Raw genomic sequence first — 109702 nt, 5'->3', positions numbered from 1 at the left:
CGCCCCGGCGCAGTCTGCCTGGAACCGTCCGGGCGGCCTATTTGATGATCCCCTTGTACTCGTAGATCAGGTAGCTGCAGCCGGCCCCTGCCAAGGCTGCGACCACCAGCCAGTCCATCGAGATCAGCCGCGGATCGACGGCGATGGCGATGAACAGCATGTAGAGTATGGCGAAGGCCACACCGGTCAGGCCGACCAGCGCCAGCTTGCCTCCGAGGGTGTCAAAATCCATCGTTCCTCCTGATCAGTCTGCGGGGCTTCCCCTGTGGGAAAGGTACGCTCGCAGGCCCCTGAACACAATGGGCCACGGCGTCGCAACGGGCGGTGTCCGGCTTGACCCGCCACCGTGGCAGCGGGAGGATACGCCGCAAATCAGCGAAAAGGAGAAGCACGCATGAGCGATTCCGGTGTTAAGACCGACGAAAAGAAACAGCACTTCGACGACATCTACGTGGCCGATTCCCCGGTTCCTTTCAAGGAACAGATCCTCGACGCCCTCGATTACGTCTCCGACAACTTCAACCGCCAGACCTTCGACCGCCTGATCCTACCCTGGGTCGAGAAGCAGACCGCCGGCGGCCAGCCGGTCAACTTTGTGGACCTGTGTGCCTGCTTCGGCAACACCACGATGGCCACCCTGTACGGCATGGACTTCGAGGCGATCCGCCACAACTGGCGCGATCCCGATGCCGCGCTGAACATCGAGGCCGAGCGCCGCTTTCCCGCTCGGGTGACCGGCATCGACATCTCCGGCAGCGCGCTGGCCTACGGCAAGCAGGCCGGGATCTACGACGAGACCATCGAGGCCGATCTCAACGTCCCACCGGCCGAGACGCAGCAGGCCGTCGAGCGCACCATGGCCGAGGCCGACGTGGTCATCTCCACCGCCGCGCTGGTCTACCTGGAGCCGGAGGCCATCGAGAAGATCCTCGACGCCTTCGCCAGCAAGCAGGGCGAGGGGTATATGCTGGTCAACTTCCTCAACCCCTTCGCGCTGGAGAAGGCCGACGCGACCAAGCGCATGCTCCTCGAGCGCTTCGAGTTCGTCGGCAGCATGGCCTCGCGCCACCGGCGCATGTCTCAGCTCGAGCAGGAGAACTACCCTGGCGAGGAGTGGTCGCTGCTGGAGATCTGGGTCCTGCGCCGCAGGGGCTGAACGAGCCGGTCCCTTGCGGGGCCACCCTGCACCACCGGAGGGCCGATGGAGCTGCGCGCGCTAGGTACCAGTGGCGGTATCGGCCAGGGGCTGCGCACCACTGCCCTGCTGGTGGACGGCTGGTTGCTCGTCGACGCCGGCAGCGGCGTCGGCGACCTGACCGCCGCCGAGCTCGGCGGCATCCGCGATGTCCTGCTCACCCACGCCCACCTGGATCACATCGCCTATCTGGGGCTGATGGCCGACGCCCGCATCGGCGATGACAGCCCGCCCATCCGGGTCCACGCGCCGGCGCCGACGCTCGACGCCCTGCGCGCGCACCTGTTCAACGGGGTCCTGTGGCCGGACTTCACCGCCATCCCGACCCGGGAGGAGCCGGTGCTCACCCTCCACCCCCTGGCGCCCGATCAGGCCGTGCCGATCGGGGCCCTGCACGTGACGCCCCTGCCGGCGCAGCACGCCGTCCCGGCGGTGGGGTACCGCATCGAGGATGGCCACGCCTGTTTCGTCTTCACCGGGGATACGGGGCCGTGTCCCACCTTCTGGCAACGGCTGCTGGAAGCCGAGCCGCCGGACGCCCTGATCATCGAGTGTGCCTTCCCGGATGCCCTGCGGTCCCTGGCCCTGCAGGTGGGGCATTTCACCCCGGGGCTGCTCATCGACCAACTGCGCCAGCTCCCCTCCGGTGTGCAGGTATGGGTCTCCCATCTCAAGCCCAGTGCCGCTGCGCGGATCGAGCAGGAGCTGCGCGAGCAGGCCGCTGCGGCCCGGGTAGCCATCGAGCTGCTGGGCAGCGGCGATCAACTGCGTCTTTGAGAAACCGCATTTGACACCTGTTAATAGCCACTGCTAGCGTTCGACAGGCAGCGTTGACTAAGTCCAGTCAGCTGGACATCGGGAAAAAAACAACAAAAAGGGAAAAGCATGGATACGCGCCGTTGGGTCTTGTCGGCCCTGATCGGGACGCTAGCTGTTCCTGGAGCCGTCCACGCTGGAGATGCCCTGGAGCAATTCCGGGAGCAGCAGCGGGAATCCTTTGACGACTTCGCCACCGATTTCCGCGAGCGCTACGCCGACTTCCGCGACACCTTCCACGAAGAGCTTGAGGCCTATCAGGAGGAGCTCTCCCAGCGCTGGGAAGAGCCGCGGGTCAGTGATCGCCGCGAGTGGGTTCAGTACGGCGATGACCAGGCCTCCCGGACCGTCGTCGACTACGCCCGGAACGAGATTGTAGTGGATGTCCCAGGGGAGGGGCGGGAGGCTGTGCAGGCGGCCGCCCAGCGACTGGATGAGCTGTTGCAGACCACCTTGGCCGAAGCCTACGAGGGCGACGAGGTCACCCAGCGGACGTGGGATCGACTGGACATCCCCGAAAGCGAGACCACCGCAGCCGGCAATTCCGATGAGCAGCGGGTGCTCAGCGAGATCTCGGCCGAGGACGTCGAAGAGATGATGGCCCAAGCCAAGGCGGAGCAGCGCCAGGAACCGGAGGGCGATGGTCGACGCGACATCCTTTCGTTCTCGGTCCCCATGCCCGAAAGTCGCGCCTCGGACAAGGCCGAGGAGTTCCGCGAGGATGTGGAGGCGGAGGCGGAGCGCTACGACGTGGATCCGGCGCTCATGCTCGCCGTGATGCACAGCGAGAGCAGTTTCAATCCCATGGCCCGTTCCCATATCCCTGCCTACGGGCTGATGCAGATCGTACCTGAGTCGGCGGGCAGGGACGTGGCGCAGCGGGTCTACGGCGAGCAGCGCCTGTTCTCTCCGGACTATCTCTATAATCCGGATAACAACATCCGCGCCGGCGCCGTCTACCTCGACATCCTCGACAGTAGTTACCTGAGCGCCATCGAGGATCCCGAAAGCCGGCTTTACGCCGTCATCTCCGCCTACAACACCGGTGCCGGCAATGTGGCCCGGGCGTTTGTCGACGGCACCAACGTCTCGGCTGCCGCCGAGGTGATCAACGACATGAGCCCGGACGAGGTCTACGAGACGCTGGCGGAGAACCTCCCCTACGAAGAGACGCGCAACTACCTCGTCAACGTCGCCAGTCGCCACCAGGCTTACCGGGACTTCTAACTAGCCATGTTCGGGTACAACCGGTTCGCACCGGGGCGGGGCGGCGCCCTGGTGGCGGCGGTTAGCGTCCTCGCCCTGGCCGCTCCGGTGCAGGCGGGTGACGACCGCCCGTGCTGGTTCGATGACCCCTACGGTGAGCACGCCGAGGGGGCCATCGGCATCGCCAGCCGCTATGGGGCCGGGGATCTGGCCGCTACCAGCCGACACCGCGCGGTCCAGGCGCTGGCCGCCGTCCTCGATGCCGATCCGCCGGAGAGTGCGCCGAAGGAGGGTGAGCGGCTGAGTCTGGGCGGGACCCAGGTGGCGGTGGCTGATACTTGGACGTCGGGTGGCTACCACTACAGCTACGCCTACCGACACTCCGACGCGGCCGAGGCGCGGGTGGAGGAGCGCTGTTCGCCTCTGACCTGCCGTCCGCAGGTTTGTCAGCCCGAGTGGCTGTGTGCCGACGCCGATGCCCTCGACGCCGCCTCGGTGGTGACCGTCAGCCAACGGGCCGCCAATCAGCGTGAGCAGTATCGCCTTTTGCTCGACAACGCCCTGGCGCAGATGCAAGCGCTGTTCGGCGTCGAGGTCGAGGCGTACAGCGAGACGCTGATCCAGGGAGGGCGTGACGCCGCTGCGGCCATCCCGCGATTGATCGATCGAGAGCAGACACAGCTGGAGTATGCCGGCAGCGATGAGCCCCCGGTGCTGTTGCTCACGGATCAGTGTGCGGTCGGGGATCTGATCTACGCCCGGGTCGCCCTGCAAGGTGCGGAGGCGCCGGCCCGGCCTTCGGGTGTGCCCGCCAACTGGCATGAAGAAGTCACTATCGGCGAACGGGGGATCGCCGTGGGCCGCTTCTCGGGGTACCTCTCCGTCGACCTGCTGTCGAGCAAGATCGATCGTGCCGTGGAGCACGGTCTGGTCCAACTCGCACAGGAGGAAGGGGTGGAGATCGAGCAGGAAGCTGTGCAGATCCAGGATCGCCGCGGGGGCACCTTCTACGCCGAGGCCACCTACGCCGGCACACAGGAGCAGTTGCGCGCCCAGCTGCACGGCGTGCGCTTCACCGGCACCCGGGGTGAGCCCGAGGTGCACGTACTCATCGAGCAACTCGACGGGGGGCCGTGAGCGCCCCGGGATGGTCCGCCCCTTGGGTGCGTCGGGGTCGGGCCGCGGAAACCAAGAGAGGAGGTAACACCATGAAGAAGACGTTCTACACCGCGCTGCTGGCCAGTTCCGCTGTCGCGCTCGCTGCCTGTGGTGCGATGCAGCCCGAGCCCCAGGAGCAGGCCGAGGAACAGGGGCTGGACGTGCCGGACTGGGTGATGTCGCCCCAGGTCGAGGACGGGCTGGCCACCAGCGCCTGTGTTCCCTCCACGGGTCGTTTCAACACGGACCAGAGCCGTGCCGATATGGACGCACGTCAGCAGCTGGCCGCCGGGCTCAGCGCCCAGATGCAGTCGCTGTCCGAGGACTACCAGAGCACCATCGACGGCGACGACGGCGCCGTTCAGCAGGGCGGCATGTTCGAGGAGGTCAGCCGCCAGGTGGTCGAGGAGCAGGTGCGGGGGTCGTTCCGGGTGACTGCCGATTATGTGGATCTGCCCGACGGGGACGGCGAGGACGTGACCCACTTCTGCTCGATGATGGCGCTTGGCCAGGACAGCGTGAATCAGATCGTCGATCAGGTTGCCGAGCGGGTCGAGCCCGAGGAGGAGGACGTGTTCACCGACGCCGAGCTGCGCGAGCGCTTCCTCAGTCAGGAGGCCCTCAACCGCATGGACGAAGCCCTGGAGTGATGGGGTTCCGGAGCCGAGCCGGGGCGCTGTGAGTGCCCCGGCCTTCTAACCGACCGGAGGGGAGGGCCGGTGACCATGGGCAGTCGCAAATTACGCCGGTCTGCGGCGTGGTCTCTGGGAGTGTTCCTGGCAGGGGCAGTCGGTTCGCAGGCCCACGCCGGCGAGGTGGTCCTCAGTGCTGCCGGCTACGGGGCGGACGAGGAGAGTGCCCGTGCCGCGGCCCTCAACGCGCTGAGCGAGCGCGTGGCGGTCACCGTCGAGAGCGACCAGGAGGTGCGCACCACCCTCGCCGATGACGAAGTGAGCGAGGAGATGGACGCCAGGATCGCCTCGCGGGCCCGGGGCTTCTTCGAGGGCGTGGAGTATAGCGACCCCGAGGCGGCGCGTGACGACTACCGGGTGGAGGCGCGGCTGCGGGAGTCGGGGGTCCTGCGCACGCTGGAGAGTCTCCTGCGTCAGGTGGATCGCGACTATGGGCGACTCGACGCCGAGGAGATCGAGGCCGTCACCGACCGGGCCGACTTCGGCCTGGCCCTGGTGCCCTTCGCTGCCGAGCCCGATGCTGCGGCCGCCGAGGAGGCGGCGGAGCAATTGGCTGCGCATCGGGATGAGGCCATTCAGTATCTCGACTACGCCCGCCTGACACCGGATCTGATACCCGATGAGGCCGAACTGCACGTCGGCGATCGGGTCCTCGACAACCGCCAGGAGCAACTCGTCCCGCCCGGCCGGTACCGCTACCGCGCCAAGGCCGACGGGTACCGCACCGAGCGGCGGCGCATCGATCTGGTCGCCCACACCCACAAGACGCTGGAGATCGAGTTGGTCCCAGTGGCTGAGCACGGTGTGGCCCTGGATCTGCCCGAGGACACCCGGTCGGCCGTTGCCGGGGTGCTGGGTCGACACGATATCGAGGTGGACGCTCACGCCGAGCGTACGGTGCAACTGCGCATCGAACAGCGCCACCTGTCCCGGGTTGCTGATCAGGACTACTACGCCCTGGAGGCGCGCATCGAGGCCCACCGAGGCGGTCAGCCGGTGGCGGAGCACACCGGGGGGATCGATCGGGTCGCCGAAGGCGATCTCGAGGAGCGCCGCCGGGCACTGGCCGAGGCCCTGACCGAGGCCGTCATCAGCGGTGAGAGCGGTGAGGCGCTGCTGCAGTAATTGCGGCCAGTGCACCCAGACGAACAAGAACAACCAAGAGGGGTTTATGACCGCACGGATCTTACGGCGATCCCTGGCAGGCCTGGTCCTGCTGGGGATCCCCTGGGGGAGTGGTGTTGCCGTGGAGTGGGCCGACGAGACCGTCGCCCACAGTGAGCGCCAGGCTGTGCTGGTCCTCTCCGGGGTGGGTGTGGCCACGGAGACGTTCAGGGTTACGCAGGAGTACTGCGATCACGAGGGCGAATGTGAGGTTCGTGGCATTGAGGAGGTCACCCTCGGTCAGCATGTGCCGGAAGACGTGCTCGACGGTCATCTGGATCGCATCCTGTCGCCGCGGGTGGATCGCATCCTGCTCGGCCCCGAGACCACGCAGATCCAAACCCCCACGCAGGTCATCGAAACGGAGAGCGCGTTCGGCGAGGGTCTCCAGGCGCCGGTGGGCGTGGATCCGAAGACCTACACCGAGACCATGCGCGAGCAGCTCGATGAGAAGCTCGCCGCCCCCCTGGCCGAGGTGATCAGCGCGGCCCGGGATGAGCGTTATGAGCACATGTCGCAGACCGAGCAGGCGACGTTCATCACCGAGCGCGCCCGGCAGACCGGTATCCCTGCCGAGGTACTCGAGCGCATGAGTGAGTCGGTGCGTGTCATCGGTTTCTACACCTCTGCCGCCGGGGCTGACTGGCGCATTACGAAGCGTGAGCAGGAGGATGACGACGGCGAGGAATATTTCGACTACAGGAGTGAAATCCGGGCTGAGGTCCCTACCGGGGTGGCGGTCTTCCAGTTCAACGGGGAGCGCTTCGAGGTTCGCGATGTGATCACCCCTGTGGACTACCCCGACGCGCTGAACAACAGAGGCCGGTCCGGTAAGACGACCAAGCAGGAGTCCGCAGCTTGGCGGATGGATATCGAGCCGCATCTGATCAGCGCCTACCGCAGCGCGTTCGTGGACAACATCTCCACGCTCGAACAGCTTCTGGTCGAGGAGCACGCGGACTTCCGTTACGCCGCCCCGGTCACGGAGGCCGGACTGCGCAACGTGCAAGTGCCGTTCGGGGATCAGCAGAACGTTCGTCCCGACGCGCTGGTGGCCTTCTACCGCACCATCGACGGTGAAGAGGAGCGGATTGGCTGGGGCATGGTCCGCGATGTGGGCGAGACCTGTCTCGTGCTGCCCGAGGGCGAGCGAACCGATAGTTCGGTGCGCGTCCTGGCGCGGGAAACCCGCATCGAACGCTCGGACCGCGCCGAGGAGATCCCGTACAGCGGCGTCTTCCTCGGTTACGGCGGCAGCTACCAGGGCAACGAGATCGAGCTCGACGGCGAGCCCGCCGGCGGGGCCGGTGGTCAGGCCTACGCGAACCTCATCGGCAGCTACAACCTTGCCTTCACCCAGAACGCGCCGCAGCGTTCCCAGTGGTGGGTCCACCTCGAGGGCGGTATTGGTGTGGCCAGGGGGGGCGACGTGGAGATCGATGGCGGCGAGCAGGAGATCAACCGGGGCTTTGCCGGTCGTTTAGGGCTCTTCGCCGAGCGCCGCATCTACCCGATGGGTCGGAGCTACGTCGGGCTCGGGGTGGGCGTCACCGGCGAGATCCTGCGCCTCAAGCACGAGGGGGAGGGCTTCGAGGAGGATGATCTCGATATCAACACCCTCCACGTCCAGCCCCGGCTGACCCTGGGGGCCTTCCTGACCCCGCATACGCAGATCCAGGCCCAGGCCGGTTACGCCTACAACGTCGTGGACGGGATCAGCTACGACGACGAGCACAACGATGCCGATGCCCGGCCCGAGGTCGAGTTCACCAACGGTTTCTACGCCGGTCTGCAGGTGGTCCACCACGCATCCTTCGCCGATGGCCTGTTCGGTGGTGGGGATGAGCCGGCCGAGCGTTGCAACGAGCTGCGCGACGACCGCGGGAGCCAGGCAGCAGCCTGTACCCCGGCGGACGCCATTGCCCGCGCCTTTGCGCACTGACAGTAGGGGGTGTCCATGAACCGGAATCGAGTATGGGGCGCGGCGACCGCCGCTACGGCAGCTGCCCTGGCAGTGGGCCTGGTCGGCTGTGCCAGCAGCCCCCTGCCCGAGTCGAACCAGGCCCGTCTGGTGGAATCCACCTCCGCCTCGGAGGTCATGATCCGCGCCCAGGGGATTGGCAGCGATGTCGATGCCGCCGAGGAGGACGCTCGCCTGGCTGCGGTCTGGTATGCGCTGTACGGCGGGGATCATCCGCTGCTGGCGGATGCCGCCAGCCGCCACGCCTTCGCCGAGCATGAGGAAGAGATCTTCGCCGATGCCCGCTCCTACATCGGCTGGGAGAGCGATATCCTCGGCAGTCGGCAGGAGGGTGGCGACCGGGTGGTGGAGAAGAATGTGCGCGTGAACATTGCGCGGCTCTCCGACGATCTGGTGGCGCGGGACGTGATCGAAGACAGCGTCGATGTCATGGACCGGATCGGGCGGCCCCGCATCGCCGTTCTGCCGCGGGATGCCGAGCACGCCGACGATACGCGACCGGCGATAGTGCGCGTCTCCGAGTACCTGCAGGAGCGGGGTTTCGATGTGGAGGTGCCCGAGGCCGATGAGCGGGTCGACGAGGTGATCGGTCAGGTGGCGGCGCTGGAAGGCCACGACGATCCCATGCACCAGCTGGCCCTGGAGGTCGGCAGTGATGTCTACATCACGCTGGATGTCGATCACAGCGCCCGCGAGGTGGGGGCCGATACCGTGCGCAGCGCCGTTGTCACGGCGGTGGCGTTCTATACGGCCACGGCGGATCAGATCGGTGCCAGCAGTGGCCACTCCCCGGAGCGGGACGCCGGGGACTATGGGGTTCTGGCCGAGGAGGCGGCGAGCGAGACCGCCAACCGGGTCCTCAATCAAATCGACAACAGCTGGCTGGACGTCGTGGAGCGCGGCCGACCGTTCAAGGTCGTGACCACCACCGACGAGGGGCAGGCCGCGGAGGTGGGGCGCGAACTGCACCGGCTGTTCAACGATCTCTGCGCCGAAGCCAACCGCAACGCCGCCGGCAGCGCCAGCTTTGACTACACCCTGCGCTGCCACGACCAGGGGGACGCCGTGGATCTGCTCTACGCACTGCAGGATGGCTACGAGGGCCCCGGGGAGCTCACCCGTGTGCTCGACAGCGGCGGACTGCTGATCCTGGAGGCCGGCGACGGCTCGGTTGGCGGCAGCGGCGAGATCCGCATCGACTAACCGGTGGGACTCGGGGGGCGATGCCCGCGGCGAGCGTTGAATCGCCGCGGGCAAGGCGGTACGTTCCGCACTCACCCCACCGTTGAGGCCAATGGCTGGATGGACGCACGCCACCCCCCGCGACTGCTGCGGCGTCGGGCCCGACCGGGCCTCGGGCCGCTATGGCTGCTCCTGGCCCTAGGGCTGGCGCCGGCCCAGGCCGTGGCTGAGATATCGCGGCCGCATAGCTACCTGCAGCTGGCCTTTGCCCAGGTCGTCTTCGACAGCTCCCTGAGCGTCCACCCGGACGGAGACGAGGACGAGGAGGCCATCGACTACCGCCGGGCCATTGGCGGCCATCTACGGGCCTCGTGGCAGTCCGCGGTGGGCGGCTTCCTCTACTTCGATTATCTGGGCACCGACGCCTGCGTCGGCGACTGCCTGGGGGGCGGGGACGCCGAAGATACCCGCGCCGGGCTGGAGCACTACGCCTTCGGTCTCGGCTGGCACTGGGAGGAGGTGTTGGCCGGGACGGGCCTCTACGCCACCGCGGCCCGCGAGCGCCGCAATGTCGAGAAGTGCGAAGCGGATGAAGACGACGCCTGCCGCGACGATCGGCGCGCCGGCGCCACCGTCGGGATCGGCGTGCAGCGGCCGCTCTCCGATCGCTGGGCGGTGGATGCCCACTACGCCTACTACCTGGGCATGGACGATCCCGACGACGCGCAGGAGCGGCTGCTGCGCATCGGCAACGGGCGGCTGACCCTCAGCGCCAGTGTCGAGCTGGTGGAGGATCTCTTCGACGGCGTCATCCAGTACGAGGAGTCGCGCAACCGCAGCGGGCGGATCGGCGTGCGGCTGCGCTTCTAGGCGCCGGCGGTGGGGCCGGGGCGGCGCAGGCTGAGCTGTCTGGTGGCGCTCTCACGGCGCTGGAGTAGGCTGCGGGCGCCGAGCAGCCCGGCCACCAGCCCCACCGCCGCGCTGGCGACGGTCCCCGGGGTGCCCGCACCCAGGCCGGCGTCGGCGAGCAGCGCCCCGCCGAGCAGCCCGGCCAGCGGCAGCAGGTAGACGGCCAGGGCGCCGCCGAGCAGGGCGCCGGTGGGGACCGAGACCACCACGGCCTCGCCCTCGCGGGCGCCGATGGCGTTGCGCACCCAGACGCCGCGGGCCCCGCGGTGGCGGTCCAGCAATTGCGCCCCGCAGGCACCCCGGGCCTTGCAGGCGCCGCAGGCGGTCGGCCGGTCGGCGTGGACCCGGGCCTGGTCGCCGCGGGTCTCGATGACCACCGCCTCGCGCTCCAGGCAGCCGCTCACGATCCGGCCTCCTCGGTGTCCCGGTCGCTGGCCAGCGCCTCGGGGTCCGCGGTGATCGGCCGGTAGACCTCCACCCGGTCGCCGTCCTCGAGAACCCGGTCCGCCTTCACCGGCTTGGCGAAGACGCCGAGCTTGAGTGTGCTCAGGTCCAGGTGGGGGAAGCGCTGCTGCAGGCCGCTGCGGGCCACGGCCTGGGCGGCGTTGGTGCCCGCCGGCACCTGGAAGCACCGCCAGAAGTGTTCGCCGGCTTCGACGTAGGCCACCGAGACCTCCAGCGGGCCGTCCTGCTTGCTCTCCGGTTCGTGCTCGCTCATGCCGTCTGTGCCTCCCGGCGTCGATCCAGCAGCCGCTTGCCGGCCATCAGGAATCCTAACGCGATAAAGCCCCCTGGCGGCAGTACCATGAGCAGGAAGCCGGGGTAATCGGGGAACACGGTGATCTCCAGGAAGGCGAAGGCGTCGCCGAGCATCAACCCGGCCTGGTCGAACAGGGTGCCGGCGCCGAGCAATTCGCGCACGCCGCCGAGGACGAGCAGGATGGCGGTGAAACCCAGCCCCATCATCAGGCCGTCGAAGGCCGCCTCGGCCGGCGGGTGACGCGAGGCGAACACCTCGGCCCGGGCGAGGATGGCGCAGTTGGTGACGATCAGCGGGATGAACAGCCCCAGCGCCTGGTAGAGGGGGTTGAGGTGGGCCTCCATGAACAGGTCCACCACCGTCACCAGGGTGGCGATGAGCAGGATGAAGACCGGGATGCGCACCGGGTCGGTGATTAGCCCGCGCAGGGTGGAGACCAGCACCGCCGAGAGCACCATCACGAACAGCGTCGCCAGCCCCAGCCCGAGGCCGTTGGTGGCGGTGGAGGTCACCGCCAGCAGCGGGCAGAGCGCCAGCAGCTGTGCAAAGACCACGTTGTTGTCCCACAGACCCTCGCGGGCGATGCGCCGCCAGCGGCCGGCCTCGGCGGCGGGGGCGGGTCCAGCGAGTCCGGCATCGGTATCAGCCATCGTCGGCCTCCTCGGTTGCGTCCTCGGCGGTGCGTTGACCGGCACGCGGATCGAGCAATCGCCCCTGGTGGGCGTTGAAGGCGAGCAGGGCGGTGTGGACCGCCGCGACCACCGCCCGCGGGGTGATGGTGGCGCCGGTGAACTGGTCGAACTCGCCGCCATCCTTCTCCACCGCCCAGTCGTCCTCGGCGGTGTTGCCCAGCGAGCGGCCCTCGAAGGCGTCGATCCAGTCGGAGCGTTCGGCCTCGATGTCGTCGCCGAGCCCCGGGGTCTCCTGGTGCTCGGTGACGCGGGCGGCCAGCACCTCGCCGTCGCGGTCGATGCCGACGATCACCCGGATGGTACCGCCGTAGCCCTGCGCCTGACTCTCCAGGGCCACCGCCGCCACCTCGCCGTCTTCCAGGTACTGCCAGGCGGTGTGTTCACGGCCGTCGTGGCGGACCGAGACCGTGCGCTCCAGCGGCGCGTCGGCGGCGGTCCGCACCGGCGTCACCTGGGCGATGCGTTCGCCGAGCTGGCGTTCGCGCTGCGCCTCGATCTGCTCGCGGGTCTGCAGGTCGGCAATGACCAGGGCGGTGCTGCTGATCAGGGCCACCATGCCCAGCAGGGTGACGTGGTAGGCAGTGCGCTGTTGGTAGGTGGGGCGCTCCGGTGTGCTCATGGGCCCTCCCGGTCCGTGCTCAGCGGGGCGCCCAGCCGGGTCCGGCCGTAGACCCGGGGGCGGATCCAGTGGTCGATCAGCGGCGTGAAGGCGTTCATCAGCAGCACCGCGAAGGCGGTGGCCTCGGGGTAGCCGCCGTAGGTGCGCACCACCCAGACGATCACTGCACAGCCGGCGGCGAAGACCGCGCGGCCGACGGTGGTGGTCGGTGAGGTGGTCGGGTCGGTGGCGATGAAGAAGGCGGCGAGCAGGGTGGAACCGGCCAGGATGTGGACGCCGGCATCGGCGTAGCGCGTGGGATCCAGGGTGTGGAAGACGGTGGCCAGCACCGCCAGAGTTGCGAGCATCACCGCCGGGATCTCCCAGGCGATGACCCGCCGGTAGATCAAGTAGACCCCGCCGAGAGCGAGCAGCAGCGCCGAGCCTTCGGCCAGGCTCCCCGGGGCGTAGCCGAGCAGGGCCAGGGCGGGCTGGTAGGCCTCAGGCAGGGCGGTCTCGATGCTCTGCCCTTCGGTGACGGCGGTGCGGGTGGCGTCCAGGGTGGTGGCGCCGGTGACCGCATCCCAGTCGGCGGTGCCGGTGAAGGTGATCCCCAGGGATTCGAGAAACCCGGGCGCCACGGCGGAGCCCAGGGGGGCGGGCTCGACCCAGCGGGTCATCTCCACCGGGAAGGCGATCAGCAGCGCCACGCGGGCGACCATGGCCGGGTTGAACAGGTTCTGCCCGGTGCCGCCGAACACCCCTTTGCCCAGGACGACGGCCAGCAGGCCACCGATGACCCCGATCCACCAGGGCGCCCACGGGGGCAGGCTCATGGCCAGGATCCAGCCGGCCACCAGCGCCGAGCTGTCGCCCAGGCCGCTGCGCACGGGCCGCCCGGCGGCGCGTAGGCACGCCGCCTCGGCGACCAGCACGGTGACCAGGGTGATGAGCAGCAGGTTCAGGGCCGGCCAGCCGTAGAGCCACACGCCGAAGGCGGTGGCCGGAGCCGCGGCCAGGAGGACCTGGCGCATCAGCGTGGGCAGGCTCAGCGGGGCGCGGGTGTGGGGGCCGGCGACCAGTTCGCTCACGTCTGCGTCTCCTTCTCCTCATCGACCGGCTGCTCCTGCGCCGGCGGGTCGGTCTCGCTGCTGGCGGCCTTCTGCTGGGCCCGCTGTTTGCGCCGGGCCGCAGCGGCCGCTTTCTTGCGCTCCTGCTCGCGGCGCTGGCGTTCTGCCCGCTGCTCGGCCATGCGCCGCTGCAGCTCGCTGCGCTGCTTGGCGGTGGCCTGTTCGGCGAGCTGGCCGCGGGCGTAGTGGAAGAGTTGCACCAGGGGCCGCGCCGAGGGGCAGACGTAGGCGCAGGAGCCGCAGGTCAGGCAGTCCATCAGGCCGGTGGCTGCGGCGCCGTCGACATCGCCGGCGGCCGCGCGGTTGGCGATGTCAAAGGGCATCAATCCCATCGGGCAGGCATCGACGCAGCGGCCGCAACGGATGCAGGGGCGCCCCTCGGCCTCGCGGATCTCGGTGGCGGTCAGGGCGATGACACCGTTGGTGCCCTTGGCCACGGCGGCCTCCAGCGGTGCCACCTGGCCCATCATCGGGCCGCCGGCAAGCACCCGGGCCGGGGGCTCGCGGAGCCCGCCGGCTTGCTCAATCAGGGCCTGCAGGGGCAGGCCCAGGGGCGCCTCGAAGTTCCCCGGTTCGGCCACGGCGCCGCCGCCGACGGTCACCGGGCGGCTGATCAGCGGGCGGCCGTGGCGGGCGGCGCGATGCACGGCGTAGGCCGTGCCGACGTTGTGGACGACCACGCCGATGTCCCCCGCCCGTGCGCCGGCCGGGACTTCGCGGCCGGTCAGCGTGTAGATCAGGTGCTTCTCCGAGCCCTGGGGCCACAGGCTCGGGACCGGCACCACGTCGGGGCCACCGAGGGCGTCACTGGCGCGGCGCAGGGCGTGGATGGCCTCCGGCTTGTTGTCCTCGACCCCGATGGCGGTGCGTTCGGCGCCCAGGGCGCGGGCCATCAGCTGGGCGCCGTCGATGATCCCGGCGGCGCGCTCGCGCATCAGTCGGTCGTCGCAGGTCAGGTACGGTTCGCACTCGCCGCCGTTGAGGATCAGCGTGGCCACCGGCTGCCCGGCGCCGAGCTTCACCGCCGCCGGGAAGGCAGCACCGCCCATCCCGACGATGCCGGCCTCGCCCACCCGGGCAGCGATCGTCGCCGGGTCGATCTGCCTGGCCGGTGCGGTCAGCGGCTCCGGCAGGGTCTCGCTCCACTGCTCCTCGCCGTCGGGGTCGAGGACCACGGTGGGTACCGTCAGCCCGGAGGGGTGGGGCGCCGGGTGGCGGTCGACGGCCACCACCCGGCCCGAGGTCGGGGCGTGGACGGCCGCCGACAGGCCGGCCTCCGGCGTGCCGATCCGCTGGCCCTTGGTGACGTGTTCACCCGGGGCCACGGCTGGCAGGGCGGGTGCGCCGATGTGCTGGGCCAGCGAGACATAGAGTCGCTGTCGTGCCCGCAGGGGCTCCAGCGGGGACTCCGCGGTGGGCTGTTTGCGTGGCTCGGTGCGCACGCCGCCGCGAATGATCTTCGGCTTGCTAAGCAGCATGGTCGTACGCCTCCGTCGGCCGCGGCCAGCGCCAGTTGGCCAGCGTCACCGGCTCCGGGACCATCTCCAGCGCCCCGGTGGCGCAGACGTCGATGCACGCCGCGCACCCCGAGCACGCCTCGGGCAGCACCCCGTGGATCTGCTTGGGGGCGCCGATCACCGCGTCGGTCGGGCAGGCCTTGATGCACTTGAGGCACCCGGTGCACAGGTCCTCCCGGGTGACCCGCGCCACCCGGCGGATGCCGTCGTCGCCGTCATCGAGGACCAGGGGCTGACCGGTGATCCGGGCGATCTCCTCGGCCACGGCTCGGCCGCCGGGCGGGCAGAAGTTCACCGGTAGCTCCCCGGCGGCCACGGCCTGGGCCCCGATGCTGCAGCCGGGCAGGCCGCACTGCCCGCAGTTGGTGCCGGGCAGGACCCGCTCGACCGCCTCGGCGGTCTCGTCCGGCGGCGGCTTCAGGTACTGCGCCGCTACGGCCAGCAGGAACCCGATGAGTAGCGCCATTCCGGTCAGTACCAGCATCGCTGCATACATCGCTTCACCCTCCCTCGGGCAGTCCGGTCAGTCCCATGAACGCCAGGGACAGCAGCCCGGCGACCACGAACCCGATGGGCGCACCGGCGAAGGCCGCCGGTACCGCCGCCGTGGCCAGCCGCTCCCGCAATCCGGCGAAGAGGACCAGGACCAGCGTGAAACCGAGCGCCGCGCCGACACCGAAGACCAGGCTCTGGGCGAAGGTGTGCGCCTCCTGGATATTAAGCAGCGCGACGCCGAGCACGGCGCAATTGGTAGTGATCAGCGGCAAAAACACCCCCAGGACCTGGTGCAGGGTGGGGCTGACCCGGGCCACGGCCATCTCGGTGAACTGCACGGTCCCGGCGATGACCAGGATGAAGCTGAGGATGCGCAGGAACTCCAGCCCCAGGGGGATGAGCAGGGCGTGCTCGATCACCCATCCGGCTGCCGCCGCCAGCGTGAGCACGAAGGTGGTGGCCAGCCCCATGCCCAGGGCGGTATCCAGCCGATTCGACACGCCCATGAACGGGCACAGGCCCAGGAACTGGGTGAGCACCACGTTGTTCACCAGGGCCACGCCGATCAGCAGCAACAGGTATTCCGTCATTCTCTCTCCCTTCCCCCGGCCAGTCGGCGACGCTTGCCCTTGGATAAGCATCAGCCGTGCCAGCTCACCCCGGCGGTCCACTCCGTGACCCAACCCCGCGTCCTTACGCCTGAGAGGGGCCGTGTTGCACTGCGGTAGTGCCTGTGCACCGATGTGGCACAGGCGACAAAGACATCGGTTTTCATGAATCACTGTGAGAAACGCGACAAATGGGGCGTGGGGCCCTTATCGGGTCGCTGGAACGGGTCTTGCTTCTCGTTGGTCGGCCCAGGAACGGCACTCGGGGCACCGGTGGGCACCCGAAGGGCGCGTTCTTCCGGCGCCCCTCGACGCCCCCGGCTACGCCCAACAGAGAGGCGAGTGAAGGAGGATTCATGGAAAACCCCATGCCCGTCGGCCCCCGCGAGCGCGCCCGGGCCGAACTGGTCGAGGCCCAGCTCGAAGCGCTCTACCAGGTCAGCCGCGTCCTCTCCCGCAGCCTCGACCTGCGCGATACGCTCCAGGCCGTGCTCGAAGTGCTCCACGAGCACGCCGACATGCACTCCGGGATGGTCGCCCTGCGCGACCCGGTGCGCCGCGAGACCATCGTCCGCGCGCTGCACGGTCAGACCCCCTCCAATGAGGTCATCTACCGTCCCGGCGAGGGGATCGTCGGCGAGATCCTCAACCAGGCCGAGCCGCTGATCGTCCGGCGCATCTCCGCAGAGCCTCGGTTCCTCGATCGGCTCGGCCTCTACGATCCGGATCTGCCGTTCATCGGCGTTCCCATCAACGGTCCCGGCGAACACGACCCGCCGGTGGGCGTGCTCGCCGCGCAGCCCGCCGCCGACGAGGGCGCGTTGCTGGCGGAGCGTTCGCGGTTCATGCAGATGGTCGCCAATCTGGTCGCCCAGACCGTGCGCCTGGCCACCGAGGTCGAGCGCGAGCAGGCGGCCATTGTCGATGAGCGCGATCGCCTGCGCCGGGAGGTGCAAGAGAGCTACGGCTTCGAGAACGTCATCGGCCGCACCCCGGCCATCCGCCGCGTCTTCGAACAGGTGCGCCGGGTCGCACAGTGGAGCACCACGGTGCTGCTGCGCGGCGAGTCCGGCACCGGCAAGGAGCTGCTGGCCAACGCCATCCACTACAACTCGCCGCGGGCCGACGCGCCCTTCGTCAAGCTCAACTGCGCGGCGCTGCCCGACAGCCTGCTCGAGAGCGAGCTCTTCGGCCACGAGAAGGGGGCGTTCACCGGCGCCGTGCAGAGCCGGGTGGGGCGTTTCGAGCAGGCCGACGGCGGCACCATCTTCCTCGACGAGATGGGCGAGATCTCGCCGGCCTTCCAGGCCAAGCTGCTGCGCATCCTCCAGGAGGGGGAGTTCGAGCGGGTGGGCAGCACCCGCACACGGCATGTGGATGTGCGCGTGCTCGCCGCCACCAACCGCGATCTGGAGGCGGCGGTCGCTGCCGGCGAGTTCCGCGAGGACCTCTACTACCGGCTCAACGTGATGGCCATCACCATGCCCGCGCTGCGCGAGCGGCTCGAGGATGTCCCGGAGCTGGCTCGCTTCCTGGTCGGACGCATCGCCGACGTTCAGCAGCGGGCGCTGGATATCTCCGACGACGCCATCCGTACGCTGATGCGCTACCACTGGCCGGGCAATGTCCGCGAGTTGCAGAACGCCCTGGAGCGGGCGGCGATCATGAGCGAGGACGGCCACATTGATCACGAGGCGCTGCTCCTCGCCGGCATCCCCGAAGACGGTTCGGGGCCCGCCGGCAATGGAGTCTTGCCTGCCGGGCCGGCGGCGCCGGATCCCAACGACCCGGCGCTGGATGAGCGCGAGCGGGTGATCGCCGCCCTTGAACGCACCGGCTGGGTGCAGGCCAAGGCGGCGCGCCTGCTGGGCATGACGCCGCGGCAGATCGCGTACCGGATCAAGACCCTGGATATCCCGGTGAAGAGCCTGTGAGCGGCGGGCCGAAGCGTGGCGGAAACGACATGCGGCTGTGGGGTTTGCGACACATCCGGCACGCAGCGGCACCGGGGCACCGGCGAAACGGGCGGTTAGCCGATTCGCAGATCCGGCATGAGGGTTGCATTGACACGGGCAGGCCCGACCGGAGCCCGGCTCCGGTCCCGACGGAGGGAGAGACAATGGACGCAAGCGGCTCCACCATCTGCGACCCGGAAGCCGGGTGTCCCGGTGTCGGTGGCGCGGGGGCACCCGGCGACGGGCTCGAGCACCTGCCCGAGGCGCTGCGCGCCAAGGTCCGGGACCACCCCTGCTACTCCGAGCGCGCCCACCACCACTTTGCGCGGCTGCACGTGGCCGTCGCCCCGGGTTGCAACCTCTCGTGCAACTACTGTAACCGCAAGTACGACTGCGCCAACGAGTCCCGCCCCGGGGTGGTCTCCGAGGTCCTCACCCCCGAGGAGGCGGTGGCCAAGACCCTGGCGGTGGCCGCGGAGATCCCGCAGCTGTCGGTGGTGGGCATCGCCGGCCCCGGCGACGCCCTGGCCAACCCGCGGCGTACCTTCGAGACCTTCGAGCGCATCCGCGAGGTCGCCCCGCAGCTGCGCCTGTGCCTGTCCACCAACGGCCTGGCGCTGCCCGACTACGTCGACGATCTGGTGGCCCTGGATGTGGAGCATGTCACCGTCACGGTCAACGCCATCGACCCGGAGATCGGTGCGCAGATCCACCCGTCGATCCTCTTCGAGCACCGCCGGCGGCGCGGCCTGGAGGCGGCCCGGATCCTGCTCCAGCGCCAGCTCGCCGGGATCGAGGCCCTGGCCGAGCGGGGGGTGCTGGTGAAGGTCAACTCGGTGGCTATCCCGGGGATCAATCACCAGCACCTGCCCGCCGTGTCGCGGGTGGTCCGGCAGCGCGGGGCGTTCCTGCACAACGTCATGCCGTTGATCTCCGATCCGAGTCACGGCACCCACTTCGGCCAGATCGGCCAGCGCGGCCCCACCGACGCGGAACTGCTCGGGCTGCGCGCCGCCTGCGCCAACGATATTGCGGTGATGAGCCACTGCCAGCAGTGCCGCGCTGATGCCGCCGGGATGCTCGGCGAGGACCGCGGCGCGGAGTTCAGCCGCGCCCGCGTGGCCGGGCTGTCCCTGGATCCGGAGGCGGTGCGCGTCCGCCAGGAGGCGGCCTGGCAGGCCCTGGATGAGCAGCTGCGGGAAGAGGAGGGCACCCCATGAACGGCACTGAGACAACGCCGACGGCCCCCGTGGGCCGGGTCTTCTGGCCGCACACCTGCGGCGGCATGCTCGCCGAGGCCACCGGTCTACCCAACGATCAGCCGCTGGCGCAGCTGGTAGCGGCCTGGCTCAGCGGCGAGAGCGTCCTGCCGGCCTGGATGGGGCTCGAGCCCGGTGACTACGTGGCCATGATGGCCCGCCACTTCCCCGGTGTTGGCGCGGTGACGCCGTTCCCCGATCCGCCAACACTCGCCCGGCCGCTGGCCGACGAGCAGGCCGATGTGGCCGATCTGCTGCTGCGCTACCGGCGCGGTGCCGATCGCTCCGAGCGCTGGCTGGCGCAGATCGTCGCCGCTGGCTGCCTGGGGCGCGACCACCTGTGGCAGGACCTGGGGTTGCGCTCGCGCAAGGAGCTGACCCGGCTCATGCAGGCGGGTTTCCCCGCGCTGTGTGCCTTGAACGACCGCGACATGAAGTGGAAGAAGTTTCTCTATAAGCGGCTCTGCGAGGAGACCGGGATCTACACCTGCCGGGCGCCCTCCTGTGACGCCTGCAGCGATTTCTCCGAATGTTTCGGGCCGGAGGCGTGATGGCCGGGGTAGTGATCGACGATACGACCCTGCGCGACGGCGAGCAGTCCGCCGGGGTGGCCTTTACCCGCGCCGAGAAGCTCGCCATCGCCGCGGCGCTGGATCGGATCGGGGTGCCGGAGCTGGAGGTGGGCATCCCGGCCATGGGCCCCGAGGAGCGCGCCGACATCCGCGCCCTGGCGGAGTCCGGGGTGTCGGCGCGGCTGCTGGTCTGGGCGCGGATGCGCGAGACCGACCTGCAGGCGTGCGGCGGCCTGGGCGTCTGGGGAGTGGATGGCTCCATCCCGGTCTCCGATCAGCAGATCGCCCACAAGCTGGGGCGGGATCGTCGCTGGGTGCTGGGCCGGATTGATGCCTGGGTCCGCCGGGCCCGGGTGCAGGGGCTGGAGGTCAGCGTCGGCGGCGAGGATGCCACCCGGGCCGATCCGGAGTTCCTCGTCGAGGTGGCGCGGTGTGCGGAGGCGGCCGGAGCGCGGCGGCTGCGCATTGCCGATACGGTGGGGATCGCCGAGCCCTTCGCGGTCTGCGAAGTGTTCCAGCGTCTGCGCGCCGCCACGGATTTGGAGCTGGAGATGCACGCCCACGACGACTTCGGTCTGGCCACGGCCAACTCCCTGGCCGCGGTGCGCGGTGGGGCCACCCACGTCAATACCACCGTCTGCGGCCTCGGCGAGCGTGCCGGGAACGCCGCCCTGGAGGAGGTGGTCCTCGGTCTGCACCGGCTCTGCCATCGGCCCACGGGGGTCGATACCGCCGGCCTGACCGCTGTGGCGGCGCTGGTGGAGGCGGCCTCGGGGCGGCCGGTGCCCTGGGGCAAGAGCGTGGTCGGCGCCGGGGTGTTCCGCCACGAGGCCGGGATCCACGTCGATGGGCTGCTCAAGGATGCCCGCAACTACCAGGGCCTGGATCCGGATGAGGTCGGGCGGTGCCATGAGCTGGTCCTCGGCAAGCACTCCGGGACCCGCGGCGTCCAGGCCGCATGCCGTGAGGCGGGGGTGGATCTCGACCGTGAGCAGGCCCGCGCGCTCCTGCCCCTGATCCGGCGCTGGAGTGTCACCCATAAGCGTGCCCCGAGTGCGGATGAGCTGCGCGCGCTGGTGGTCGAGGGGGCGGTTACAGCCGCCAACGGTGCCGTCGAGGCCTAGAGGAGGTTGCCATGAAGTGGTTGGAGGCATTGGAACCGGAGAGCGAGGAAGGGCTTGAGGGCATCGAGGCTTGGCTGGAGGGTTTGGGGGTGGCCCACGACCCGCAGCTGGTGCGGGTCTATCGGCTGCACATCCTCCAGCGCTTCCACGATTACGCCACCGCCGAACCGCCGTCCCACCCGGCGGAGGCCGAGGCCCACGCCCGGGCGCTGCTCCAGCGCGCCCACGACGATTTCGTCGGCTCCGATGCCCGTAGCCAGGCGGCGTTGCGGATCCATCGCCAGGCGGCCCGCGGGGCCACCGCGGAGGTCCCGGTGGCGCACATCGGCCGCGGGAGGGTCGGCTGATGCTCCCGCAGTTCAGGATCGGCGCGGCGGTGCGGGTGACCCGCAACATCCGCAACGACGGCACTTACCCCGGCGTGGCCCGGGGTGAGTTGCTGGTCCCCCGGGGGAGTGTGGGTTACGTCCGGGATGTCGGGACGTTCCTGCAGGATCAGATCATCTACACCGTCTTCTTCCTGGATCAGGATCGCATGGTCGGTTGTCGCGAGGAGGAGCTCATGGATGCAGCCAGCCACTGGGTGGAGACCCGCTTCGAGTGTCGTGACCGTGTGACGCCCACCCGCCGTCTCGCGGTCCAGGGCGAGGTGGTGGCCGAGCCTGGGGCCGTCGGCGAGATTCTCCGCGTGGTGCGCGATGCCCCGACCGGGCCGGCCTACCAGGTGCGCTTTCCGGGGCACACCCTGCAGGTCCCGGAGCACGCCCTGGCGGCGCTGGCCGCCGAGGTGCCGGCGGTCACCGACGAGGACGTGGAGCGCTTCTACCACGAGAACCCCGAGCGGTTTCGGCGCGACGAGACGCGCACCGTGCGCCACCTGCTGATCACCATCAACGACGATTTCCCGGAGAACACACGGCAGCGGGCCTGGGCGCGGGCCGAGAAGCTGACTGGAAAGCTGGCCGCCGATCCGCGGGGGTTTGCCGCCGCCGCCGAGCGCCACTCCGAGTGCCCCAGTGCCCTGCACGGCGGGCTGGTAGGTCGGGTGCCCCGGGGGCAACTGCACGAGGAGCTGGATGCGGCCCTGTTCGAGATGGCTGCCGGTGAGGTGCGCGGGCCGGTGGAAACGGCGATGGGCCTGCATGTGCTCCTTTGCGAAACCATTCACCCGCCGGACGTTGCGCCGCTGGACGACGAGCTTCGGGAACGGATTCGCGGGGCGCTGCAGGAGCAGCGGGCCCGGCAGGTCCAGCGGGATCGGGCGCGGATCGGCCAGGGAGGGGAAAGCCATGAGCCATCCGGGGTTGGATGAGGAGCGGTTGAAGCGGTGGACCCAGGGGTTTGCCGACGGCAGTGTCGTCCCGGTGCTCGGGCCGGGGGCCCTGGAGGGGGCCCGACATCCGGAGACCGGCGACGCCATGCCCGCCGACAACGAGCGGCTGATCCTTGCCCTGAATCAGGGGCGGCCCATGTCGCCGGTGCTGATGCACGAGTTCTCCCGGGCGGCGATGAAGATCGAACAGGATTACGGTCGCCCCTATCTGGAGCGCTTCCTCTGCGCCTGCTTTGGTGAGGTGCCGTGGACCCGCGCCCCGGTGATCGACTGGCTGGCGCAGCAACGGCCGGCGTGGGTGGTCGACCTGAATCGGGATACCCAGCTTCAGGACGCCTGGGCCGGCACCCCGCACTTGCTGGTCCAGGGCATCGCCCGGGTCACCGGCGGTCGGCGCTACCGGGTCTTTCGCCACGACGGCATCGGCTATCACGAGCTCCACGACGAGGCGGCCGAGTCGCCGCCGACGCCCTCGGGCCCGGTGCTGTTCAAGCCGCTGGGCACGCCGCGGCCCGATCCGAGCTTCGTTGCCTCGGACGCTGATTTTGTGGACTACCTCACCGAGCTGATGGGCGGTTTCGCCCTGCCGCGCTTTCTCAAGGAGCGGCGGCGCGGCGTGCGCTACCTGAGCCTGGGGGTGCGCTTTACCCGGGATACCGAGCGCATGCTCTTTACCGAGATCACCCAGGAGGCCGGGGAGCCTAAGGGGTGGGCCCTGCTTCCGGCCACCGCCGGGAAGGAGCGGCGCTACCTGGCTCGCCACGGCGTGACCGTGATCGAAGCCTGCGCCCGGGACCTGGCCGAGCGGGCCGCCCGCGAGACGCCCCAGCGCGCTTGAACCCCCTCGGTCGGCAAGAAGGGGGTGGTATCCGGGTTGCGTTATGTCAATAATGGGTCCGGTGCCATGGTCAGCCGAGGAGGAGCGGGGCCGATGCGACGCAACTGGATCTATGCCGGCGTTCTGGGCGCGGTCGGGGTGGTCGGTGGGGCCAGCTACGCCGTGCTCGGCGGCGGCACCGACGAGGGCGTGGTTACCGTCTACAAGACCCCGACGTGTGAATGCTGCGCGGACTGGGTCACCCACCTGCGTGAGGAGGGCTTCGAGGTCGAGCCGGTGGTGACCGAGCAGCGCGAGATCAACCAGGTCCGGCGCAGCCACGGGATCACCCCGGAACTGGTCTCCTGCCACATGGCCGTGGTCGACGGCTACGCGGTGGAGGGCCATGTCCCGGCCGCCGATATCCGGCGCATGCTGGAGGAACAACCGTCGATCAGCGGTCTCTCCGTTCCCGGTATGCCCATCGGGTCGCCGGGGATGGAGATCCCCGGCCAGCCCGCCGAGTCCTTCCAGGTCCTCGCCTTCAACGAGGCCGGGCAGACCGCCGTCTACAGTGAGCACTGACGCCTCCCTCCGCTCCGTCGGGGAGTGGACACCCCCCTTGTCCGGTCCCCGACAACCCCCACCCGGTTGTGTCGGACTTGCCACGGGTGCCGGGCCGGCGAAAGCCGCCCGCGGCGGTGCCTTGGGCCCGTTTTTCTGAGCCTTCCTGATCGTCCGAATTTTTTCGATAAGTCCGTAAAATCAGCCCCTTGGGTGTGGCCTGCGGCGGGTCGCGGCCGCCGCAGGCGTCTCTCCCGAGCCTCCTGGCATGGCGGTTGCAGAACCGGGGTGCGAGCCGCTGAGGCGGCCGAAATAACCATCGGTCAGGAGGGATCTTCAATGAGACAGGCAGCGATCTACGGCAAGGGCGGCATCGGCAAGTCCACCACCACGCAGAACCTGGTGGCGGCGCTGGCCGAGAAGGGCAAGAAGGTGATGATCGTCGGTTGCGATCCGAAGGCCGACTCCACCCGCCTGATGCTCCACGCCAAGGCCCAGAACACGGTCATGCACCTGGCCGCCGAGGCGGGCAGTGTCGAGGACCTGGAGCTCGAGGACGTGCTGCAGGTGGGCTACGGCGACACCAAGTGCGTCGAGTCCGGCGGCCCGGAGCCGGGTGTGGGCTGCGCCGGGCGCGGTGTCATCACCGCCATCAACTTCCTCGAGGAGGAGGGCGCCTACACGGACGATCTCGACTTCGTCTTCTACGACGTTCTCGGCGACGTGGTCTGCGGCGGCTTCGCCATGCCCATCCGCGAGAACAAGGCCCAGGAGATCTACATCGTCGTCTCCGGCGAGATGATGGCCATGTTCGCCGCCAATAACATCGCCAAGGGGGTCGTCAAGTACTCCAGCTCTGGCGGTGTCCGCATGGCCGGGCTGATCTGTAATTCCCGCAACACCGACCGCGAGGACGAGCTCATCGAGAACCTGGCCAGCCGCCTGGGGACCCAGATGATCGGCTTCATCCCGCGGGACAACATGGTCCAGCACGCCGAGATCCGGCGCATGACGGTCATCGAGTACAACCCGGAGTGCAACCAGGCCGACGTCTACCGCGAACTGGCCGACAACGTCATCAACAACAAGAACCTGGTCGTGCCCACGCCACTGTCCATGGACGACCTCGAGGACCTGCTCATGGAGTTCGGCATCCTTGAGGAGGAAGACGAGTCCATCGTCGGGCAGAAGGCTGACGAGAGCGCTTCGGCGTAAGGGGGGATCACCAACATGAGCAACTTGACGCAGGAAGAGGCCCAGGCGGTGATCGAGGAGGTCCTCGAGGTCTACCCCGAGGCCACCCGCGCGGAACGGGACAAGCACCTGGCCGCCGTCGGCCCGGATCAGCAGCCTAGCAAGTGCGTGACCTCCAACCGCAAGTCGGTCCCCGGGGTGATGACCCAGCGCGGCTGCGCCTACGCCGGCTCCAAGGGTGTGGTCTGGGGGCCGATCAAGGACATGGTGCACGTCTCCCACGGCCCGGTGGGTTGTGGTCAGCTCTCCCGGGCCGGCCGGCGCAACTACTACACCGGCCATACCGGGGTGGACACCTTCGGCACCATCAACTTCACCTCAGACTTCCAGGAGCGGGACATCGTCTTTGGTGGCGACCCGAAGCTGGAGAAGATCGTCGACGAGATCGAGATGCTCTTCCCGCTGAACAAGGGCATCACCGTGCAGTCGGAGTGCCCCATCGGGCTGATCGGCGACGACATCGACTCCGTGGGTCGGCAGGCCACCGAGCGCCTCGGTAAGCCGGTGATCCCGGTGCGCTGCGAGGGGTTCCGCGGCGTGTCGCAGTCCCTCGGCCACCACATCGCCAACGACACCATCCGCGACCACGTCCTGGAGAACCGCGAGGGCGACGGCCGCCAGGCCGGGCCCTACGACGTGGCCATCGTCGGCGACTACAACATCGGTGGCGACTGCTGGGCCTCGCGCATCCTGCTCGAGGAGATGGGCCTGAACGTGGTGGCGCAGTGGTCCGGCGACGGCACCCTGGCCGAGATGGAGAACACGCCCAAGGTCCAGCTCAATCTCCTGCACTGCTACCGCTCCATGAACTACATCTGCGAGCACATGGAGAAGACCCACGGCATCCCGTGGATGGAGTTCAACTTCTTCGGGCCGACGCGGATCGCCCAGAGCCTACGCGAGATCGCGGCGCAGTTCGACGAGACCATCCAGGCCAACGCCGAGCAGGTCATCGCCAAGTACCAGCCGACCATGGAGGCGGTGATCGCCAAGTATCGGCCGCGGCTCGAGGGCAAGAAGGTGATGCTCTACGTCGGCGGGCTGCGCTCGCGCCACGTCATCGGGGCCTACGAGGACCTGGGCATGGAGGTCATCGGCACCGGCTACGAGTTCGCCCACGACGACGACTACGACCGCACCTACCCGGAGCTCAAGGAGGGGACGCTGGTCTACGACGACGCCAACGCCTTCGAGCTGGAGCGTTTCATCGAGCGGGCCCGACCGGACCTGGTGGCCGCCGGGATCAAGGAGAAGTACGTCTTCCAGAAGATGGGTCTGCCGTTCCGGCAGATGCACTCCTGGGACTACTCCGGGCCGTACCACGGCTACGACGGCTTCGCGATCTTCGCCCGGGATATGGACATGACCCTGAACAACCCGGTCTGGGATCGCATGACTCCGCCGTGGAAAGCCACCGGTGAGCCGGCCTCCAAGGCGGCCTGACCACTCGCAGCCAGGGGCGGGCCGGAGGCCGGCCCGCCCGATCGAGGCAAGGCGCCGTCGATCCGTCGCGGCGCAGCTGGAGGAAGCGCAATGAACGAAGACACCGAAGCCATCAAGCCGTGCTACCCGCTGTTCCGGGATGACGACTACCAGCAGGTTCTCAACCGCAAGCGGCAGGAGCACGAGGAGGGCGTCGATCAGCAGACCATCGACGAGACCTTCCAGTGGACGACCACGCCGGAGTACCAGGAGCTGAACTTCTCCCGCGAGGCGCTGACCGTTGACCCGGGTAAGGTTTGCCAGCCCCTGGGCGCGGTGCTCTGCTCGCTGGGGTTCGAGAAGACCCTACCCTACGTCCACGGCTCCCAGGGCTGTGTGGCGTACTTCCGGACCTACTTCAACCGCCACTTCAAGGAGCCGGTGGCCTGCGTCTCCGACTCCATGACCGAGGACGCGGCGGTCTTCGGCGGTCACAAGAACATGAACCAGGGGCTGCAGAACGCCTACCAGATCTACCAGCCCGAGGTGATCGCCGTCTCCACCACCTGCATGGCCGAGGTCATCGGCGACGACCTCAACGCCTTCATCGGCAACGCCAAGGACGAGGGGTATCTGCCCCAGGAGGTCCCGACCCCGTTTGCTCACACGCCGAGCTTTGTCGGCAGCCACATCACCGGCTGGGACGGCATGTTCGAGGGCCTCATCCGCTACTTCACCATCAATGAGATGGAAGACAAGCAGCCGGGCAGCAACGGCAAGCTCAACCTGGTGCCCGGCTTCGAGACCTACCTGGGTAGCTACCGCTGGGTCAAGCGCGCCCTGGATGAGATGGGCGTGGAGGCCTCGGTGCTCAGTGATCCCACCGAGGTGCTCGACACCCCGGCCGACGGCGAGTACCGGATGTACGCCGGCGGGACGCCCATCGACGAGGTCCGCGATGCGCCCAACGCCCTGGACACGCTCCTGCTCCAGCCCTGGGCGCTGACCAAGACCAAGAAGTACGTCAAGCAGACCTGGAAGCACGACTGCCCCGAGGTGCAGGTGCCCATCGGCCTCGAGGCGACGGACAACTTCCTGATGCAGGTCTCGCAGATCACCGGCAAGCCGATCCCCCCGTCCCTGGAGAAGGAGCGCGGGCGGCTGGTGGACATGATGACCGACTCCCACCAGTGGCTGCACGGCAAGCGCTTCGCCCTGTGGGGGGATCCGGACTTCGTCATGGGCATGACCCGCTTCCTCACCGAGCTCGGCGCCGAACCGCGCCACGTGCTCTGCCACAACGCCAACAAGCGCTGGGGCAAGGCGATGCGCGCCATGCTCGAGCAGACGCCCTACGGGGAGAGCGCCCAGGTCTACGTCGGCAAGGATCTGTGGCACATGCGTTCGCTGTGCTTCACCGACAAGCCCGACTTCATGATCGGCAACTCCTACGGCAAGTTCATCCAGCGCGACACCCTCTACAAGGGCAAGGAGTTCGAGGTCCCGCTGATCCGCCTCGGCTTCCCGATCTTCGACCGGCACCACCTGCACCGCAACAGCATCTGGGGCTATGAGGGGGCGATGTACATCCTCACCACCATCGTCAACGAGGTGCTGGACCGGCTCGACGAGGAGACCCGGCACATGGGTGTCACCGACTTCAACTACGACCTGGTCCGCTGATCGCGGCGATCGAGGGAGGGAAGAGCATGGCCATGAAGATCGATCCCGAGCTTTGCACCAGCTGCGGCGACTGCGAGCCGGAGTGCCCCGAGGCGGCCATCAAGCGCAACAAGATGGGCCTCTACGAGATCATCGCGGACCGCTGTACCGAGTGCGAGGGCCACTTCGAGATGCCTCGCTGCGAGGAGGTCTGCGAGGTGGACGAGTGCGTGGTCCCGGCGGACTGAAGGAGGGGGACGGCATGCAGCAGGACGCCTCACTGCAACCGGAGCTGGCCCTGCGCATCGGGCTGGCGGCCCGGGAGCTCCCGGAACTCGACGTGTCGCAGTTGGTGCGGGTGCTCACCGCACTACTCGGCGCCCCGCTCACTGCCGAGAAGCTCGCCGGGGTGACCCCGCGAGGGTTGCGCGACGCCGGCGGTGCCCACCACCTGGAGGCCGTGCAGCAGGCCCCGGCAGCGCGCCTGGAGGCCGCGTGCCGGGCCCTGCACGGCGAGGAGGCGGCGACGGACCCGGTCCCCGAGCCGGAGTCGGGCCCGTCGCCGGAGGGCGCCATCCGCGTGGCCTGCGCCTCGAATACCGGCGAGGAGTTGGACGGCCACTTCGGGGCCTGCACCCGCTTCCTGATCTATGACGTCGCCGCCACCGGCTGCCGGCTCGCCGACGTCCGGCCCGTGGCCGAGGCGGTGAGCGGCAGCGGTACGCGGCGGGATGATCGGATCGGCGCCCGGGTGGCGCTGATCGCCGACTGCCAGGTGCTTTACTGCTGCTCCATCGGCGGGCCGGCGGCGGCCAAGGTGGTCAACGCCGGGGTCTTCCCCATGAAGCGCGACGTGGGCGGTGCCGCCGGGGGGCACATGAAGGAACTCAGCGCGGCGCTGGCCAAGCGCCCACCGCCGTGGCTGGCGAAGCTCATGGCCGGGCGGTCGGCGGCAGCACCGGCCTCGTAGCCGCACGCCGGGTCGGGCCGCAACCAGAATCTAACTAGAAACGATAAGGAGTCAAAGGGATGGCTAGAGCCCAGGTAACGTTCAAGGACATCGATCTGACCGTCAGCGCACCCGCCGGGACCCGGGTGATCGAGCTTTCGGAGAAGGTCGGTTCGGGGATCGTCTACGGTTGCCGCGAGGGGGACTGCGGCACCTGTCTGTGCCAGGTGGTGGAGGGGCAGGAGAACCTGAGCCCGCCTTCCGAGCTGGAGCAGAAGCTGTTGCGCGAGCACTTCGCCGGCAAGCAGCAGCGCATCGCCTGCCAGGCGCAGATCCTCGGTGACGTGACGCTGAAACCGGCCTGATCCGCGCAGGGCGGGCCGGATACCCCGCGGGGCGGCGGCTGGGGGGACGCCGTCCCGCGGGGTCTTTGCGATTCAGCGCTTATGCTGCTTGAGGTGGAAGGCCTGCCCACCAAGGGCGATCAGGTAAAAGGGCATCAGCACGGTGCCCACAGCCACCACCATGGCGATCAAGCCGAGGAAGCTCAGCCCTTGGCCCACCCCGGCCATCATCCACAGACCGAGGATCAGCAGCAGCGCTCCGGGCAGCGCCTGGGCGGCCGGCGGCAGCTTGGCGGCGATGCCGGGGATGACGAGGATGAACAGCGCCAGGGCCATGATCGCCATGAGGATCCCGCCGAACCAGTGAGCGCCGGCCGTGGCCGCGACGGCACCGAGCACGCCGGTGGCGACTGCCACCAGGAAGGCGACGAGCTCGAAGCGCATGTGTTCCTTTTGCAGCATGGGTAGCTCTCCTGTTGAGTATCGGATTCTCCGGGGCCGCGGCGTGTTGCCACGCTGAGGCTCCCGCGCTCGCGGGCAATGGTGCCACAATCTAAGGAGGAGACCGGCACCCGGGCAAGCGCCGGGGCCGGATGCACCGTACTCTTCCGGTTGATGGGATCAAGGGGGCCGCCATGAGCATGCAGAAAGTCGTCTTCGCCAGCGATCTGTCCGAGCGCGCCGGACGGGCCGGGCGCCGCGCCGTGCAGCTGGCCGAGGCCCACGATGCGCAGTTGGAGGCGGTCCACGTGATCGAGACCGACTCGCCCGGGTTGCGTGCGCTCAGTGGCTCGCCGGACCGGGAAGGCGTCTTCCAGGCCGCCGCCGAGCAGCAGCTGCAGTCCGGCACGCCCGGCCACCGGGCCAAGCCCCGGGTATTGATCGGCGATGTGGTCGGCGAGGTGGTCTGCGCCACCGATGAGGGCGACGCCGATCTGCTGGTGGTCGGTGCCCACGGTCGGCAGTACGTCCGCGACTGGATGCTCGGGACCACCGCCGAGCAGCTGGTCTGCCACGCCCGGACGCCGACGCTGGTGGTCCGCCGCGATTCCGATGCGCCGTATCGGCGCGTGGTCGTGGGGGTGGACTTCTCCGAGTGCTCGCGGGCTGCGCTGCAGATCGCCCGGCGCTGGTTCCCGGCCGCCGAACTCTACCTGCTCTATGTGGTGGACACCGCCGAACTCGATCGCATGCGCGCTGCCGGCATCGGTGACAGCTACATTCAGGAGCAGCAGACGCGCTGGATGGAGGAGGCGCGCACGGAACTGGAGGAGTTTGCCCGGGACGAGGAGCTGAGCCCGGACGAGGTCCACTTGGAGGTGCACGCTGGCTATCCGGCCACCGTCCTGCTCGAGGCCCTCGGCGGGCTGGGCGCGGACCTGGTGGTGATGGGCAACCACGGCCGCGGTCGCTGGGCCAATATGCTGCTCGGCAGTGTCGCCTCGCGGCTGCTGCGCGAGCTGTCCACGGACCTGCTGCTGGTTCGCGACGACGCCCCGGGGGTCGAGGGTTGAACGGTGCATGGCCCGCCGGCGCACGGCGGCGGGTTCAGGCCCGCGCCACCTCCGGGAAGCGCTCGACGAGCGCTACGGCTCCGTCCACCAGGCGCTCGCCGCGGCGGACCAGTTTGTCGGTGCTGGCGAAGCCGAAGCGGTGGACATCGCGTAGCGGTTTATCGACCACCACCAGTTTACCGGCGAGGACGAAGGCGCGACCGAAGCCCTCGTGGCTGAGATTGATCACTGGTACCGCCATCACCCCGGTGCGGGCCTCGATGCGGGTGGCGACGGCGTTGTAGAAGGTGCGTACGCGGTTCACGGTCTCGCCGTCGGGGTCGGCTACCACCGGGATGGCGCGCTTGCGCTCGGGGGTGAGGATGAACGGGTCGATGACCGCCGCATCACTGTAATGCTCCCAGGCGCCGAAGGTGTCCATGGCCCGGACCTGGCGCAGCAGTTCGCGGATGAACGGGGTCTCCAGGGCCGGGTCGTCGTCCGCCAGGACCTGCGCGGTGGCGGTGGTCTCGGGGCGGTCGTCCTGCGGGTTCCAGGTCCACATGGTGCGCGTTCCTCCTTCGTTCGGTCCGGTTCAGTCGGCGCGCCAGCCGGTGGCTTCCATGGCGTCGAAGCGCTCTTCGCCGGGCGGGTCGCCGCGCAGGGCGCGGCCGAGCCACGCCGGCGGGCGCTCGCGCAACTGCGCGATCAGGCGGCCGATCACGGCGTCGATGGCGGTGCCGGGGGGGACCTTGCGCGGCTGGCACTGCTGCGCCAGCAGGCGTCGCACGGCCGGGGCGCCGATGGCGTTGCAGTAGAGGGCGGCGCAGCCGTCGACCACCTCCAGGCGGGGGGTGAGGCGGTCGCAGTCGGGCGCCGCGTCGGCGGGCTCCTCGATGGCGGCCACCTCCAGCAGCCGGGTGCCTGAGCAGCCCACCTGATAGATGGCGAAGCCGCTGGCCAGCCCGAAGTGCTGATCCACGGTGTGCCGGTCGCCAGTGGCGAAGGCGATGCGGACCGATCCGGGGTGGGTGGCCTCCTGGACCTCGTTGTCGGCGACCTTCAGGTGGCGGACTGTCATGGCGACCTCCTCAGGCGGCGTCCGCGCTGCGGTAGATCGAGCGGTAGGGGCGCACGTCGCCGTGCACCTCGCGATGCTCAAGAAGGGTGTTGGCCAGCTCGAAGAGGGTGTCGCGGCTGCCGCGGTAGCCCACCCGGGGGCGGGCGTGCAGCCCGACGCGCTCCCAGATCGGGTAGCCGCACTGCAGGATCGGTACCCCCAGCCGGCCGGCGGTGGCGGCGGCGTGGCCGCTGCCGAGGATCAGCTCGACGCCGTCCTCGCGGCCGTGGTGCTCCAGGGCCTCCAGGTCCCCCACCGCCACCCGCCCGGCGGGCAGCCCGTCGAGGACCGGCGAGCGCTCCGGGGCCACCGCGGTGGTCACCTCGGCGCCGGCGTCGTGGAGCAGGGTGGTCAGCCCGGCGAGCAGGTCGGCCTCGGCGGCCACCCCCACCGGCGTCGTGCCCAGCACCGAGTGGGTATCGAGCAGGGCGTCCTGGAGCTGCCGGCGCTGGCGCTGGACCCGCGGTGGTGGCACTTCGCGGCCGGCGATGGCACACAGGACCATGACCAGCCGGTCCGTGGCGTGCAGCCCCATCAGGTGGTCGAAGCGGTAGTCCGGCACCCCGGTGCGGGCCCGCAGCCGGTCGGCTGCGGCGTGCAGCGAGGCGCCGACGACCACGGTGGCGGCGGCGTTGCCGCATTCGCGCAGGGCGTCCAGCGGCGTGCCGTCGGTGGTCACCGGGCTGAAGTCCCCGTCCTCCAGGTGGCCGTCCATGGAGGCGCCCAGATCGGGGATGGCCACCGGTTCCAGTCCGAACGCCTCGAGCAGTTCGCAGAGGGCCTCGGCGTCGCCGGGGGAGACGGCGTCGGAGAGGAGCAGGTTGACCTGGCGCGCCGCCCGTCCGGGCCGGGTGCCGGCGCTGGCCGCCTCGGGGACCAGGTGCTCGATGATCGCCTCCACCGTGGCGGCGTAGCCGCTCTCCAGGCTGCCGACGAAATCCGGGGTGTTCACCGGGACCACCGCGGTGCCGGCGTGCTCCGGGTGTGCCTCGCGGAAGGTGCGCACCAGGCGCTCGATGTCCGTCCCCTCGGCCTCGGAGAGCCCGGTGGTCAGCAGGGTGATCAGCGCCGGTGCCGACTTACCGCACAGGGTGTCCAGGGCGCCGAGGACGTTGTCGTCGGCGCCGAGCACCGCGCTGATCGGGTCGATGGCGGTGGTCTGCAGCGGGATCGGCTCGTTGAAGTGGCGGACGAAGTAGACCTTGCCGAAGGCGGTGCAGCCCTGGGCGCCGTGGAGCAGGGGCACGGCCCCCCGGAAGCCGAGGGTCGCCAGGGTGCCGCCCACCGGTTGGCTGGCCTTCAGCGGGTTGACGCTCAGCGGGCTGGTGGATCGTTCGATGCGGGTCATGGCCCCGTCCTCCGTTACTGCCGTTCCCAGGGAGCCGGCTCACGCACCTGCGGCCAGATCGGGCTCTCGATGCTGCGGCACAGTTGGCGGGCCAGCTCCACCATGCCGGTGTAGCCGGCGTAGGCGTGGGGGCGCTCCTGGTTGATGTCCAGGAACGGGATCCGCGCCTTGAGGGCGGTGTACATGTTGCGCCCGCCGGCGATGAGCACGTCGGCCTGGTGGGCGCGGACGGTGTCGATCAGCGTCCGCGGCGCACCGCTTTCCAGCATCTGCGCCTGCTCGCCCATCAGCTCGCGGATGCGCGCCTTGTCCGCCTCGGTGGACTTGCGGGTGCCGGTGGCGACCACCTCCATGCCCAGGTCCTGCAGCGCCGAGACCACCGACCAGCTCTTCACGCCGCCGGTGTAGAGCAGGGCCCGGCGGCCGCGCAGGCGCTCGCGGTAGGGCTCCAGGGCGGCATCGGCACGGGCCTCCTCGCGGGCGATGACCTGCTCGGTGCGTGCGCTCAGGTCTGGGTCGTCGATCAGCCCGGCGAAGCCGCGCAGGGCCGCGGAGGTATCGGCGACGCCGTAGAAGCTGCCCTCGAAATACGGGATGCCGTAGCGCTCTTCCAGGGTGCGGGCCACGTTGAGCAGGGCCTTGGAGCAGACCAGCATGTTGGCCTCGGCGCGGTGCAGGGTCTGCAGCTCGCGGTAGCGGGCGTCGCCGGAGAGGCTGCCGAGCAGGCGCAGGCCGAGCTCGTCGAGCAGCGGCAGCACGTTCCAGAACTCGCCGGCGATGTTGAACTCGCCGATCAGGCCGACGTCGTGGACCTGGTGATCCCGCGGCCGGCGCTCCGCCGGCACCGGCTCCGGTTCGCGGGTGCCGACGATGTGCTGGACCACCGCCTCGCCGGCGATGCGGTTGCCGAGGTTCTTGCTGCCGTAGAAGCCGGCGCAGTCCACCGGAACCACCGGGGTCCCCCAGCGGCGCTCGGCGCTGCGGCACACCGCCTCGATGTCGTCGCCGGTCAACGCCGGGACGCAGGTGTTGTAGACGAAGACCGCCGCCGGGGCGTGATCGTCCACCGCCTGCTTGATGGCGTGGAACAGCCGCGCCTCGCCCCGGCCCATGATCACGTCCTGCTCGCTGAGGTCGGTGGTCATGCCGATGCGCCACAGGGTGGGGCCGGTGGAGCGGGTGCCGCGGTTGTCCCAGGAGCTGCCGGCGCAGCCGATGGGGCCGTGGACGATGTGCGCGGCGTCGGCCACCGGCAGCAGGGTGATCTGGGCGCCGTCGAAGGCGCATCCACCAGCGGCGGCGCCCGGCGTGGGGCGCGCGCAGCCCGATTTGCTGCCCTGGTTGTGGGCGCAGCCCGGTTCGTCGAGGAGGGCGGCGATCTCCTGGTTTCGCATGGGCGGGCGGCTCCGGTCCTGGGTGGCTTCTCCCGCAGTGCAGCAAGGGGCGTGCCAGGTCCGGGCGGCGGTGGGAGGCGCGTCACGGCGGGGGGGTGGGCTTTGCGGGTGTGTCGCAAATCCGACAGCCGGGCGTTATGGTGTGCCGTTTGTGACACCCTGCGTTGACCCTGGATGGGCCGCGTCGCAGACTGTTTCGAATCCTTGCAATGTATCCGGACCCTGAGCCATGCGGCAGATCCTGCTCGACACCGAGACCACCGGCATGGACCCCACCGAGGGGCACCGCATCATCGAGATCGGGTGTGTCGAGCTGGTGCGCCGGCGGCTGACCGGCAACAACTTCCACGAGTACCTCAATCCGGACCGGGCAGTGGACGAGGGGGCGGAGAACGTCCACGGTCTGTCGAATCGTTTCCTGGCCGACAAGCCGCGCTTTGCCGACATCGCCCGGCGCTTCGTCGACTACGTCCAGGATGCCGAGCTGATCATCCACAACGCGCCCTTCGACGTCGGCTTCATCGACGCCGAGCTGGCCCGTCTGGGGCCGGCGTGGGGGCAGCTCGAGGACTACTGCACCATCACCGACTCGCTGCAGATGGCCCGGCGCATGCATCCGGGCCAGCGCTGCAGCCTCGATGCCCTGTGCAAGCGCTACAGCGTGGACGGCTCGCGCCGCGAACTCCACGGCGCGCTGCTCGACTCGGAACTGCTCGCCGAGGTCTACCTGGCCATGACCGGTGGTCAGGGCAAGCTCTCCCTGGAGGGCGAGGGCCTGGAGCCGGGCGGCGCCGAGCCGGTGCAGCGGCTGTCGGCGGAGCGGCCGCGGCTGCGCGTCCCGGAGCCCGGTGAACTCGAGCGCGAGGCCCACGAGCAGCTGCTCCAGCGCATCGAGGCCACCTGCGGCGGGCCGGCGTTGTGGCGCGGCTCGGCCCGTGGCGAGGAGGCGTCCGGATCATGATCCGTCCCCCCCTGCGGGCCCTGACCTTCGACCTCGACGACACCCTCTGGTCCGTCGACGATGTCCTCGCGGCGGCCGAGCAGACCCTCCACGACTATCTGCGCGACGCCTACCCGGTGGTGGCCGAGCGCTTCGATCCCGACACCATGCGGCAGCTGCGCCGCGAACTGGCCGCCGCGCGCCCGGAACTCACACGCAACGCCACCACCCTGCGCCGTGCCACCATGGCTGAGATCGCCCGCAGCTGCGGGATCGACGGAGCCGCGGCGGAGCGGTTCGTGGAGCAGACCTTCGCCGTGTTCCTCGAGGCGCGGCAGAGCCGGGTGGCCCCGTTCCCCGAAGTGCTGCCGGCCCTGCGCGATCTGGCCGGGCGGTTCCGTATCGGCGTGATCACCAACGGCAACGCCGATGTCTACCGCACCGAACTCGGCCCCTACGTCCACTTCGTGGTGCGCGGCGTGGACATCGACATTCCCAAGCCCGAGCCGGAGATCTTCGCCCTGGCCTGCGAGCACGCCGGGGCGCCCCCCGGCGAGGTTCTGCACGTGGGGGATGACCCGGACAGCGACGCCGCCGGGGCGCTGGCCGCCGGCATGCAGGCGGCGTTGATCTGCCGTTACGGCCCGCCGGAGCCGTCCCACGGCGTGCCCGACTGCCTGATGGTCCCGGACATGGCGGCGCTGCGCCGGGCGATCCTGCGCAGCGTGGATGCAAGCGTGGATGCGGATGGCTAGAATGCTGTACACAAGTTGTACAACCCTAGGGAGAGCATGAGCCGGCCAAGCGATCAGACCGCGTCGCAGCCGCAGATTCCGGTGGGCGTGAGCAGCTGCCTGCTCGGCGAGGAGGTGCGCTACGACGGCAGTCACAAGCGCAACCCCTTCGTTACCGAGGCACTCTCGCGCTACTTCCGCTACGTGCCCGTCTGCCCCGAGGTGGCCATCGGGCTGCCCACCCCGCGGCCGCCGATCCGCCTGGAGCTGGATGCGGACAACCGGGTGCGCGTGCGCGGGGTGCGGGATCGGCAGACCGACGTCACCGAGGCCATGGAGGCCTTCGGCCGCGAGAAGGGGCGGGAGCTCCACTGGCTCAGCGGCTACATCCTCAAGGCCAAGTCGCCGAGCTGCGGTATGGAGCGCGTCAAGGTCTACAAACCCGACGGCCATCCGGCCGGTATCCCCGGGCGGGGCGCCTATGCACGGACGCTGATGGAGGCCAACCCACTGCTCCCGGTGGAGGAGGAGGGACGGCTCAACGATCCGTCCCTGCGTGAGGGCTTTGTCTGCCGGGTCTTCTGCTACTACCGTTGGCAGCGCCTGGTCGAGGCGGGCCTGACGCCCAAGGCGCTGGTGGATTTCCACGCCGAGCACAAGCTGTTGCTCATGGCCCACGACGATCAGCGCATGCGCGAGCTGGGGCGGCTGGTCTCGACGCTGGGCGAGCGGTCGCTGGAGGCGGTGGCCGACGAGTACATCCACGGGTTCATGGCGGCCCTGGCCCGGCCGGCGACGCGCGGCCGGCACGCCAACGTGCTCTACCACCTGCTCGGCTATCTCAAACGCGAGCTGGACCCGGCGGACAAGCAAGAGGTGGTGAGTGTCATCGAGCAGTACCGCACCGGTATGGTGCCGTTGATCGTCCCGGTGATGCTGTTGCGTCACCACTTCCGCCACTGGCCGGATCCCTATGTGGAGCGGCAGTTCTATCTCTACTGGAGTCCGCCGGAACTGGCGCTGCTCAATCAGGTCTGATCCGGCGGCCCCCTGGGGCACCCCAGGGCCACTCGAGGCGAAATGAAGGAAGGGCTGCGTGCCGTTACGTTCGTTGCTGCGAAAGGGTTGGGGGGCCGCTGCGCCCGTGGTGGTGCTGATGGCGGCCGTGCTGGTCCTGGCGGCGCTGGTCTGGACCCGCCCCGATCCGCCCGCCGAGGAGCCCACCGAACCCTCCTGGGTGGTGGCCACTGAGCGTGCCGAGCCCGGTGTCCACCAGCCGCTGCTGCGTCTGTTCGGCTACATCGAGTCGCCTTCGGACGTTACCGTCAAGTCGGCGGTGGAGGCTGACGTGGTCGACGTCCCGGCCCGCGACGGCCGGGTGGTGGAGGCCGGCGAGCTGCTGGTGCGCCTGGACGACGGCGAGCTGCGCGACATCCTCCGACAGCGCCAGGCGGATCTCGACGAACTGGAAGCGGCGCTGCGCCAGGAGCGCCGCGCCGTCGAGGCGGACCGCGAGGACCTGGAGGCCGAGGAGGCCCTGCTGGCCATCGACCAGCGGCGGGTGGCGCGGCTCGAGGAGCTGGTCGCCGACAACGCCGCCTCACCCTCGGAACTCGACGACGCCGAGGAGTCCAAGGAGCGCCAGCGCCAGGCGGTGATCCGGGCCCGGCAGTCGGTGGACGACGCCGAGGAGCGTCTGGCCGTGGCCGAGGCGCGCCGGGACGGCGCCGAGGCCGCCCGGGATCAGGCCCGGCGTGACGTGGGCCGCACCGAGGTGCGCGCCCCCTTCGACGGCCGGGTCAGCGCGGTGCCGGTGGGCCGGGGTGACCGGGTGAGCCCCGGTAACGAGCTCGTCGGTCTCTACGACACCGGCGAGCTGGAGGTCCGGGTGCAGATCCCCACCACGCGCATCGGTGCCCTCTACCGGGCCCGTGCTGCCGATACCGCGGTGCGCGGCGAAGCGCGGGTGGATGGCCGCGAACTCGACCTGGAGCTGGACCGGCTGGCCGGGCAGACCGCCCGCGAGCGCGGCGGGGTCGAGGCGATCTTCACCGTGGCCGACCGACACGAGGACGTGGCGCTGGATCGCTTCGCCGAGGTGATGCTGGAGCTGCCCCCGGAGCCCGGCACCCTGGTGGTCCCCTACGAGGCGCTCTACGGCACCGACCGGCTCTACATCGTCGAGTCGGGCGGGGAAGACGACGACCACAAGCGCCTGCGCGGTATCGAGGCCCAGCGCCTGGGCGAGGCGCGGCGCCCGGACGGCCGCCGCGGCGCCCTGATCCGCGCCCCGGAGATCGAAGCCGGGGCCCAGATCGTCACCACGCAGATCCCGCAGGCCACGGACGGGCTGCGCGTGCGCGTCGATCCGGAGAGCCGCTAGCCGATGGTTGAGCAGCGGCGAGACGCGCTGCGCTGGTTGGCGGACCACCCGGTGGCCGCCAACTTGGTGCTGGCGCTGATGTTCATCTCCGGCTTTTACGCCGTCAGTCAGCTCAACACGCAGTTCTTTCCCAGCTTCGAGCTCGACGTGGTCACCGTGCAGGTGGAGTGGCCCGGCTCCACCGCCGAGGACGTGGCCGACTCGGTGACCACTCCGCTGGAGGATGCGGTCCGTGATCTCGAGGGGCTGCGCGAGATGCAGTCGCGCTCGGCGGACGGGGTGAGCAACATCAGCCTCGAGTTCTTCGAGGGCACCGACATGGCCGACACGGTGGAGGACGTGAAGGATCGCGTCGCCGCCGTGCGCAACCTCCCCGAGGAGGCGGAGGAACCGACCATCCGCCGCATCTCGCGCTTTGATCCGGTGGCCCGCGTGGTGCTCAGCGGCGACGCCCCGCCGTCGAGCATGCGCGCCTGGGCGCGGGAGCTGGAGGACGACCTGCTGCGCCGCGGGGTGGCCAATGTCGAGGTCACCGGCATGCCGGACCTGGAGACCGCCGTCGAGGTGGAGCAGCGGGTGCTGCTCGACTCCGGGCTGACCTTCGCCGATCTCGGCGCGGCCATTGACGCCGAGAGCACCGATCTGCCCGGCGGCGAGGCCGGCGAGGCGGACATCGCCCGGCAGCTGCGCAGCCTGGAGCAGCGCCGCGGCGTGCAGGAGTTCCGCGATCTGCAGATCACCGATGGCGACGGCCAGCCGCTGCTGCTCAGCAATCTGGCGCAGATCGAGCGCCGCGCCCGGGACGGTCAGGTGGACTTCCGCCTGGGCGAGGACACCGCCATCGAACTCTACGTCCAGCGCTCCGAGGGGGAGGACGCCCTGGGCGCGGCGGCGATCCTGGAGGCGTGGTACGACGACGTGTCACCGACCCTGCCCGACGGCCTGGAACTGACCATCTACGACGAGTTCTGGGAGCTGATCAGCGAGCGCATCGGGCTGCTGGTGACCAACGGCCTGGCTGGCCTGCTGCTGGTGGTGGCCATCCTCTTCACCTTCCTCACCGCGCGGGTGGCCTTCTGGGTGACGGTGGGCATCCCCGCCGCCTTCCTCACCGCGCTGGTGGTGCTCTGGGGCGTGGGCGGCAGCATCAACATGATGAGCCTGTTCGCCCTGATCATGACCCTGGGGATCATCGTCGACGACGCCATCGTGGTCGGCGAACGCGGCGTGGCCCGCTTCCAGCGCGGCGAGTCGCCGGGCGAGGCGGCCGCCGGCGGGGCACGCGACATGCTGGCCCCGGTGTTGGCGTCGTCGCTGACCACGGTGGCGGCGTTCATCCCGCTGATGGCGATCAGCGGGGTGATGGGCAACATGCTCTTCGATATCCCGCTGGTGGTGATCTGCGTGATCATCGCCTCGCTGATTGAGGCCTTCATCGTCCTGCCGGGGCACCTGCGCCGCTCCTTCGAGGGCGATCAGCGCGGGCGCGAGCCGAGCCGCTTCCGGCGCTGGGTGGACAACGGTTTCCACCGTTTCCGCGAAGGCGCGTACCGACGCGGCATCACCCGGGCCGTCGAGTGGCGCTGGACGACGGTCTCGGGCGCCGTGGCGCTGCTGGTGGCGGCAGCCGGGTTGGTGGTCGGCGGACGCATCGACTTCACCTTCTTCCCCGAGCCGGAGGGAACGGTCCTCCAGGCCAATGTCGGCTTCGCCCCGGGCACGCCGCCGGAGCGGGTGGAGGCCTTCCTTGGCGACATGGAGCGCCAGCTCCACGCCGCCGACGCCGCGCTCTCCGATCAGCAGCTGGTGCGCACCCACACCGTGCGCTACGGCGAGATGCAGGCCCGCGACGCCCAGGACGCCAACCGCGGGGATCACTACGGCAACATCGCCGTGGAGCTGATCTCCCCGGAGGAGCGGGACGTCCGCAACACCGACCTGATCAACGCCTGGGAGGAGCGGATCACCGAACGCCCCGGCCTGGAGCGGCTGGTGATCCGCGAACGCGGCGCCGGTCCGCCGGGTGAGGACATCGATGTGCGTCTGACCCAGGGGGATCCGGGCACTCTGCGCGCCGCCGCCGACGAGCTGCGCCAGGTGCTGCACCGCTATCCGGGGCTGGGCAGCATCGACGACGACCTGCCCTACGGTCAGGAGCAGTGGGTCTACCGCCTCACCGCCGAGGGGCGGGCCCTGGGGCTGACCACCGAGGCGGTCAGCCGCCAGGTGCGGGACGCCTTCGCCGGCGAGCTGGCGCAGGTCTACCACCAGGGGCGCGACGAGGTCGAGGTGCGCGTGCGCCAACCGATGGCCGAGCGCCGCGATCTCTCGGCGGTCACCGATCTCCAGATCCGCCTGCCGGAGGGGGATCTGGTGCCATTGGACAGCGTTGTGACGATCGACTCGCGCCGCGGCTTCGAGGTGGTCCGCCACCACAACGGCGAACTGGCGGTGAGCGTCACCGGCGACGTGGACGATCGGGTGGCCAATACCGGGCAGATCCGCGCCGACCTGCGCGAGAACGTCCTGCCCGATCTGGTCGAGCGCTACGGGGTGGCGGCCGAGTTCGGCGGCCAGGCCGATTTCCAGGACGAGACCCTGGCGGATATGCAGCGCGGGCTGTTCTTCGCCCTGGGGCTGATCTACCTGATCCTGGCGTGGGTCTTCGCCTCCTACGGCTGGCCGCTGCTGGTGATGACGGTCATCCCCTTCGGCCTGGTCGGGGCGCTGGTCGGCCACTGGGTGATGGGGCTCGACCTGACCTTGTTGTCGCTGTTCGGCATCTTCGGGCTGACCGGGATCACGGTGAACAACGCCATCATCCTGACCCTGTTCTACAAGCAGATCCGCGATGCCGGCACGCCGGTGGTCGAGGCCCTGGTCGAGGCGTCGTGCCAGCGCCTGCGGGCGATGATCCTCACCTCGCTGACCACCATCGGGGGCCTGCTGCCGCTGCTCGCCGAGCAGTCGGTGCAGGCGCAGTTCCTCATCCCCATGGCGGCGGCCATCGCCTTCGGCCTGGCCGGGGCGACGGGCATCGTGCTGTTCCTGATGCCGGCGCTGCTGCGCATCTATGAGGATGCGGTTGCCGGGGTGACGCGGTGGCGGTACGGTACAACGCCATGACCGAGCATGTGCACCACACTCCGCGCTTCGGCGCCCTGATCATCGGTGACGAGCTGCTTACCGGCCGGCGCCAGGATCGGCACATGGAGGCGGTGATCGAGCGCCTCGACGCCCGCGGGCTGGAGCTCTCCTGGGCGCGGCTGATCGGCGACGATCCGCAGCTGCTGACCCGCACGCTGCGCGAGACCTTCGCCGGTGGCGATATCGTCTTCAGTTTCGGCGGCATCGGTGCCACCCCCGACGACCGCACCCGGCAGTGCTGTGCCGAGGCGGTGGGGCAGCCCCTGGAGCGCCACCCGGAGGCCGAGGCGGCCATGCGCGAGCAGTTCGGCGTCGATGCCACCGCTCAGCGTCTGCGCATGGTCGAGTTCCCCGCCGGGTCGTGGATGATCCCCAATCCGATCAACCGGGTGGCGGGCTTCTCCTGGGGCGATCACCACTTCGTCCCGGGGTTCCCGCGCATGGCCTGGCCGATGATCGAGTGGGTGCTGGATACCCACTACGCCCACCTGCAGGCGCCGGGGCGGATGCTCCAGCGCGCCGTGCGTGTACCCGGGGCGCGGGAGGGGGCGATGATCCCGCTGCTCGAGCGCTTCACCGAGGCGTACCCGGATCTGCGCATCTCCTGCCTGCCCGGGGGGGACCGCCAGCGCGGTTTCGAGGTGGAGCTCGGCGTGCGCGGAACGGCGCCGCGGGCCACCGAGGCGCTGGAGGCCCTGACCCGCGAGCTGGAGGCCGCCGGCTACCGCTGGGAGCCCGTGGCCGGGGCAACTCCTGGCGACGGGAACGGTCCAACCCCATAATCCCCTGCGTTACCCCTACGAGGTCCTGTGCCCATGTCGGATCCCTCCGTCATCGAGCCGTCCACCCGCTATTTCCGTCCCGAGGCGTTCACCGCCGACGAGACGCTCAGTGCCGAGGAGCGTGAGGCCCTGCGCGAGCGCATCCGCGAGCTGCTGCGCAGCCGCGATGCCGTCCTTGTTGCCCACTACTACACCGACGCCGAACTCCAGCGGCTGGCCGACGAGACCGGCGGCTGCGTGGCCGACTCCCTGGAGATGGCCCGCTTCGGCGCCGAGCACCCGGCCTCCACGCTGGCCGTGGCCGGCGTGCGCTTCATGGGCGAGACGGCCAAGATCCTCACCCCGGACAAGCGGGTGATCATGCCGGACCTGGAGGCCACCTGCTCGCTGGACGTCGGCTGCCCGGCCGACGCCTTCGCGGCGTTCTGCGATCAGCACCCGGATCGCACGGTGGTGGTCTACGCCAATACCTCGGCCGCGGTGAAGGCCCGGGCCGACTGGGTGGTGACCTCAAGCATCGCCGTGGACGTGGTGGCGTATCTGCACCAGCGGGGCGAGAAGATCCTCTGGGCCCCGGATAAGTACCTGGGCGACTACGTGCGCCGCCAGACCGGGGCGGACATGCTGCTCTGGGACGGCAGCTGCATCGTCCACGAGGAGTTCCGTGGCCTGGAGCTGGCCGACCTGCGCCGGGAACACCCCGGGGCCAAGGTGCTGGTCCACCCGGAGTCGCCGGCGGCGGTGGTCGAGCAGGCCGACGTGGTCGGCTCCACCTCGCAGCTGATCCGGGCGGTGACCGAGATGGAGGCCGAGACCTTCATCGTCGCCACCGATGCCGGCATCTTCCACAAGATGCACGAGGCCGCCCCCGGCAAGACGCTGATCGAGGCCCCGACGGCGGGGCGCAGCGCCACCTGCCGCTCCTGTGCCCACTGCCCGTGGATGGCCATGAACGGGTTGCGCAGCCTGGCGTCGGCGCTGGAGGCCGGTGAGCCGCAGGTAACCGTGGATCCCGACGTGGCGGCCGGGGCGCGGCGCTCCCTGAACCGCATGCTCGACTTCGCCGCCGAGCGGGCCCGCCAGGTGCTCGGCAACGGCGACGCCTAGGCCGCGCCGCGCTCCTCGGCGGCCGCGTGGCGCTCGGCGATCCGCCGCTGCAGCGCCTCGTGGCGGATCTCGTCCACCGGGAAGTCCCACATCAGCCCCATGGCCGTGAGCTTGAGCGCGGCCGGGGCGATCCCCGCAATGAGCAGCAGGGTGCTGACCTCGCCCACGCCCGGCGTCGGGTTGGGCGGGAAGAGTGCGGTGGTCAGCAGCGCCGCGGCACCGGCCAGGGTGAACCCGATGCGGCCGGCCAGCGACCATACGGCGAAGTGCAGGCCGGTGCGCGGGGCGCCGGTGTGGGCGGCTTCGACGTCCGGGATGTCGGCCTGGATGGCGGCGGAGAGCGCCCAGTCCAGGCCGCCGGTGAGCCCGAGCAGGGCGGCAAGGATGAGCAGCGGCAGGGTGTGCCCCGGGCCGAGCAGCGGGATCCAGATCAATACCGCCGCGGCCAGCACCAGGGCGGCGCACCAGATGGAGTGCTTGCTGTAACGCTGGGCCAGGGCGGCGCCCAGCGGCAGACCGACGAGCGCCGCCAGGAGGTAGGTGGCCACGGCTACCGCTGCGGCGCTGGCGTCACCGATGATGCCGGCGGCGATGGGCAGCAGCAGGGCGGCGGGCAGGGTGTTGGCGGCGACATTGGCGGCGTGGGCGCCGAGCAGGCGGCGCCAGGCGCGTAGGCCGCTCAGCCGCCGGGCGATCGCCGCGTAGGCGCGGTCCGGGGCCGGGGGCTGCGGATCGGGCAGGGCGAGGATGGCCAGGCTGGTCCCGGCGGTGACCCCGAGCAGCAGCAGGAACAGCCCGGTGAGGGCCTCGACGCGGGCCGCCCCCAGCTCCACGGCGAACAGCGGTGCGGCCAGCCCCAGGGCGATGCCGAGCAGGGTGGCCAGCTGCGCCCCGGCGTAGAGGCGTGTGCGGGCGTGGTAGCCGGCGGCCAGCTCGGCCCCCCAGGCCAGATGGCTGATGCGCATCAGCACCCAGCCCAGGGTGGCGGCGGTGCCGCCGAGGATCAGGGGCGCCAGCCCGGTGCCGGGCTCGAGCAGCAGCAGCGGCGCCAGGCCCACCAGGGTGAGCGCGGCGCCGGCCCACCAGCCGCGCCGGCGCCGCGCCTTGATGGCCAGGGTATCGCTCCAGGCGCCGAGGACCAGGACCGCCGCGGCGTCGAGCAGGCGCAGGACCACCAGTACGGCGAGCACTGCCACCGCCGCGACCTCCGGGGCCTCCAGGCGCTGCGGGGCGATCTGCAGGAAGAACGGCGGCACGCTCATCGCCAGGGGCAGGGCGGCGAGGGCGTAGGCCAGCGTGGCCAGGGCGGAGGGGGATGCGGTCGTCGGGGGTGTGGGCTCGCTCATGGCGATACGCTACGATGCCCGCCGCCGGCACGCCACCGCCTGCGCCGGAACGACGCGAGCCCGCAATCGAGGACCGCTCCCGTGGAGACCGCAGACCAGGACGATCGCAGCCTCGCCATACTCTACCGGGATGAGCGGCTGATCGCCGTCTACAAGCCCGCCGGGCTGCTGGTCCACCGCAGCAACATCGACCGCGACCGGGACGTGGTCCTGCAGCGCCTCCGCGATCAGCTCGGCGGGCACTGGGTCTATCCGGTCCACCGGCTCGACCGTGCCACCGCCGGCGTGCTGGTCTTCGGCCTCGATCCCGATGCCGCCTCGGTCCTGGCTGCCGCCTTCCGCGAGCAACGCATCGGCAAGCGCTACCAGGCCGTGGTCCGCGGCTGGGTGGAGGCGCCCGGACGCATCGATCGGCCCCTGGGGGCGGGGCGACGGGGTGAGGGGGGCGCGCCGCAGCCGGCGGTGACCGATTACGTGCCGCTGGCCTGGACGGAGCTGCCCATTCCGGTCTCGCGCTACGACACCGCCCGCTTCACCCGGCTGGCGCTGCATCCGCAGACCGGCCGGCAGCACCAGCTGCGCCGCCACATGAAGGCGATCAGCCACCCGATCCTCGGCGATACCACCCACGGCGATGGCGCCAACAACCGGTTCTTCCGGGAACACTTCGGTGCCCGGCGGCTGCTGCTTGTGGCCACGGAACTGGTCGTCCCCCACCCCGCGGACGGGGGCGCCGTGCGCCTGGCCACGGAGCCCGATGCCGAGCTCCAGGCCATCTTCCGCCGGGCGGGCCTGGGAGAGGCGCCGTCCCCCGCCGACGAGGCCGGCTAGCCGGCCAGGAGCTTTTCGCGCAGGTACCGGCGGCAGCCGTCCAGGGTGGCCAGGCGGTAGCCGTGCGCCCCCGGGATCGACACCCCGGCGGTGCGCTCCAGGGCCGCCTGGAAACGCAGGAAGTCCACCGAGTCGAGCCCCAGCTGGGCGTGCAGTGTGCGCTCGGCGTCCAGCCGGCCCACGTCCGCCTCCGGTACGATCTCCGTCAGCGCCTCCCGCAGGGCCCGCTCGATGCGCGCCTCGGTCTCTTCCGTCACTGCCGATTCCTCCGCCTTGGGATGCCGGTGCGGCCGGCGTTGCAGTCGCCGCCGGCTGGCCTCCGTGTTGCCCGGACCGCTAGACTGGCGCGTGGTGCAGTGCAGCGCCGGCCAAGGTCCCGAGCCCGATGACCGTACGCAATCTCGAAAGCCTCTTCCAGCCCCGCTCCATCGCCCTGATCGGCGAGGCCAGCGATACGGACCGACGCATCCTGCGCAACCTGCTCAGCGAGCCCTTCCAGGGGCCGGTGATGCCGGTCATGGCGGGGATCGACTCGATGGGCGGGGTGCCCGTCTTCCCCGGCATCGACGATCTGCCTGCGGTACCGGATCTGGCGGTCATTACCCGGCCGCTCGAGGAGGTGCCGGCGCTGATCACCGCCCTCGGTGAGCGTGGCACCCGGGGCGTGATCATCACCCGCGCCGTACCTCGGGATTACACCCGGGAGCAGCGCGAGGCGCTGGAGCAGACCATCCTCGAGGCGTCGCGCCCCCATCTGGTGCGCGTGGCCGGGCCGGGGAGCAGCTGCATCAGCGTCCCCCACCGGGGGCTGCACGCCTCGTCGTTGCCGATCACCCTGGCCGCCGGCAAGGCCGCCCTGGTCACCAAGTCCTCGGCCATGGCCGGCGCCGCCCTGCGCTGGTGCCGCGAGAACGACTCGGGGCTGTCGCACATCATCCACATCGGCGCCGCCACCGACGTGGATCTGGGTGACAGCTTCGACTACCTGGCCACCGACCATCGGGCCCGGGCGGTGATCGTCTACATCGAGCGAGTGCGACGGGCGCGCAAGTTCATGTCGGCGCTGCGCCGGCTGGCGCGCATGAAGCCGGTGATCATCCTCAAGCCGCCCCAGGTCGGCGAGGAGGAGATCGACGACTTCGTCTACGATGCCGCCTTCCGCCGTGCCGGCGTGGTCCGGGTGGACGACCTGGAGGAGCTGTTCAGCGCCGTGGAGATCCTCGACAGCAGCCGGGTCCCGGGCCGCGACGGGCCGCTGGCCATCTTCGGTAACAGCCGCAGTCTGGGGCTGCTGGCCAGCAACGCCCTGCGCCGCCACGACAGCAGCCCGCAGCAGCTGGCGCCGGAGAGCAACGAGGCGCTGCAGGAGCTCGCCCGGCGCAACGCCAGCAGCCACAACCCGCTGGATATGGGGGTGGACGCCGGCGCCGACGCCTACGACCGGGCGCTGGAGATCCTCGGCAAGGACCGGCGCATCAGCGGCATCCTGGCCCTCAAGGCGCCCGGTGCCAGTGACGACGGCGATGCGGTGGCCGAGGTGGTGGCCCGCCACGCCAAGCGGCTGCGCAAGCCGGTGCTCGCCGCCTGGGACCCCTCCGCCGGGGAGGCGGGGCTGCGCCGGCTCGCGGCGGCGGTGCCGGCCTTCTCCTACCCCGAGGAGGCGGTGCGCGCTTACAGCCGCCTCCTGCAGTACCGGCGCAGCCAGACCCTGCTGATGCAGACGCCGCCCTCGCTCCCCGAGGACTTCACGCCGGACTACGAACAGGCGCGGCTGATCCTCTCGGCGGCGCTGACCGCCGGGCGCGACCATCTCAACGAGTACCAGACGGGGCGGCTGCTCAGCGCCTACGGCATCCCCTGCGTGGATAGCCGCCGGGCCAATGACCCGGAGGAGGCCGCGGCGGTGGCCGCCGAGCTGAACCAGCCGGTGGCCCTGAAGCTGATGTCCCCGGAGGTGCAGCTCAAGTCCCAGGCCGGCAGTGTGGCCCTGGATCTGACCGGCCCCGAGGCGGTCCGCGCCGAGGCCGAGGCGATGCTGGCCCGCCTGCACGAGCTCCGCGGTGAGGACGTGGCCGTGGACGGCTTCGCCGTGCAGCCGATGACCCGCCGCGACGGGGCCTTCGAGCTGACCCTCGGGGTGCGCCCCGGCGGGCCCTTCGGGCCGGTGCTCTACTTCGGCCACGGCGGCACTGAAACCGAGGCCATCGCCGACTGGGCCTGCGGCCTGCCGCCGCTGAACATGCACCTGGCCCGGGAGATCATGCAGCGCACCCGGATCTACGGCCTGCTGGTCGACAGCGGGCTGCGCAAGCCGGACCTGGACGCCGTGGCCCTGAGCCTGGTCAAGCTCTCGCAGCTGGTGATCGACTTCGGCGCCATCGAGTCGCTGGATATCAATCCCCTGTGGGCCACCGGCCACGGCGTGCTGGCCCTGGACGCCGGGGTGGGGATCCAGCCCCAGCGCGGCGATCCCGCCGAATCATTGTGTATCCGGCCGTATCCCACCGAACTCAACGAGCGGATCGAGCTCCCCGACGGCCAGTGCCTGAACCTGCGCCCGGTGCTGCCCGAGGACGGGCCGCAGCTCAACGCCATGGTCGAGCGCACGCCGCCGGAGCAGGTGCGCATGCGCTTCTTCCAGGCGCTCAAGAGCCTGCCCCAGGAGCTGGCGGCGCGGCTGACGCAGATCGACTACGACCGCGAGATGGCCCTGGTCATCACCCGCGACGGCATCCCCGGCCGGGCGCCGCTGCTGGGGATGGTGCACATCAGCGCCGACCCCGATCTGGAGCAGGCCGAGTACGACATCATGCTCGACCCCTCGGTGGCCGGCATGGGGCTGGGGCCGATGCTCATGCACCGGATCGTCGACTACGCCCGTCAGCGCGGCATCCGCGAGATCTACGGCGAGGTGCTGCGCGAGAACGAGCCGATGCTCAAGATCAACGAGGCCATGGGCTTTCGCATCGAGCCGAGCAGCGACGACCCGGGGCTGATGCACGTGGCCCTGCGTCTGGATGGCAGCGGCGCGTGACAAAGACATGCCCGATCCGTAATGTGTGTCGGCCATCGCGGGATGGCCCGAGCTGAACGATCCACAAAGGAGCCACGCATGAGTCAGGACGAGAACGCACGGGTCAGTCTGGCCCACCTGCCGCTGCCCCTGTTCGCCGCTACCATGGGTCTGGCCGGCCTGGCCATGGTCTGGAACGAGAGCCACGCCTCTTGGGGCTGGCCGGCGGTGGTCGGCGAGGGCGTGGCGGTGCTGGCGGTGCTCAGCTTCCTCGCCATGGCTGGCGGCTACGCCCTCAAGGCGGCGCTGCACCCGGCGGCGGCGTGGGGCGAGATCGCCCACCCGGTGCGCCTCAACTTCCTGCCGGCGATCTCCATCTCGCTGATCCTGCTGGGGATTGTTACCGATTCGGAGCCGCTTTCCACGGCCCTGTGGGGTAGCGGGGCGCTGCTGCACCTGGTCCTGATGCTGGCCATCGTCACCAGCTGGATGCACCGGCAGCTGGAGCTCGGCACCCTCAACCCGGTCTGGTTCATCCCCGCGGTAGGCAACATCCTGGTGCCCATCCCGGCGGCGCAGGCGGGCTACATGGAGGTGGCCTGGTTCTTCTTCAGCGTCGGGCTGTTCTTCTGGCTGATCCTGATGACGCTGGTCTACTACCGGCTGATCTTCGCGCCCAACCTGCCGGCGTTCCTGCTGCCGACGCTGTTCGTGCTGCTGGCCCCGCCGGCGGCGGGCTACCTGGCCTGGGTGGCCCTGCTCGACGGCGGCGACCCGGGAATCGTCGGCCGGCTGCTCTACTACAAGGCGCTGTTCACCTTCCTGCTGCTGCTCATCCAGGTGCCGCGGCTGGTGCGCCTGCCGTACTTCCCCTCCTGGTGGGCCTACACCTTCCCGCTGGCCGCCTTCTGCCTGGCCAGTCAGCACTTCGTCCAGGCCTATGAGACCGGCGGGGGCCGGGGCGTGATGCTGTTGGTGGTGCTGACCACGCTGGTGATCGCCGTGGTCTTCGTCGCCACCCTGGTCAAGCTGCTCAGCGGCCGGCTGCTGCGCCCGGAGTAGGGTAGCGGGCGGTATACCCCGGCAGCGAGTGGCTTCATTGCCCGGCCGGGGCGGCGTAACCTGAGTGGCGGAGCAGCCCACGCAGGGGGCGACCGCCTTGGTCCAGCCGCTTTCCCACCACCAGATCCTCGCCCGGGTGGCGCCGTTCAGCGCCGCCGGCTGGACCGTGGATCTGGCGGCCTGCGATCGGGCGCGGCGGCTGATCGCCTTCGAGCCGGTCAGCCACGCAGGGCTGGACGCCGCCCCGGGGCCGGTCACCGAGCACCTGGCCCTGTCTGAGCCAGAGCCCGGCCGCTACCGGCTGAGCGCCACCTACACCGCCGCCGACGGCACCCGGGCCGGGCTGCGCATCGACGGCGACCGCCCCGCTGATCTGCTCGCCCGCTATCAGGCGGCGGAGGTGCGCCCGCGGCTGTTCGTGGGGGCCGCCGGGGTCTGCATCGGCCGCAGCTACCGCTCGGCGGCCGGCGCCGCCGGTGGCGGGGAGCCGCTGTGGCGGGCGGTGGCCGCCGAGGCCCAGGTCGCCGGGCGGCGGGTGACGCTGGACGCCACTCCGGGGGCGGGGCTGCCGGGGCAGATCGCGATCACCCCCCACGCTGACGGTGAGCCCCCGCTGCCCGAGGACCTGCTCGCGGTGCTCGGCTGGGGCTGGCGGCCGCTGGTCTGGCGGCAGGGGGCGTGGCGCAGCACCCTGGCGCTGCGCCGCCACGAGCCCCGGCGCCGGGACGACGTGGAGGCCCGGACGCAGCAGCTCGTCGCCCATCTGGCGGCGGTCTTCGCCGCGCCGCCGAGCGGTTACCACCGGCGCTACCGGCGGCAGCGCTGGGCCGCGGTGGGTCGGCGGCTGCTGCCGATGACCGTCTTCTTCCTGGTCCTCGCCGCGGTGCCGCTGTTCGGCGTGGTGCTGCAGGAGGGCGAGATGCCGCCGTGGCTCCACGGGGTGCCGCCACTGCTGGCCATCGGTGCGCTGCTCTTCTCCGGCACCGAGGTCCCGCTGGTGGACTGGCCGCCGCTGCCCCGGCCACTGCACGCAACCACCTGGCAGGGAGGGGCCGATGGCGGCTGATCCGATGAACATCCCGGCGGTCTCGGTGGCCGCCGCCAAGCAGGCGCTGATCGAGCAGTACGCCGATCCGGTGTTGCGCCGGCGGGCCACCATGCTCTGGGGGACCCGCGGGGTGGGCAAGTCGTCGGTGGTCGCCCAGGTGGCGGCCCACTTCGGTGTGCCGCTGGTGGATCTGCGCCTGACCACCATCGAGCCGGTGGATATCCGCGGCGCGATCTACGCCGACGAGCAGCAGCAGCGGACGGTCTGGTTCCCGCCGGAGTTCCTGCCCGGGGCGGATCGGCCTGAGGGCATCCTCTTCCTCGACGAGCTGACCGCCGCCGATCAGCGCCTGCAGATCTCCGCCTACTCGCTGATCCTCGACCGCAAGGTGGGGCAGTACCACCTGCCCGACGGCTGGCAGGTGGTGGCGGCGGGCAACGCCCGCTTCCAGGGGGCGGTGAGCCACGACATGGGCACGGCGCTGGCCGATCGCATGTTCCACTTCAACGTCCAGACGGCCCTGGAGGCCTTCCTGAGCTACGCCGCCGAGCGCGAGCTGGCCCCCGAGGTGATGGCCTTTCTGCGGGTGCGCGCCGACCGGCTGGACGATACCGCCACGCAGCTGGCCAACGACCACCTGGTGGGCGCCAGCCCGCGGGGCTGGGAGGATGTCTCGGCGGTGCTGCGGGCCGATCTGGGCGACGCCGCGCGGCGGCTGTTCGTGCAGGGGCGCATCGGCGCGGCCAACGCCGCCGAGTTCTTCGGGGTGCTCGACGAGCTGCAGGCGGCGACCGACGTGACCCGGCTGCTGGCCGCCCGCCCGGGGCCGGAGACGGCGGCGCTGCTGCCCGAGAGCCTGGATGGGCTCTACGGCATGATCTACGGCCTGGTGGCCGCCGTGGACGACGCCGCGACCCTGACACGGGCCCTAGAGATCGTGGAGCAGTTCCCCGAGATGCGCGGGCGCACCCCGCTGCCGGCGCGCGAGGCCCAGACCCTGACCATGGAACTGCTGTTCCAGCGCGGCCTGGCCCGCGGGCTGGAGTCGGCGATCCTCGGCAGTCCCGTCTACCAGCGCTACCTGGCCGAGCGGGCCGGCGATGGCGACTGAGCCCGACCCGGCCGAGCCCTACACCCACCGGGGGACGCCGGCGATCCGCGTCATGGTCGAGCAGGCGCCGGGGACCGGCGGACTGGCCCTGTGGGCGCACCACCGGGATGTGGCCGACGGTGTCCTCGAGGGCCCCGTGGCCAACGACGGCCGCACCCTCTACTACGCGCCGGCCTTCGCCGAGTTGCCGCGGCCCGAGCAGGTGGGCTGGGTGGCCCACCAGGTCCTCCACGTGGCCCTGCGCCACGCCCAGCGCCGGGAGGCCCTGGCCGGCGTGCTCGGCGATGTGGACCCGGAATTGTTCAACCACTGCGCCGACGCCCTGGTGAACACCACCCTCGGCCACCTGGACTGGCTGGCCCTCCCGGCCGGGGCGGTGACCCTGGAGCGGGTGCTCCGCGAGGTGCTGCCGGACGCCGCGGCCGCCCCGGAGCGGGCCCTGCTGGAGTGGGATGTGGAGCGCCTCTACCGGGCCGTGGACGACCGGCGCGGCGGCAGCAGTGACAGCCGCGGCCGGGCCGGGCAGGGCGGTGGTGGCGAGGCCTCGGGGCGGCGCCACGCCGCCACCGGTCGGACCGATGGGCCGCGGGCGGCGCGGCTGCGCCAGCTGGCCGCCGGCACCGAGGCGGACCTGATGCCGGCCGCCGGCGAGCCCCCGGAAGTGGCGGTGGAGGAGGCCCGCGCTTGGTCGGAGCGCCTGGTGCGCGCCCACGCCGACGACGGCGCCTTCTCCATGCTGCGCGGGCTGCTGGCCGATCGGCCCACGCCGCGCACGCCCTGGGAGCATATCCTGCGCACCCGCCTGGCCCGCGGGCTGGCGCGCCTGCCGGAGCGTTCCTGGTCGCGCCCGGCGCGGTCGTGGCTGGCCAATCGGGGGCGCACCGCCGGCGGCCGGCGCATGCCGTGGGAGCCGGGCATCGTCACCGCCCGCCGGGTGCCCCGCCTGGCGCTGGTGGTGGACGCCTCGGGCTCCATTGATGACGGGCTGCTGGCGCGCTTCGCCGGTGAGCTGGCCGCCATCACGCGGCGCAGCGAGGCGCAGCTGGTGGTTATCGTCGGCGATGATCGGGTGCGCCGGGTGGTGCACCTGGCGCCGGGGGCCTCGCCGCTGGCGGAACTCCAGTTCCAAGGGGGCGGCGGGACGGACTTCACCCCGCTGCTCGAGGCGGCCGACCGCCACACCCCGGATCAGGCGGTGGTGCTCACCGATCTCCAGGGGCCGTGCCGCTTCCGGCCGCCATGGCCGCTGCTGTGGGTGGTGCCGCCGGCCTGGGCCGACGCCGAGCCGCCTTGGGGCGAGCGCCTGGTGCTGGCCGATACGCCGATCTAGCGCGGCAGCAGCCGCTCCATCAGCTCGGCGTCGCGGAACCACATCAGGGTGGGGGCGTCGTCCTCCGGCGGCTCTTCCTGGGTCAGGATCAGGTGCTCGTCCCGCTCCCAGACCAGCCAGGTGAAGGCGTCCTCGATCCGCCGCGTGGGGTCGCCGAGGGCCTCGCGCAGGCGTTCGTGGTTGGCCTCGTGTTCGCCCGGGTCGAGGACGATGTTCACCGCGGCCAGGGCGTTGTCGCTGTCGAAGAACAGCGCCAGGTAGTTGGCGTGGTACTCGTCGGCGCGGCTGATCGGGGCGAAGCAGACCCGTTCGCCGGTCTCCAGGCCGGTCTCGTCATCGGTGCAGTCGAACTCCACCTTCGCTAGCCGGTCCTCCAGCTCATCCCGCGGGGTCTCGGCGGTGAGTTCGGTCAGGCGCAGATCCGCCTCCTCGGCCGGGCGCAGGTGATCGCGGGCGAAGGCCAGCACGATCATGATGATGAGAAACATCATCAGGGCGGAGATCAGCATGCGCATGGGTCGATGATCCTCCTGGCAGATGAAGCGGCGGCCACGGGGCAGCCCGGGCCGTGCGCTGGGGAACGCCACAGGGTACCGCCGCTGTCATTGGCGGCGCCAGCGTTTGCAGTTACGTTACGCAGGTACTCAACTTCGATCGCGGGGGTGCCGATGCTCGTCAGTGCCATCGCCGGCCTGGGCGCTGTGCTGCTGCTGATGACCGCCGTCTGGGCGTACAGCCTGCGCACCGGCGATGCCAGCCTGGTGGATCGCTACTGGGGCGCCGGCTTCGTCCTGCTGGCGCTGCTCTACCAGGCGCTGGCCGGGCTCCCCGCGCACGGCTGGTGGATTGTGGCCCTGGTGGCGCTGTGGGGTGGCCGGCTCAGCGGCTACCTGACCTGGCGCAGCTGGGGCGCCGGCGAAGATGCCCGCTACGCCGCCCTGCGCCGAGCCGGTGGCCCCGGTTGGGCGCGGCGCAGCCTGGTGACCGTGTTCTGGCTCCAGGCGGTGGTCCTGTGGCTGGCGGCGGCGCCGGTGCTCCACGCCATCGCCCGGGGCGACGCCCAGACCTGGACCGGGCCGGTGGCCCTGGCGGCGGCCGCGCTCTTCCTGTTCGGATGGCTCTACGAGGCGGTGGCCGACTGGCAGCTGGCGCGCTTCCGGGCCACTGCGCGCAACGCCGGCGAGGTCTGCGATCGCGGGCTGTGGCGCTACAGCCGCCACCCCAACTACTTTGGCGAGATCCTGGTGGCCTGGGGGCTGTGGGGCCTGGCCGCGGCGGCCGGCGGCTGGTGGACGGTCTTCGCCCCGCTGCTGATGACCGCTCTGCTGCTGCGGGTCTCCGGCGTGCCGCTGCTCGAGGCGCACCTGCGGAAACACCGCCCGGGCTACGCCGCCTACGCCGCCGGGCGCAACGCCGTCATCCCCGGCCCCCCGCGGCCGCCTGGCAAGGAGTCTGCCCGTGACTGAGCGGCAACGCATCGGCTGGCGCGAGTGGGTGGCGCTGCCGGAACTCGATATCCGCCGCCTCAAGGCCAAGGTGGACACCGGGGCGCGGACCTCGGCCCTGCACACCTTCGCCATCGAGCCGTTCGAGCGCGGCGGGCAGACCTGGGTGCGCTTCGGCCTCCACCCTCGTCAGGGCACCACCGAGCCGGAGCTCTGGTGCGAGGCGCCGGCGACGGACCGCCGCGTAGTGGCGGACTCCGGTGGCCACCGGGAGTCGCGCTGGGTGATTGCGACCCTGCTCGAACTCGGTGGAATCCGCTGGCGGGCTGAGCTCACCCTGACCGACCGGGACACCATGCGCTTTCGTATGCTGCTCGGCCGCACCGCCATGGCTGGTCGGTTCGTGGTCGACCCCGAAGGCTCATACCTGACCGGGCGAGCCGCGCTCCGTTCCCGCAGTGACACCGCAACCCCGTGAGGAGACCCGAAGACTGTATGAAGATCGCCGTGCTCTCGCGCAACTCGCGGCTCTACTCGACCCGCCGTCTGATGGAGGCGGCGCAGAGCCGCGGGCACCAGATCCGCGTGGTCGATCCGCTGCGCTGTTACATGAACATTGCCACCAGCAACCCCGAGATCCACTACAAGGGCCAGAAGCTCGAGGCCTTCGATGCCGTGATCCCGCGCATCGGCGCCTCGATCACCTTCTACGGCACGGCGGTCCTGCGGCAGTTTGAGATGCTCGGCACCTATCCGCTGAACGAGTCCCAGGGCATCAGCCGCTCGCGGGACAAGCTGCGCTCCATGCAGCTGCTCTCCCGCGAGGGGGTGGGGATGCCGGCCACCGGGTTTGCCCACTCCCCGGACGACACCGACGACCTGATGCAGCTCGTCGGCGGCTCGCCGGTGGTGATCAAGCTCCTCGAGGGCACCCAGGGCATCGGCGTGGTGCTGGCCGAGACGCGCAAGGCGGCCTCCAGCGTGATCCAGGCGCTGCGCGGGCTGAAGGCCCACTTCCTGGTCCAGGAGTTCATCGAAGAGGCCGGCGGCGCCGACATCCGCTGCCTGGTGGTCGGCGGCAAGGTGGTGGCGGCCATGAAGCGCCAGGGCAAGGAGGGGGAGTTCCGCTCCAACCTCCACCGCGGCGGCAGCGCCAGCCTGGTGCGGATCACCCCCAAGGAGCGGGCGACGGCGGTGAAGGCGGCCAAGGTCCTGGGCCTGAACGTCTGCGGTGTGGATATACTGCGGGCCAACAGCGGCCCGGTGATCATGGAGGTCAACTCCTCGCCGGGGCTGGAGGGCATCGAAACCGCAACGGGCAAGGATGTCGCCGGCATGATCATCGAGTTCATCGAACGCAACCGCAAGCCGGGCAAGACCGGGACCAAGGGCCGGAGGGGCTGATGGCCCGGCGGCGGCGCAGTGCCTTCGTGATCAGCGATCAGGCCGTGCCCCCGGGGGAGCGGCGCACCGTGCAGCTCGACGTGGCGCAGCTCTACACCCACACCCCGGTGGGCATGCCGGTGCACGTGGTCCACGGCCGCCGCGACGGCCCCACCCTGTGCCTGAGCGCCGCCATCCACGGCGACGAGATCAACGGCATCGAGATCATCCGCCGGGTGCTGGCGCTGCCGCAGCTGCGCCGGATGCGCGGCACCCTGCTGGCGGTGCCCATCGTCAACGTCTTCGGGGTGCTGGCGCAGACCCGCTACCTGCCGGACCGCCGCGACCTCAACCGCTCCTTCCCGGGCAGCGCCGGCGGCTCGCTGGCGGCGCGGCTGGCTCACCTGTTCATGAGCCAGGTGCTGGAGCGGGCCTCCCACGCCATCGACCTGCACACCGGCACCGCCCACCGCACCAACCTGCCGCAGATCCGCGCCAACCTCGACGACCCCGGCACCCTGGAGCTGGCGCGGGCCTTCTCGGCGCCGGTGATCATCAACTCCGACCTGCGCGACGGCTCGCTGCGCCACGCCGCCGACGAGCGCGGCATCCCGGTGCTACTCTACGAGGCCGGCGAGGCGCTGCGCTTCGACGAGGACTGCATCCGCCTCGGGGTGCGCGGGATCACCGGCGTGATGCGTGAGCTGGGCATGCTCCCGCGGGTCAAGCGCAAGTACCCGCCGCGCCGGCCGGTCCAGGTGGAGAATACACGCTGGGTGCGTACCGAGAGCAGCGGTATCCTGCGCACGACGGTGCAGCTCGGCCAGCGGGTGCGCCGCGGCGAGCAGCTGGGGCTGATCTCCGATCCCTTTGGCGACGGCGAGACCCAGGCCCTGGCGGCCTTCGACGGCATCGTCATCGGCCGCACCAATCTGCCCCTGGTCCACGAGGGCGACGCGCTGTTCCACGTCGCCCGGGTGCGCCACCCGGAGCGCGCCTCGGAGGTGGTCGAGGAGCTGGCGGAGCTGGACGGCGAGGAGGATGAGCCGTCGTGAGCGAGCGGCGCACCGGGGACAGGGTACCGGGCATGGCATGAACAGGGAGATGCAGGTATGACGCGGCAAGCGACGCAGGGTGTAGCGGGGCACGACGGGCCGGGGCTGGCCGTGGCCGAGGCGCGGCGGCGGATCCTCGATGAGGTGGCGCCGCTGATCGGCCAGGAGCGGGTGGCCCTGGCCGCCGCTCTGGGCCGGGTGCTGGCCGAGAACGTCCACGCCCCGCTGGATGTGCCCGGCGCCGATAACGCCGCCATGGACGGCTACGCGGTGCGCAGTGTGGATCTGCCGGAAAACGGCCCGGGCACCCTGCGGGTGGTTGACCGTGTACTCGCCGGCGCGGCGCGCCGGGATCCCCTGGCCGCCGGCGAGTGCGTGCGCATCATGACCGGGGCGCCGATCCCGCCGGGGGCCGACGCCGTGGTGATGCAGGAGCGGGTCGAGGACGGCGACGACGGGCAGGTGCGGATCCCCGGCCCGGTGGCGGCCGGCGAGAACATCCGCCGCGCCGGCGAGGACCTGGCCGCCGGCAGCGTGGCCCTGGCTGCGGGACGGCGGCTGCGCCCGCAGGAGGTGGGCGTGCTCGGCTCCCTGGGGCGGCCGGAGGTCACCGTCCACCGGCGCCCGGTGGTCGCCTTCCTCTCCACCGGCGACGAGCTCTGCAGCCCCGGGCAGACGCCGGGGCCGGGGCAGATCTACGACAGCAACCGCCACCTGATCGGCGCCGCACTGCGCCGCCTGGGCGTGGACGCCGTCGACGGCGGGGTGATCGGCGACGACCTGGGCGCCCTGAAGGCGGCCATCAGCGAGGCGGGCAGCTACGCCGATGCGGTGATCACCACCGGTGGCGTCTCCGTCGGCGAGGCCGACACGGTCAAGGAGGCCCTGGCGTGCGCCGGCGACATCGCCTTCTGGCGGGTGGCCATGCGCCCGGGCCGGCCCCTGGCCTTCGGCCGCGTCGGCCCGGCGCTCTTCTTCGGGCTGCCGGGCAATCCGGTCTCGGCGGCGGCCACCTTCTACCAGCTGGTCCAGCCGGCCCTGCGCCGGCTGATGGGCGAGGCCGGGACCCTGCAGCCGGCCCAGCTGCCGGTGATCGCCGCCGAGCGGCTGCGCAAGCGGCCGGGGCGCATGGAGTTCCAGCGCGGCATCCTCGAGCCGGGGGCCGACGGCACCGTGCAGGTGCGCTCCACCGGGGCGCAGGGGTCGGGGATGCTGACCTCGCTGGTCCACGCCGACTGCCTCATCGTCCTCGACGCCGAGCGCGGCGACGTGGCTCCGGGGGAGACGGTGCAGGTGCAGCCCCTCGAAGGCCTGCAGCGCTAGGCCCGGCGTGGCCGGGTGCCCGATTGCTGCCGACCCGCGGCTTACCGGCGTCATCCTTGCCGGCGGCAGCGGCCGGCGCATGGGCGCTCGCGACAAGGGGCTGGTCCCCCTGGCCGGCCGCCCCCTGGTCGCCCATGTCCTCGACCGGCTGGCTCCCCAGGTCGGCGCCGTGCGCATCAACGCCAACCGCCACGCCGCGCGCTACCGGGCGCTGGGGGTTCCGGTGGACGGCGACTGCCACCCCGGCGGTCTGGGGCCGCTGGCCGGGATCGCCAGTGCCCTGGCCCACGCCCGGAGTGAGCGGGTGCTGGTGGTCCCCTGCGACGCCCCGCTGCTCCCCGGCGATATGGCCCCGCGGCTGACCGCGGCCCTGGAGGCGGCCGGTGCCGATGGGGCGGTGGCCCGGCTGGGGGGGCGGTTGCAGCCGGTCTACGCGCTGCTGCACCGGGGCCTGGCCGCCGACCTCGACGCCGCCCTGGCCGCCGGCGAGCGGCGCGTCCATGCCTGGCTGGGGCGCCACCGCGTGGCCGCGGCGGACTTCGACGACCGCTCGGCGGCCATGGTCAACGTCAACACCCCCGAGGACCTGGCCCAGGTGGCGCAGCGGCTGTCCGCGGGGCCGGGGTAGGGCGGGCGGCGCGGGCTGCGGGGGATGGCCGCAGCGTGTACCATCGACGGCCTCTAGCGATGCGGGATGGACCCGATGGTGAACGAATCCGACCGCGCCGATGGCCCGGCGGTCCGGGCCGTCGGCCTGCTCAAGCGCTACGGCGGGACTACGGTGGTCGACGGCATCGATCTGCACGTCCCCCGGGGCGAATGCTTCGGGCTGCTCGGGCCCAACGGCGCCGGCAAGACCACCACGCTGCGCATGATCCTCGGGGTTACGCCGCCGGACGGCGGCACCCTGGAGGTCCTCGGCGAGCCGGTACCGGCCCGCGCCCGAGCGATGCGCGCGCGCATGGGGGTGGTGCCGCAGATCGACAACCTGGATCCGGACTTCACCGTCCGCGAGAACCTCTTCACCTACGCCAGCTACCACGGCCTCAGCCGCGAGGCGGGGCGGCCGCGGGTGGAGGAGCTGCTGGCGTTCGCCGCGCTGGAGGGCAAGGCCGAGGCGCCCATCGCCTCGCTCAGCGGCGGCATGAAGCGCCGCCTGACCCTGGCCCGGGCGCTGGTCAACGATCCGGATCTGGTGGTCCTCGACGAACCCTCCACCGGGCTCGACCCCCAGGCGCGGCAGAACATCTGGCAGAAGCTGCGGGCGCTGCAGAAGCAGGGGCGCACCCTGGTGATCACCACCCACTACATGGAGGAGGCCGAGCGCCTCTGCGACCGGCTGGCGATCATGGACCACGGCCGGATCATCGACTGCGACAGCCCGGCGGCGCTGGCGCGCAGCCATCTGGAGCGCTACGTGGTGGAGCTGCGCGGCGACGAGGCGCGGACCTGGCTCGGCCAGTCCGGGCTCTCCGGGGCGGCGCGGGTGCGCGAGGTGGGCGAGACGGTACTGCTCTACGCCGACGACCCGGCGCCGGTGGCCAGCGCCCTGCAGGCCCAGGGGCTGACCTACCTGCAGCGTCCGACCAACCTCGAGGACGTCTTCCTCCACCTCACCGGCCACGAACTGCGGGAGTGAGCATGCCCGAGCACGCCGAGACCCTCTCCGAGCCACGCGCGCCGCGGGCCGAGAACGAACGCTGGCTGCCGCGGCCGAGCCTGCGCTTCATCCCCGTCTGGCAGCGCAACCTGCGCGTCTGGCGCCGGCTGATCTGGCCCTCGCTGCTCGGCCACTTCGGTGAGCCGGTGCTCTACCTGCTGGCCTTCGGCTACGGCCTCGGGGCGCTGATCGGCGAGCTCGATTCGGGGATGCCGTACAGCGTCTTCATCGCCTCGGGGATCGTCTGCTCCAGCGCCATGTTCACCTCCAGCTTCGAGGCGCTCTACTCGGCGTACACGCGCATGGAGACCCAGCAGACCTGGGCGGCGATGCTCGGCGCGCCGCTGTCGGTGGACGACATTGTCCTCGGTGAGGCGGTGTGGGCGGCCAGCAAGTCGCTGCTCAGCGCCGGCGCCATCGGCATCGTCGCCGTGGCCCTGGGCATCCTCAGCCTGCCCGGTATGCTCCTGGCGCTGCCGGTGGTCTTCCTGGCCGGGCTGGCCTTCGCCAGCATGGCGCTGATCATCACCGCGCTGTCGCCGAGCTACGACTTCTTCCTCTACTACTTCACCCTGGTGCTGACCCCGATGCTGCTGCTCTCCGGGGTCTTCTTCCCCATCGAGCAGCTGCCGGCGGTGATCGCCGGGCTGGCCTACCTGCTGCCGCTGGCGCACATGGTCGAGGTGGTCCGGCCGCTGGCGGTGGGCGAGGGCATCGGGCCGGGGGCGCTGCTGCACCTGCTGGTGCCGCTGGTCTACATTGTTGGCGCCTTCTCGGTGGCGGCCTACCTCTTCCGGCGGCGTCTGATCCGCTGACCCCCGGGACGGCGGCGCGCGCCGCCGGGCCTAGCCCTGCGGCGGCTCGCCGGCCTCGGCGGGTTCCACCAGCCGCCGGGCCTCGCCGAGGGCCGCGCGGACCCGGTGCAGGTCGCCGGCGGCGATGGCCGCCTCGGCGTCGGCCAGGCTCCGGGCCAGGGCGGGGAGGTCGTGCGGCGCCGAAGGGCGATGCGGCGGGCGCACCCCGGCGCGGACCGGGCGCCGCGGGCGGATCTGCGGCACCCGACGGGCCAGGCGCTGCAGGTGGATGCGGGCGCGGGCCTCATCGGGGTGGTCGCCGGTCAGCTCGGCAACACTGCGGCTGAGGGCCTCCAGGCGCTGCCCCACGGCGCTGGCCGGATCGTCCTCCCCCCGGGTCTCGGCGAGCAGGTTCTCCAGCTGCAGGCGGGTGCGGGTGGCCTCGCCGCCGTGGTTGCGCGGCTGCTGCATCAGGGCCGCCAGGGTGGCCTGGCGGAAGCGCTCGCTCAGCGCCGGGGGGCGTGGTTCCTCCAGCTCCCGCCAGCGCGCCATCAGCGCCCGCCGGCGGGCGTGGTAGCCGGGCCACCAGCCGCCCTCGGCGAGGCCGGTCATGGCGTTGGCCAGCGAGGCAGCGGCGCCGGTGGATGGGGCGGCCGCCTCGTCCTCGCAGGGGGGCGCGGGATCGGCCGCCGGCTCCGGTTCAGCGGTGGTGTCGGTCTCGGGGTCGGCCTCGGGAGTGGTCGGCGCCGGGGCGTGCAGGCGATGCTCGGCGGCGTCGGCCACGTCCGGGGCCAGGCTGCGGGCACGCTCGGCCAGGCGCCGCAGGGTCTGTGGGTCGGAGAGCTGCTGCACGGCGTACAGCCGGGTGGCCGGGTCGTCGTCGTGGAGGGCCACCTCCTGCAGGACCGGGGCCTGGTCCAGATGCTCCAGGGCGGCGCGGCGCACCGCCGGGGTGCGGCCCTGCTGGGCGATATGGGCGGCCACGGTGGGGTCGTCGCAGTGGCGCAGTTCAGTGGCTACCGCCTCCGGCGGTACGTCGCCCACCAGCCGCTGGCGGTAGCGGACCGTGGCGGCGGTGCGCACGCTGGCGTCCGGGTCGTGGCGGCGCAGCCGGCGCAGGGTGGCCAGGTCTCGGCAGCGCTTGGCGGCGGCCTCGCGCACCGGCGGGGCCGGGTCGTCGATCAGGGCGGCCAGCGCCTCGGCGGTCTCCGGGTCGTCGGGGTCGAGATCCATGGCGGCCCGCCGGCGGGTGGCCGGGTCCGGGTGACGCCAGCGCGGGCCGAAGAGTCCGGAGAGCGTTCGCCAGTGGGACATGGGCGGTTGTCGGGCGTGGGTGAGCACTCGATTCTAGCACCCGCGGAGGGCGTGGGCGGGGGGGACGAAAAAGCCCCCGGCACCCACAGGGTACCGGGGGCGGTTGCGGGCGCCCGGAGGCGCCGGGGGTCAGGCCTGTTGGGTCAGCTTGATCAGCCGCCGCTCGTGGCGCAGCCCGATCAGCAGACTCAGGCAGACCAGGAGCAGGACCACGGTGAACGGCAGCCCGGCCGAGACCGCCCCCGCCTGCAGGGCGCTGAGGGCGGCGTCCCCGCCGATGAACAGCAGCACACCGGCGATCAGGCCCTCCATGACCACCCAATAGACGCGCTGGGCGTCCGGGGCGTCGGTCTTGCCGCCGGCGGTGATGCTGTCGATCACCAGCGAGCCGGAGTCCGACGAGGTCACGAAGAAGACCAGCACCAGGAAGACCGCCACCGAGGCGGTGAGCAGGGTCCAGGGCAGCTGCTCCAGCATGTGGAACAGGGCCATGGACTCGTCGGCGCCGATGCCGTCGGCCAGGGCACCGATGCCCTCGATGGCCTGCTGCAGGCCCACGCCGCCGAAGGCGCTCATCCAGAAGATGGTCACCACCGTGGGCACGATCAGCACCGCGGTCATGAACTCGCGCACCGTGCGGCCGCGGGAGACCCGGGCGATGAACATGCCGACGAAGGGCGACCAGCTGATCCACCACGCCCAGTAGAAGGCCGTCCAGCCCTGGAGGAAGGTCTCGTCCTCGCGGCCCACCGGGTTGGAGAGGGCGAAGAAGTCCCCGGCGTAGGCGCTGGTGGTGTGCCAGAGCTGGGTGACGAAGGCGATGGCGCCGCCGGCGATGATGACGAAGAGCATCAGCAGCCCGGCGAGGCTGATGTTGAGGTTGCTGAGCAGCTTGATGCCGCCGTCGATGCCGCGCAGCACCGAGACGAGCGCCGCCACCGTGACGCCGATGATGATCGCCACCTGGGTGCCCAGAGTATCGGGCACGGCCTCGAAGACGTAGCTCAGGCCGCTGGCCGCCTGTTGGGCGCCGAAGCCCAGGGAGGTGGCCAGGCCGAAGATGGTGGCCAGCACCGCCACGGTGTCGATGATGTGGCCCAGCGGCCCCCACACCCGCTCACCCAGGAGGGGGTAGAAGACCGAGCGCACGGTCAGCGGCAGCCCCTTGTTGTAGGTGAAGAAGGCCAGGGCCAGCGCCATGACGCCGTAGATGGCCCACGGGTGCAGGCCCCAGTGGTACATGGTCGCACCCATGGCCGCCTTGGCCGCCTCGTCGGTGCCGCCCTCGATGTTGAACGGCGAGCCGAACCACTCGGTGTAGTAGCCCACCGGCTCGGCCACCGCCCAGAACATCAGGCCGATGCCCATGCCGGCGGCGAAGAGCATGGTGAACCAGGACAGTCGCGAGAAGTCCGGCTTCGCGTCCTGTCCGCCGATGCGGATGCTGCCCAGGGGCAGGACGATCAGCAGCAGGCAGAAGAGGACGAAGATGTTGCCGGCGGTGAGGAAGAACCAGTCGAAGCTGCTGGTGGCCCAGCCGCGGACGCCTTCCAGCGCCTCCTGGGCGGGGGCCGTGAAGATGAGGGTGCCGATGAGGAAGACGAGGATCAGCGCGGAGCTGACGATGAAGACCGGGTTGTGCAGATCCAGCGCCAGCCCGATGGGCTTGATCTCGGTGCTGATGTTCTGATCGCCGATCTCGTGGTCGGTCTCGTAGGCCTGCTCCAGCTCCTCGATCTCCTTCTTCACCTCTTTCGGATCGGTGTTGTTGGGATCGGTCACGGGTCGGGCTCCCTGTGGCTTCAGATCATCCGTACGGCAGGATGCCGCGTTGCGGAGTGTGGGAAAGCTTCCCAAAGGGGGGGTGGAGAGTCAATTCGGTTGAGCAGCTGCGTGTTGAGGGGGCCGAGCCCCATGCGGGGTCGGCCCCCCTCAACACGGCCTCGTACATTGGCCCCCAAACAGCAAGGGCGCGACCGAGGCCGCGCCCTTGCAGTGGCTACATGGCTTCTAGACCCAGAGGGGTTTAGAAGTAGTAGTCCATGGTCAGGTCGATGCTCTGAGAGAACTCATCGTTCGTCTCGACATCTTCATCATCGGTGAGGTTTTCAAGCAGCACCTCGACGTAGATGTTACCCGGGCCGTAGTTGTAGCGACCACCAAGGACCAGGTCGATCTGGTCATCATCTGCTATATCGCTGTCGGGCATACTCATGGAGAGGTCGCTGTAGGTGTACCAGCTGCCTACGTCGGTGCCCACGTTGACCATGGCTTTCTGGCCGGAGCCTTGAGTTACGTCGCCATCGACTTCGTCGAGGTCGTAGTGCACGAACTGCGCGGAGAGGTCCAGGGCGCCAACGGTGCCCTCGGAGTACAGACCGGCCGCGTAGTGGCCCTCGATCTCGTCGGTATCATCTTGGTCGGCCAGCTGACCTGCCTGCACCGAGACACCGTGGCGGAAATCACCCGTGGTGAAACCGAAGTCACCCACCAGGGTGTTCATGACGTGGTAAGTGTCATCGGTTCCCCAGAAAGTCCGCTGCCCGTCGTCAAGCGAGGTGGTCTCGTTGCCGAAGTTCTGGCTCTTGACGAACATGAGGCTCATGTCGAACGGGGTGTTGACCGGGTCGTTATCGAACCGGATACCGACCCCGTCCTGGTCGTCGAAGCCGGCCATGTTGCGGGCGCCCGGCCAGAAGTTAAAACGGCTGTAGGTGAACGGGACCGTGGTCTTACCAATGGTCATGGTCCACTCTTCGCCGTAGTGGCGGCCGATGGCCAGTTCCTTAATGCCGATGACATTGCGGTCTGCTGTGGCTTCAGATCCTTGCTCGCTGATGCCGGAACCCTGGAAACTGCCCTTACCCAACCGGACTTCCGAGTCGAGGAACCAGTCGCCGTGCTCGTGGTTGGCGTAGATGTTGAAGGACTCGAAGTCGAGATCGCCGAAGCGGTCCTCGCTGGCGTCGTCATCAACGTTGTAGTTGTAGTTCACCCACGCCCCGAAGCTCAGGACGTCGTCCAGCGCCAGCGCCGAGGACATCGGCGTGGCCAGGGCGACCGCCGCCCCGGAGAGGACCAGGCTCTTGGTCTTGTTGTTCATGGTGACTCCCTCTATCGCTCTCTATGCGTTATTCGTGATGCGTTTCTTGACGCGCCGCTCAGTGTTGCCCAAACGGCCCGGGCCCGGCAAGGGCCGGGCCCGGCGTGGGGGCCGGAGGGCGCTTAGTTGCGGGCGCACTCCACCCACTGATCGACCAGGTCGGCCTCCGCGTCGAGGAACTGCTCAACAGCCTCCTCGGTGCCTTCCTCGCGACCGAGGTACATGTACTCGTTGAGCAGGTCGATGTCGATCTCGATGCAGCTGGCGAAGCTGGCCACCTCGGGGTGGTCACCCTCGAAGCCCTGACGGGCCATGGCGTGGATCGACTCGGCTCCGCCCAGGCTGCCCTTGGGGTCCTCCAGGTAGGCCAGGTTCCAGGCGCCGAACTTCCAGTGCGGGCTCCAGCCGGTGACCACGATGGCGTCCCCGCGGCGAGCAGCCCGGTTCAGTGCCGCCGTCATTGCGGAGTCCGAGGCCTCGATCAGGTTGTAGTCGAGGTCGTAGTCCTCAATGACGTCGTGGGAGAGGCGGGTGAGGCCGGCGCCCGGGTCGATGCCCTGGATCTGGCCGTCCAGCCGGTCGTGCCACTCCGGATCCTTGAGATCCTCGATGGAGGTCAGGCCCTCGTCGTAGAGGTCCTGCGGCACGATCCACCCCAGGGCGGCGTCGCCGTACAGGACGCCGAGATCGACGATGTCGTCGCCGAACTGCTCGACGTAGTCCTCGTGGGTGGTCGGCTGCCAGGACATCAGCATCAGATCGATGTCGCCCTGGGCCAGGCCCGTGTACTGCGGGGCGATGTCGGTCTGGACGAGCTCGACGTCGGTGTTGAACTCGCTGGTGATGACGTCCTCGGCCATGCGGGTCACGAACTCGGCGTCGGCCCAGGCCGTCCAGCCGATGCGGATCTCGTCGGCGTTGGCCGCGCTGGCCATGCCCACGGTCAGCGCCGCGGTGGCGGCAGCGGTGGTCATGCGTTTCATGGTGTTGCTCCTCTGCTGCTTCCCTTGAAGTCGGCCCGTCGGGCACCCGTCGGGCACCCGCCGGGCGGTTGGGCGCTCAGCCCTGCTGGGGCTGTTGCGCCGGGTCGCGCTTTTGACCGAAGAACCAGCGCAGCAGGGCGCCGTAGTCGCGGCCCTTGCCGCGCTGACGCTCGCCGAAGCTCTGGCTGATGCGGTCGAGCAGGATGGCCAGGAAGACCACGGCCAGACCGCCCTCGAAGCCGAGCCCGACCTGCAGGCGCTGGATGCCGGTGAGCACCGTGCCACCCAGGCCACCGGCGCCGATCATGGAGGCGATCACCACCATGGACAGGGCGAGCATGATGGTCTGGTTGATCCCGGCCATGATCGATGGCGTGGCCAGCGGCAGCTGGATCTTGAACAGCAGCTGCCGCGGCGTGCAGCCGAAGGCCTGGCCGGCCTCCACGTGCTCCTGGCTGACCTGGCGGATGCCCAGGTTGGTCAGGCGCACCGCCGGCGGCATGGCGAAGATCAGCGTGGCGATGGCCCCCGGCACCGTGCCCAGTCCGAAGAAGATCGCCGCCGGGATCAGGTAGACGAACGGCGGCATGGTCTGCATCAGGTCGAGGATGGGGCGGACCACCATCTCCACCCGGTCGTTGCGCGACATGGCGATGCCGATGGGCAGGCCGATGATCAGCGCCGCGATGGAGGAGGCCACCACCAGCGACAGGGTGCGGATGGTCTCCGGCCACAGCTCCATGCTGAAGATCAGCGCCAGGGCGATGATGGCGAAGATGCCGAAGCGCCACCCGACCCGCCAGAAGGACACCGCGATGAGCAGGATCGCCAGCACCCACGGCGGCGGATACCACAAGAGCGCCTGCACGGTCTCGGAAAACAGGCCCATGCCGAACAGCGCCACCGCCACGGCGAGGCTGATCAGTCCGGCCTTGCGGCCCCAGGTGCGCCAGGCGCCGACCACCAGGAAGAAGGCGGCGATCCACAGCGGGTAGAGGAGGAGGAACTCGGTGCTGTCGACCAGAGCGCGGATGGCGCCCTCGATGCCGTCGAGCAGGGGCTCCAGGTTGTCGCTGATCCAGTCGACGCCGTCCTCGATCCAGTCGCCGATGGTGATGTTGTCCAGGATGTTCTCACTGAACCACTCGGCCGCCTGGTCCAGCGGGCCGATGGTTTCGTGTTCCTCGAGATCCGGTTGATCTTGCATGTCTGTCCCTTACGCCTGTTGGGTGCGATCCAGGGTGAGCAGCAGCTGGCTGCGCGAGAGGGTGCCGACGTAGTGCCCGTCGTCATCCACCACGACCAGCGGGTACTCGCTCTCGGCCGACGGCCCGAGCACGTCGGAGATTGCCGTGTCGGCCGGGATGGTCTGCACGCCACTGAGGAAGGCGTCGCCGTATTCGGTGCTGCCGCCGCTGCGGATGGCGTCGGTCAGGCTGTCGATGGAGACCAGGCCCTGGAAGCGGCGACTGCGGTCGATGACCACGCCGATGTCGCTGGCGTAGTGCTTGAGCCGCTCGAGTGCGGTGCGCACGTCCACGCCGGGGCGCTGGATGACGGTGACCCGGCGGCGCTCGGCGATGTCGCCGGCGTTGTAGACCTGGCTGACGTCGACGCCGTAGAAGAAGGAGCGCACGTACTCGTTGGCCGGGTTGGAGACGATCTCCTCCGGCGTGCCGATCTGCACCACCTGGCCGCCCTCCATGATGGCGATGCGATCGCCGATGCGCATGGCCTCGTCCAGGTCGTGGGAGATGAAGATGACGGTGCGGCTCTGCTCCTGCTGCAGGCGGATGAGCTCATCCTGCATCTCGGTACGGATCAGTGGGTCGAGGGCCGAGAAGGCCTCGTCCATGAGCAGAATGGTTGGATCCGTCGCCAGGGCGCGGGCCAGCCCCACGCGCTGTTTCATGCCGCCGGAGAGCTCGTCCGGGAAGCTGTCGGCGTTGGCCGCCAGGCCCACAGCCTCCAGGGCCTTGAGCGCCTTCTCGCGCCGCTCCGTCGCGCCGTGGCCGGAGACGTCGAGGCCGAAGGCGGCGTTCTCGGCAACGGTCTTGTGCGGGAGCAGGGCGAAGGACTGGAACACCATGGACATGTCGCGGCGGCGCATGTCGATGAGCTCCTGCTGGCTCATCTGCATGATGTCCTGGCCGTCGAGGTAGATGTGGCCGTAGGTCGGGTCGATGAGGCGGTTGAACATCCGCACCATGGTCGATTTGCCGGAACCCGACAGGCCCATGATGACGAAGACTTCGCCCTCGTGGATGGTGAAACTCGCTTCCCGCACACCGACGGTATTGCCGGTGCGCTGGAAGATCGCGTCCTTGTCATAGCCCTGTTTCAGCAGCTCCATGGCCCGTTCGGGTTTCGGGCCGAAAATCTTGTAGAGGTCTTCTACGACGAGTTTTTCGGTCATGCTGATCCGTCGGTTTGAATGGAGCGTGGTGCAGTTTATTTTCGGGGTGAGCGCGCCGCGGCCACTGGGGGATCAGTAGCTTGAATGGAGCCCGGGCCGGGCAGCGGCTGAATGGAAGCGGACGCCTGTGCGTCGCCTATTCGCTTGGTCATGCTTTTCAACTAGAACATGTCCGGTGCGCCCGGCGCAAGATCAGCATGTTAAAAAGCCTTGCCGGCCGTCCGGGAGGACGGGCCGATCGCCCGGCGGCGTTTGCGTCGTTCCGCGCTTTGCCTTATGCTCTTGCGCTCCAATCGTCACGGCGATTGGCGACTCAGGAGAGGTGTCCGAGCGGTCGAAGGAGCGCGCCTGGAAAGCGCGTGTACTGAAAGGTACCGAGGGTTCGAATCCCTCCCTCTCCGCCAGGCGATGGTGGCTGCACCGGTCCCCCCGCGACGAGTCGCTGTGAACCCCGTCAGGCCCGGAAGGGAGCAGCGGCAGCAGCGATCCTCGGGCGCCGGGGTGTGGCTGGTGTGGCTGCCTCCACCCAACCGGAGCCGCCGTCGGCATGACCTACCAAGCCCTTGCGCGCAAGTGGCGGCCCCGCCGCTTCGAAGACGTGGCCGGCCAGGAGCACGTCCTGCGCGCGCTGGCCAACGCCCTGGCCGACGGCCGTCTGCACCACGCCTACCTGTTCAGCGGCACCCGCGGGGTCGGCAAGACGACCGTGGCGCGCATCCTCGCCAAGTGCCTCAACTGCGAGCACGGCATCACCGCCGAACCGTGCGGTACCTGCGACAGCTGCCGCGAGCTGGACGCCGGGCGCTTCGTTGATCTGATCGAGGTCGACGCCGCCTCGCGCACCAAGGTGGAGGACACCCGCGAGCTGCTGGATAACGTCCAGTACGCCCCGACCCGCGGGCGGTTCAAGATCTACCTCATCGACGAGGTCCACATGCTCTCCAGCCACAGCTTCAACGCGCTGTTGAAGACGCTGGAGGAGCCGCCGGACCACGTGAAGTTCCTGCTGGCCACCACGGACCCGCAGAAGCTGCCGGTGACGGTGCTCTCACGCTGCCTGCAGTTCCACCTGCGCCGGCTCTCCAGCACCCTGATCCGCGATCGGCTGCTGGCTCTGGCCGAGGAGGAGGGGGTGACGGTGGACGCCGGCGCCGCGGCGCGGCTGGCCCGGGCCGCCGACGGCAGCCTGCGCGACGCCCTGAGCCTGCTCGATCAGGCCCTCGCCTTCGGTGAGGGGGCGGCCCGGGACGACGAGGTGGCGGCGATGCTCGGCGCCATCGAGCGCCGCCACGTGCTGGAGGTGCTCACCGCCCTGGCCGACGGCGACGGCGCGGCGCTGGTGACGGCGGCGCGGCACATGGCCGAGGTGGCGGCGGATTTTGACGAGGCGCTGGCCGAGCTGGTGGCCACCGTCCACAGCCTGGCCCTGGCGCAGCAGGTGCCGTCGGCCATCGGCGACGACGAGCCCGAGCGCGATCGGCTGCTGGCCCTGGCCGAGCGCATCGATGCCGAGGATCTGCAGCTCTACTACCAGATCGGCGTCAACGCCCGCCGCGATCTGCCCTACGCACCGGATCCGGCCACCGGCTTCGAGATGGCCCTGCTGCGCATGCACGCCTTCCGCCCGGCGGAGGGCGCGCCCCGGGTGGCGGCGCCGACGGACGGCGGCCGCTCGGGGACGGATGGCGGCGCCCCGGTGGCCGGCGGGGGCGGTGCCCAGGCCGGTGGCGGGCCCGCGGCGAACGCCTCGGCCGGCGTGGCGCCCCCCGAGCCGGCCGCGCCACCCCCGGGCGAGGCCGTGGGTGCGGAGGGCGCGACCGATGAGGACGCGGTGGCCCGCTGGACGCAGATCGTCGGTGGGCTGAGTGGCCCGCTGCGCATGATCGCCGCCCACTGCGAGTGGGTCGGCCGCGAGGGGGCGCGTGTTATCCTGCGCCTGGACGAGAGTCACGAATACCTGAACAACGCCGAGCGGCGTGAGCGGCTGCAGACGGCCCTCGGCGAGGCCTTCGGTGAGACGATCACCCTGCAGATCGACATCGGCCCCACCCGGTGGACGCCGGCGATGGCCGAGCGGCAGCAGGCGCAGGAGCGTCAGGCCGAAGCCGAACAGGCCCTGGCCGGGGACCCGGCGTTGCAGGGGCTGTGCGAGGCCTTCGACGGCCAGCTCCACGGCGTGCGGCCGGCGGACGGCGAAGGCAACCATCCGTAGCGACAAGGATCGAGGTAGAAGGCGATGAAGGGCGGACTCGGCAACATCATGAAGCAGGCCCAGAAGATGCAGGAGGACATGCAGAAGGCCCAGGAGGAGATCGCCGCCATGGAGGTCAGCGGCGAGGCCGGGGCCGGCATGGTCAAGGTAACGATGACCGGGCGCAACGAGGTGCGCAAGGTGGAGATCGACCCCTCGCTGTTCGAGGACGACCGCGAGATGGTCGAGGACCTGGTGGCGGCGGCGGTCAACGACGCCGTGCAGAAGGTCCAGCGCGAGAGCCAGGAGCGCATGTCGGGCATGGCCGAGGGCATGGGCCTGCCCCCGGGGATGAAGCTGCCGTTCTGAGCGGCAGCCGATGAGCGTCTACTCGCCGCGGCTGCGCGAGCTGGTTGAGGGGCTGCGCCGGCTGCCCGGGGTGGGCGCCAAGACGGCGCAGCGCATGGCGCTGCACCTGCTCCAGCGCGACCGGGACGGCGCCCGGCAGCTGGCCGACGCCCTGCAGCGGGCGGTGGACGGGGTGGGGCACTGCCCCGAGTGCGGCCTGCTCACGGAGGAAGAGCGCTGCGGGCTGTGCGCCAGTCCGCAGCGCCGCCGGACGCTGCTGTGCGTGGTGGAGAGCAGCGCCGACGTCTTCGCCCTCGAGCAGGCCACGGACTTCCAGGGGCTGTACTTCGTCCTCGGCGGGGCGCTGTCGCCCCTGGACGGCATCGGCCCGGAGGAGCTGGGGCTGGACCGGCTGCAGCAGCGGTTGGAGGCCGGTGAGGTCGAGGAGATCATCCTCGCTACCAACCCCACCATTGAGGGCGAGGCCACCGCCCACTACGTCCAGAGCCTGGCCGCCGAGCGCGGGGTGCGCACCACGCGGATCGCCCACGGGGTGCCGATGGGCGGCGCCCTCGAGCAGGTGGACCAGGGCACCCTCTCCCACGCCTTCATGGGGCGGCGGGACTACGAGGGCTGAGCATCGGCCGGAAAAGGAGACACCGATGACCGACTGTATCTTCTGCAAGATCGTCGCCGGCGAACTGCCGTCGGAGATCGTCCACAGCGGCGAGCAGGTGATCGCCTTCCGCGATCTCCACCCCCAGGCGCCGACCCATATCCTGATCATCCCGCGGCGCCACGTGCCCACGCTGCACGACCTGACCGCCGCCGACGGCGAGCTGCTCAACGAGATGTTCACCGTGGCGCGCACCCTGGCCGAGCAGGAGGGCCTGGGCGAGCGCGGCTATCGCACGGTCTTTAATTGTAAGGACGAGGGCGGGCAGGAGGTCCACCACTTGCACCTCCACCTGATCGGTGGTCGGCAGATGACCTGGCCGCCGGGCTGACCGGCGCGGCCGCGGCGGTTACAGCTCGGCGAGCCGCTGGCCGCCAAGGGCGCAGAGCCGCCGGAAGGCCTTGAAACTCGCCTCGTCGAGGGCGTTGTCGATGCGGTGGCGGTCGGCGTAGACCATCCCCTGGGGCTGGCCGCCGGCGAAGATTGCGGCCAGGAAGGCCGAGCGGCCGTCGGCGAGGGCGTGCAGGGCGGGGGGGATCCGGTGCTGGACGCGCTGGTAGCGCTGCGGCGTCAGCCACACCGCCGCCGGCTTCGCCATCAGTTCCTGCAGGAGCGAGGGGCGGGCGAGGTCCACCCGGAAGCGGTGGAAGTTCGGATCGCCGGCGGCGCCGAGGACGTACCGTCCGGCCAGGGTTTCGCCGTCGGGGAGCATCTGGGCGTAGAGCACCCGGCTCAGGCCGAGGCCTTCGTAGAGCCCGGTGACCACCAGGTTGAGGATGCAATCGCGGGGCGTGACCCGCCCCTGCCGGCGGCGCATCTGCGCCTCGGAGCGGGCGTAATCCTGCGTCTCGAGCTCGCTGCGCACCCGCTCGAACACCGCGCGGCGGGGGGCGAGGCAGACGCCGCCCTTGGCGGTGCCGTCGGAGAGGTAGGGGTTGTCCGAGGTCTCGCTGATCGGCGCGCGGGCCTCGCCGTCTTCCTCGCCCTCGGTGAGCAGCGGGGCGAAGGTCACGGGCTTCCAGGGCAGCAGCGCGGCGGCCTCGGCAGCGCCGGCGGAGATCTCGGCCTGGGTGGCCTCGTGGTCGAGCTCCAGCAGCTCCGAGAGGGCGTCGAGCAGGGGCGGCATCTCCGGGTGGCGCCAGCCCTGGCGGGCCAGGGCGGCCAGGCGCGAGGCCAGACCCACCGCCCAGCTGCGCGGCGAACGGGTGTCGGCGGCCAGCGCCTCGCTGGATTCGGCCACCAGGCCGGGTAGTTGCCACTGCTGGGCCAGGGCCAGGTTGAGCTCGCCCAGGGAGAAACCGAGGGCGACGTACTCGGCCTCCGAGGCGTAGGCCGGCTCCGGGGCCATCTCGTGGATGGTGCGCATTACCTGCCCGTCGTCGTGGCTCCACATGACCAACTCGGCGGTGTGGCGCAGGAGGGCGGCGGTGTAGACCTCGTTGGGGAGTAGGTCGGCCAGCTGCCACGCCCAGCGCCGGGCCTGGCAGGCGGCGTGGATGGCCCGCTCGCAGGTGAACAGGTAGCCGCGGTAGTTGGCCCGGGTCAGGGCCTGCTCGGCCTGGGGCAGGCCGTCGGCCACTGCGCGGATGTTGCGCACCCCGCGCAGCAGCACGGCTTCTTCCATGCTGTGCACGCCCGAGTCGAGGTGGCGCGAGGCGTGGGTGTTGACGTCGTGGATCAGCCCCAGGACCAGGGCCGGGTCCACATAGATCTGTGCGGCCAGGTCGCGGGGCGGCAGTTCGTAATCCAGTGTGTGCCGGGGCAGGCGCGGTAGCCGCGGCCCGCCGATGGCCGCGACCCAGTCCTCCAGCCGCTGCCGGGGGTGTTCAAAGACTTTGTCCATGGCGCCATTGTAGGGCCCTTGGGCGAGTCCGGGAATGGACGAACGTCGAAAGGCGCTGCCCTGGCAAGGTTGATCGGTTAGACTGGCCTCGTCGCTTCTTCAAGCCAGCAGCCACAGGGGGGCAGGCAGGCACACATGCTGGTTATTATTGGCGCCGCCATCGCGTTCTTCTCGGTGATCGTCGGCTATGCCGCCCACGGCGGCCCGCTGGCCATCCTCTGGCAGCCCTACGAGTTCCTGATCATCTTCGGTGCGGCCATCGGCGGTTTCATGATCGCCAACCCCATGAAGGTGATCAAACGCGTCCTGAGCACCGTCCCCAAGATCCCCGGCGGCTCGCCCTACGGGCGCGAGCACTACATGGATCTGCTGGCGCTGCTCTACGAGATCTTTCAGCGCGCCCAGCGGGACGGGCTGCTGTCCATCGAGGATGACGTAGACAACCCCCACGAGAGCGAGCTGTTCAAGTCCTACCCGCGCATCCTCAATGACCACGTCGCCCTGGAGTTCCTCTGCGACTATCTCCGTCTCATGGTGGGGGGCAACATGAACCCCTTCGAGATGGAGAACCTCATGGACGTGGAGATCGAGACTCACCACAAAGAGGCGGCGCAGCCGGCGGCGGCGGTGAACAAGGTGGCCGACGCCATGCCCGGTTTCGGCATCATCGCCGCGCTGCTCGGCGTCGTCATTGCCCTCGGCTCCCTGGACGAGGACGTCATGACCATCGGCGGACTGGTGGCCTCGGCGCTGGTCGGGACGTTCACCGGCATCTTCGCCGGCTACGCCTTCGTCGGGCCGTTGGGGCAGGCCATGGACAATCGCGCTGCGGAGCAGACCAAGTTCCTGGAGACCATCAAGCTCACGCTGCTGGCGGTGCTCAACGGCTACAAGCCGGTGGTGGCGGTGGAGTTCGGCCGCAAGGCCATGTACGAGGCGGAGCGACCGACCTTCTTCGAGCTCGAGGAGCACGTGAAGATGCAGGCCGCCCGCAGTCAGGACGCATAAGGGCAGCCGCGCCCCATGGTCGAGGAGAACAAGACCCGCCCGGTCGTCATCAAGAAGGTGGCGAAGCACGGCGACGATCACCACGGTGGCTCGTGGAAGATCGCCTTCGCTGACTTCATGACGGCGATGTTCGCCATCTTCCTGGTCCTGTGGCTGCTGCTCGCCCTGGATGACGATCAGCGCCAGGGCATCGGGCAGTACTTCCGCGACCCGCAGGCGGCGCATCCGCCCGCCTCGCGGGATATCATCGACTTTGAGGGCGAGCGCCGCGCTCCCATTGATCTCAGCGGGCTGCCCATGGGTCAGGGCGGTTTTATCCCCACCGAAGAGATGCAGGAGCTGGCCGAGCAGTTCCAGGACGCCGTGCTTGACGACCCGGACCTGGCCGAGTACGCCGATCAGATCCTGCTGGAGATCACCGACGACGGGCTGCGCATCCAGCTTGTCGACCACGACGGGCGGCCGATGTTCGAGCTCGGCAGCGCCGACCCCAGGGAGCATACCGAGGAGATCCTCCGCGCCCTGGCCCGGGTGCTGGAGGATGTGCCGAATCCGGTCTCGCTCTCCGGCCACACCGACGCCCGACCCTTCGCCCGCGACGATTACGACAACTGGTCGCTGTCCACCGATCGGGCCAACGCGGCCCGGCTGACCCTGCTCGACGGCGGGTTGCCCGCCGAGCGCATCGGTCAGGTGGTCGGCTATGCCGATACCGTACCCTTCGACCCGGACGACCCCCGCGCCGATATCAATCGCCGGATCTCCGTGGTGCTGCTCAGCCGCGAGGCGGTGCAGGGCATCGCCGAGCGCGAGCGGCGCATCGACCCCGATGAGCAGACTCTCGACGCCCTGCCGCGCCGTCCGCGGGAGCTGCTCACCCCGGAGGAGCGGCGGATCGAGGAGGGGCTCGATGAGGTCGAGGAGACCGTCCCCGAGACCGGGGACGAGGCGCCGGAGGCCGACGACGCGGCCGAGGAAGCGCCGGACGACGACGAGGCGGCCCCGGAGGTGGAGATGCCCGACCTGGAGCCGCCGGCCGAGCCGGAGACCTGGTAACGCCTGGGGGCCGGCGCGGTGCTAGACTGAATCACTCACGCGCAGGCAAGAGCAAACGTATGGGTTTCTCCGAATGGAATCTGATCTGGATCGATCTCGAGATGACCGGTCTGGATCCGAGTCGCGACCGGATCATCGAGATTGCAGTGGTGGTTACCGACAGTAACCTCGACACCCTCGCCGAGGGGCCGGTATTGGCCATCCACCAGGATCGATCCCTGCTCGACAGCATGGACGAGTGGAACACCCGGCAGCATGGCCGTTCCGGCCTGACCGAGCGGGTGCGGGCGAGCACGGTCACCGAGGCCGAGGCCGAGGCGCAGGTGCTGGCCTTCCTCAAGCAGTACGTGCCGGCGCGCACCTCGCCGATGTGCGGCAACAGCATCTGCCAGGATCGTCGCTTCCTGGCGCGCTGGATGCCGGATCTGGAGGCCTATTTCCACTACCGGCATATCGACGTCAGCACGCTCAAGGAGCTGGCCCGGCGCTGGTCCCCGGAGGTGGCGGAAGGGGTGCGTAAATCCGGCAACCACCTGGCCCTGGACGACATCCGTGACTCGATCCATGAACTCCGCCATTACCGGCGCGAGTTCCTGCGCATGCCGGCCTGACGCCGGCGGGAGGGGAGCATGCTGCTGCTCGAGCCGGGCGATCTGCAGGTCCTGCAGGAGCGCGAAGCCGTGCTGGTGGTGGATATCGGGGACGACGACGGTCGTTACCGGCAGACCCACATCCCCGGGGCGGTGCATCTGCCCTACGGCCACCTGACCCGCGCCGATCCGCCGGTGATGGGGCTGGTGCCCGACACCACGGCCCTGGCCGAGCGGCTCGGTGCGGTGGGGATCGATGATGGCGTCACGGTGATCGCCTACGACTCCGACGGCGGCGGGCGGGCGAGCCGCCTGCTTTGGACGCTGGACCTGCTCGGCCATCCGCGCCACGGGCTGCTCAACGGCGGGCTGCAGGGCTGGCTGGCCGAGGAGGGGCCGGTGGAAGGTGGGCAGGTGACCCCGGCGCCCCGCGCCTATCCGGCCCAGGTCCGCCACCCCGAGTGCCTGGTGGACCGCGACTGGGTGCGGGACCACCTGGACGATCCGGGGGTGACGTTCCTCGACGCCCGCTCGCGGGGCGAGTACACCGGTACCGATGTCCGCGCCCGGCGCGGTGGTCATATCCCGGGGGCGGTGCATCTGGACTGGCAGGCGCTGATGGACCCCGAGGATCCGCCCCTGCTGCGCCCGGCGCCGCAGGTCCAGGAGCTGCTCCGGGAGCGGGGCATCGACGACCCGGAGCAGGAGGTGGTGGTCCACTGCCAGACCCACCACCGCTCGTCGCTGACCTACGTGGTCCTGCGCGCCCTGGGCTACCAGCGGGTCCGGGCCTACGCCGGATCCTGGTCGGAGTGGGGGAACGACCCGCAGCTGCCGGTCCGCGAGGGCGCCGAGTAGCACGCTCCCGGGGCGGCGATCAGTCCGCCTCAAGGAACTCCACGTAGTGGCAGACCGGCACCGGGCTCTTGGCGGCCAGGTGGGCCAGGCAGCCGATGTTGGCGGTGGCGATGGCCTCCGGGCTGCCGGCGGTTAGGGCGGCGAGGCGCTGCTCGCGCAGCTGCCTGGCCATCTTCGGCTGCAGCACCGAGTAGGTGCCTGCCGAGCCGCAGCACAGGTGGGTGTCGGTCACCGGTGTCAGCTCGAAGCCGACGCGTTGTAGCAACGCCTCCACCCGACCGGCCAGACGCTGGCCGTGCTGCAGTGAGCACGGGCTGTGGAAGGCGATGCGCCGCGGCATCCCCGTGGCCGGTCGCAGCCGTTCGGCTTCGGCCTCCAGCAGCTCCACGGGGTCGATGGCCCGCTCCGCCACCTGCCGGGCGCGCTCGGCATAATCCGGGTCGTCGCGCAGGTGGTAGCCGTACTCCTTGACCAGGGCGCCGCAGCCGCTGGCATTGACCACCACCGCCTCGGCGCCGTCGGCCAGGGCCGGGTACCAGGCGTCGATGTTGGCGCGCATGCGCGCACGCGCGCGCGCGGGCTCAGCCAGGTGCTGGTCGAGGGCACCGCAGCACCCCTCCCGGGTGGGAACCGTCTCGATGCCCAGCTGATCGAGCAGCGCCGCGGTGCTCGGGTTGATCTCGGGGGCGATGCCGGGCTGAACACACCCCTTGAGCACCACCACGCGGCGTGGGTGGGTGCGGGGTATCGGCCAGGCGCGGGCGGGGCGGCGTGCCGGGATCTTCTCGGCCAGGACCGCGGGCAGCAGCGGGCGCAGCAGCTGGCCGGCACGCAGGGCGGCGCCGAAGAGCCGGGGGCGGGGGACGATCCGCTTGAGGCCCCAGCGTACTGGGCTCGGCAGCCGGCCGGTCTCCTCCTCGACCAGCTCGCGCCCCAGGTCGAGGAGCTTGCCGTACTCCACCCCGGAGGGGCAGGTGGTCTCGCAGGCCCGGCAGGTCAGGCAGCGGTCCAGGTGGTGCTGGGTGCGCGGCCCGGGGGTCTGGCCCTCGAGGACCTGCTTGATCAGGTAGATGCGCCCCCGCGGGCTGTCCAGCTCATCCCCCTGGAGCTGGTAGGTGGGGCAGGTGGCCAGGCAGAAGCCGCAGTGGGTGCACTTGCGCAGGATCTCTTCGGCGTCGCGACCGGCCGGGGTGTCGCGGTGGTTTCGTTGGATCCGTGTCTCCATGGCCCCTCACAGCTCCGGGGCGAAACGCCCGGGATTCAGGATGTGGTGCGGGTCCAGCGCCTGCTTGAGCTGCCGGTTGAGTCGGGCGACGCCGGCGCTCGGCGGGTGGAAGGCAGGGGTGGCGGTGTCGGCGCCGCGCCAGCGGGTGGCGTGGCCGCCGACGGCCTCGGCGGCGGCGCGCACGCGCGCCGCCGGGGCGTCGCTGCGCAGCCAGAGCTGCTGGCCGGCCCAGTCGAGTAGGTGCCCCCCGGGGAGTTCGGGGAGCGGCTGGGCCGGCGGCAGGGCCAGGCGCCAGAGCGGGACCCCGGTGTCGGCGAAGAAGGCCAGGGTATGGTCGCGCAGCGCGCTCCAGAAGGCGTCGCCGTCCTCCGGGGTGTCGCCGCCGAGGTGGCGGGTGGCGGCCCGCACCCCCTCCTCGGCCCCGGAGAGGCGCAGGTGCAGCCGCTCGCCGTCGTGAACGGCGCCGGTGATCGGGCAGCCGGCGGCCTGGGCGGCGTGGACGCGCTGCCAGATGGACTCGGGGGCGATCTCCAGGGTCCGCGTGGCCTCGGCCACCGGCTGCGGGATGACCTTGAGCGAGACGTCGAGCAGCACCCCCAGGGTGCCCAGGGCGCCGGCCATGGGCCGGGAGAGGTCGTACCCGGCGACGTTCTTGACCACCTCGCCGCCGAAGCGCAGGACCTCGCCCCGGCCGTTGATGACTCGTACGCCGAGCAGGGCGTCGCGCACCGCGCCACGAAACGGCCGGCCGGGCCCGGCGAGCCCGCTGGCTACGGCGCCGCCCACGGTGCCGCCGCCGGCGAAGCGTGGTGGCTCGAAGGGGAGCATCTGCCCCTCGGCGGCGAGGGTGGCCTCGAGCTCGCCCAGCGGGGTGCCGCTGCGCACGGTCACCATCAGCTCGGTGGGCTGGTAGCGGATGACCCCGCGGTGGCCGGTGAGATCCAGGGCCTCGCCCCGGCCGGGGTTGCCGTAGAAGGCCTTGGAGCCGCTGCCGCGGGGGCTCAGGGGCTGACCGGCGGCGGCCGCTGCCGCTACGCGGGCCCTCAGCGCCTCGGTGTCGTCCCAGGGGTCGGCTTGGGCGCCGGGTTGGTTCATCAGAAGCGCTCCAGCTCCGGGTGGGGCAGCTGCCCGTGGTGGACGTGGAGGGCGCCGAACTCGGCGCAGCGGTGCAGGGTGGGGACCGCCTTGCCCGGGTTCAGGCAGCCGGCCTCGTCGAAGGCGGCCTTGACGGCGTGGAACTGCTCGAGCTCCGCCGGGCGGAACTGATGGCACATGGCGTCGATCTTCTCCAGGCCGACGCCGTGCTCACCGGTGACGGTGCCGCCGGCGTCCACGCACAGCTCGAGGATGCGCCGGCCGAGCTCCTCGGTGCGCTCGAACTCGCCGGGGACGTTGCCGTCGTACAGCACCAGGGGGTGGAGGTTGCCGTCGCCGGCGTGGAAGACGTTGACCACCCGCAGCCCGTACTCCCGGGAGAGACGGTCGATGCCGGTGAGCACGTTGGCGAGCTGGTGGCGCGGGATGGTGCCGTCCATGCAGTAGTAGTCCGGCGAGATCCGCCCCACGGCCGGGAAGGCCGCCTTGCGGCCGGCCCAGAAGCGGGCCTGCTCCGCGGCATCGGCGGCCACGCGGACCTCGCTGGCGCCGTGCTGGCGCAGCAGGTCGCTGAGCCGTGTCACCTCTTCGGTGACCTCGTCGGGGGCGCCGTCGAGCTCGGCGATGAGGATGGCGGCGGCGTCGGTGGGGTAGCCGGCGTGGACGAAGTCCTCGGCGGCGCGGATCGCCGGCCCGTCCATCATCTCCAGACCGGCCGGGATGATGCCGGCGCCGATGACCCCGGCCACGGCGTGGCCGCCGGCCTCGACGCTGGGGAAGGCGGCGAGCAGGACCTCTTTGTGCACCGGTTCTGGCAGCAGGCGCACGGTGGCCTCGACGATCACGCCGAGCATCCCCTCGGAGCCGGTGTAGAGGGCCATCAGGTCGTACCCGGGGGCGTCGAGGGCGCTGCTGCCGATGTCGATGCGCTCGCCCTCGGGGGTGAGCACTGTGGCGGCGAGCACGTTGTGCACCGTCAGGCCGTACTTGAGGCAGTGCACGCCGCCGGCGTTCTCGGCGACGTTGCCGCCGATGGAGCAGGCGATCTGCGAGGAGGGGTCGGGGGCGTAGTAGAGGCCGTGGGGGCGGGCGGCCTCGCTGACGGCGAGGTTGCGGACACCGGGCTGGACGCGGGCGGTGCGGCGCAGCGGGTCGAGCTCGAGGATGCGGTTGAAGCGCGCCAGGCTGAGCACGATGCCCTGGGGGTGGGGCAGTGCACCGGCGGAGAGCGAGGTCCCGGCGCCGCGGGCGGTGACCGGCACGCGGTACTCGTGGCACAGGGCGAGCACCGCCTGGGCCTGTTCGATCGTCTCGGGGATGGCCACGGCCACCGGCAGCTGTCGGTAGGCAGCCAGCCCGTCGCACTCGTAGGGGCGTAGGCCCTCGGGGTCGTCGATGACCTGATCGGCCCGGGGGAGCAGGCGCTGCAGCCTGCGCAGAAAGGCGTCCCGGTCGTAGTCGAATCGCAGGTCTTCGCCGCGGTAGGGGGCGCGGGTATCGGTCATGCTGACCTCGAAGGGTAGAACTCCTTCGGTCAGCGTAGCCGTTTTTCGGGCGGGTGACAGCAGGAAAAGCGGTTCAGGGGGCGCCCCCGCCCCCTGAACCGCGCGGGCTTGTGCGCTTACTGCTCCTTGCCCGCCAGATACAGCCAGGTCTCGACGACTGTATCCGGGTTCAGGGAGACGCTCTCGATGCCCTCGTCCATCAGCCACTGGGCCAGGTCGGGGTAGTCCGACGGGCCCTGGCCGCAGATGCCCACGTACTTGCCGTGGCGGCGGCAGGCCTGGATGGCCATGGAGAGCATGCGCTTGACGGCCTCGTTGCGCTCATCGAACTGCTCGGCGATGACACCCGAGTCACGATCCAGTCCGAGGGTCAACTGAGTCAGGTCGTTGGAGCCGATGGAGAAGCCGTCGAAGTGCTCCAGGAACTCGTCGGCGAGCACGGCGTTGGAGGGCAGCTCGCACATCATCATGACCTTGAGCCCGTCCTTGCCGCGCTCCAGGCCGTTCTCGGCGAGCAGCCGGATGACCTGCTCGGCCTCGGTGGTGGTGCGCACGAACGGGATCATCAGCCAGACATTGTCCAGGCCCATCTCGTCGCGCACCCGGCGCAGCGCCCGGCACTCAAGCTTGAAGCACTCCTGGAACTCCGGGTTGATGTAGCGCGAGGCGCCGCGGAAGCCAATCATCGGGTTCTCTTCATGCGGCTCGTACTTCTCGCCGCCGATGAGGTTGGCGTACTCGTTGGACTTGAAGTCCGACATGCGCACGATCACCGGCTTCGGGTAGAAGGCGGCGCCGAGCATGGAGACCCCCTCGGCGAGCTTGTCGACGTAGAACTCCTCGGGGTTCTCGTAGCCGGCGGTCTGCGAGCGGATGACCCGCTTGACCGACTCCTCCTGCTGATCGAACTCGAGCAGCGCACGGGGGTGGATGCCGATCATCCGGTTGATGATGAACTCCACCCGGGCGAGGCCGACGCCCTCGTTGGGCAGGAACTGGAAGTCGAAGGCTCGGTCCGGGTTGCCGACGTTCATCATGATCTTGAACGGCAGATCCGGCATGTCGGACAGCGAGATCTCGCGGACCTCGAAGTCCTGCTTGCCCTCGTAGACGTAGCCGGTGTCGCCCTCGGCGCAGGAGACGGTGGCGTCGATGCTGTCGGGGATCGTCTCGGTGGCGTTGCCGCAGCCGACGATCGCCGGGATGCCGAGCTCACGGGCGATGATCGCCGCGTGACAGGTGCGGCCGCCGCGATTGGTGACGATGGCCGCCGCGCGCTTCATGATCGGCTCCCAGTCGGGGTCGGTCATGTCGGTGACCAGGACGTCGCCTTCCTGGACGCGGTTGATCTCGCCGACATCCTGGATCACGCGGACCGGGCCGGCGCCGATGCGCTGGCCGATGGCGCGCCCCTCGGTCAGCACCGGGCCGCGATCCTTGAGGTGGTAGCGCTCGAGCACCTGGCCGCCGTCGCGGCTCTTCACCGTCTCGGGGCGGGCCTGGAGGATGTAGAGCTGGCCGTCCTCACCGTCCTTGCCCCACTCGATGTCCATGGGCCGGCCGTAGTGCTTCTCGATGATCACCGCCTGCCGGGCGAGGTCTTCGATGTCGGCGTCGTTGAGGCAGAAGCGCATGCGGTCGGCCTCGGGGACGTCGACGGTCTCCACGGTCTTGCCGTGCTCGGTGCTGCCCGAGTAGACCATCTTGATCGCCTTGCCGCCGAGGTTGCGGCGCAGGATGGCCGGGCGGTTTTGCTCCAGGTTCGGCTTGTAGACGTAGAACTCGTCCGGGTTGACCGCGCCCTGGACCACCGTCTCGCCCAGCCCCCAGGAGGCGGTGACGAAGACCGCTTCGCGGAAGCCGGACTCGGTGTCCATGGTGAACATCACGCCGGAGGCGCCGATGTCCGAGCGCACCATGCGCTGGATGCCCGCCGACAGTGCCACCTGCTCGTGGTCGAAGCCGTGGTGGACGCGGTAGGCGATGGCGCGGTCGGTGAACAGCGAGGCGAAGACGTGGTGGATGGCCTCGCGGATCCCCTCGAGGCCGCGGACGTTGAGGAACGTCTCCTGCTGGCCGGCGAAGGAGGCATCCGGCAGATCCTCGGCGGTGGCCGAGGAGCGTACGGCGAAGGAGGCCTCGCCCGGGTGCTGGGCCTCGAGCTTCTCGTAGCCGCTGCGGATGGCGGCATCGATGGACTCGGGGAAGGGCGCGTCGAGGATCATCTGGCGGATCTTGGCGCCGGTGGCAGCCAGCTGTTCCACGTCCTCGACATCGAGCCCCTGGAGTGCGTCCCGGATCCCCTCGCGCAGGTTGTTGGCGTCCAGGAACTCCCAGTACGCCTTCGCCGTGGTGGCGAACCCGCCCGGGACACGGACACCCGCCTTGGCGAGGTTGCTGATCATCTCGCCAAGGGAGGCGTTTTTGCCGCCTACCTGATCCACATCGCCCATGCCAAGGGCGTCGAACTCCACTACGTAATCTTGCAAGGCTGTGCTCCCCTGAAGCGTCACAATGGCCGTGCTCGCGGTGCTGCGTGCCGCGGCCGGCGGTCTTGGTCTAAGATGGCCCGCCGACTCATGGCCGCAACGGGACCGACCCACCGATGACTGACGTGCGCAGGGTTTTCTTTGTCTCCGATCGTACCGGGATCACGGCCGAGGCCCTCGGCCACTCGCTGATGACCCAGTTCTCGGTCACCACCGAACAGGCCACGATCCCCTTTGTCGACACGGCGGAACGGGCACGGGCGGCGCTGCGCCGGATCACGGCGGCCTCCGCCGAGGATGACCATCCGCCCATTGTCTTCTCCACCATCATCGACCCGGAGGTGCTCGCCGTCCTGCGCGAGAGCGAGCACATCGTCCTCTTTGATTTCTTTGACACTTTTATCGCGCCCCTGGAGCGCGAACTCGAGGTGCCGTCGAATCACGTCATCGGCCGGTCGCACGGAATCGCGGATGATAGCACGTACGATGTGCGGATCGATGCCATGAATTTCGCACTGCACCATGACGACGGCGCCACTCACCAGCACTACGGGCGGGCGGATGTCATCCTGGTGGGGGTCTCGCGCAGCGGGAAGACCCCGGCCTCGCTCTATCTGGCGCTGCAGTTCGGCGTCTACGCCGCCAACTACCCACTCACCGACGACGACCTGATCGCCACCCGGTTGCCCCGGGCGCTGGTCTCCCACCGGGCGAAGCTCTTCGGGCTGACCATCGATCCGGATCGCCTGCACCAGATCCGCAGCGAGCGCCGCCCCAACAGCCGCTACGCCGAGTTGCGCCAGTGCGAGTACGAGGTGGCGCGGGCCGAGGCAATGTTCCGCCGCGAGGGCATTCCGTACCTGGACATCACCACCATGTCCATCGAGGAGATCTCCTCGACGGTGATCCATCAGCACGCCCTGACCCGGCGCGTCTAGGCACGGGTTCGCGACGCGCGCGTGCGTGTTATGCTCGCGCGCATGGTCCAGGAAGCCGCTACTTCGCACCGAGCCCTTGAGGCGAAACCGCGCACCTTCGCGGCGCTGATGGAGCTGTACGAGACCAACTACATCTACATGCGCCGGTTGGTGCCCGATCTGGAGCGGGCCGGCGCCGAGGGGGAGGTCTCCTTCTCGCGGGACGGGGTGGCCCTGCGTCTCGAGGTCCTGGAGCGCAGCCGCTACACCACCACGGTGCTCCTCACCCATCGTTTCAAGTCGGGGTGCAGTGCCGAGTCACTGCCCGAATTGACCGTGCGGGTCTACCACGACGCCCGGGTGGCCGAGGTCATGGCCACCGGCGGGCGCACGGTGCGGGATCCGGCCGGCAGCCTGGAGCAGCGCTGGGTCAGCAACCGCTTCCTCAGCCGCTGGCTGCGCTTCAGCCTAGGCGAGGGCCACGGGTTCCGGCTGCGGTCTCCTACCTCGTCGGGTCGACCTTGACCGGACGCAATCCGAGCGCTATAACCACAGATACCCCCCATCGTTTTAAGGAATTGGCTATGCGCTTGTCGACAAAAGGGCGTTACGCGGTTACCGCGATGATGGAACTGGCCCTCAATACCGATAAGGGGCCAGTGACATTGGCGGAGATCTCCCACACTCAGGGCATCTCGCTGTCCTACCTGGAGCAGCTTTTCGCGCGCATGCGGCGCGACGGGCTGGTCGTCGGGGTCCGCGGGCCCGGCGGCGGCTATCGGCTGGCCCGCCCGGCTGGAGAGATCTCCGTGGCGCAGATCATCACAGCAGTCGATGAAGGGACCGCCCAGGGGCAGGGCGTCGGCGAGGGCAGCAGCGACGACGATCGTTGCCTGACCCACGACCTTTGGGTGGATCTGAGTCGGCAGATCTACGACTTCCTCAACGGCATCACCCTCGAGCAGATGGCCCGTGACTCCGGCGTGCGCGAGGTGGCGGAACGGGTTGAGGCCGCCGGCCGCGACGTGGGCGATCGAGGTCGCTCCTCTTCGGTGGTCTGAGGCGCCCGGACATCCCTATGGGTCAGGTTCTGGTGGTTCGGCACGCCATCGCCGAACCCCGCGACCAGGCCCCCGACGGCAGGGACCGGACCCGCCGCGTCTCGGACCGGGGCGAGCGGGTCATGCGTCGGGCGGCGCTCGGCCTGCGGCGGGTGGTGGAACACCTGCCGCTGGTGGCGCATAGTCCACTGACGCGCGCCGTGCAGACCGCGGCCATCCTCGATGCCGCCTTTCCCGAAACCACCGCCCGGCGCGAGCTGGCGGCGCTCGCCCCGGGCGGCGACCCGGCGGCGGTGTTCCGGTGGCTCGCCGAGGTCAGCGAGTATCCGGTGGCCCTGGTCGGCCATGAGCCGGATCTCGGTTACTGGGTCGGGCAGGCGCTGACCGGCACCCCGGTCTCCTTCCTCGCCTTCCGCAAGGCCTCCATCTGCCTGCTCGAATTCCCTGACGGCCCGGCCCCCGGCGCTGGGCGGCTCACCGGCCATTTTCCCCCTGAGGTGCTTGGCGACCTGTCCGAGGTGGCGGAGTGATGCGAGACGAGCAGGTGATCGCAGCGGTCGATCTGGGCTCGAACAGTTTCCATATGGTGGTGGCGCGCATCGATCCGGCCACCCGCACGCTGCGGGTGGTGGATCGGTTGCGCGAGACGGTCCGGCTCGGCGCCGGCCTGGGCGAGGGGCAGAAACGGCTGAGCGAGGACGCCCGGGAGCGGGCGCTGGCTTGCCTGGCCCGCTTCGGGGATCGGTTGCGCCGCCTGCAGGCGCAGCGGGTTCGTGCCGTGGGGACGAACACCCTGCGCAGGGCGCGGGATGCCACGGACTTCATGCAGGAGGCCGAGGGCGCCCTGGGGCACCCGATCGAGGTGGTTTCGGGCTATGAGGAGGCTCGGCTGATCTACCTCGGTGTGGCCCACAATCTGGGGTTCGACGAGCGCCGGCGGGTGGTGATCGATATCGGTGGGGGTAGTACCGAGCTGATCCTCGGCCGCGGCCCGCGGGCCGAGCAGATGGAGAGCGTCCATCTGGGGTGCGTCTCGCTCACCGGACGCTGCTTCGCCGACGGCCGCATCACCGGGCGGCAGTTCCAGAAGGCCCTGGTCCTCGCCCGGCTGGAGCTGGAGCCGGTGGAGGGCGCCTTTCGCTCGCCGGCGTGGCAGGGGGCTGTGGGCGCCTCCGGGACGGTGCGCGCCGCCGCCGACGCCTGCGCCAGCCGGGACTGGTCACCGCCCGGGTGGATCACCGCCGAGGCGCTGGGCCGCCTGCGCCGGCTGGCGGTGGAGGCCGGCGACGCCGAGACCCTGGGCGAGTGGCTGGGGCTTTCCGGCGACCGGCGCCAGGTCTTCCCGGCGGGGCTGGCGGCCCTCTGTGCGGTCTTCGAGGCGCTGGGCATCGAGCGTATGGAGGTGGCCGACGGCGCCCTGCGCGAGGGGGTGATGTACGACCTGGCGGGCCGCCTGGGGATGCTCCAGCACAGCGAGGACGCCCGGGCCAATACGGTCTCGGCGCTGCGCCGGCGCTATTCGGTGGAGGCCGGCCAGGCCGACCGGGTGGCGGCGACGGCGGCGGGGCTGCTCGATCAGGTGGCGCCGGGGTGGGGGCTGGCAGGACGCTTTTACCGCGACATCCTCGACTGGGCGGCCCAGCTCCACGAGATCGGTCTGGATATCTCCCACGCCCAGTACCACAAGCACGGTGCCTACATCCTGCGTAACGCGGACATGGCCGGCTTCTCCCGTCAGGAGCAGCAGCTGCTGGCCCTGCTGGTGCGGGTGCACCGCCGTAAGCTGGCCCGCGGGCAGTTGAAGGCGCTGCCCCGGCGCTGGCTGGACACCGGCAAGCGGCTGGCCGTGGTGCTGCGCCTGGCGGTTCTGCTCCACCGTGGGCGGGCCGACGGTCGGGTGGTGGAGCCGCGCCTGGAACCGCTGACCGACGGGCTGCGGCTGTGGTTCCCGTCCGGGTGGCTGGCGGACAACCCCCTGCTCCAGGCCGATCTGCTCCAGGAGCAGCGCTACCTGGAGCGTGCCGGGATGACCCTGGAACTGGCCGAGGCCCCCGAGTAAGGGGCGCGCGGGGCTGCTCGTCAGGCGTCCTCGGCCAGGCGCTCGAGCAGGGCCTGCTGGGCACTGAACGGGGCCTCTTCGCTCCCCGAGCGGGCGCGCACGTAGGAGCCGTCCGGCTGGAGCAGCCACGCCTGCTGGGTATCGGCCAGGTAGTAGGACAGATCCTTGCCGATGCGCTCCCGGGCCTCGCGGTCGTCCACCGGGAAGGCCGTCTCCACCCGGCGGAAGAAGTTACGGCCCATCCAGTCGGCGCTGGCGCCGTACATCTCCGGCTCGCCGGCGTTCTCGAAGTAGAAGACCCGGGTGTGCTCGAGGAAGCGGCCAATGATCGAGCGCACGCGGATGGTCTCGGAGACGCCGGGCAGGCCGGGGCGCAGGACGCACATGCCGCGGACGATCAGGTCGATTTCGACCCCGGCCTGGGAGGCGCGGTAGAGTGCCTGGATGGCCCGGGGTTCGGTGAGCGCGTTGACCTTGGCGATGATCCGCCCGCCGCGGCCGTTGGCGGCGTGTTCGGCCTCGCGCTCGATGCGGGCGATCACCGCCTCGTGGAGGGTGAAGGGCGCCTGCAGCAGCCGGTGCAGATCCTTGGACCGCCCGAGGCTGGTCAGCTGCAGGAAGATGCTGCGCACGTCCTCGCTGATGCGACGGTCGGCCGTCATCAGCCCGTAGTCGGTGTACAGCCGCGCCGTTCGCGAGTGGTAATTGCCGGTCCCGAGGTGGACGTAGTTGCACAGCCGGCCGCCCTCACGGCGGACGATGAGCATCATCTTGCCGTGGGTCTTGTAGCCCACCACGCCGTAGACCACGTGGGCGCCGGCCTCCTGCAGCCGGTTGGCCAGGCGGATGTTCTCCTGCTCGTCGAAGCGCGCCCGCAGCTCCACCACCACCGTGACCTCCTTGCCGGCGCGGGCGGCCTGGACCAGGTTGTCGACGATGGCCGAGTCCGGTCCGGTGCGGTAGAGGGTCTGCTTGATGGCCAGCACGTTGGGGTCCTGGGCGGCCTGGCGGACCAGGTCGATCACCGGCAGGAAGGACTGGAACGGGTGGTGCAGGAGGATGTCGCGCTGGCGGATCGCCTTGAACAGGTCCGCGCCGGTGGTCAGCGCTGGCGGCAGCCCCGGCGTGAACGAAGGATACTTGAGGTCGGTGCGGTCCACCAGGTCGTAGACCGCCATCAGGCGGTTGAGGTTGACCGGGCCGTCGACCTGGTAGAGGTCGTCGCGGCCGAGCTCGAACTCCTCAAGCAGGAAGTCGGCCATGGCGTCGGGGCAGTTGGCGGCCACCTCCAGGCGCACCGCCTGGCCGTAGCGCCGTTGCGAGAGCTCGCCCTCGAGGGCGCGCATCAGGTCGTCGACCTCTTCCTCGTCGACGAACAGATCCCCGTTGCGGGTGACGCGGAACTGGTAGCAGCCGCGCACCGTCATGCCCGGGAAGAGGTCGTTGACGAAGGCGTGGATGACCGAGGAGAGGAAGACGAAGTCGTTGGGGCCGCCGCCGTCGATCTCCGCCGCGGGGAGCTGGATGACCCGCGGCAGGGCGCGCGGCGCCTGGACGATGGCGTACCCGGAGTTGCGCCCGAAGGCGTCCTTGCCCTCGAGTGAGACGATGAAGTTCAGGCTCTTGTTGAGCACCTTGGGGAAGGGGTGCGCCGGATCCAGGCCGAGGGGGCTGAGCACGGGCAGCAGTTCGGTCTCGAAGTAGTTGCGCAGCCAGTCGCGCTGTGCCTCGCTCCACTCCTGGCGGCGTACGAACTGGATCGACTGCTCGGCCAGCGCCGGGATCAGCTGCTCATTGAGTACCCGGTACTGCTCGTGGACGATCTCGTGGGCGACGGCGCCGGTGGCCCGCAGCACCTCCTGGGGGCTGCGGCCGTCGGCTTCGGTCTGCACCGAGCCGAGTTCCGCCTGCTGCTTGACACTGGCTAGACGGATCTCGAAGAACTCGTCCATGTTGGTGCTGAGGATGCAGAGGAACTTCAGCCGCTCGAGCAGCGGGACCGACGGGTCCTTGGCCTGTTCCAGGACCCGCCGGTTGAACTCGAGGAGGCTGAGCAGGCGGTTGTTGTAGAGGCTGGGCTGTTTGAGGTCGGTCGGCTCGTGCATCGTTCCTACGGTAGCAGAATCGCCCCCTGGGCGGTCTTTCGGTTTTATGACATCCTGCGAATGTATATCGTAGTCACCATCGAGGAGCGACGATCATGAGCGATGAGCGCCCCGCAGCGAGCCCCAGCGAGGATCCCGGCGAGCAGCGCCGCCTGCAGCGCCGCATCGACCGCGCGGTCGAGGGGTTGGTGCTCTACGAGCGGCCGTGGTGCCCGTTCTGCATGCGCGTCAATCTCACCCTGCGCAGCCTCGGGATCGACCTGGAGCGCCGGGACATCGGCCAGGATCCCCAGGCGGCCCGCGAACTCGAAGAGCAGGGCGGCAAGCGCATGGTGCCCTGCCTGTACATCCCCGATGGCGGTGCCGGGCAGTGGCTCTACGAGTCGGGGGATATCGCCGCCTACCTGAGCGCGCTGGTCGAGGAACTCGGTCCCGACACCCGCGAGGGGTGACCGCCGCTCATTCCGCCTTCTCCTGGAGTCGTTCGAGGATCTTTGGGTCCGGATAGCCGTCGGCCGGTAGCCCCTGGTCCTGCTGGTAGGCGCGCAGCGCTGCGCGGGTCCGTGGCCCCAGCAGGCCGTCGGGGGTGCCGGCGTCGAAGCCCAGCTCGTTGAGTACCTCCTGGGCCTGGCGCAGCTCGCTGCGGCGCGGGGCCGGGTCATCGGGGAAGCCCGCGCGAAGCGGCGGGGCGCCGTCGAGCCGGTCGGCCAGCAGCCCCACGGAGAGCGCGTAGGAGACCGAGGCGTTCCAGCCCATGATCCGGCGGAAGTTCTCGTAGACCAGGAACGCCGGGCCGTTGCGGCCCATGGGTAGCAGCAGCGCGGCCTGGATATCGCTCTGAGGCAGATCGGAGCCGTCCGCCCGGCGCACGCCCAGCTGCTGCCACTCGTCCAGCGCCCGGGGGTCGTCCAGGCCCAGGTGATCGAAATCGAAGTCGTCTTCAAGGCGGACTTCACGGCCCCAGCGCAGGCCCGGCTGCCAGCCCATGGCGCGCAGGTAGTTGGCCCCGGAGGCTAGGGCATCGGCCACGCTGTCGCGTAGATCGATGCGCCCCGAGCCGTCGTAGTCCACAGCGTGCTCGCGCAGGGTGGCGGGCATGAACTGGGTGTGCCCCAGGGCGCCGGCCCAGGAGCCGCGCAGGCCGTCGCGCTCGAGCTTGCCGTCTTCGAGGAGGGCCACCGTGGCGTCCAGCTGGTGGAAGAAGAAGCGCGCCCGACGGCCCTCGCAGGCGAGGGTGGTCATGGCGTCGATGATCGGCACCTCGCCGAAGTAGCTGCCGTAGTGGGTCTCCATGCCCCACAGGGCCACCAGGTAGCGCGGCGGGACGCCGAAATCGTCGTGGATCTGCCAGAGCAGCTCGCGGTGTTCGGCCATCATCTCCCGGCCGCGGTCGACGCGCTCCTCGGTGAGCCGGGCGTCGAGGTAGTCGCGGAAGGTCTGTACGAACTCCGGCTGCTCGCGGTCGAGCTCGAGGATGCGCTCGAGCTGCTCGACCCCGGCGAAGGTTTCCTCGACCACGGCCGCGTCGCGGCCCTGCTCCTTGAGGTCGTCACGAAGACTGCTGACGCATTGCTCGAAGTCGTCGGCGAGGGCGGGGGCGGTCAGGCACACCGCCATGAGGATCGGCCAGCGGGGGGGGCGTGGCATGGTCTTGGGTTCTTCCAGGATGATCGGGGCCCCTCACAGGGCATGGTGTGCAGTGTAAGATAGCGCCGCCACACGGTCGACCGCCTGCTGCGAGGAGCCCGATGTACGCCCTGATCCGCCAACTGCTGTTCCGCCTCGAGCCCGAACAAGCCCATCGCGTGAGTATGCAGCTCGCCCGCTTGGGTCTGCGTATCGCCGCCGTCCCCGGGGTGCGCAGCCTGCCGGCCGTGCCGCGGCGGGTGATGGGTATCGATTTCCCCAATCCGGTGGGCCTGGCCGCCGGCTTTGATAAGGATGGCGAGTACATGGACGTACTCGAGCAGCTCGGCTTTGGCTTCCTGGAGTTGGGCACGGTAACGCCCCGCGCGCAACCGGGTAATCCGCAGCCGCGGGTCTTCCGCATCCCCGAGCACGAGGCCCTGATCAACCGCATGGGTTTCAACAACCAGGGGGCCGAGCCGCTGGTCCGCCGGCTGGAGGTCTCGCGCCACCGCGGTGTGGTGGGTATCAACATCGGCAAGAATCGGGATACACCCCCCGAGCGGGCCGTCGAAGACTACGCCCAGGCGCTGGGGATGGTTTACGGGGTGGCCGACTATGTGGCGGTCAACCTCAGCTCGCCGAACACCCCGGGGCTGCGCGACCTGCAGCACGAGGGCGCGCTGCGCAACCTGATCGACCGCCTGCAGACCGAGCGCAAGCGGTTGGCCGAGCTGCACGACAAACGGGTGCCGCTGGTGGTCAAGATCGCCCCGGACTGGGAGGCCGGGGAGCTGGACGCCACCCTGGATATCCTGCTCGAACGCCGGGTGGACGGCATCGTCGCCACCAACACCACCCTCGGGCGCACCGGGGTGGAGCAGACCCCCCAGGCCCGCGAGAGTGGGGGGCTCAGCGGTGCGCCGTTGCGGGAGCAGGCCGAGTGGGTCCTGGAGCAGGTGGCGGCCCGCCGTGATCGGCGGACGGCCCTGATCGCTGCCGGGGGGATCATGAGCGGTGAGGACGTGACCCGGCGCCTCGATCTCGGTGCGGATCTGGTCCAGCTCTATACCGGCATGATCTACCGCGGTCCCGGCCTGGTCCAGGAGGCCGTGCGAGCCGCCGCCCGCCACGCCGGGCAGCCCGCCTAGGCGGGGGCGCCACGGGTTGGCTACGGTGCTAGCGCGGCGATGTAGAGCATCACGTAGGCGTTGTGGTTGAGATAGAGGCGGTGCTCGAGCTTTTTGATCGACTCGAGGTAGAGGCTCGTGCTCTCCGCGCCGAGGGCGTGGTGGAAGAGCTCCAGCGGCAGTTCCGGCTCCATGGCGGCACGAAACTCGTCCAGGTCGATCGCCTCGGTGATCGGTGAGGCAGGGGCCGGCTGTCCGGCGATCCGGGGATCGAACTGCTCGAGGTAGGCCACGCTGTGCTGCAGTCGTTGGCGCACGTCGCCGATGATCTCCTCGCGGAAGACCCGGTAGTCCTCGCGGCGCAGATCGCTGACCCGGGAGAACAGTGCCTCGAGGTGGCGGAGGTAGATCAGGACGCCGCGCTTGAGCAGCACCGAGTCGTGGATGATCCGTTGCGCCAGCGCCTCGGAGGTCACGAAGCGCCCGAGGTCGATGCGGATCTCGCGCTCGTCCACGGCGATGTAGAGCGGGTAGGGCAAGGGCGAGCCGCTGGTCAGCGTGGCGCCGACCCTCTGGCCGCCCTCGTCGCTGGACCACTGCTGCCAGGCGACATGGCCGCGGTTGAGGACGCGCTCCCCGAAGCGAAAGGGGATATGGAAAAAGATCCGGTCCCCCTCCCAAAGGCGTTCCCGGTTGGCTAGCCAGTCGGGCAGGAAGATCCCCAGGCCGTCGCTACTGACATCGCTTAGCAGGTACTGGAACGGCTGCAGGGCCTCGCCGCGGGATCCGAGGAACGGCAGGGCGATGGATGCCACCGGCCGGCGCAGCTCGCGCCGGGTGTCGTTGACGGTTGGGGCGCTGTCAGTCACCACGGGATCGTCCCTCCAGCAGGGCCTCGGGGTCGGTGATCATCCGCCGCAGCGGTTCAAGGTCCTCCGGGGTGACACCGGTATCCAGCCGCCAGTTCTCTTCCTTGTCGTTATGGAACCAGACCAGCCCGGCCAGCTCCCAGGCCACGGCGGACGCGGCGGCCTGCTCGATCCAGGCCGCCTTGTCGCCCCCGTCGGTGACGGTGGCGGTCTCGAAGACGTAGATGGGTTTGTCGGGGGCGAGATCCCGCAGGGTGCGGTAGAGCGGCTCGAAGATCGTCTGGAAGGACTGGAAGCGGCTGTCCCAGCCGTGTTCCTCGCGGGTCCGGGTGGTGCCCCAGTTGTAGCCGTCCATGCCCAGGACGTCGACGTAGGCGTCGCCGGGGTAGTACGCCTCCGGCCGGTTCCAGTCGGCGTCCGGGTCGCGGTCGGGCGAGGGGACCGACTCGGCGTTGGGGTTGAAGGCGAAGCGGGCGTGCTCCGCTGCCCCCTCGTCGCGGAAGATCTCCACCACGTGCCGGAACATCGCCCGATACCGCGTCGGGGCCGATGGGCCGTAGTCCTCGGCGGTGGAGCCCCAGTGGTAGCGGTCGAGGTTCATCTCGTGGGCAAAGCGGATGATTACCGGCTCGGGGAACGCCTTGACGCCGCGCGCAAAACGACGGATGTAGGCGTCGTAGGCGCCGCCGGTCAGCTCCTCGGCGGGGATGGCGTGCTCCTCGCCATCGGCGATGTACATCGGCTCCCAGGTCAGGACCGGCCGCCCGCCGGCCTGACGGATGGCGTCCAGCTGCTCCGCCGGGAAGTTGTCGTGCCGCGGATCCTCGGGAAACTGGATGAAGATGGCCACCAGGCCGATCTCGAGCTCCAGTGCCTGTTCCAGGTGGGCCAGGCGTTCGCGGCTGGCAGCTCCGTCCAGGGCCACGCCAAAGGCCACCGGGGGTGCGGCGGGGGGCGGGGCGCTGCCCGCCGGGAGTCCGGCGGGGAGCAGTCCGTGGGCGCAGATCAGGGCGCCGCCGGCCCAGCGGATCAGTCGGCGGTGGTTCATGCCGTCTGCTCCTGCGGTTGATGATTAAAGTAGAAGACAGCCAGCAGCAGCGTGAGGTGGTAGCTGCACCAGAGGGTGTTGACCACCAGCGCCCAGAGCGGCTCCTGCTCAAAGACGCCACGCAGTACGCCCCAGGTGATCGCCGCGGTGCACAGCACGATCAGTGCCAGGTGGGGCCACAGGGCGCGCAGGGGGAGCCCGTTGCTACCGGCCTTCGGGGTGACCGTGAAGCTTCCCCGGACCCCCAGAATGCCCAGCAGGCTGGCCTTGATATAGACGGGGAAGGCCGTGGCCTGAAGGACGATCCCGGTGACCAGCTCGCGCAGCCGATACTTGCGCTGACTCATAGCGAAGGCGAACAGGGTGATCGTCAGCAGGATGTAGGGGAAGAAGAACAGCAGGTAGATATCCGCCCGGGCGAAGAAGCTCGGCACGCCCAGCAGGAGGTAGAGGGTCGGGCTGAGCACCATGATCAGGAACACCCAGCCGACGAAGTAGTGGGTGCCGGAAAGGGAGTACTCCCACCACTTGGCCAGCGAAAGCTGGCGCGGCGTGCGCACCATGGCCTGGAGGACCGTGCGGAACAGCCCCACGGTGCCCAGCGCCCAGCGGAATTGCTGCTTGAAGTAGGCGCCCAGGTCCTGCGGACCCTGCCCGAACGCACTGAGCCGGTTGATGTAGGCGGAGCGCCACCCGCGTGCGTGAAAGCGCAGCGAGGTGGCAAAATCCTCGGTGACCGAGGTCTCGTCGAAGCCGCCGACGTCTTCCAGCGCTGCGCGGCGGAAGATGACATTGGTACCGCAGCAGAACATGGCGTCCTGGGAGCTTTTCCCCTCGCAGATGTACTCGTAGAAGATCGCCTGCTGCATGCCGGCGGCCCGCGCGACCCGGTTGGTCTCGAAGTTGGAGTAGTACTGCGGTGTCTGGATGAAGGCCAGGTTCGGTTCGCTCTCGAGCTGGGCGATCAGCGGTTCGGCGAATTCGGGCAACGGGTTCATATCGGCGTCGAAGACGGCCACGTATTCGATATTGAAGGGCTCGACATCCAGCGGACTGCGGGTGAACTCGAAGCCGGCTGGCGCGCGGTCGTTGAGGAAGGCCAGGAAGTCATTGATCATGCCGGCCTTGGCCCCGCGCCAGGGGCGCCGGAAGAGGTGGACGCCGATGCCCTGGCACAGGTCCTCGATCGCCTGGCGGTACTTGGCCATCTCCGCGGAGCGCTGTTCCGATGGGTCGTAGCGGGTATCGTCGAGCAGGAAGATCCGCTTGTTGGGGTAGGTCAGGTTGTAGAAGCAGGTCAGGGTCTCTTCAATCAGCCACAGGGGCTCGTTGTGTGCGGCCACGACCACCGCGAGTTCTGGCGGGTTTTCCGTCGGGAGGATCTTCAGGGCCTGCTCGTAGGAAAAGCGCGGTGCCGTGGCGGAGGGGATCTCGCGTTCGGCGGTGGGCGCTGCGGGGTCCACGGGCCGGGTGCGATTGGCGTGGTAGATGTTCAGGAAGTAGCCGAGGGCGTGGACCATGATGAACGCCTCGGCGAGTAGCAGGAATGCGGCCGCGGTCTTCTCGTACCACAGGTAGTCGGCGAACAGGAACAGCGCCGTCCGACCGATCAGGTAGGTGAAGACGCTGAGGATGGCGGCGCCGGTGAGGATGATCAGCAGGCTGCGGTTCAGGAAGCGGCGTTGACCCATGGGCTCTCGACTCCGGCCGTTGGCGCTGCAGGCGGGGCGCGTGGTCAGTGGAAATGCCAGGTGGCGTTCACGTGGAGGCCCTCGGCGTCCCACTCACTGGATCGTTCGATGAAGGCGTCGGCGGATAACCGCAGATGGTCGCCGGCGTCCCAGGCGTAGGCGGCTGCCAGGCGGGTGCCGGTGTTGTGCTCGCTGTCCCGGTATGCCGAGAGGCGGACCCGGTAGTAATGGTCGAGCGCCCGGCACCCGAAAACCCGCGCCAGGTCGTGATGCCACTCCAGGAACGGGCCGGCGGCGAGGTAGTCCTGGGGCGTCCAGTACAGGTCCTCTTCGTCTTGCGTATCGCGGTACTGGAAGGTGGCGCCGGCGGTCAGCTGGCGCGGGTGCTCGGTCACCCGCACCTGCGGCTGGAACTGCAGGAGGAGGCCGCGGTTGCCGTCGGAGTAGTGGGCGGTGCGCGCCGTGGCGCCCAGATCCACGCGGCGGTCGGCGTAGTAGTCCAGCTCGGCCTCGGCGAGGCGCCGATTGATGCGCTCGCTGGCGGTCTTGGGGTTACGCAGGACCCGCTCCTGGGCGATCCCGCCCCGGGTCCGTAAGCGATCACTCACGTGGTAATCCATCTCGGCTCGACCCTCAATCGAGTCCTTGACGTCGGGGTCGTCGAAGCGGGTGTAGGCGAGTTCGGTCCGCCAGCGCAGTTGGGTACTGGCCACCCCGCTGAGGGTGCCGTGCACCCGGTTGCCCCGGGCCTCGTCGATGTCCTCGTCGGGGTCCGGGTCGAACCGGTAGCGCCACCGGTCCACTGAGACGTGGCCCCGGGCGCGTGTGGCCACGGGCAGGCTGCCGTGGACCCCATAGCCGATGGTTTCCATCTCGGCATCACGCCCGGACTCGTTGCGGTAGTCGGCGTGGAGACCGGCCCGAGGACCCCGCTGGCGTTTGAGCAGGGCCTGCTGGCGTGCAGCCTGGGGGTGGTTGGGGACGGCGTCCAGAACCCGCTCATAGGTGGCCTGTTCGGCGCCGCACAGCCCCAGGGTGCACTCGATCTGGGCCTGGTCGAAGGCCGTCTCGAGATTGTGGGGCTGGAACTCTGCGGCGCGCTGGAGCACCGTCAGGGCGGTCCGGGGATGGCGGTCGTGGACCAGAGCCTTGGCCCGGGCCTCCTGGTGGACGGCGCGGTGTTCGGCGGCGGCGGGGTAGGCCGGGTCCGTCGGTGTTGGCAGTGCCGGCCCGGGGGGCGCGGCGGTAAGTGGCCCCGGGGTGCTGGTCGCGGCGGGCGGCTCGGCCTGAAGAAGCGTCAGCAGCGTTGCGTAGCGCTCTCGCGCCTGGTCGGGCTCCCCGGCCCAACCGGCGAGCCGGGCCGCCTCCAAGGGGAAAGTCGGGTCCGTCGGGTGCTCAGCGGCGAGGGCGTCGTAGTGGTCCAGGGCGCGGTCGTAGTCACCCTGCCAGGACGCCAGCCGCGCCAGGTTCAGGCGGGCTTCGGTGGCGTCCGGGAAGCGCGTGGCGACCTGCTGGAGCTGCTCCTCGGCCTCGGCGAGGGCGTTGCGGGCGATGAGCACTTCCGCCAGCAGGTAGTCCGCACGGGTGAGTTCCGGCTCGAGTTCCAGGGCGCGGCGGACGGCCTGCTCGGCCGACGCGATGTCGCCGCCCTGCAGGGCCTGTTCCGCAGTCGCCAGGTGATCCCGTGCGGTCTGCGGTGCGGCCGGCGCCTCTTGGGGCGCGATCGGTTCCGGGGTGTCGGCGGGCTCGGCCGGACCACGGTGGGGCAGGCGCCGGAGGCGCTCCGCGGCCAGTGTCTGGTCCGGGGTGTCGGCGAGCAGCCGGGCGTAGTGGTGCTCGGCGGCGTAGATCCGGCCCTGGGCCTGAAGGAGATCGCCGAGTTGCAGCCGGAGGCCGGGGTCGTCGGGGGATTCGGCGAGTAGCCCGCGGACGACAGCCTCGGCGCCGTGGAGGGCGCCGGAGTCGGTGAGGGCTGCCGCGTCGAGGAGCTGCTCGGTGCGGCCCTCGAGGGGGCGCAGCCCCTCGAGAATGGCTCGGGCGCGGCCGGCCCGCCCCAGCGAGCGTTCCACCCGGGCTTGCAAGAGCAGGCCCGCGCGCGTTTGCTCAGTGCCCGCGGGCAGGGAGGTCAGCAGGTCGACGGCGGCTGCCTCCTCGCCCATCCACTGGAGCACCTCGGCGGTCTCGGTGACCAGCGCGGGGTCGTGCGGTGTGTCCTCCAGAAGCCGCCGGTAGTGCCACAGGGCCTCGGCGCGCCGCTGTGGCTGATAGGAGAGCAACCGGGCCAGCTGGTGGCGGGCGCCCCGGTCGCTGATGTACTCGTGCGCAGCCACCAGGCTCCCCTCCGCAGGGGGGATCGGCGGCGGTTGCGCCGCGGCTTGTCTTAGGGGCATGACGCCGGCGAGTAGCACTGCGCCGGCGGCGATGCCGATGGCCATCCGTTGCGTGGCACCCCCCAAACTAGTCCTCCAGGCTTTTCTGCAGGAGCTCGATGGCGCGGTCGGGTTGATCGGCCCAGGTCAGAACCTGAGCGAACTGGCGCATCAGCTGCCGGTCGTGTGGTCGAGCCTGGAGAACCTGGTCAAAGGCCTCGATGGCGGCGTCGTAACGGGCCGACCAGGCCAGGGCCAGCGCCTTCTTGTACCGGGTCTCCTGGTCGTCCGGGTGGCCCTCCAGATAATCCCGGTAGAGGTCGATGGCCCTTTCGTAGCCGCCACGGCTGAGCTGCAGGTCGGCCAGCATGAGCCGGTCCTGCGGCTCCAGGTCGGTGGTCTCGAGGCCGTCGATCTCGGCAGCGGCCCGTTCGGTGTCGCCGGCCCAGAAGAGGGTGCGGGCCAGGCCGAGCCGGGCGGTCTGATGTTCCGGTTGGTCGTCGAGGACCCTCCGGTACTCGGTGATCGCTTCGTCGTGCCGCCCGCGCTCGGCCAGCAGGCGGGCCAGTTCCAGCCGGGCCTGGGTGGTTTCGGGGTCTGCCAGGTCTTCCGGTTTCGTGCTCTGGCCCGTGTCGACCCGCTCCGCGGGCAGCTCCCGGAGCAGTTCCCGATAGCGTGTCATGGCGGCTTCGGGCTGTCCGGCGCGGTCCAGTAGCGAGGCGTGGTGCATGATCCCGGCGGGGCCGAGTCCGTCGTTCGACTCGTAAAGCGCCAGGGCACGTTCGGGTTGGCCGAGGCGATCGAAGTGTCCGGCGAAGGCCGAGCGTGTCCCGGGGTCCAGGGCGTCGCTCTGATTCAGGCGCCATGCGCCGACGAAGGCCGGCTCGGCCTCATCGCGTCCGAGCAGGGTGAGGGTCGCCTCGCGCAGCCGGTCCGGGTGATCCAGCCCCGCCGCGATGCTGCGCTCAAGGTGATCGGTGGCCACCGCGCCGCGGTCGAGGTGATCGAGCCACTCGGCGAGCCGGAAGTGGACGATATCGGGGTGGATGCGGAGGTAGATGGCGGTGCTGACGCCGATGACGACCGCCAGCAACAGCCCGACCATTCCCTTTCTCGGTGTCGGCATGGCATTCCCGCCAAGTCCTGTGTATCTGTATCGTAACAGTCATGGCCGCCCAGGAAACCGACTAAGCCAAGGTCCGGATCGGAGGAGGGGCGCTTCATGGATCCCAGCGCGGACGAGGTCAGCGGTCGCCCCATCGTCCTGGTCGTGGACGATGAGCCGATCAACCTGGAGTTGCTCGGGCGGTTGCTCGGCGATGCCTACCGCGTCCTGGTCGCCCGGAGTGGTGAACAGGCCCTGGATATCGTCGCCCGTGAGCGCCTGCCCGACCTCGTCCTGCTGGATATCACCATGCCGGGGATCAGCGGGTACGACGTCCTCGATGCCCTGCAGGGTGAGCCGCGTACGCGGGGTGTCCCGGTCATCTTCATCTCCGCCCGGGGCGACTGGGAGGATGAGGCCGATGGTCTGGCCCGCGGCGCGGTGGACTACATCACCAAGCCGTTCAACAGCGCCGTGGTGCGGGCCCGGGTGGGGGCGCACGTCAAGCTTAAGGTCCGCTCCGACCTGCTGGCGGCCAATTACCGTCAGCTCGAAGCGCAGCAGCAGCGGATCGAGGAAGACCTGCGTGTGGCGTCGCGGATCCAGCAGAGCCTGCTGCCATCCGCGCCGCCGCCAGGGGCCGGGTATGCGTTGGACTGGTACTACCGGCCAAGTGCAGGGCTCGGGGGGGATCTCTTCGTTACCATCCCGCTGGAAGATGGGCGGCTCGTGCTCTATATGCTGGACGTCAGTGGCCACGGAGTATCCGCGGCGCTGGTGTCATTCTCGGTGGCGCAGTCGATTCGCCAGTGGGTGGCCGAGCGCCGGCAGGTATCACCGGCGGCGTTGTTGGATGCCCTGGATGCGGAGTATCCGCTGGAGCGGTTCGACAAGTTTTTCACCCTGATCGTCCTCGTCTACGATCCCGCCGCGCGAGAGATCCGTTACGCTAATGCGGGTCACCCGCCCGGTCTGCTGATCCGACAGCGCGGCGGAAGCATCCCATTGGAAGCGGGCGGATTGCCGGTGGGCATCGGCGGCTGGGGCCGGTATGAAGAGGGCCGTGTTGCGGTTGCGGAAGGAGACCTGCTGTTCATCTACACGGACGGCCTGGTGGACCTGGAGGATGCGGTGGGCGCCCACCTGTCCAGCGCGCGGTTGGAGGTGGTGCTGCGGGACTGGCGCGGTTGCCCGAGTGATGGGGTTATCCGCGGGGTGCAGCGAATGATGGTAGAGCACAGTCAGCAACCGCCGGAAGACGACATCACCTTTGCGTGCCTGAGGGTGACCGGGCGCACGGCTTAGAGGGCGATTAGAAAGGAGTGGCACGATGGCCTATACATGCGCGGACCGGGACGGTGTGGCTGTCCTCCAGGTGGACGTCGATCGCCTCGACGCCAGCGAGGCGCCGGCCTTCAAACGGGCCGCACTGGAAGCAGTGGATCTCGGTGTTACGCGAATGGTGGTGGACCTAAGCCGGGTCAGCTTCATCGATTCCAGCGGCCTCTCCGCGCTGCTGTCGCTGCGCAAGAACATCGACCCCGCAGGCTCCGTGGTCCTGGCCGGCGTTCACGCCCCCAAGGTGGTGCAGTTGTTTCGCGTTACCCGGCTCGATCAGCGCGTTTTCCCCATGTACGCCGACGCCGAGCAGGCCGTCGCTGCCCTGGCGGAATGAGGGGTGCAGTCCAACACGCTCCTGGAGCTGGAGCTGAACGCCGAGCTGCGTCGGGTCGCCGAGGCGTGCCGGGCGTGGGAGCGGCTGGCCCAGCAGATCGGCCTGGGCGAGGAGGCCGCCGGGGCGGTGGAGTTGGCCCTGTGCGAGGCGATCAACAACGCCATCATCCACGCCTGCGGCAACTGCCCGAGCCGTGTGGTCCGCGTGACGGTCCACCAGCGGGCCGACTGGCTGGTGCTGCAGGTGCACGACCAAGGGTGGCCGATGACCACCGAGCCGGCTTCGGTGGACGTGCGAAGCGGCGCGGACTGCGCCGAAGGGGGGCGGGGGATCGGCATCATCCGCGGGCTGATGTGGCACGTTCGCTATCGATCCGGCCCGGCCGGAAACACCCTGGAGATGCAGTACCCCCTCCCGGGGGATCAACGGTGACCGCGCCCGGCGGTTCTGCGCGGCCTTTGAGATCGACTCGGTTGGTGCGTCTGCCCGCCGTGCGGTAACATCGCGCGGCGAGGAGAGGTGGCTGAGCGGTCGAAAGCACCCGACTTGAAATCGGGTGAGGGCATGCGCCCTCCGGGGGTTCGAATCCCTCCCTCTCCGCCAATTACGAGCAGCTACATCTCGCTTCGGAATGGCCGCGGATAGCGGCGAGGACGCGCTCCTCCAGGTTCGCCAGGGCGCCGGGACGGCGTTGCGGGCCGTGCGCCGGAGCCGGGTGGTGTAGCTCGGCCTGAACCCGCCCCGGTGTGCCGCCGATCACCAGGATGCGGTGGCAGAGCTGGACGATCTCGCGGACGTCGTGGCTGACGAAGATCACAGCCACACCGGCACCCAGCACCCGTTCCCGCACCAGTTCAAGCAGCTCGGCCCGGTTGATGTAATCGAGGCTGGAGAAGGGTTCGTCCATCAGGAGCAGGTCCGGGTGTCCGGCCAGCGCCCGGGCGATGCCAACCCGTTGCCGCATGCCGCCGGAGAGCTGCGCCGGGTATTGGCTCGCTGCCGATTCGAGTCCCACGTGATGCAGCGCCTCTCGCGCGCGCGGTCGCTCGGATGGGCTCAGGACCAGTTCCACATTCCCCTGGACGGTGAGCCAGGGCAGGAGGGTGGGTTCCTGGAAGACCATGCCGAGGCGGCTGTAATGCCGTTCGATGGCGCCGCTGCTCGCGGTCTCGCGCCCGGCGATCAGGCGCAGGAGGGTGGATTTGCCGCAGCCGCTGGCACCGGTGACGCCGACCACCTCTCCGGGGGAGACGGCCAGATCGACCGGGGATAGCCCGCCGCCACCCGCGAAGATGCGACTGATGCCGTCCAGGGCGACCACGGGTTGGTGCGTGCATGGGGGGGCGTGATGCATGAGCTGCATGGGGTGGGTACCGTCAGACATGTTGAAGGCGTCGCTCGATGAGTTGTCGACCGGGGTGGATCAGCAGGTACTCCAGCGCTAGGCCGAGGAGCACAATCCACAGGACTTGGGCGTACACGGCTGTGACCTCGCCGTAGAGGTAGCTGCCCCAGAGGGACTGCCCCAGACCCGCATCGCTGGCGAAGGCCTCGGCCATGATCACGGCACGCCAGCTGACCGATAACGCCCCCGACGCGGCTCCGGCGAGGGTCAGCGCCAGGTGCGGGAGCAGGATGTGGGTCAGGCGCTTGTACCAGCCGAGCTGATAGATGTGGGCCATGTCCATGATGCCCCGATCGATCTGCGCGATCCCGTGGCTGGTGGCCATGTAGATCAGCGGCAGGGCCATACTGACACCCACCAGCACTGGCGGACCGACCCCGATGCCCAGCCAGAGGACGGCGAGGACCAGCCAGGCGATGTGAGGGGCTGCCTCGATCAGGACGATGATCGGGTGCAGGGCCCTTTGCAGGGTAGGTGAGCGTGCCGCCCAGAGCCCCAATGCGACGCCGCCAAGCAGCGAGAGCAAGAAGCTGACCACAACATTGCGCAGGGTGACCCCGGTGTTCGCCCAGTGGTCGCCGGAGTGGAGGGTGCCACCCAGTTCCAGGGTGACCACCCAGGGGTCCGGCAGGATGGAGTCCGGAACCTGGTGGGCGGCGGCCATCCATAGGGCGACGACACCGAGCAGTCCAGCCCACGGCGGCCAGCTGGACCAGACGCGCCGCCGGCTCATTGTGACAGCACCCCATCGGGTGGCTCGATGTCGAATACCTCGCGGAGGTAGGTATCGACGGCCTTACGGGTTGGTTGATCGTCGGCTGGCTCCCACGTCACGCGCTCGGTACGGAGCATGCGCAACAGTGCCGCCTCCGGGATAGGCATATCGAAGAAGGTATCGAAGCGCTGGGCGGCCATCTCGGCAGCCTCTTCCTGGTTCTCGGGGTCCGTCAGCCAGGCGGTCGCCGCTTCCACACCGTCCATCAGGGCCTCCCGCTGTTCTTGGTTCGCCTGATCCCCGACGGACCAGATGGCACCCAGCGGCACGCGAACGTCGAGCTGATCCTCCAGATCCTCGGCGGGATCGAGGCCGATGGCCCACTGTTGCTCCCAATCTTCAGCCTCCTGGCGGTGCAGGATCAGGCTGACCAGCGGCTCTGGGGCGGCAATGCCTGCGGGGGCGCGCTGTGGGTGACGGGCCTGGGCCAGCAGCGCCATGCCGGCCCCGGTGCTGGCGAACTCCGGTTCGATGCCCCGTGCGCCAAGGGCCCGTTCGGTAACCACATGGGGCGGTGTTGAGACGCCGGGAGCCGCGAAGACCTGGCGGCCGTCCGCTTTCTCAGGCTCGCTGCGATCCGCCGGGGTGAGCAGGTAGATGCCCTGCCAGACCCACGGGGCCACGAGCTCAAGCTGTTCGAGGCCGCCCTCGACGAAGCGGACGCCGCCGATGAGGTTGAAGAAGGCGAAATCGATGCGGCCGTCCTGCACCATGGCGCGCATCGCCGACGGATCGCCCGCGGGGTTGCGGACGAGTTCGAGCTCGAAGTCGGGGAGCAGATCGTCCTGGCGCTGCTCAAGGATGAACAGCGGTACCGCATTCGGATCGGGGGGCAGGCCAACCCGGATCTCTTGCGAGTCGGTGGCCGGGGTGCCGGTGGCGACCATCGGGAGTCCGAGCAGGCCGGCGAAGAAGAGTGCGAGGCGTTTCATCGAACACTCCATGTAGGGATAGAACAATAGTGCGGATAGTAACGATTCCCATTTATGCGTCAAGGGCTGTCGCCGGCGCGTGTGCTTTCCGACGGTTCGGGTGGTAGCGCCCAGGTTTGACTTCTATTTTCAACATAAATATTTTCAATAGATCGATAGTAAACCAGGTGGGCTGTAACCTACTGGGATGGGCGCCAAAGGCCCAGGATTGGTTGTGTCGGTGCTAAGGAGGAATGTCCCTTGCGTATAGCCGTCGCAAGTCAGAACCAGCGTACCGTGACTCCTCATGCAGGGCGTACGCGCCGGTTTTTGATCTACGAAGCTGGGTCCGGTGGCGAACCCCGATTGATCGATCGTCTGGAACTGCCTAAGGATCATACGCTGCACCACTGGGGGAATGCGCCGGGACATCCGATCTACGCATACGACGTCGTCATCGCTGCGAGCATGGGCCCTAATTTTGTGGCGCGGATGGAACGCCACGGTGTGGAAGCGGTCGCCACCAGCGTGACGGATCCGGAAGAGGCAGTGCGCCGATACTTCCGGGGTACGTTGCCCACGCTCCCGCCGGAGCAACAGATACATGGACACAGTTGATATGAGACCGAGGATGGAGATCGAGCATCGTGAGGTGGATACAGCAGCAAATCGCAGATCATCCCTTTCGGGTGCTGGTCCTGGTGCTGGTGGTCATCGCGCTGGTTCGCGCGATCCCGGATCCGGAAGCCCGCGACGCGCATGGCCGCACTCCGCTTGTTGCCGCGGCGTACGAAGGGAACCTCGGTATGGCTCGAATGTGGTTGCTGCTCGGTGGGGACATCGATGTGGAAGAGCCATGCGGTACAACCGCACTGATGCGGGCAATTCAGCATGGGCATACGGAGATGGCCAATTGGTTGTTAGACCGCGGCGCGGATCCGGCTGCAAAGGACGAGACAGGACTCAGCGCGCTGCATCTGGCCGCCCGGAAGGGCGAGCGAGACCTTGCGGAGCGGTTGGTCGAGGGCGGGGCCGACCCCGAACTCGCGGATGCTGTTCACGAGCGGGATGCCATCGAAGAGGCTGACGATGCCGGCTACGAAAGGCTGGCCGAGTACCTGCGCGATACCACCGATCGGGATGGCCGCGCCGACCCCTGAGGACTCAGCCATACGCCTGTTCAGCGCGGTACCGATAGCCGAGCCCGGGGGTTGCCTCGGGACCGCGCATGCGCTGGAAGGGGTCGGCGGTGTTGCGGCCTGCCCGGCGGCGGGGTTGGGCTGTCAGCCCGAGGGCCGCCGGGAGCCCGACTCGCTCTCTGCTCCGGTTTCCGACCCGACGCTCCCCTGAGCGCCGCCGTTGTCGGCAGACTCGGCCGTATCCGACCGACGGGCCTCGCGCACCTCGTCGTCGGGCGGGCCAAAGACACGCCGGGTGACCCGCACGTACCAGGCGGCGGCCTGGACCTGGATGACGAAGGCGATGGCCACCACCAGAGCGGCGTTGGCGCCCTCGGCACCGAATGCGTTCATGGCGATCGCCAGGGCAATGGAGAGGTTGCGCATCACCGTGCCGTAGACCAGGGCGATGGCGTCACCGCGGGGCAGGAGTGCCTTGCCCAGCGCCGTGCTGAGCGGGAAGTTGATGGCGTAGAGCAGGGCGACGGGAATCAGGATGTAGAGCAATTGCTCGGGCGCCGCGAGGATCGTCTCCGCGTTGAGGGCCATGGCGATGAAGACGATGCCCAGCACGCCCAGTGTGGAGAGTGCCGGGAAGCGAAACGCCCAGCGATTGCGGAAGTCTTCCTGACCGAAGCGGCGCACCAGTGCGCGCTGGGTGAGTAGGCCGAGGACAAGGGGCAGGACAACGATCACGAGCACCTGTTGGGCGATGGCCCAGAAGTCCACGTCGATCTGGGCGCCCAGAAGGGCCTCGACATAGAAGGGGGTCGCCAGCGCCCCGATCAGCAGGCCGAGGACCGTCATCTTCACCGCTGCGGCGAGGTTGCCGCCCGCGAAGCCCGTCCAGGAGATGGTCATGCCGCTGGTCGGCACCAGGCCGGCCAGCAGGAGCCCGAGCGCCATATAGGGCTGATCCGCGAAGAACAGCAGCCCCAGACCGAAAGCGATGAAGGGGATGACTGCAAAGTTGACGCCCTGGGTCAGAAGCTGCGCGCGCAGGTCATCCCACCCGGTCAGGTGGGATACGCGCAGGGTGACCATCATCGGGTAGACCATCAGGAACGTCAGCGGCAGGATCAGCCAGCGCAGCGGCTCTTCCGGCAGGAGAGCGCCGTAGAGGAAACCCAGCGCGAGCATGGCCGGTATGGCCCAGGTCAGTCGCTTCTGAAGGGCGTAGAGGATGGACCACATGGGGTAGTTACTCCCTGGCGGCGTTGCGATTGTGGATCGCTGAGTCGGTGGCTCGGGCGGTCTAGGCCTCGGCCTTCACCTCCTCGGCGAGTTCGTGGAGCCACTGGGTCATGATTTCGTTGGCCAGAGGCATCGGTGACTCCATGAAGCTGACGACAAAGCGGTCGTCCAACGTCACCACCCCGATCGAGCGGGGGCGAACGGCAGGGGCCAAGGCCATGGGGAGGCGCCGGCCAACGCAGAACACCAAGTTCTTGGCGTCGTGAATGCCTGCGGCGATTTCACCATCGGGCAGGCTAGCGGTGTGTTCGTAGTGGTCGAAGGTGGCGATGTAGGCGACGCGTTCGTCGGCTTCAACCCGACTGCGCAGCTTCGCCAACAGATCATCGGCAGAGCTCAGGCCCGGGGCGCCCTTGGGCAGCTCGAGGCTGCGGATTGGATAGGCATCCTGGAGCCAGGTCAGTGACAGCTCACTCATTGTTCCTCCTATTCACAAGGTGGTCAGCCTTGCGGCTTAGGGCTCGCGGTGCGTCGTCGGGCCCGATCCAGCCTTGAGGCGTTTTCTGGTGGAGTGGGTTTCTTCCACGGATATACAACTAAACAATAGATAAATAGAATGGAATACAATTGGCTTGCCGTCAAGCGGGTCATTCAGCGCGTCGCGATGGATCGCGGTTGTCGTTCTAGTGCTTAACCCCCCGTCTTCGAATCGTTTTGGGGAGCCGAAGAGCACACCAGATTGGAGCGCCCCGATTCAGATCGGCGCGGGCCGGTGCTGGATAGCGTTCGGTTAAGTGGCGGCCGGTCGCCGGTGAGGCGGGGCGCGAGGCCCTTGTGCTGAGAAGCCTAGAGGCCGCACACCCCCCCGCAGCATCCCCCCGCCGGCTCCGGCTCGGAGCGATTCCCGCTGCTGATATAGCCGGTGCCGGTGATCAGACGCTCGACCGGGGCGTCTTCCGGCGTGTCCCCGGGCCCCTGACCGGCAAGGCGGCAGAGTTCCCCCCAGGTCGTGACCTGCTCTTCGATGCCGTGGCGGACCTCGAGTCGGGCGCCATTGCTGGGACAGCGGTAATCGTAGGTCGGCATGCGGCCCTCCTGATGTATGCGTGTGTAATGATGGAATATAGAGGCGCTGAAAGAGACGCTCAACCGTTTGAAATGGGGAGCCAGCTGTGCTGATCTATCGGCCGGGGCAGCCAATAAAGGGGATAGGACAATGTTCGGATGCATGGTCAATGCGCAGCGCAACTACGTCCGCGAGGTCAATCGCCGGACCGAGGATCAAGACGAGTCCGCCGAGGTCGTGCAGGCGGAGGGGCAGAACGCCGAGCACGCCCGCGGTGAGGACGCCACCGAGGCGGAGCGCACCGCCGAGTAGCCTCCCAACGGTGATCCGGCGCGGGTTCGGAGCGCTGAACCGGCGCCGGTGACCTTGGGGGATCCCTCTCTCCCGCCCGGGGATCCATCGGTACCCGCCGATCCGGGGCGGAGCCTGTGCCGTGGAGGTCCGGGTGCCTCGAAAACCGCCGCAGCTCTTCCACGACGAACTCATCGAGCGGGCTACCCCGCCCGAACTCCACGACATGAATCGGTTCCTGGCCCGGGTGCGGGACCGGACCCTGCTGGATACCTTCCGTCGTCTCGCCTCGGACCGTGAGCCCGAGCATCAGCCTCTGGAGCGTCAGGCCCGCGCCGCCCTGATCGCCGTGCCGTTGGTGCTCCTGGGGATCGTCTTCGCGGCGTGGTTGGCACCGCCGGGCGTGCCGGTGCTCGCCTGGGGGGCGCTGGCCGTTGGCGTGCTGGCCGGCGGGCTGGCGTTCGCCGCCTGGACGTTGGCCCGGGGCCAGGAACTGCGCAAACTGGAGGCCGAGCGGGATGAGCTGGCGGATCGTGCGCAGGATCTGCTCGGGGTCCGCGAGGCGTGCCTGCACAGCCGGCCGTGTCGGGTCTATCGCGAGCGGGTGGTCGAACAGGGGCGCCCCCTGCGCCGGCGCGAGGCGGCGTTGTTGGTGGATTATGCCGACCGCCAGAGCGGCGGGGCGCTTACGGCGAGCGCCCGCGCCCAGGCCGAGCGGGTCGATGAGCAGACGGCCGAGCGGCCCAGCGACCCGCTGGAGGCCTACGGCCGTTTCCGCGAGACACTGGAGCAGTGGCAGGAGCGCTACGGCACGTTGTCCGACGAGACGAGTCAACTCGTGGAGCAACTGCGCCAGCAGCTGGAGGTGGACAGCCACCGCGACAGCCTCTGGTATCAGCGCCTGCAGGAGCGCAAGGCTGAAAAGGCCGACAGCGAGCATCCGTTGGGCTCCGGTACCGACCACCAAGGGCCTCGGGTGGCGCGGCGATGATCGTGGGAACGAGTGGAAGACTCGCACCCGAGGGGGATCACGGACTCGGCGCTGCGGCCCGGGAGGTTCCTTCGCAAGGCGCTTTTTCGGGGGCGCCGCCCGGGTACCATGCGACGTCGCAGCAGAGCACGTAGTAATGGCCGTCGTCGTGGGAGCGCGTGGCGATCGAGAGGGTGATGCAGACGTGTCGGCCCGTGCTGGACAAGTAGGGGCGAGAGATCTTCAGCCGCCGGGGGGCGAGCAGGGCATCGCGGAAGTACGGTCGCCTCGACCAAGTGCCGCCACGGGTGTCCACGAGCGGAGCGTGGCGGGGGTCGGTCGTCACCGGG

Annotated in this window: 109 protein-coding genes, 2 tRNA genes and 1 other RNA gene (1 of these 112 only partly in view); 70 read left to right on the top strand and 42 right to left on the bottom strand. The window is 69.9% G+C overall.

Going from position 1 to position 109702, the window contains the following annotated elements; all coding sequences use genetic code 11:
- Positions 1-37: 37 nt before the first annotated feature.
- Positions 38-232, bottom strand: a complete 195-nt coding sequence (locus HHAL_RS01545; RefSeq protein WP_011813117.1) for a hypothetical protein — start codon at positions 230-232, stop codon at positions 38-40.
- Positions 233-394: 162 nt separating this feature from the next.
- On the opposite strand from HHAL_RS01545, the gene HHAL_RS01540 reads away from it, so the two are divergent.
- The 9 genes from HHAL_RS01540 (at position 395) to HHAL_RS01500 (ending at position 10264) form a co-directional block, all read left to right on the top strand.
- Positions 395-1156, top strand: coding sequence for a class I SAM-dependent methyltransferase (locus HHAL_RS01540; RefSeq protein WP_011813116.1), 762 nt, complete (start codon positions 395-397; stop codon positions 1154-1156).
- A gap of 45 nt (positions 1157-1201) precedes the next feature.
- A complete protein-coding gene (locus HHAL_RS01535) occupies positions 1202-1972 on the top strand; it encodes an MBL fold metallo-hydrolase (RefSeq protein WP_011813115.1) in 771 nt (256 codons plus the stop codon).
- A gap of 108 nt (positions 1973-2080) precedes the next feature.
- Positions 2081-3238, top strand: a complete 1158-nt coding sequence (locus tag HHAL_RS01530) for a transglycosylase SLT domain-containing protein (RefSeq protein WP_011813114.1) — start codon at positions 2081-2083, stop codon at positions 3236-3238.
- A gap of 6 nt (positions 3239-3244) precedes the next feature.
- The gene (locus HHAL_RS01525) at positions 3245-4354 is read left to right on the top strand and encodes a hypothetical protein (protein ID WP_011813113.1); all 1110 of its coding nucleotides are present in this window, start codon (positions 3245-3247) and stop codon (positions 4352-4354) included.
- A 71-nt stretch (positions 4355-4425) separates the two neighbouring features.
- The gene (locus HHAL_RS01520) at positions 4426-5025 is read left to right on the top strand and encodes a hypothetical protein (protein WP_011813112.1); all 600 of its coding nucleotides are present in this window, start codon (positions 4426-4428) and stop codon (positions 5023-5025) included.
- Between the two features lie 75 nt (positions 5026-5100).
- The gene (locus HHAL_RS01515) at positions 5101-6192 is read left to right on the top strand and encodes an LPP20 family lipoprotein (protein WP_011813111.1); all 1092 of its coding nucleotides are present in this window, start codon (positions 5101-5103) and stop codon (positions 6190-6192) included.
- 46 nt (positions 6193-6238) lie between these two features.
- Positions 6239-8173, top strand: coding sequence for a hypothetical protein (locus HHAL_RS01510; protein WP_011813110.1), 1935 nt, complete (start codon positions 6239-6241; stop codon positions 8171-8173).
- 15 nt (positions 8174-8188) lie between these two features.
- The gene (locus tag HHAL_RS01505) at positions 8189-9415 is read left to right on the top strand and encodes a DUF6175 family protein (RefSeq protein WP_011813109.1); all 1227 of its coding nucleotides are present in this window, start codon (positions 8189-8191) and stop codon (positions 9413-9415) included.
- Between the two features lie 99 nt (positions 9416-9514).
- Positions 9515-10264, top strand: coding sequence for an outer membrane beta-barrel protein (locus tag HHAL_RS01500; RefSeq protein ID WP_011813108.1), 750 nt, complete (start codon positions 9515-9517; stop codon positions 10262-10264).
- On the opposite strand, the gene HHAL_RS01495 is transcribed toward HHAL_RS01500, so the two are convergent.
- Genes HHAL_RS01495 through rsxA form a run of 8 tightly spaced genes read right to left on the bottom strand, consistent with a single transcriptional unit; the run spans position 10261 to position 16085 of the window.
- On the bottom strand, positions 10261-10707 hold the full coding sequence (locus tag HHAL_RS01495; protein WP_011813107.1) for a SoxR reducing system RseC family protein: 447 nt from the start codon (positions 10705-10707) through the stop codon (positions 10261-10263). The two genes, HHAL_RS01500 and HHAL_RS01495, sit on opposite strands and share 4 nt — an antisense overlap.
- Entirely contained in the window at positions 10704-11021 is a 318-nt protein-coding gene (locus HHAL_RS01490) for an RnfH family protein (protein ID WP_011813106.1), read from the bottom strand. Before HHAL_RS01490 ends, HHAL_RS01495 begins: the two co-directional genes overlap by 4 nt.
- Positions 11018-11713 carry an electron transport complex subunit E gene (locus HHAL_RS01485; RefSeq protein WP_011813105.1) on the bottom strand — a complete coding sequence of 232 codons (696 nt, stop codon included), beginning with the start codon at positions 11711-11713 and terminating at the stop codon, positions 11018-11020. Before HHAL_RS01485 ends, HHAL_RS01490 begins: the two co-directional genes overlap by 4 nt.
- Positions 11706-12374 (bottom strand): electron transport complex subunit RsxG, encoded by a 669-nt coding sequence (gene rsxG, locus HHAL_RS01480; RefSeq protein ID WP_011813104.1) that lies wholly within the window; start codon positions 12372-12374, stop codon positions 11706-11708. The genes HHAL_RS01485 and rsxG overlap by 8 nt, the downstream gene beginning before the upstream one ends.
- Entirely contained in the window at positions 12371-13444 is a 1074-nt protein-coding gene (locus tag HHAL_RS01475; RefSeq protein ID WP_011813103.1) for an RnfABCDGE type electron transport complex subunit D, read from the bottom strand. The genes rsxG and HHAL_RS01475 overlap by 4 nt, the downstream gene beginning before the upstream one ends.
- Complete coding sequence (gene rsxC, locus HHAL_RS01470; RefSeq protein WP_011813102.1) at positions 13441-14961, bottom strand: electron transport complex subunit RsxC; 1521 nt, start codon at positions 14959-14961, stop codon at positions 13441-13443. Before rsxC ends, HHAL_RS01475 begins: the two co-directional genes overlap by 4 nt.
- Entirely contained in the window at positions 14951-15496 is a 546-nt protein-coding gene (locus HHAL_RS01465) for an RnfABCDGE type electron transport complex subunit B (protein ID WP_011813101.1), read from the bottom strand. Before HHAL_RS01465 ends, rsxC begins: the two co-directional genes overlap by 11 nt.
- 4 nt (positions 15497-15500) lie before the next feature.
- Complete coding sequence (gene rsxA / locus HHAL_RS01460) at positions 15501-16085, bottom strand: electron transport complex subunit RsxA (RefSeq protein WP_011813100.1); 585 nt, start codon at positions 16083-16085, stop codon at positions 15501-15503.
- A gap of 374 nt (positions 16086-16459) precedes the next feature.
- Here rsxA and nifA point away from each other — a divergent pair, with 374 nt between their 5' ends.
- The 14 genes from nifA (at position 16460) to HHAL_RS01390 (ending at position 29379) form a co-directional block, all read left to right on the top strand.
- On the top strand, positions 16460-18037 hold the full coding sequence (gene nifA / locus HHAL_RS01455) for a nif-specific transcriptional activator NifA (RefSeq protein WP_011813099.1): 1578 nt from the start codon (positions 16460-16462) through the stop codon (positions 18035-18037).
- Positions 18038-18222: 185 nt separating this feature from the next.
- Complete coding sequence (gene nifB / locus HHAL_RS01450) at positions 18223-19278, top strand: nitrogenase cofactor biosynthesis protein NifB (RefSeq protein WP_011813098.1); 1056 nt, start codon at positions 18223-18225, stop codon at positions 19276-19278.
- On the top strand, positions 19275-19868 hold the full coding sequence (locus tag HHAL_RS01445) for a nitrogen fixation protein NifQ (protein WP_011813097.1): 594 nt from the start codon (positions 19275-19277) through the stop codon (positions 19866-19868). The genes nifB and HHAL_RS01445 overlap by 4 nt, the downstream gene beginning before the upstream one ends.
- Positions 19868-21013, top strand: coding sequence for a homocitrate synthase (gene nifV, locus HHAL_RS01440; protein ID WP_011813096.1), 1146 nt, complete (start codon positions 19868-19870; stop codon positions 21011-21013). Before HHAL_RS01445 ends, nifV begins: the two co-directional genes overlap by 1 nt.
- A gap of 11 nt (positions 21014-21024) precedes the next feature.
- Positions 21025-21360 carry a nitrogenase-stabilizing/protective protein NifW gene (gene nifW / locus HHAL_RS01435; protein WP_011813095.1) on the top strand — a complete coding sequence of 112 codons (336 nt, stop codon included), beginning with the start codon at positions 21025-21027 and terminating at the stop codon, positions 21358-21360.
- Positions 21360-22325, top strand: coding sequence for a nitrogen fixation protein NifZ (locus HHAL_RS13680; RefSeq protein ID WP_011813094.1), 966 nt, complete (start codon positions 21360-21362; stop codon positions 22323-22325). Before nifW ends, HHAL_RS13680 begins: the two co-directional genes overlap by 1 nt.
- Positions 22303-23184 carry an SIR2 family protein gene (locus HHAL_RS01425; protein WP_011813093.1) on the top strand — a complete coding sequence of 294 codons (882 nt, stop codon included), beginning with the start codon at positions 22303-22305 and terminating at the stop codon, positions 23182-23184. The genes HHAL_RS13680 and HHAL_RS01425 overlap by 23 nt, the downstream gene beginning before the upstream one ends.
- A 93-nt stretch (positions 23185-23277) precedes the next feature.
- Positions 23278-23748: a DUF411 domain-containing protein gene (locus HHAL_RS01420; protein WP_011813092.1), complete on the top strand. Its 471-nt coding sequence runs from the start codon at positions 23278-23280 to the stop codon at positions 23746-23748.
- Between the two features lie 318 nt (positions 23749-24066).
- A complete protein-coding gene (nifH, locus tag HHAL_RS01415; protein ID WP_011813091.1) occupies positions 24067-24942 on the top strand; it encodes a nitrogenase iron protein in 876 nt (291 codons plus the stop codon).
- A 15-nt stretch (positions 24943-24957) separates the two neighbouring features.
- Positions 24958-26424 carry a nitrogenase molybdenum-iron protein alpha chain gene (gene nifD, locus HHAL_RS01410; protein WP_011813090.1) on the top strand — a complete coding sequence of 489 codons (1467 nt, stop codon included), beginning with the start codon at positions 24958-24960 and terminating at the stop codon, positions 26422-26424.
- Between the two features lie 90 nt (positions 26425-26514).
- A complete protein-coding gene (gene nifK / locus HHAL_RS01405) occupies positions 26515-28086 on the top strand; it encodes a nitrogenase molybdenum-iron protein subunit beta (protein ID WP_011813089.1) in 1572 nt (523 codons plus the stop codon).
- 26 nt (positions 28087-28112) lie between these two features.
- Positions 28113-28313, top strand: a complete 201-nt coding sequence (locus HHAL_RS01400; RefSeq protein WP_041594994.1) for a 4Fe-4S binding protein — start codon at positions 28113-28115, stop codon at positions 28311-28313.
- Positions 28314-28327: 14 nt separating this feature from the next.
- On the top strand, positions 28328-29035 hold the full coding sequence (locus tag HHAL_RS01395; protein WP_041594993.1) for a dinitrogenase iron-molybdenum cofactor biosynthesis protein: 708 nt from the start codon (positions 28328-28330) through the stop codon (positions 29033-29035).
- A 59-nt stretch (positions 29036-29094) separates the two neighbouring features.
- Positions 29095-29379 carry a 2Fe-2S iron-sulfur cluster-binding protein gene (locus HHAL_RS01390; RefSeq protein WP_011813086.1) on the top strand — a complete coding sequence of 95 codons (285 nt, stop codon included), beginning with the start codon at positions 29095-29097 and terminating at the stop codon, positions 29377-29379.
- Between the two features lie 72 nt (positions 29380-29451).
- Here the strand turns inward: HHAL_RS01390 and HHAL_RS01385 are convergent, their stop codons facing one another.
- Positions 29452-29820 carry a hypothetical protein gene (locus tag HHAL_RS01385; protein WP_011813085.1) on the bottom strand — a complete coding sequence of 123 codons (369 nt, stop codon included), beginning with the start codon at positions 29818-29820 and terminating at the stop codon, positions 29452-29454.
- A gap of 173 nt (positions 29821-29993) precedes the next feature.
- On the opposite strand from HHAL_RS01385, the gene HHAL_RS01380 reads away from it, so the two are divergent.
- The gene (locus HHAL_RS01380; protein ID WP_187147869.1) at positions 29994-30872 is read left to right on the top strand and encodes a universal stress protein; all 879 of its coding nucleotides are present in this window, start codon (positions 29994-29996) and stop codon (positions 30870-30872) included.
- Positions 30873-30906: 34 nt separating this feature from the next.
- Here HHAL_RS01380 and HHAL_RS01375 read toward each other — a convergent pair whose 3' ends face one another.
- The 4 genes from HHAL_RS01375 to nifE are packed head-to-tail and all read right to left on the bottom strand — an operon-like array spanning position 30907 to position 34713.
- Positions 30907-31416 (bottom strand): NifX-associated nitrogen fixation protein, encoded by a 510-nt coding sequence (locus HHAL_RS01375; RefSeq protein ID WP_011813083.1) that lies wholly within the window; start codon positions 31414-31416, stop codon positions 30907-30909.
- A 30-nt stretch (positions 31417-31446) separates the two neighbouring features.
- Entirely contained in the window at positions 31447-31932 is a 486-nt protein-coding gene (locus tag HHAL_RS01370; protein WP_011813082.1) for a NifB/NifX family molybdenum-iron cluster-binding protein, read from the bottom strand.
- A 10-nt stretch (positions 31933-31942) separates the two neighbouring features.
- On the bottom strand, positions 31943-33319 hold the full coding sequence (gene nifN, locus HHAL_RS01365) for a nitrogenase iron-molybdenum cofactor biosynthesis protein NifN (RefSeq protein ID WP_011813081.1): 1377 nt from the start codon (positions 33317-33319) through the stop codon (positions 31943-31945).
- Positions 33320-33333: 14 nt separating this feature from the next.
- Positions 33334-34713 (bottom strand): nitrogenase iron-molybdenum cofactor biosynthesis protein NifE, encoded by a 1380-nt coding sequence (gene nifE, locus HHAL_RS01360; protein ID WP_011813080.1) that lies wholly within the window; start codon positions 34711-34713, stop codon positions 33334-33336.
- A gap of 229 nt (positions 34714-34942) precedes the next feature.
- Here nifE and dnaQ point away from each other — a divergent pair, with 229 nt between their 5' ends.
- The 7 genes from dnaQ to nadA are packed head-to-tail and all read left to right on the top strand — an operon-like array spanning position 34943 to position 43806.
- Positions 34943-35674: a DNA polymerase III subunit epsilon gene (gene dnaQ, locus HHAL_RS01355; RefSeq protein ID WP_011813079.1), complete on the top strand. Its 732-nt coding sequence runs from the start codon at positions 34943-34945 to the stop codon at positions 35672-35674.
- Positions 35671-36408 carry an HAD family hydrolase gene (locus tag HHAL_RS01350; RefSeq protein WP_011813078.1) on the top strand — a complete coding sequence of 246 codons (738 nt, stop codon included), beginning with the start codon at positions 35671-35673 and terminating at the stop codon, positions 36406-36408. The genes dnaQ and HHAL_RS01350 overlap by 4 nt, the downstream gene beginning before the upstream one ends.
- Positions 36409-36444: 36 nt before the next feature.
- Entirely contained in the window at positions 36445-37425 is a 981-nt protein-coding gene (locus tag HHAL_RS01345) for a YbgA family protein (protein WP_011813077.1), read from the top strand.
- A gap of 58 nt (positions 37426-37483) precedes the next feature.
- The gene (locus HHAL_RS01340; protein ID WP_041594992.1) at positions 37484-38770 is read left to right on the top strand and encodes an efflux RND transporter periplasmic adaptor subunit; all 1287 of its coding nucleotides are present in this window, start codon (positions 37484-37486) and stop codon (positions 38768-38770) included.
- 3 nt (positions 38771-38773) lie between these two features.
- On the top strand, positions 38774-41896 hold the full coding sequence (locus HHAL_RS01335; RefSeq protein ID WP_011813075.1) for an efflux RND transporter permease subunit: 3123 nt from the start codon (positions 38774-38776) through the stop codon (positions 41894-41896).
- Positions 41893-42699 (top strand): competence/damage-inducible protein A, encoded by an 807-nt coding sequence (locus HHAL_RS01330; protein WP_011813074.1) that lies wholly within the window; start codon positions 41893-41895, stop codon positions 42697-42699. The genes HHAL_RS01335 and HHAL_RS01330 overlap by 4 nt, the downstream gene beginning before the upstream one ends.
- Before the next feature lie 33 nt (positions 42700-42732).
- Entirely contained in the window at positions 42733-43806 is a 1074-nt protein-coding gene (gene nadA / locus HHAL_RS01325; RefSeq protein ID WP_011813073.1) for a quinolinate synthase NadA, read from the top strand.
- On the opposite strand, the gene HHAL_RS01320 is transcribed toward nadA, so the two are convergent.
- Positions 43803-45152, bottom strand: a complete 1350-nt coding sequence (locus tag HHAL_RS01320) for an MFS transporter (RefSeq protein WP_011813072.1) — start codon at positions 45150-45152, stop codon at positions 43803-43805. The two genes, nadA and HHAL_RS01320, sit on opposite strands and share 4 nt — an antisense overlap.
- Before the next feature lie 81 nt (positions 45153-45233).
- Here HHAL_RS01320 and HHAL_RS13390 point away from each other — a divergent pair, with 81 nt between their 5' ends.
- On the top strand, positions 45234-45983 hold the full coding sequence (locus tag HHAL_RS13390; protein WP_011813071.1) for a pseudouridine synthase: 750 nt from the start codon (positions 45234-45236) through the stop codon (positions 45981-45983).
- On the opposite strand, the gene HHAL_RS01310 is transcribed toward HHAL_RS13390, so the two are convergent.
- Positions 45980-46240 carry an acyl carrier protein gene (locus tag HHAL_RS01310; RefSeq protein WP_011813070.1) on the bottom strand — a complete coding sequence of 87 codons (261 nt, stop codon included), beginning with the start codon at positions 46238-46240 and terminating at the stop codon, positions 45980-45982. The genes HHAL_RS13390 and HHAL_RS01310 overlap by 4 nt on opposite strands.
- A gap of 128 nt (positions 46241-46368) precedes the next feature.
- Between HHAL_RS01310 and HHAL_RS01305 the strand changes: the two genes are divergently transcribed.
- The 5 genes from HHAL_RS01305 to HHAL_RS01285 all read left to right on the top strand — a co-directional run bounded on the left by HHAL_RS01305 (position 46369) and on the right by HHAL_RS01285 (position 53547).
- A complete protein-coding gene (locus HHAL_RS01305) occupies positions 46369-49017 on the top strand; it encodes a bifunctional acetate--CoA ligase family protein/GNAT family N-acetyltransferase (RefSeq protein WP_011813069.1) in 2649 nt (882 codons plus the stop codon).
- 78 nt (positions 49018-49095) lie between these two features.
- Complete coding sequence (locus tag HHAL_RS01300) at positions 49096-50058, top strand: SLAC1 anion channel family protein (RefSeq protein ID WP_011813068.1); 963 nt, start codon at positions 49096-49098, stop codon at positions 50056-50058.
- A 64-nt stretch (positions 50059-50122) separates the two neighbouring features.
- The gene (locus HHAL_RS01295) at positions 50123-51124 is read left to right on the top strand and encodes a hypothetical protein (protein WP_049751361.1); all 1002 of its coding nucleotides are present in this window, start codon (positions 50123-50125) and stop codon (positions 51122-51124) included.
- Positions 51114-52217, top strand: a complete 1104-nt coding sequence (locus HHAL_RS01290; protein WP_011813066.1) for an AAA family ATPase — start codon at positions 51114-51116, stop codon at positions 52215-52217. Before HHAL_RS01295 ends, HHAL_RS01290 begins: the two co-directional genes overlap by 11 nt.
- Positions 52207-53547, top strand: a complete 1341-nt coding sequence (locus HHAL_RS01285; protein ID WP_011813065.1) for a DUF2201 family putative metallopeptidase — start codon at positions 52207-52209, stop codon at positions 53545-53547. Before HHAL_RS01290 ends, HHAL_RS01285 begins: the two co-directional genes overlap by 11 nt.
- Here HHAL_RS01285 and HHAL_RS01280 read toward each other — a convergent pair.
- A complete protein-coding gene (locus HHAL_RS01280) occupies positions 53544-54062 on the bottom strand; it encodes a hypothetical protein (RefSeq protein ID WP_011813064.1) in 519 nt (172 codons plus the stop codon). The two genes, HHAL_RS01285 and HHAL_RS01280, sit on opposite strands and share 4 nt — an antisense overlap.
- Positions 54063-54215: 153 nt before the next feature.
- On the opposite strand from HHAL_RS01280, the gene HHAL_RS01275 reads away from it, so the two are divergent.
- The 8 genes from HHAL_RS01275 (at position 54216) to HHAL_RS01240 (ending at position 61228) form a co-directional block, all read left to right on the top strand.
- The gene (locus HHAL_RS01275; protein WP_011813063.1) at positions 54216-55013 is read left to right on the top strand and encodes a DUF1295 domain-containing protein; all 798 of its coding nucleotides are present in this window, start codon (positions 54216-54218) and stop codon (positions 55011-55013) included.
- The gene (locus tag HHAL_RS01270) at positions 55006-55470 is read left to right on the top strand and encodes an ATP-dependent zinc protease family protein (protein WP_011813062.1); all 465 of its coding nucleotides are present in this window, start codon (positions 55006-55008) and stop codon (positions 55468-55470) included. Before HHAL_RS01275 ends, HHAL_RS01270 begins: the two co-directional genes overlap by 8 nt.
- A 17-nt stretch (positions 55471-55487) precedes the next feature.
- Positions 55488-56396 carry a 30S ribosomal protein S6--L-glutamate ligase gene (gene rimK / locus HHAL_RS01265; RefSeq protein WP_011813061.1) on the top strand — a complete coding sequence of 303 codons (909 nt, stop codon included), beginning with the start codon at positions 55488-55490 and terminating at the stop codon, positions 56394-56396.
- The gene (locus HHAL_RS01260) at positions 56396-57430 is read left to right on the top strand and encodes a succinylglutamate desuccinylase/aspartoacylase family protein (protein WP_011813060.1); all 1035 of its coding nucleotides are present in this window, start codon (positions 56396-56398) and stop codon (positions 57428-57430) included. Before rimK ends, HHAL_RS01260 begins: the two co-directional genes overlap by 1 nt.
- Positions 57431-57487: 57 nt before the next feature.
- Entirely contained in the window at positions 57488-58753 is a 1266-nt protein-coding gene (gene moeA, locus HHAL_RS01255) for a molybdopterin molybdotransferase MoeA (RefSeq protein WP_011813059.1), read from the top strand.
- A 7-nt stretch (positions 58754-58760) separates the two neighbouring features.
- The gene (mobA, locus tag HHAL_RS01250) at positions 58761-59381 is read left to right on the top strand and encodes a molybdenum cofactor guanylyltransferase MobA (RefSeq protein WP_011813058.1); all 621 of its coding nucleotides are present in this window, start codon (positions 58761-58763) and stop codon (positions 59379-59381) included.
- Between the two features lie 75 nt (positions 59382-59456).
- Entirely contained in the window at positions 59457-60392 is a 936-nt protein-coding gene (locus HHAL_RS01245) for an ATP-binding cassette domain-containing protein (RefSeq protein ID WP_011813057.1), read from the top strand.
- 2 nt (positions 60393-60394) lie between these two features.
- Complete coding sequence (locus HHAL_RS01240; RefSeq protein WP_011813056.1) at positions 60395-61228, top strand: ABC transporter permease; 834 nt, start codon at positions 60395-60397, stop codon at positions 61226-61228.
- A 30-nt stretch (positions 61229-61258) separates the two neighbouring features.
- On the opposite strand, the gene HHAL_RS01235 is transcribed toward HHAL_RS01240, so the two are convergent.
- From HHAL_RS01235 to proV, 6 genes are all read right to left on the bottom strand, one after another.
- Complete coding sequence (locus tag HHAL_RS01235; protein WP_041594991.1) at positions 61259-62521, bottom strand: HEAT repeat domain-containing protein; 1263 nt, start codon at positions 62519-62521, stop codon at positions 61259-61261.
- Positions 62522-62650: 129 nt separating this feature from the next.
- Complete coding sequence (locus HHAL_RS01230; RefSeq protein WP_011813054.1) at positions 62651-64303, bottom strand: BCCT family transporter; 1653 nt, start codon at positions 64301-64303, stop codon at positions 62651-62653.
- A gap of 244 nt (positions 64304-64547) precedes the next feature.
- A complete protein-coding gene (locus HHAL_RS01225) occupies positions 64548-65624 on the bottom strand; it encodes a hypothetical protein (RefSeq protein WP_011813053.1) in 1077 nt (358 codons plus the stop codon).
- A gap of 122 nt (positions 65625-65746) precedes the next feature.
- Positions 65747-66607, bottom strand: a complete 861-nt coding sequence (locus tag HHAL_RS01220; RefSeq protein WP_011813052.1) for a glycine betaine ABC transporter substrate-binding protein — start codon at positions 66605-66607, stop codon at positions 65747-65749.
- A gap of 76 nt (positions 66608-66683) precedes the next feature.
- Entirely contained in the window at positions 66684-67814 is a 1131-nt protein-coding gene (locus HHAL_RS01215) for an ABC transporter permease (RefSeq protein ID WP_011813051.1), read from the bottom strand.
- A 9-nt stretch (positions 67815-67823) separates the two neighbouring features.
- Positions 67824-69023 carry a glycine betaine/L-proline ABC transporter ATP-binding protein ProV gene (proV, locus tag HHAL_RS01210; protein WP_011813050.1) on the bottom strand — a complete coding sequence of 400 codons (1200 nt, stop codon included), beginning with the start codon at positions 69021-69023 and terminating at the stop codon, positions 67824-67826.
- Between the two features lie 316 nt (positions 69024-69339).
- Here proV and HHAL_RS01205 point away from each other — a divergent pair.
- From HHAL_RS01205 to HHAL_RS01185, 6 genes are all read left to right on the top strand, one after another.
- Positions 69340-69427 (top strand) — tRNA-Ser (locus HHAL_RS01205).
- 14 nt (positions 69428-69441) lie between these two features.
- Positions 69442-69539: signal recognition particle sRNA small type (gene ffs, locus HHAL_RS12830), an RNA gene on the top strand.
- A gap of 31 nt (positions 69540-69570) precedes the next feature.
- On the top strand, positions 69571-71235 hold the full coding sequence (gene dnaX, locus HHAL_RS01200) for a DNA polymerase III subunit gamma/tau (protein ID WP_011813049.1): 1665 nt from the start codon (positions 69571-69573) through the stop codon (positions 71233-71235).
- Between the two features lie 24 nt (positions 71236-71259).
- Positions 71260-71583 carry a YbaB/EbfC family nucleoid-associated protein gene (locus HHAL_RS01195; protein WP_011813048.1) on the top strand — a complete coding sequence of 108 codons (324 nt, stop codon included), beginning with the start codon at positions 71260-71262 and terminating at the stop codon, positions 71581-71583.
- A gap of 10 nt (positions 71584-71593) precedes the next feature.
- Positions 71594-72199, top strand: coding sequence for a recombination mediator RecR (gene recR, locus HHAL_RS01190; protein ID WP_011813047.1), 606 nt, complete (start codon positions 71594-71596; stop codon positions 72197-72199).
- 25 nt (positions 72200-72224) lie between these two features.
- A complete protein-coding gene (locus HHAL_RS01185) occupies positions 72225-72569 on the top strand; it encodes a histidine triad nucleotide-binding protein (protein WP_011813046.1) in 345 nt (114 codons plus the stop codon).
- 18 nt (positions 72570-72587) lie between these two features.
- Here HHAL_RS01185 and HHAL_RS01180 read toward each other — a convergent pair whose 3' ends face one another.
- The gene (locus HHAL_RS01180; RefSeq protein ID WP_011813045.1) at positions 72588-74081 is read right to left on the bottom strand and encodes an HDOD domain-containing protein; all 1494 of its coding nucleotides are present in this window, start codon (positions 74079-74081) and stop codon (positions 72588-72590) included.
- A 135-nt stretch (positions 74082-74216) separates the two neighbouring features.
- Here HHAL_RS01180 and motA point away from each other — a divergent pair, with 135 nt between their 5' ends.
- From motA to HHAL_RS01160, 4 genes are read left to right on the top strand one after another with little or no spacing between them, the layout of a single operon-like run.
- A complete protein-coding gene (gene motA, locus HHAL_RS01175; protein ID WP_011813044.1) occupies positions 74217-75089 on the top strand; it encodes a flagellar motor stator protein MotA in 873 nt (290 codons plus the stop codon).
- Between the two features lie 15 nt (positions 75090-75104).
- Positions 75105-76145 carry a flagellar motor protein MotB gene (locus HHAL_RS01170; protein ID WP_011813043.1) on the top strand — a complete coding sequence of 347 codons (1041 nt, stop codon included), beginning with the start codon at positions 75105-75107 and terminating at the stop codon, positions 76143-76145.
- A gap of 59 nt (positions 76146-76204) precedes the next feature.
- Positions 76205-76756: an oligoribonuclease gene (gene orn / locus HHAL_RS01165; RefSeq protein WP_011813042.1), complete on the top strand. Its 552-nt coding sequence runs from the start codon at positions 76205-76207 to the stop codon at positions 76754-76756.
- Positions 76757-76774: 18 nt separating this feature from the next.
- The gene (locus HHAL_RS01160; protein WP_011813041.1) at positions 76775-77593 is read left to right on the top strand and encodes a sulfurtransferase; all 819 of its coding nucleotides are present in this window, start codon (positions 76775-76777) and stop codon (positions 77591-77593) included.
- Between the two features lie 19 nt (positions 77594-77612).
- Here the strand turns inward: HHAL_RS01160 and glcF are convergent, their stop codons facing one another.
- The 4 genes from glcF to ppsA all read right to left on the bottom strand — a co-directional run bounded on the left by glcF (position 77613) and on the right by ppsA (position 83907).
- The gene (gene glcF, locus HHAL_RS01155) at positions 77613-78818 is read right to left on the bottom strand and encodes a glycolate oxidase subunit GlcF (protein ID WP_011813040.1); all 1206 of its coding nucleotides are present in this window, start codon (positions 78816-78818) and stop codon (positions 77613-77615) included.
- Positions 78819-78824: 6 nt separating this feature from the next.
- Complete coding sequence (gene glcE / locus HHAL_RS01150; protein WP_011813039.1) at positions 78825-79913, bottom strand: glycolate oxidase subunit GlcE; 1089 nt, start codon at positions 79911-79913, stop codon at positions 78825-78827.
- Positions 79913-81418, bottom strand: a complete 1506-nt coding sequence (locus tag HHAL_RS01145; protein ID WP_011813038.1) for an FAD-linked oxidase C-terminal domain-containing protein — start codon at positions 81416-81418, stop codon at positions 79913-79915. The genes glcE and HHAL_RS01145 overlap by 1 nt, the downstream gene beginning before the upstream one ends.
- 116 nt (positions 81419-81534) lie before the next feature.
- Complete coding sequence (gene ppsA / locus HHAL_RS01140) at positions 81535-83907, bottom strand: phosphoenolpyruvate synthase (protein WP_011813037.1); 2373 nt, start codon at positions 83905-83907, stop codon at positions 81535-81537.
- 116 nt (positions 83908-84023) lie between these two features.
- Here ppsA and ppsR point away from each other — a divergent pair, with 116 nt between their 5' ends.
- Genes ppsR through HHAL_RS01115 form a run of 5 tightly spaced genes read left to right on the top strand, consistent with a single transcriptional unit; the run spans position 84024 to position 87944 of the window.
- Entirely contained in the window at positions 84024-84845 is an 822-nt protein-coding gene (gene ppsR, locus HHAL_RS01135; protein WP_011813036.1) for a posphoenolpyruvate synthetase regulatory kinase/phosphorylase PpsR, read from the top strand.
- 30 nt (positions 84846-84875) lie between these two features.
- A complete protein-coding gene (locus HHAL_RS01130; protein WP_011813035.1) occupies positions 84876-85349 on the top strand; it encodes a DUF1249 domain-containing protein in 474 nt (157 codons plus the stop codon).
- 59 nt (positions 85350-85408) lie between these two features.
- Positions 85409-85885 carry an Rrf2 family transcriptional regulator gene (locus tag HHAL_RS01125; protein WP_011813034.1) on the top strand — a complete coding sequence of 159 codons (477 nt, stop codon included), beginning with the start codon at positions 85409-85411 and terminating at the stop codon, positions 85883-85885.
- A 17-nt stretch (positions 85886-85902) separates the two neighbouring features.
- Positions 85903-86415, top strand: a complete 513-nt coding sequence (locus tag HHAL_RS01120) for a SixA phosphatase family protein (RefSeq protein WP_011813033.1) — start codon at positions 85903-85905, stop codon at positions 86413-86415.
- Positions 86415-87944, top strand: a complete 1530-nt coding sequence (locus tag HHAL_RS01115; protein ID WP_011813032.1) for a Ppx/GppA phosphatase family protein — start codon at positions 86415-86417, stop codon at positions 87942-87944. Before HHAL_RS01120 ends, HHAL_RS01115 begins: the two co-directional genes overlap by 1 nt.
- 20 nt (positions 87945-87964) lie before the next feature.
- Here the strand turns inward: HHAL_RS01115 and ppk1 are convergent, their stop codons facing one another.
- Complete coding sequence (gene ppk1, locus HHAL_RS01110; RefSeq protein WP_011813031.1) at positions 87965-90049, bottom strand: polyphosphate kinase 1; 2085 nt, start codon at positions 90047-90049, stop codon at positions 87965-87967.
- A gap of 95 nt (positions 90050-90144) precedes the next feature.
- Between ppk1 and HHAL_RS01105 the strand changes: the two genes are divergently transcribed.
- Positions 90145-90501 (top strand): glutaredoxin family protein, encoded by a 357-nt coding sequence (locus HHAL_RS01105; RefSeq protein WP_011813030.1) that lies wholly within the window; start codon positions 90145-90147, stop codon positions 90499-90501.
- 7 nt (positions 90502-90508) lie between these two features.
- On the opposite strand, the gene HHAL_RS01100 is transcribed toward HHAL_RS01105, so the two are convergent.
- Positions 90509-91696: a lytic murein transglycosylase gene (locus tag HHAL_RS01100; RefSeq protein ID WP_011813029.1), complete on the bottom strand. Its 1188-nt coding sequence runs from the start codon at positions 91694-91696 to the stop codon at positions 90509-90511.
- 101 nt (positions 91697-91797) lie between these two features.
- Between HHAL_RS01100 and HHAL_RS01095 the strand changes: the two genes are divergently transcribed.
- Positions 91798-92826: a quinone-dependent dihydroorotate dehydrogenase gene (locus tag HHAL_RS01095; RefSeq protein WP_011813028.1), complete on the top strand. Its 1029-nt coding sequence runs from the start codon at positions 91798-91800 to the stop codon at positions 92824-92826.
- A gap of 20 nt (positions 92827-92846) precedes the next feature.
- Here the strand turns inward: HHAL_RS01095 and HHAL_RS01090 are convergent, their stop codons facing one another.
- Genes HHAL_RS01090 through HHAL_RS01070 form a run of 5 tightly spaced genes read right to left on the bottom strand, consistent with a single transcriptional unit; the run spans position 92847 to position 99908 of the window.
- Positions 92847-93677 carry a hypothetical protein gene (locus tag HHAL_RS01090; RefSeq protein WP_011813027.1) on the bottom strand — a complete coding sequence of 277 codons (831 nt, stop codon included), beginning with the start codon at positions 93675-93677 and terminating at the stop codon, positions 92847-92849.
- Positions 93667-94722 (bottom strand): glycoside hydrolase family 26 protein, encoded by a 1056-nt coding sequence (locus HHAL_RS01085; protein ID WP_011813026.1) that lies wholly within the window; start codon positions 94720-94722, stop codon positions 93667-93669. The genes HHAL_RS01090 and HHAL_RS01085 overlap by 11 nt, the downstream gene beginning before the upstream one ends.
- Complete coding sequence (locus HHAL_RS01080; protein ID WP_011813025.1) at positions 94719-96413, bottom strand: glycosyltransferase family 2 protein; 1695 nt, start codon at positions 96411-96413, stop codon at positions 94719-94721. The genes HHAL_RS01085 and HHAL_RS01080 overlap by 4 nt, the downstream gene beginning before the upstream one ends.
- Before the next feature lie 44 nt (positions 96414-96457).
- Complete coding sequence (locus HHAL_RS01075; protein ID WP_011813024.1) at positions 96458-98848, bottom strand: tetratricopeptide repeat protein; 2391 nt, start codon at positions 98846-98848, stop codon at positions 96458-96460.
- A gap of 22 nt (positions 98849-98870) precedes the next feature.
- Positions 98871-99908: a tetratricopeptide repeat protein gene (locus HHAL_RS01070; RefSeq protein ID WP_011813023.1), complete on the bottom strand. Its 1038-nt coding sequence runs from the start codon at positions 99906-99908 to the stop codon at positions 98871-98873.
- A gap of 96 nt (positions 99909-100004) precedes the next feature.
- On the opposite strand from HHAL_RS01070, the gene HHAL_RS01065 reads away from it, so the two are divergent.
- The 4 genes from HHAL_RS01065 to HHAL_RS01050 all read left to right on the top strand — a co-directional run bounded on the left by HHAL_RS01065 (position 100005) and on the right by HHAL_RS01050 (position 102165).
- Positions 100005-101192: a PP2C family protein-serine/threonine phosphatase gene (locus tag HHAL_RS01065; protein ID WP_011813022.1), complete on the top strand. Its 1188-nt coding sequence runs from the start codon at positions 100005-100007 to the stop codon at positions 101190-101192.
- 25 nt (positions 101193-101217) lie between these two features.
- Complete coding sequence (locus HHAL_RS01060; protein ID WP_011813021.1) at positions 101218-101562, top strand: STAS domain-containing protein; 345 nt, start codon at positions 101218-101220, stop codon at positions 101560-101562.
- Positions 101563-101565: 3 nt separating this feature from the next.
- Positions 101566-101994, top strand: coding sequence for an ATP-binding protein (locus HHAL_RS01055; protein WP_011813020.1), 429 nt, complete (start codon positions 101566-101568; stop codon positions 101992-101994).
- A gap of 81 nt (positions 101995-102075) precedes the next feature.
- Positions 102076-102165: transfer RNA gene (locus HHAL_RS01050), tRNA-Ser, on the top strand.
- A 1-nt stretch (position 102166) separates the two neighbouring features.
- Here the strand turns inward: HHAL_RS01050 and HHAL_RS01045 are convergent.
- Genes HHAL_RS01045 through HHAL_RS01035 form a run of 3 tightly spaced genes read right to left on the bottom strand, consistent with a single transcriptional unit; the run spans position 102167 to position 104674 of the window.
- Entirely contained in the window at positions 102167-102946 is a 780-nt protein-coding gene (locus HHAL_RS01045; RefSeq protein ID WP_011813019.1) for an ABC transporter ATP-binding protein, read from the bottom strand.
- Entirely contained in the window at positions 102939-103700 is a 762-nt protein-coding gene (locus HHAL_RS12415; RefSeq protein WP_011813018.1) for an ABC transporter permease, read from the bottom strand. The genes HHAL_RS01045 and HHAL_RS12415 overlap by 8 nt, the downstream gene beginning before the upstream one ends.
- Positions 103697-104674 (bottom strand): substrate-binding domain-containing protein, encoded by a 978-nt coding sequence (locus HHAL_RS01035; protein WP_011813017.1) that lies wholly within the window; start codon positions 104672-104674, stop codon positions 103697-103699. Before HHAL_RS01035 ends, HHAL_RS12415 begins: the two co-directional genes overlap by 4 nt.
- 276 nt (positions 104675-104950) lie before the next feature.
- On the opposite strand from HHAL_RS01035, the gene HHAL_RS12825 reads away from it, so the two are divergent.
- Together HHAL_RS12825 and HHAL_RS01030 are read left to right on the top strand one after the other, a co-directional pair.
- Positions 104951-105271 carry a NifB/NifX family molybdenum-iron cluster-binding protein gene (locus HHAL_RS12825; protein WP_244857321.1) on the top strand — a complete coding sequence of 107 codons (321 nt, stop codon included), beginning with the start codon at positions 104951-104953 and terminating at the stop codon, positions 105269-105271.
- Positions 105272-105300: 29 nt separating this feature from the next.
- Positions 105301-105813: an ankyrin repeat domain-containing protein gene (locus tag HHAL_RS01030; RefSeq protein ID WP_011813015.1), complete on the top strand. Its 513-nt coding sequence runs from the start codon at positions 105301-105303 to the stop codon at positions 105811-105813.
- 123 nt (positions 105814-105936) lie between these two features.
- On the opposite strand, the gene HHAL_RS01025 is transcribed toward HHAL_RS01030, so the two are convergent.
- The 3 genes from HHAL_RS01025 to HHAL_RS01015 all read right to left on the bottom strand — a co-directional run bounded on the left by HHAL_RS01025 (position 105937) and on the right by HHAL_RS01015 (position 108111).
- Positions 105937-107025: an arsenic resistance protein gene (locus HHAL_RS01025; RefSeq protein ID WP_011813014.1), complete on the bottom strand. Its 1089-nt coding sequence runs from the start codon at positions 107023-107025 to the stop codon at positions 105937-105939.
- 61 nt (positions 107026-107086) lie between these two features.
- Positions 107087-107503, bottom strand: a complete 417-nt coding sequence (locus tag HHAL_RS01020; protein WP_011813013.1) for a DUF6858 family protein — start codon at positions 107501-107503, stop codon at positions 107087-107089.
- Positions 107504-107871: 368 nt separating this feature from the next.
- Entirely contained in the window at positions 107872-108111 is a 240-nt protein-coding gene (locus HHAL_RS01015) for an FmdB family zinc ribbon protein (RefSeq protein ID WP_011813012.1), read from the bottom strand.
- A gap of 130 nt (positions 108112-108241) precedes the next feature.
- Here HHAL_RS01015 and HHAL_RS13385 point away from each other — a divergent pair, with 130 nt between their 5' ends.
- Entirely contained in the window at positions 108242-108403 is a 162-nt protein-coding gene (locus HHAL_RS13385) for a hypothetical protein (protein ID WP_011813011.1), read from the top strand.
- A gap of 121 nt (positions 108404-108524) precedes the next feature.
- Entirely contained in the window at positions 108525-109373 is an 849-nt protein-coding gene (locus HHAL_RS01010; RefSeq protein ID WP_011813010.1) for a hypothetical protein, read from the top strand.
- Between the two features lie 37 nt (positions 109374-109410).
- On the opposite strand, the gene HHAL_RS01005 is transcribed toward HHAL_RS01010, so the two are convergent.
- Positions 109411-109702, bottom strand: the 3' portion of a protein-coding gene (locus HHAL_RS01005) for a sensor domain-containing phosphodiesterase (protein WP_011813009.1). 998 nt of this gene lie beyond the right edge of the window; the window shows 292 of its 1290 coding nt (coding positions 999-1290); the start codon falls outside the window, past its right edge; it ends in the stop codon at positions 109411-109413.

Origin of the sequence: Halorhodospira halophila SL1, from assembly GCF_000015585.1 — a bacterium.
Lineage (GTDB): Bacteria > Pseudomonadota > Gammaproteobacteria > Nitrococcales > Halorhodospiraceae > Halorhodospira > Halorhodospira halophila.
The sequence above is the reverse complement of the archived record's forward strand: the minus strand, read 5'-3'. Positions and strand labels throughout refer to the sequence as shown.

Excerpts from the sequence above, each read along its gene's own strand:
- HHAL_RS01545 (WP_011813117.1), bottom strand. The coding sequence starts at position 232 with ATGGATTTTGACACCCTCGGAGGCAAGCTGGCGCTGGTCGGCCTGACC.
- HHAL_RS01540 (WP_011813116.1), top strand. The coding sequence starts at position 395 with ATGAGCGATTCCGGTGTTAAGACCGACGAAAAGAAACAGCACTTCGAC.
- HHAL_RS01535 (WP_011813115.1), top strand. The coding sequence starts at position 1,202 with ATGGAGCTGCGCGCGCTAGGTACCAGTGGCGGTATCGGCCAGGGGCTG.
- HHAL_RS01530 (WP_011813114.1), top strand. The coding sequence starts at position 2,081 with ATGGATACGCGCCGTTGGGTCTTGTCGGCCCTGATCGGGACGCTAGCT.
- HHAL_RS01525 (WP_011813113.1), top strand. The coding sequence starts at position 3,245 with ATGTTCGGGTACAACCGGTTCGCACCGGGGCGGGGCGGCGCCCTGGTG.
- HHAL_RS01520 (WP_011813112.1), top strand. The coding sequence starts at position 4,426 with ATGAAGAAGACGTTCTACACCGCGCTGCTGGCCAGTTCCGCTGTCGCG.
- HHAL_RS01515 (WP_011813111.1), top strand. The coding sequence starts at position 5,101 with ATGGGCAGTCGCAAATTACGCCGGTCTGCGGCGTGGTCTCTGGGAGTG.
- HHAL_RS01510 (WP_011813110.1), top strand. The coding sequence starts at position 6,239 with ATGACCGCACGGATCTTACGGCGATCCCTGGCAGGCCTGGTCCTGCTG.
- HHAL_RS01505 (WP_011813109.1), top strand. The coding sequence starts at position 8,189 with ATGAACCGGAATCGAGTATGGGGCGCGGCGACCGCCGCTACGGCAGCT.
- HHAL_RS01500 (WP_011813108.1), top strand. The coding sequence starts at position 9,515 with ATGGACGCACGCCACCCCCCGCGACTGCTGCGGCGTCGGGCCCGACCG.
- HHAL_RS01490 (WP_011813106.1), bottom strand. The coding sequence starts at position 11,021 with ATGAGCGAGCACGAACCGGAGAGCAAGCAGGACGGCCCGCTGGAGGTC.
- HHAL_RS01485 (WP_011813105.1), bottom strand. The coding sequence starts at position 11,713 with ATGGCTGATACCGATGCCGGACTCGCTGGACCCGCCCCCGCCGCCGAG.
- rsxG (WP_011813104.1), bottom strand. The coding sequence starts at position 12,374 with ATGAGCACACCGGAGCGCCCCACCTACCAACAGCGCACTGCCTACCAC.
- rsxC (WP_011813102.1), bottom strand. The coding sequence starts at position 14,961 with ATGCTGCTTAGCAAGCCGAAGATCATTCGCGGCGGCGTGCGCACCGAG.
- HHAL_RS01465 (WP_011813101.1), bottom strand. The coding sequence starts at position 15,496 with ATGTATGCAGCGATGCTGGTACTGACCGGAATGGCGCTACTCATCGGG.
- rsxA (WP_011813100.1), bottom strand. The coding sequence starts at position 16,085 with ATGACGGAATACCTGTTGCTGCTGATCGGCGTGGCCCTGGTGAACAAC.
- nifA (WP_011813099.1), top strand. The coding sequence starts at position 16,460 with ATGGAAAACCCCATGCCCGTCGGCCCCCGCGAGCGCGCCCGGGCCGAA.
- nifB (WP_011813098.1), top strand. The coding sequence starts at position 18,223 with ATGGACGCAAGCGGCTCCACCATCTGCGACCCGGAAGCCGGGTGTCCC.
- HHAL_RS01445 (WP_011813097.1), top strand. The coding sequence starts at position 19,275 with ATGAACGGCACTGAGACAACGCCGACGGCCCCCGTGGGCCGGGTCTTC.
- nifV (WP_011813096.1), top strand. The coding sequence starts at position 19,868 with ATGGCCGGGGTAGTGATCGACGATACGACCCTGCGCGACGGCGAGCAG.
- nifW (WP_011813095.1), top strand. The coding sequence starts at position 21,025 with ATGAAGTGGTTGGAGGCATTGGAACCGGAGAGCGAGGAAGGGCTTGAG.
- HHAL_RS13680 (WP_011813094.1), top strand. The coding sequence starts at position 21,360 with ATGCTCCCGCAGTTCAGGATCGGCGCGGCGGTGCGGGTGACCCGCAAC.
- HHAL_RS01425 (WP_011813093.1), top strand. The coding sequence starts at position 22,303 with ATGAGCCATCCGGGGTTGGATGAGGAGCGGTTGAAGCGGTGGACCCAG.
- HHAL_RS01420 (WP_011813092.1), top strand. The coding sequence starts at position 23,278 with ATGCGACGCAACTGGATCTATGCCGGCGTTCTGGGCGCGGTCGGGGTG.
- nifH (WP_011813091.1), top strand. The coding sequence starts at position 24,067 with ATGAGACAGGCAGCGATCTACGGCAAGGGCGGCATCGGCAAGTCCACC.
- nifD (WP_011813090.1), top strand. The coding sequence starts at position 24,958 with ATGAGCAACTTGACGCAGGAAGAGGCCCAGGCGGTGATCGAGGAGGTC.
- nifK (WP_011813089.1), top strand. The coding sequence starts at position 26,515 with ATGAACGAAGACACCGAAGCCATCAAGCCGTGCTACCCGCTGTTCCGG.
- HHAL_RS01400 (WP_041594994.1), top strand. The coding sequence starts at position 28,113 with ATGGCCATGAAGATCGATCCCGAGCTTTGCACCAGCTGCGGCGACTGC.
- HHAL_RS01395 (WP_041594993.1), top strand. The coding sequence starts at position 28,328 with ATGCAGCAGGACGCCTCACTGCAACCGGAGCTGGCCCTGCGCATCGGG.
- HHAL_RS01390 (WP_011813086.1), top strand. The coding sequence starts at position 29,095 with ATGGCTAGAGCCCAGGTAACGTTCAAGGACATCGATCTGACCGTCAGC.
- HHAL_RS01385 (WP_011813085.1), bottom strand. The coding sequence starts at position 29,820 with ATGCTGCAAAAGGAACACATGCGCTTCGAGCTCGTCGCCTTCCTGGTG.
- HHAL_RS01380 (WP_187147869.1), top strand. The coding sequence starts at position 29,994 with ATGAGCATGCAGAAAGTCGTCTTCGCCAGCGATCTGTCCGAGCGCGCC.
- HHAL_RS01375 (WP_011813083.1), bottom strand. The coding sequence starts at position 31,416 with ATGTGGACCTGGAACCCGCAGGACGACCGCCCCGAGACCACCGCCACC.
- HHAL_RS01370 (WP_011813082.1), bottom strand. The coding sequence starts at position 31,932 with ATGACAGTCCGCCACCTGAAGGTCGCCGACAACGAGGTCCAGGAGGCC.
- nifN (WP_011813081.1), bottom strand. The coding sequence starts at position 33,319 with ATGACCCGCATCGAACGATCCACCAGCCCGCTGAGCGTCAACCCGCTG.
- nifE (WP_011813080.1), bottom strand. The coding sequence starts at position 34,713 with ATGCGAAACCAGGAGATCGCCGCCCTCCTCGACGAACCGGGCTGCGCC.
- dnaQ (WP_011813079.1), top strand. The coding sequence starts at position 34,943 with ATGCGGCAGATCCTGCTCGACACCGAGACCACCGGCATGGACCCCACC.
- HHAL_RS01350 (WP_011813078.1), top strand. The coding sequence starts at position 35,671 with ATGATCCGTCCCCCCCTGCGGGCCCTGACCTTCGACCTCGACGACACC.
- HHAL_RS01345 (WP_011813077.1), top strand. The coding sequence starts at position 36,445 with ATGAGCCGGCCAAGCGATCAGACCGCGTCGCAGCCGCAGATTCCGGTG.
- HHAL_RS01335 (WP_011813075.1), top strand. The coding sequence starts at position 38,774 with ATGGTTGAGCAGCGGCGAGACGCGCTGCGCTGGTTGGCGGACCACCCG.
- HHAL_RS01330 (WP_011813074.1), top strand. The coding sequence starts at position 41,893 with ATGACCGAGCATGTGCACCACACTCCGCGCTTCGGCGCCCTGATCATC.
- nadA (WP_011813073.1), top strand. The coding sequence starts at position 42,733 with ATGTCGGATCCCTCCGTCATCGAGCCGTCCACCCGCTATTTCCGTCCC.
- HHAL_RS01320 (WP_011813072.1), bottom strand. The coding sequence starts at position 45,152 with ATGAGCGAGCCCACACCCCCGACGACCGCATCCCCCTCCGCCCTGGCC.
- HHAL_RS01305 (WP_011813069.1), top strand. The coding sequence starts at position 46,369 with ATGACCGTACGCAATCTCGAAAGCCTCTTCCAGCCCCGCTCCATCGCC.
- HHAL_RS01300 (WP_011813068.1), top strand. The coding sequence starts at position 49,096 with ATGAGTCAGGACGAGAACGCACGGGTCAGTCTGGCCCACCTGCCGCTG.
- HHAL_RS01290 (WP_011813066.1), top strand. The coding sequence starts at position 51,114 with ATGGCGGCTGATCCGATGAACATCCCGGCGGTCTCGGTGGCCGCCGCC.
- HHAL_RS01285 (WP_011813065.1), top strand. The coding sequence starts at position 52,207 with ATGGCGACTGAGCCCGACCCGGCCGAGCCCTACACCCACCGGGGGACG.
- HHAL_RS01280 (WP_011813064.1), bottom strand. The coding sequence starts at position 54,062 with ATGCGCATGCTGATCTCCGCCCTGATGATGTTTCTCATCATCATGATC.
- HHAL_RS01275 (WP_011813063.1), top strand. The coding sequence starts at position 54,216 with ATGCTCGTCAGTGCCATCGCCGGCCTGGGCGCTGTGCTGCTGCTGATG.
- rimK (WP_011813061.1), top strand. The coding sequence starts at position 55,488 with ATGAAGATCGCCGTGCTCTCGCGCAACTCGCGGCTCTACTCGACCCGC.
- HHAL_RS01260 (WP_011813060.1), top strand. The coding sequence starts at position 56,396 with ATGGCCCGGCGGCGGCGCAGTGCCTTCGTGATCAGCGATCAGGCCGTG.
- moeA (WP_011813059.1), top strand. The coding sequence starts at position 57,488 with ATGACGCGGCAAGCGACGCAGGGTGTAGCGGGGCACGACGGGCCGGGG.
- HHAL_RS01245 (WP_011813057.1), top strand. The coding sequence starts at position 59,457 with ATGGTGAACGAATCCGACCGCGCCGATGGCCCGGCGGTCCGGGCCGTC.
- HHAL_RS01240 (WP_011813056.1), top strand. The coding sequence starts at position 60,395 with ATGCCCGAGCACGCCGAGACCCTCTCCGAGCCACGCGCGCCGCGGGCC.
- HHAL_RS01235 (WP_041594991.1), bottom strand. The coding sequence starts at position 62,521 with ATGTCCCACTGGCGAACGCTCTCCGGACTCTTCGGCCCGCGCTGGCGT.
- HHAL_RS01225 (WP_011813053.1), bottom strand. The coding sequence starts at position 65,624 with ATGAACAACAAGACCAAGAGCCTGGTCCTCTCCGGGGCGGCGGTCGCC.
- HHAL_RS01220 (WP_011813052.1), bottom strand. The coding sequence starts at position 66,607 with ATGAAACGCATGACCACCGCTGCCGCCACCGCGGCGCTGACCGTGGGC.
- HHAL_RS01215 (WP_011813051.1), bottom strand. The coding sequence starts at position 67,814 with ATGCAAGATCAACCGGATCTCGAGGAACACGAAACCATCGGCCCGCTG.
- proV (WP_011813050.1), bottom strand. The coding sequence starts at position 69,023 with ATGACCGAAAAACTCGTCGTAGAAGACCTCTACAAGATTTTCGGCCCG.
- dnaX (WP_011813049.1), top strand. The coding sequence starts at position 69,571 with ATGACCTACCAAGCCCTTGCGCGCAAGTGGCGGCCCCGCCGCTTCGAA.
- HHAL_RS01195 (WP_011813048.1), top strand. The coding sequence starts at position 71,260 with ATGAAGGGCGGACTCGGCAACATCATGAAGCAGGCCCAGAAGATGCAG.
- recR (WP_011813047.1), top strand. The coding sequence starts at position 71,594 with ATGAGCGTCTACTCGCCGCGGCTGCGCGAGCTGGTTGAGGGGCTGCGC.
- HHAL_RS01185 (WP_011813046.1), top strand. The coding sequence starts at position 72,225 with ATGACCGACTGTATCTTCTGCAAGATCGTCGCCGGCGAACTGCCGTCG.
- HHAL_RS01180 (WP_011813045.1), bottom strand. The coding sequence starts at position 74,081 with ATGGACAAAGTCTTTGAACACCCCCGGCAGCGGCTGGAGGACTGGGTC.
- motA (WP_011813044.1), top strand. The coding sequence starts at position 74,217 with ATGCTGGTTATTATTGGCGCCGCCATCGCGTTCTTCTCGGTGATCGTC.
- HHAL_RS01170 (WP_011813043.1), top strand. The coding sequence starts at position 75,105 with ATGGTCGAGGAGAACAAGACCCGCCCGGTCGTCATCAAGAAGGTGGCG.
- orn (WP_011813042.1), top strand. The coding sequence starts at position 76,205 with ATGGGTTTCTCCGAATGGAATCTGATCTGGATCGATCTCGAGATGACC.
- HHAL_RS01160 (WP_011813041.1), top strand. The coding sequence starts at position 76,775 with ATGCTGCTGCTCGAGCCGGGCGATCTGCAGGTCCTGCAGGAGCGCGAA.
- glcF (WP_011813040.1), bottom strand. The coding sequence starts at position 78,818 with ATGGAGACACGGATCCAACGAAACCACCGCGACACCCCGGCCGGTCGC.
- glcE (WP_011813039.1), bottom strand. The coding sequence starts at position 79,913 with ATGAACCAACCCGGCGCCCAAGCCGACCCCTGGGACGACACCGAGGCG.
- HHAL_RS01145 (WP_011813038.1), bottom strand. The coding sequence starts at position 81,418 with ATGACCGATACCCGCGCCCCCTACCGCGGCGAAGACCTGCGATTCGAC.
- ppsR (WP_011813036.1), top strand. The coding sequence starts at position 84,024 with ATGACTGACGTGCGCAGGGTTTTCTTTGTCTCCGATCGTACCGGGATC.
- HHAL_RS01130 (WP_011813035.1), top strand. The coding sequence starts at position 84,876 with ATGCTCGCGCGCATGGTCCAGGAAGCCGCTACTTCGCACCGAGCCCTT.
- HHAL_RS01125 (WP_011813034.1), top strand. The coding sequence starts at position 85,409 with ATGCGCTTGTCGACAAAAGGGCGTTACGCGGTTACCGCGATGATGGAA.
- HHAL_RS01120 (WP_011813033.1), top strand. The coding sequence starts at position 85,903 with ATGGGTCAGGTTCTGGTGGTTCGGCACGCCATCGCCGAACCCCGCGAC.
- HHAL_RS01115 (WP_011813032.1), top strand. The coding sequence starts at position 86,415 with ATGCGAGACGAGCAGGTGATCGCAGCGGTCGATCTGGGCTCGAACAGT.
- ppk1 (WP_011813031.1), bottom strand. The coding sequence starts at position 90,049 with ATGCACGAGCCGACCGACCTCAAACAGCCCAGCCTCTACAACAACCGC.
- HHAL_RS01105 (WP_011813030.1), top strand. The coding sequence starts at position 90,145 with ATGAGCGATGAGCGCCCCGCAGCGAGCCCCAGCGAGGATCCCGGCGAG.
- HHAL_RS01100 (WP_011813029.1), bottom strand. The coding sequence starts at position 91,696 with ATGCCACGCCCCCCCCGCTGGCCGATCCTCATGGCGGTGTGCCTGACC.
- HHAL_RS01095 (WP_011813028.1), top strand. The coding sequence starts at position 91,798 with ATGTACGCCCTGATCCGCCAACTGCTGTTCCGCCTCGAGCCCGAACAA.
- HHAL_RS01085 (WP_011813026.1), bottom strand. The coding sequence starts at position 94,722 with ATGAACCACCGCCGACTGATCCGCTGGGCCGGCGGCGCCCTGATCTGC.
- HHAL_RS01080 (WP_011813025.1), bottom strand. The coding sequence starts at position 96,413 with ATGGGTCAACGCCGCTTCCTGAACCGCAGCCTGCTGATCATCCTCACC.
- HHAL_RS01075 (WP_011813024.1), bottom strand. The coding sequence starts at position 98,848 with ATGGCCATCGGCATCGCCGCCGGCGCAGTGCTACTCGCCGGCGTCATG.
- HHAL_RS01070 (WP_011813023.1), bottom strand. The coding sequence starts at position 99,908 with ATGCCGACACCGAGAAAGGGAATGGTCGGGCTGTTGCTGGCGGTCGTC.
- HHAL_RS01065 (WP_011813022.1), top strand. The coding sequence starts at position 100,005 with ATGGATCCCAGCGCGGACGAGGTCAGCGGTCGCCCCATCGTCCTGGTC.
- HHAL_RS01060 (WP_011813021.1), top strand. The coding sequence starts at position 101,218 with ATGGCCTATACATGCGCGGACCGGGACGGTGTGGCTGTCCTCCAGGTG.
- HHAL_RS01045 (WP_011813019.1), bottom strand. The coding sequence starts at position 102,946 with ATGTCTGACGGTACCCACCCCATGCAGCTCATGCATCACGCCCCCCCA.
- HHAL_RS12415 (WP_011813018.1), bottom strand. The coding sequence starts at position 103,700 with ATGAGCCGGCGGCGCGTCTGGTCCAGCTGGCCGCCGTGGGCTGGACTG.
- HHAL_RS01035 (WP_011813017.1), bottom strand. The coding sequence starts at position 104,674 with ATGAAACGCCTCGCACTCTTCTTCGCCGGCCTGCTCGGACTCCCGATG.
- HHAL_RS01025 (WP_011813014.1), bottom strand. The coding sequence starts at position 107,025 with ATGTGGTCCATCCTCTACGCCCTTCAGAAGCGACTGACCTGGGCCATA.
- HHAL_RS01020 (WP_011813013.1), bottom strand. The coding sequence starts at position 107,503 with ATGAGTGAGCTGTCACTGACCTGGCTCCAGGATGCCTATCCAATCCGC.
- HHAL_RS01015 (WP_011813012.1), bottom strand. The coding sequence starts at position 108,111 with ATGCCGACCTACGATTACCGCTGTCCCAGCAATGGCGCCCGACTCGAG.
- HHAL_RS13385 (WP_011813011.1), top strand. The coding sequence starts at position 108,242 with ATGTTCGGATGCATGGTCAATGCGCAGCGCAACTACGTCCGCGAGGTC.